At 61.6% G+C, this 109819-nt stretch carries 122 protein-coding genes and 5 tRNA genes (2 of these 127 running past the window's edge); 63 read left to right on the plus strand and 64 right to left on the minus strand.

Annotated elements, in window-relative coordinates; genetic code table 11:
• A protein-coding gene (locus tag BLR34_RS00850) for a winged helix-turn-helix transcriptional regulator (protein WP_092698462.1) crosses the window boundary here: on the minus strand, positions 1–167 show its start. Its footprint begins 184 nt before the window's first position; only the first 167 of its 351 coding nucleotides appear in the window; its start codon is at positions 165–167; its stop codon lies off the left edge, out of view.
• Positions 168–393: 226 nt separating this feature from the next.
• Between BLR34_RS00850 and BLR34_RS00855 the strand changes: the two genes are divergently transcribed.
• From BLR34_RS00855 to BLR34_RS00875, 5 genes are all read left to right on the plus strand, one after another.
• Complete coding sequence (locus BLR34_RS00855) at positions 394–813, plus strand: DoxX family protein (RefSeq protein ID WP_092698464.1); 420 nt, start codon at positions 394–396, stop codon at positions 811–813.
• A 3-nt stretch (positions 814–816) separates the two neighbouring features.
• The gene (locus tag BLR34_RS00860) at positions 817–1638 is read left to right on the plus strand and encodes a DsbA family protein (protein WP_092698466.1); all 822 of its coding nucleotides are present in this window, start codon (positions 817–819) and stop codon (positions 1636–1638) included.
• A gap of 10 nt (positions 1639–1648) precedes the next feature.
• On the plus strand, positions 1649–2605 hold the full coding sequence (locus tag BLR34_RS00865; protein WP_092698468.1) for a glutathione S-transferase family protein: 957 nt from the start codon (positions 1649–1651) through the stop codon (positions 2603–2605).
• A gap of 138 nt (positions 2606–2743) precedes the next feature.
• Positions 2744–3205 (plus strand): universal stress protein, encoded by a 462-nt coding sequence (locus BLR34_RS00870; RefSeq protein ID WP_176765191.1) that lies wholly within the window; start codon positions 2744–2746, stop codon positions 3203–3205.
• Between the two features lie 4 nt (positions 3206–3209).
• Positions 3210–3500: a hypothetical protein gene (locus tag BLR34_RS00875; RefSeq protein ID WP_092698472.1), complete on the plus strand. Its 291-nt coding sequence runs from the start codon at positions 3210–3212 to the stop codon at positions 3498–3500.
• A 92-nt stretch (positions 3501–3592) separates the two neighbouring features.
• Here the strand turns inward: BLR34_RS00875 and BLR34_RS00880 are convergent.
• The 3 genes from BLR34_RS00880 to BLR34_RS00890 form a co-directional block, all read right to left on the minus strand.
• A tRNA-Met gene (locus tag BLR34_RS00880) sits at positions 3593–3667 on the minus strand.
• Between the two features lie 77 nt (positions 3668–3744).
• On the minus strand, positions 3745–4200 hold the full coding sequence (locus tag BLR34_RS00885; RefSeq protein WP_092698474.1) for a GtrA family protein: 456 nt from the start codon (positions 4198–4200) through the stop codon (positions 3745–3747).
• Positions 4197–4961 carry a glycosyltransferase gene (locus BLR34_RS00890; protein WP_092698476.1) on the minus strand — a complete coding sequence of 255 codons (765 nt, stop codon included), beginning with the start codon at positions 4959–4961 and terminating at the stop codon, positions 4197–4199. The genes BLR34_RS00885 and BLR34_RS00890 overlap by 4 nt, the downstream gene beginning before the upstream one ends.
• A gap of 90 nt (positions 4962–5051) precedes the next feature.
• On the opposite strand from BLR34_RS00890, the gene BLR34_RS00895 reads away from it, so the two are divergent.
• Positions 5052–6371, plus strand: coding sequence for a cobyrinic acid a,c-diamide synthase (locus BLR34_RS00895; RefSeq protein ID WP_092698478.1), 1320 nt, complete (start codon positions 5052–5054; stop codon positions 6369–6371).
• On the opposite strand, the gene leuS is transcribed toward BLR34_RS00895, so the two are convergent.
• The 3 genes from leuS to pyrH form a co-directional block, all read right to left on the minus strand.
• Positions 6368–9043 (minus strand): leucine--tRNA ligase, encoded by a 2676-nt coding sequence (gene leuS, locus BLR34_RS00900; protein ID WP_092698480.1) that lies wholly within the window; start codon positions 9041–9043, stop codon positions 6368–6370. The genes BLR34_RS00895 and leuS overlap by 4 nt on opposite strands.
• Before the next feature lie 65 nt (positions 9044–9108).
• On the minus strand, positions 9109–10755 hold the full coding sequence (gene lysS, locus BLR34_RS00905) for a lysine--tRNA ligase (RefSeq protein WP_176765192.1): 1647 nt from the start codon (positions 10753–10755) through the stop codon (positions 9109–9111).
• Between the two features lie 6 nt (positions 10756–10761).
• On the minus strand, positions 10762–11448 hold the full coding sequence (gene pyrH / locus BLR34_RS16795) for a UMP kinase (RefSeq protein ID WP_176765193.1): 687 nt from the start codon (positions 11446–11448) through the stop codon (positions 10762–10764).
• Positions 11449–11784: 336 nt separating this feature from the next.
• Here pyrH and BLR34_RS00910 point away from each other — a divergent pair, with 336 nt between their 5' ends.
• Both BLR34_RS00910 and BLR34_RS00915 read left to right on the plus strand, forming a co-directional pair.
• Positions 11785–12030, plus strand: a complete 246-nt coding sequence (locus BLR34_RS00910; RefSeq protein WP_092698482.1) for a DUF7123 family protein — start codon at positions 11785–11787, stop codon at positions 12028–12030.
• A 66-nt stretch (positions 12031–12096) separates the two neighbouring features.
• Positions 12097–13260, plus strand: coding sequence for a site-2 protease family protein (locus BLR34_RS00915; protein ID WP_092698484.1), 1164 nt, complete (start codon positions 12097–12099; stop codon positions 13258–13260).
• 3 nt (positions 13261–13263) lie between these two features.
• On the opposite strand, the gene thiL is transcribed toward BLR34_RS00915, so the two are convergent.
• A complete protein-coding gene (gene thiL / locus BLR34_RS00920; protein WP_092698486.1) occupies positions 13264–14130 on the minus strand; it encodes a thiamine-phosphate kinase in 867 nt (288 codons plus the stop codon).
• A gap of 117 nt (positions 14131–14247) precedes the next feature.
• Here thiL and BLR34_RS00925 point away from each other — a divergent pair, with 117 nt between their 5' ends.
• The gene (locus BLR34_RS00925; RefSeq protein WP_092698488.1) at positions 14248–14709 is read left to right on the plus strand and encodes a 30S ribosomal protein S19e; all 462 of its coding nucleotides are present in this window, start codon (positions 14248–14250) and stop codon (positions 14707–14709) included.
• Here the strand turns inward: BLR34_RS00925 and BLR34_RS00930 are convergent.
• The 6 genes from BLR34_RS00930 to BLR34_RS00955 all read right to left on the minus strand — a co-directional run bounded on the left by BLR34_RS00930 (position 14700) and on the right by BLR34_RS00955 (position 18499).
• Positions 14700–15833 carry an NAD(P)/FAD-dependent oxidoreductase gene (locus BLR34_RS00930; RefSeq protein ID WP_092698491.1) on the minus strand — a complete coding sequence of 378 codons (1134 nt, stop codon included), beginning with the start codon at positions 15831–15833 and terminating at the stop codon, positions 14700–14702. The two genes, BLR34_RS00925 and BLR34_RS00930, sit on opposite strands and share 10 nt — an antisense overlap.
• 27 nt (positions 15834–15860) lie before the next feature.
• Positions 15861–16262, minus strand: coding sequence for a nuclear transport factor 2 family protein (locus BLR34_RS00935; RefSeq protein ID WP_092698493.1), 402 nt, complete (start codon positions 16260–16262; stop codon positions 15861–15863).
• Positions 16263–16300: 38 nt separating this feature from the next.
• Positions 16301–17260 (minus strand): phytoene/squalene synthase family protein, encoded by a 960-nt coding sequence (locus BLR34_RS00940; protein ID WP_092698496.1) that lies wholly within the window; start codon positions 17258–17260, stop codon positions 16301–16303.
• A 141-nt stretch (positions 17261–17401) separates the two neighbouring features.
• Entirely contained in the window at positions 17402–18070 is a 669-nt protein-coding gene (locus BLR34_RS00945; protein WP_092698498.1) for a translation initiation factor IF-6, read from the minus strand.
• 1 nt (position 18071) lies between these two features.
• Positions 18072–18350 carry a 50S ribosomal protein L31e gene (locus BLR34_RS00950; protein ID WP_092698500.1) on the minus strand — a complete coding sequence of 93 codons (279 nt, stop codon included), beginning with the start codon at positions 18348–18350 and terminating at the stop codon, positions 18072–18074.
• On the minus strand, positions 18347–18499 hold the full coding sequence (locus BLR34_RS00955) for a 50S ribosomal protein L39e (protein ID WP_092698502.1): 153 nt from the start codon (positions 18497–18499) through the stop codon (positions 18347–18349). Before BLR34_RS00955 ends, BLR34_RS00950 begins: the two co-directional genes overlap by 4 nt.
• Before the next feature lie 285 nt (positions 18500–18784).
• Here BLR34_RS00955 and BLR34_RS00960 point away from each other — a divergent pair, with 285 nt between their 5' ends.
• Positions 18785–19285, plus strand: a complete 501-nt coding sequence (locus BLR34_RS00960; protein ID WP_092698504.1) for a hypothetical protein — start codon at positions 18785–18787, stop codon at positions 19283–19285.
• Here BLR34_RS00960 and thpR read toward each other — a convergent pair.
• Positions 19282–19839, minus strand: a complete 558-nt coding sequence (gene thpR, locus BLR34_RS00965; RefSeq protein ID WP_092698506.1) for an RNA 2',3'-cyclic phosphodiesterase — start codon at positions 19837–19839, stop codon at positions 19282–19284. The two genes, BLR34_RS00960 and thpR, sit on opposite strands and share 4 nt — an antisense overlap.
• 53 nt (positions 19840–19892) lie before the next feature.
• Here thpR and BLR34_RS00970 point away from each other — a divergent pair, with 53 nt between their 5' ends.
• The 5 genes from BLR34_RS00970 (at position 19893) to BLR34_RS00990 (ending at position 24367) form a co-directional block, all read left to right on the plus strand.
• Positions 19893–20621, plus strand: a complete 729-nt coding sequence (locus tag BLR34_RS00970) for a tetratricopeptide repeat protein (RefSeq protein WP_092698508.1) — start codon at positions 19893–19895, stop codon at positions 20619–20621.
• Positions 20622–20624: 3 nt separating this feature from the next.
• Entirely contained in the window at positions 20625–20924 is a 300-nt protein-coding gene (locus tag BLR34_RS00975) for a DUF424 domain-containing protein (protein WP_092698510.1), read from the plus strand.
• 78 nt (positions 20925–21002) lie between these two features.
• On the plus strand, positions 21003–22250 hold the full coding sequence (locus tag BLR34_RS00980; RefSeq protein WP_092698512.1) for an aminotransferase class V-fold PLP-dependent enzyme: 1248 nt from the start codon (positions 21003–21005) through the stop codon (positions 22248–22250).
• A 76-nt stretch (positions 22251–22326) separates the two neighbouring features.
• Entirely contained in the window at positions 22327–23325 is a 999-nt protein-coding gene (locus BLR34_RS00985; protein ID WP_092698514.1) for an aldo/keto reductase, read from the plus strand.
• A 1-nt stretch (position 23326) separates the two neighbouring features.
• Positions 23327–24367: a dipeptide epimerase gene (locus tag BLR34_RS00990; RefSeq protein ID WP_092698516.1), complete on the plus strand. Its 1041-nt coding sequence runs from the start codon at positions 23327–23329 to the stop codon at positions 24365–24367.
• Here the strand turns inward: BLR34_RS00990 and BLR34_RS00995 are convergent.
• A complete protein-coding gene (locus tag BLR34_RS00995; RefSeq protein ID WP_092698518.1) occupies positions 24364–25056 on the minus strand; it encodes a bacteriorhodopsin in 693 nt (230 codons plus the stop codon). The genes BLR34_RS00990 and BLR34_RS00995 overlap by 4 nt on opposite strands.
• Positions 25056–27365, minus strand: coding sequence for a methyl-accepting chemotaxis protein (locus BLR34_RS01000; RefSeq protein WP_092698520.1), 2310 nt, complete (start codon positions 27363–27365; stop codon positions 25056–25058). Before BLR34_RS01000 ends, BLR34_RS00995 begins: the two co-directional genes overlap by 1 nt.
• Positions 27366–27477: 112 nt before the next feature.
• Between BLR34_RS01000 and BLR34_RS01005 the strand changes: the two genes are divergently transcribed.
• The 3 genes from BLR34_RS01005 to BLR34_RS01015 all read left to right on the plus strand — a co-directional run bounded on the left by BLR34_RS01005 (position 27478) and on the right by BLR34_RS01015 (position 28868).
• Positions 27478–28353, plus strand: a complete 876-nt coding sequence (locus tag BLR34_RS01005; protein ID WP_092698522.1) for a 3-hydroxyacyl-CoA dehydrogenase family protein — start codon at positions 27478–27480, stop codon at positions 28351–28353.
• A 66-nt stretch (positions 28354–28419) separates the two neighbouring features.
• The gene (locus BLR34_RS01010; RefSeq protein WP_092698524.1) at positions 28420–28599 is read left to right on the plus strand and encodes an HVO_2753 family zinc finger protein; all 180 of its coding nucleotides are present in this window, start codon (positions 28420–28422) and stop codon (positions 28597–28599) included.
• A 2-nt stretch (positions 28600–28601) separates the two neighbouring features.
• Positions 28602–28868, plus strand: coding sequence for an elongation factor 1-beta (locus BLR34_RS01015; RefSeq protein ID WP_092698526.1), 267 nt, complete (start codon positions 28602–28604; stop codon positions 28866–28868).
• Positions 28869–28875: 7 nt separating this feature from the next.
• Here the strand turns inward: BLR34_RS01015 and BLR34_RS01020 are convergent, their stop codons facing one another.
• Positions 28876–29721 carry an NAD+ synthase gene (locus tag BLR34_RS01020; protein ID WP_092698528.1) on the minus strand — a complete coding sequence of 282 codons (846 nt, stop codon included), beginning with the start codon at positions 29719–29721 and terminating at the stop codon, positions 28876–28878.
• 135 nt (positions 29722–29856) lie between these two features.
• On the opposite strand from BLR34_RS01020, the gene BLR34_RS01025 reads away from it, so the two are divergent.
• Positions 29857–29927: transfer RNA gene (locus tag BLR34_RS01025), tRNA-Gly, on the plus strand.
• Positions 29928–30020: 93 nt separating this feature from the next.
• Here the strand turns inward: BLR34_RS01025 and BLR34_RS01030 are convergent.
• From BLR34_RS01030 to BLR34_RS01045, 4 genes are all read right to left on the minus strand, one after another.
• The gene (locus tag BLR34_RS01030) at positions 30021–31574 is read right to left on the minus strand and encodes a hypothetical protein (RefSeq protein WP_092698531.1); all 1554 of its coding nucleotides are present in this window, start codon (positions 31572–31574) and stop codon (positions 30021–30023) included.
• On the minus strand, positions 31571–32284 hold the full coding sequence (locus tag BLR34_RS01035) for an ABC transporter ATP-binding protein (protein WP_092698533.1): 714 nt from the start codon (positions 32282–32284) through the stop codon (positions 31571–31573). The genes BLR34_RS01030 and BLR34_RS01035 overlap by 4 nt, the downstream gene beginning before the upstream one ends.
• A gap of 191 nt (positions 32285–32475) precedes the next feature.
• Positions 32476–32560, minus strand: a tRNA-Ser gene (locus BLR34_RS01040).
• A 31-nt stretch (positions 32561–32591) separates the two neighbouring features.
• Positions 32592–33311, minus strand: a complete 720-nt coding sequence (locus BLR34_RS01045; protein ID WP_092698535.1) for a DUF2064 domain-containing protein — start codon at positions 33309–33311, stop codon at positions 32592–32594.
• Between the two features lie 60 nt (positions 33312–33371).
• On the opposite strand from BLR34_RS01045, the gene BLR34_RS01050 reads away from it, so the two are divergent.
• Complete coding sequence (locus tag BLR34_RS01050; protein WP_092698537.1) at positions 33372–33590, plus strand: hypothetical protein; 219 nt, start codon at positions 33372–33374, stop codon at positions 33588–33590.
• A gap of 57 nt (positions 33591–33647) precedes the next feature.
• Positions 33648–34196 (plus strand): NfeD family protein, encoded by a 549-nt coding sequence (locus BLR34_RS01055; protein WP_092698539.1) that lies wholly within the window; start codon positions 33648–33650, stop codon positions 34194–34196.
• Here BLR34_RS01055 and BLR34_RS01060 read toward each other — a convergent pair.
• Together BLR34_RS01060 and BLR34_RS01065 are read right to left on the minus strand one after the other, a co-directional pair.
• Positions 34193–34816, minus strand: coding sequence for a DUF7547 family protein (locus tag BLR34_RS01060; RefSeq protein WP_092698541.1), 624 nt, complete (start codon positions 34814–34816; stop codon positions 34193–34195). The genes BLR34_RS01055 and BLR34_RS01060 overlap by 4 nt on opposite strands.
• Before the next feature lie 43 nt (positions 34817–34859).
• Positions 34860–35126: a hypothetical protein gene (locus BLR34_RS01065; protein ID WP_092698543.1), complete on the minus strand. Its 267-nt coding sequence runs from the start codon at positions 35124–35126 to the stop codon at positions 34860–34862.
• 194 nt (positions 35127–35320) lie between these two features.
• Between BLR34_RS01065 and BLR34_RS16800 the strand changes: the two genes are divergently transcribed.
• The gene (locus BLR34_RS16800) at positions 35321–35482 is read left to right on the plus strand and encodes a hypothetical protein (protein WP_176765194.1); all 162 of its coding nucleotides are present in this window, start codon (positions 35321–35323) and stop codon (positions 35480–35482) included.
• Here the strand turns inward: BLR34_RS16800 and dpsA are convergent, their stop codons facing one another.
• Positions 35483–36028: a DNA starvation/stationary phase protection protein DpsA gene (dpsA, locus tag BLR34_RS01070; protein WP_092698546.1), complete on the minus strand. Its 546-nt coding sequence runs from the start codon at positions 36026–36028 to the stop codon at positions 35483–35485.
• 88 nt (positions 36029–36116) lie between these two features.
• Positions 36117–36443, minus strand: a complete 327-nt coding sequence (locus tag BLR34_RS01075; RefSeq protein WP_092698548.1) for a hypothetical protein — start codon at positions 36441–36443, stop codon at positions 36117–36119.
• A gap of 89 nt (positions 36444–36532) precedes the next feature.
• Here BLR34_RS01075 and BLR34_RS01080 point away from each other — a divergent pair, with 89 nt between their 5' ends.
• The 3 genes from BLR34_RS01080 to BLR34_RS01090 are packed head-to-tail and all read left to right on the plus strand — an operon-like array spanning position 36533 to position 38286.
• Positions 36533–36841: a thiamine-binding protein gene (locus tag BLR34_RS01080; RefSeq protein WP_092698550.1), complete on the plus strand. Its 309-nt coding sequence runs from the start codon at positions 36533–36535 to the stop codon at positions 36839–36841.
• Between the two features lie 45 nt (positions 36842–36886).
• Complete coding sequence (gene mch / locus BLR34_RS01085; protein WP_092698552.1) at positions 36887–37819, plus strand: methenyltetrahydromethanopterin cyclohydrolase; 933 nt, start codon at positions 36887–36889, stop codon at positions 37817–37819.
• Positions 37819–38286, plus strand: a complete 468-nt coding sequence (locus BLR34_RS01090; protein ID WP_092698554.1) for a double winged helix-containing putative transcriptional regulator — start codon at positions 37819–37821, stop codon at positions 38284–38286. The genes mch and BLR34_RS01090 overlap by 1 nt, the downstream gene beginning before the upstream one ends.
• Before the next feature lies 1 nt (position 38287).
• Here the strand turns inward: BLR34_RS01090 and BLR34_RS01095 are convergent, their stop codons facing one another.
• The 5 genes from BLR34_RS01095 to BLR34_RS01115 form a co-directional block, all read right to left on the minus strand.
• Positions 38288–40822, minus strand: a complete 2535-nt coding sequence (locus BLR34_RS01095; RefSeq protein WP_092698556.1) for an outer membrane protein assembly factor BamB family protein — start codon at positions 40820–40822, stop codon at positions 38288–38290.
• Positions 40823–40877: 55 nt separating this feature from the next.
• Positions 40878–41858, minus strand: a complete 981-nt coding sequence (locus BLR34_RS01100; RefSeq protein WP_092698558.1) for a transcription initiation factor IIB — start codon at positions 41856–41858, stop codon at positions 40878–40880.
• A 181-nt stretch (positions 41859–42039) separates the two neighbouring features.
• Positions 42040–42951: a mechanosensitive ion channel family protein gene (locus BLR34_RS01105; protein WP_092698560.1), complete on the minus strand. Its 912-nt coding sequence runs from the start codon at positions 42949–42951 to the stop codon at positions 42040–42042.
• A complete protein-coding gene (locus BLR34_RS01110; RefSeq protein ID WP_092698563.1) occupies positions 42948–43196 on the minus strand; it encodes a YhbY family RNA-binding protein in 249 nt (82 codons plus the stop codon). Before BLR34_RS01110 ends, BLR34_RS01105 begins: the two co-directional genes overlap by 4 nt.
• Before the next feature lie 61 nt (positions 43197–43257).
• Positions 43258–43533 carry a ribonuclease P protein component 4 gene (locus BLR34_RS01115; RefSeq protein ID WP_092698565.1) on the minus strand — a complete coding sequence of 92 codons (276 nt, stop codon included), beginning with the start codon at positions 43531–43533 and terminating at the stop codon, positions 43258–43260.
• A 162-nt stretch (positions 43534–43695) separates the two neighbouring features.
• Between BLR34_RS01115 and BLR34_RS01120 the strand changes: the two genes are divergently transcribed.
• Positions 43696–45396, plus strand: coding sequence for a PKD domain-containing protein (locus BLR34_RS01120; protein ID WP_281240899.1), 1701 nt, complete (start codon positions 43696–43698; stop codon positions 45394–45396).
• A 184-nt stretch (positions 45397–45580) separates the two neighbouring features.
• Here the strand turns inward: BLR34_RS01120 and BLR34_RS01125 are convergent, their stop codons facing one another.
• Both BLR34_RS01125 and BLR34_RS01130 read right to left on the minus strand, forming a co-directional pair.
• Positions 45581–46834: a hypothetical protein gene (locus BLR34_RS01125; protein WP_092698569.1), complete on the minus strand. Its 1254-nt coding sequence runs from the start codon at positions 46832–46834 to the stop codon at positions 45581–45583.
• A 98-nt stretch (positions 46835–46932) separates the two neighbouring features.
• Positions 46933–47169, minus strand: a complete 237-nt coding sequence (locus BLR34_RS01130; protein ID WP_092698570.1) for a DUF7573 domain-containing protein — start codon at positions 47167–47169, stop codon at positions 46933–46935.
• A gap of 90 nt (positions 47170–47259) precedes the next feature.
• On the opposite strand from BLR34_RS01130, the gene BLR34_RS01135 reads away from it, so the two are divergent.
• Positions 47260–47466: a DUF8024 family protein gene (locus BLR34_RS01135; RefSeq protein ID WP_092698572.1), complete on the plus strand. Its 207-nt coding sequence runs from the start codon at positions 47260–47262 to the stop codon at positions 47464–47466.
• On the opposite strand, the gene BLR34_RS01140 is transcribed toward BLR34_RS01135, so the two are convergent.
• The 5 genes from BLR34_RS01140 to BLR34_RS01160 form a co-directional block, all read right to left on the minus strand.
• Positions 47432–48430, minus strand: a complete 999-nt coding sequence (locus BLR34_RS01140) for a 5,10-methylenetetrahydromethanopterin reductase (RefSeq protein WP_092698574.1) — start codon at positions 48428–48430, stop codon at positions 47432–47434. The two genes, BLR34_RS01135 and BLR34_RS01140, sit on opposite strands and share 35 nt — an antisense overlap.
• Positions 48417–49172: a coenzyme F420-0:L-glutamate ligase gene (locus BLR34_RS01145; protein WP_092698576.1), complete on the minus strand. Its 756-nt coding sequence runs from the start codon at positions 49170–49172 to the stop codon at positions 48417–48419. The genes BLR34_RS01140 and BLR34_RS01145 overlap by 14 nt, the downstream gene beginning before the upstream one ends.
• Positions 49173–49243: 71 nt before the next feature.
• Positions 49244–51190, minus strand: a complete 1947-nt coding sequence (locus BLR34_RS01150) for an ABC transporter ATP-binding protein (protein ID WP_092698578.1) — start codon at positions 51188–51190, stop codon at positions 49244–49246.
• A 315-nt stretch (positions 51191–51505) separates the two neighbouring features.
• Positions 51506–52078 carry a peroxidase-related enzyme gene (locus tag BLR34_RS01155; protein ID WP_092698580.1) on the minus strand — a complete coding sequence of 191 codons (573 nt, stop codon included), beginning with the start codon at positions 52076–52078 and terminating at the stop codon, positions 51506–51508.
• A 45-nt stretch (positions 52079–52123) separates the two neighbouring features.
• Entirely contained in the window at positions 52124–52783 is a 660-nt protein-coding gene (locus BLR34_RS01160) for a metal-dependent hydrolase (RefSeq protein WP_245683163.1), read from the minus strand.
• Positions 52784–52885: 102 nt separating this feature from the next.
• On the opposite strand from BLR34_RS01160, the gene BLR34_RS01165 reads away from it, so the two are divergent.
• From BLR34_RS01165 to BLR34_RS01185, 5 genes are all read left to right on the plus strand, one after another.
• Positions 52886–54829, plus strand: a complete 1944-nt coding sequence (locus tag BLR34_RS01165) for a COG1361 family protein (protein WP_092698582.1) — start codon at positions 52886–52888, stop codon at positions 54827–54829.
• 2 nt (positions 54830–54831) lie between these two features.
• A complete protein-coding gene (locus tag BLR34_RS01170) occupies positions 54832–55608 on the plus strand; it encodes an ABC transporter ATP-binding protein (protein WP_092698584.1) in 777 nt (258 codons plus the stop codon).
• Positions 55605–56780 carry an ABC transporter permease gene (locus BLR34_RS01175; RefSeq protein WP_092698586.1) on the plus strand — a complete coding sequence of 392 codons (1176 nt, stop codon included), beginning with the start codon at positions 55605–55607 and terminating at the stop codon, positions 56778–56780. Before BLR34_RS01170 ends, BLR34_RS01175 begins: the two co-directional genes overlap by 4 nt.
• Positions 56781–56860: 80 nt before the next feature.
• Positions 56861–57418, plus strand: a complete 558-nt coding sequence (locus BLR34_RS01180; protein ID WP_092698588.1) for a hypothetical protein — start codon at positions 56861–56863, stop codon at positions 57416–57418.
• 64 nt (positions 57419–57482) lie between these two features.
• Positions 57483–57791 (plus strand): PRC-barrel domain-containing protein, encoded by a 309-nt coding sequence (locus BLR34_RS01185; RefSeq protein ID WP_092698590.1) that lies wholly within the window; start codon positions 57483–57485, stop codon positions 57789–57791.
• Here the strand turns inward: BLR34_RS01185 and BLR34_RS01190 are convergent, their stop codons facing one another.
• Both BLR34_RS01190 and BLR34_RS01195 read right to left on the minus strand, forming a co-directional pair.
• Positions 57792–59246: a DHH family phosphoesterase gene (locus BLR34_RS01190; RefSeq protein ID WP_092698592.1), complete on the minus strand. Its 1455-nt coding sequence runs from the start codon at positions 59244–59246 to the stop codon at positions 57792–57794. It abuts the gene before it with no gap.
• Between the two features lie 131 nt (positions 59247–59377).
• Entirely contained in the window at positions 59378–60112 is a 735-nt protein-coding gene (locus tag BLR34_RS01195) for a mechanosensitive ion channel family protein (protein ID WP_176765196.1), read from the minus strand.
• Between the two features lie 208 nt (positions 60113–60320).
• Between BLR34_RS01195 and BLR34_RS01200 the strand changes: the two genes are divergently transcribed.
• Together BLR34_RS01200 and BLR34_RS01205 are read left to right on the plus strand one after the other, a co-directional pair.
• Positions 60321–60394 (plus strand) — tRNA-Lys (locus tag BLR34_RS01200).
• Positions 60395–60582: 188 nt separating this feature from the next.
• Positions 60583–61461, plus strand: a complete 879-nt coding sequence (locus BLR34_RS01205; RefSeq protein ID WP_092698596.1) for a UbiA family prenyltransferase — start codon at positions 60583–60585, stop codon at positions 61459–61461.
• Here BLR34_RS01205 and BLR34_RS01210 read toward each other — a convergent pair.
• A complete protein-coding gene (locus BLR34_RS01210) occupies positions 61436–61873 on the minus strand; it encodes a GNAT family N-acetyltransferase (RefSeq protein ID WP_092698598.1) in 438 nt (145 codons plus the stop codon). The two genes, BLR34_RS01205 and BLR34_RS01210, sit on opposite strands and share 26 nt — an antisense overlap.
• A gap of 53 nt (positions 61874–61926) precedes the next feature.
• Entirely contained in the window at positions 61927–62889 is a 963-nt protein-coding gene (locus BLR34_RS01215) for a transcriptional regulator (protein ID WP_092698600.1), read from the minus strand.
• A 234-nt stretch (positions 62890–63123) separates the two neighbouring features.
• Here BLR34_RS01215 and BLR34_RS01220 point away from each other — a divergent pair, with 234 nt between their 5' ends.
• The 6 genes from BLR34_RS01220 (at position 63124) to BLR34_RS01245 (ending at position 69795) form a co-directional block, all read left to right on the plus strand.
• Positions 63124–63744, plus strand: coding sequence for a hypothetical protein (locus BLR34_RS01220; RefSeq protein WP_092698602.1), 621 nt, complete (start codon positions 63124–63126; stop codon positions 63742–63744).
• Between the two features lie 48 nt (positions 63745–63792).
• Positions 63793–65055: a tRNA(Ile)(2)-agmatinylcytidine synthase gene (locus BLR34_RS01225; RefSeq protein WP_092698604.1), complete on the plus strand. Its 1263-nt coding sequence runs from the start codon at positions 63793–63795 to the stop codon at positions 65053–65055.
• Between the two features lie 50 nt (positions 65056–65105).
• Positions 65106–66110: a glycosyltransferase family 4 protein gene (locus BLR34_RS01230; RefSeq protein ID WP_092698606.1), complete on the plus strand. Its 1005-nt coding sequence runs from the start codon at positions 65106–65108 to the stop codon at positions 66108–66110.
• A gap of 63 nt (positions 66111–66173) precedes the next feature.
• On the plus strand, positions 66174–66818 hold the full coding sequence (locus tag BLR34_RS01235) for a helix-turn-helix domain-containing protein (protein ID WP_092698608.1): 645 nt from the start codon (positions 66174–66176) through the stop codon (positions 66816–66818).
• Positions 66819–66920: 102 nt separating this feature from the next.
• The gene (locus tag BLR34_RS01240) at positions 66921–67451 is read left to right on the plus strand and encodes a hypothetical protein (protein ID WP_092698610.1); all 531 of its coding nucleotides are present in this window, start codon (positions 66921–66923) and stop codon (positions 67449–67451) included.
• A 64-nt stretch (positions 67452–67515) separates the two neighbouring features.
• On the plus strand, positions 67516–69795 hold the full coding sequence (locus BLR34_RS01245) for a DUF2298 domain-containing protein (RefSeq protein ID WP_092698612.1): 2280 nt from the start codon (positions 67516–67518) through the stop codon (positions 69793–69795).
• A 2-nt stretch (positions 69796–69797) separates the two neighbouring features.
• On the opposite strand, the gene BLR34_RS01250 is transcribed toward BLR34_RS01245, so the two are convergent.
• Positions 69798–70052, minus strand: coding sequence for an HAH_0734 family protein (locus tag BLR34_RS01250; RefSeq protein WP_092698614.1), 255 nt, complete (start codon positions 70050–70052; stop codon positions 69798–69800).
• A 136-nt stretch (positions 70053–70188) separates the two neighbouring features.
• Here BLR34_RS01250 and BLR34_RS01255 point away from each other — a divergent pair, with 136 nt between their 5' ends.
• Positions 70189–71406: a phosphoglycerate kinase gene (locus BLR34_RS01255; protein WP_092698616.1), complete on the plus strand. Its 1218-nt coding sequence runs from the start codon at positions 70189–70191 to the stop codon at positions 71404–71406.
• Here the strand turns inward: BLR34_RS01255 and BLR34_RS01260 are convergent, their stop codons facing one another.
• From BLR34_RS01260 to BLR34_RS01270, 3 genes are read right to left on the minus strand one after another with little or no spacing between them, the layout of a single operon-like run.
• Complete coding sequence (locus BLR34_RS01260) at positions 71407–72057, minus strand: chemotaxis protein CheC (protein WP_092698618.1); 651 nt, start codon at positions 72055–72057, stop codon at positions 71407–71409.
• A 41-nt stretch (positions 72058–72098) separates the two neighbouring features.
• A complete protein-coding gene (locus tag BLR34_RS01265) occupies positions 72099–72563 on the minus strand; it encodes a PUA domain-containing protein (protein WP_092698620.1) in 465 nt (154 codons plus the stop codon).
• Positions 72564–72785: a hypothetical protein gene (locus tag BLR34_RS01270; RefSeq protein WP_092698622.1), complete on the minus strand. Its 222-nt coding sequence runs from the start codon at positions 72783–72785 to the stop codon at positions 72564–72566.
• A gap of 141 nt (positions 72786–72926) precedes the next feature.
• Between BLR34_RS01270 and BLR34_RS01275 the strand changes: the two genes are divergently transcribed.
• On the plus strand, positions 72927–73586 hold the full coding sequence (locus BLR34_RS01275) for a DUF420 domain-containing protein (protein ID WP_092698624.1): 660 nt from the start codon (positions 72927–72929) through the stop codon (positions 73584–73586).
• A gap of 19 nt (positions 73587–73605) precedes the next feature.
• Here the strand turns inward: BLR34_RS01275 and aglG are convergent, their stop codons facing one another.
• Positions 73606–74529, minus strand: coding sequence for a glucosyl-dolichyl phosphate glucuronosyltransferase (aglG, locus tag BLR34_RS01280; RefSeq protein WP_092698626.1), 924 nt, complete (start codon positions 74527–74529; stop codon positions 73606–73608).
• A gap of 56 nt (positions 74530–74585) precedes the next feature.
• Positions 74586–76703: a receiver/sensor box histidine kinase gene (locus tag BLR34_RS01285; protein ID WP_218120824.1), complete on the minus strand. Its 2118-nt coding sequence runs from the start codon at positions 76701–76703 to the stop codon at positions 74586–74588.
• A gap of 135 nt (positions 76704–76838) precedes the next feature.
• Here BLR34_RS01285 and katG point away from each other — a divergent pair, with 135 nt between their 5' ends.
• The 4 genes from katG (at position 76839) to BLR34_RS01305 (ending at position 81758) form a co-directional block, all read left to right on the plus strand.
• On the plus strand, positions 76839–78977 hold the full coding sequence (gene katG, locus BLR34_RS01290) for a catalase/peroxidase HPI (protein ID WP_092698628.1): 2139 nt from the start codon (positions 76839–76841) through the stop codon (positions 78975–78977).
• Between the two features lie 82 nt (positions 78978–79059).
• Positions 79060–79959 carry an NAD(P)H-binding protein gene (locus BLR34_RS01295; protein WP_092698630.1) on the plus strand — a complete coding sequence of 300 codons (900 nt, stop codon included), beginning with the start codon at positions 79060–79062 and terminating at the stop codon, positions 79957–79959.
• A complete protein-coding gene (locus BLR34_RS01300; RefSeq protein ID WP_092698632.1) occupies positions 79956–80657 on the plus strand; it encodes a DUF7530 family protein in 702 nt (233 codons plus the stop codon). Before BLR34_RS01295 ends, BLR34_RS01300 begins: the two co-directional genes overlap by 4 nt.
• Positions 80658–80789: 132 nt before the next feature.
• Entirely contained in the window at positions 80790–81758 is a 969-nt protein-coding gene (locus BLR34_RS01305) for a formyltetrahydrofolate deformylase (RefSeq protein ID WP_092698634.1), read from the plus strand.
• A gap of 67 nt (positions 81759–81825) precedes the next feature.
• On the opposite strand, the gene BLR34_RS01310 is transcribed toward BLR34_RS01305, so the two are convergent.
• From BLR34_RS01310 to BLR34_RS16575, 5 genes are all read right to left on the minus strand, one after another.
• Positions 81826–82101: a hypothetical protein gene (locus tag BLR34_RS01310; RefSeq protein ID WP_092698636.1), complete on the minus strand. Its 276-nt coding sequence runs from the start codon at positions 82099–82101 to the stop codon at positions 81826–81828.
• Positions 82102–82325: 224 nt separating this feature from the next.
• Positions 82326–82504 (minus strand) — tRNA-Trp (locus BLR34_RS16805).
• Positions 82505–82589: 85 nt separating this feature from the next.
• On the minus strand, positions 82590–82820 hold the full coding sequence (locus BLR34_RS01315) for a DUF5795 family protein (protein WP_092698638.1): 231 nt from the start codon (positions 82818–82820) through the stop codon (positions 82590–82592).
• Between the two features lie 409 nt (positions 82821–83229).
• Entirely contained in the window at positions 83230–84135 is a 906-nt protein-coding gene (locus BLR34_RS01320; protein ID WP_092698640.1) for a DUF5794 domain-containing protein, read from the minus strand.
• 6 nt (positions 84136–84141) lie between these two features.
• Complete coding sequence (locus BLR34_RS16575) at positions 84142–84393, minus strand: hypothetical protein (RefSeq protein WP_143414098.1); 252 nt, start codon at positions 84391–84393, stop codon at positions 84142–84144.
• A gap of 145 nt (positions 84394–84538) precedes the next feature.
• On the opposite strand from BLR34_RS16575, the gene guaB reads away from it, so the two are divergent.
• A complete protein-coding gene (gene guaB / locus BLR34_RS01325) occupies positions 84539–86026 on the plus strand; it encodes an IMP dehydrogenase (RefSeq protein ID WP_092698642.1) in 1488 nt (495 codons plus the stop codon).
• On the opposite strand, the gene BLR34_RS17470 is transcribed toward guaB, so the two are convergent.
• Positions 86023–86148 carry a hypothetical protein gene (locus BLR34_RS17470; protein ID WP_281240896.1) on the minus strand — a complete coding sequence of 42 codons (126 nt, stop codon included), beginning with the start codon at positions 86146–86148 and terminating at the stop codon, positions 86023–86025. The genes guaB and BLR34_RS17470 overlap by 4 nt on opposite strands.
• A 186-nt stretch (positions 86149–86334) precedes the next feature.
• Here BLR34_RS17470 and BLR34_RS01330 point away from each other — a divergent pair, with 186 nt between their 5' ends.
• Entirely contained in the window at positions 86335–88044 is a 1710-nt protein-coding gene (locus tag BLR34_RS01330) for a hypothetical protein (RefSeq protein ID WP_176765197.1), read from the plus strand.
• A 3-nt stretch (positions 88045–88047) separates the two neighbouring features.
• Here the strand turns inward: BLR34_RS01330 and BLR34_RS01335 are convergent, their stop codons facing one another.
• Positions 88048–88578: a hypothetical protein gene (locus tag BLR34_RS01335; RefSeq protein WP_092698646.1), complete on the minus strand. Its 531-nt coding sequence runs from the start codon at positions 88576–88578 to the stop codon at positions 88048–88050.
• Positions 88579–88876: 298 nt separating this feature from the next.
• Here BLR34_RS01335 and BLR34_RS01340 point away from each other — a divergent pair, with 298 nt between their 5' ends.
• Complete coding sequence (locus tag BLR34_RS01340; protein ID WP_092698648.1) at positions 88877–89158, plus strand: ribbon-helix-helix domain-containing protein; 282 nt, start codon at positions 88877–88879, stop codon at positions 89156–89158.
• A complete protein-coding gene (locus tag BLR34_RS01345) occupies positions 89151–89435 on the plus strand; it encodes a type II toxin-antitoxin system RelE family toxin (protein ID WP_092698650.1) in 285 nt (94 codons plus the stop codon). Before BLR34_RS01340 ends, BLR34_RS01345 begins: the two co-directional genes overlap by 8 nt.
• Positions 89436–89465: 30 nt before the next feature.
• Here BLR34_RS01345 and BLR34_RS01350 read toward each other — a convergent pair whose 3' ends face one another.
• Together BLR34_RS01350 and pyrE are read right to left on the minus strand one after the other, a co-directional pair.
• Positions 89466–89711, minus strand: a complete 246-nt coding sequence (locus BLR34_RS01350) for a glutathione S-transferase N-terminal domain-containing protein (RefSeq protein ID WP_092698652.1) — start codon at positions 89709–89711, stop codon at positions 89466–89468.
• Between the two features lie 71 nt (positions 89712–89782).
• The gene (pyrE, locus tag BLR34_RS01355; RefSeq protein ID WP_092698654.1) at positions 89783–90307 is read right to left on the minus strand and encodes an orotate phosphoribosyltransferase; all 525 of its coding nucleotides are present in this window, start codon (positions 90305–90307) and stop codon (positions 89783–89785) included.
• Between the two features lie 100 nt (positions 90308–90407).
• On the opposite strand from pyrE, the gene glmM reads away from it, so the two are divergent.
• Positions 90408–91757, plus strand: coding sequence for a phosphoglucosamine mutase (gene glmM, locus BLR34_RS01360; RefSeq protein WP_092698850.1), 1350 nt, complete (start codon positions 90408–90410; stop codon positions 91755–91757).
• On the opposite strand, the gene BLR34_RS01365 is transcribed toward glmM, so the two are convergent.
• Positions 91754–92245 carry a DUF367 family protein gene (locus tag BLR34_RS01365; protein ID WP_092698656.1) on the minus strand — a complete coding sequence of 164 codons (492 nt, stop codon included), beginning with the start codon at positions 92243–92245 and terminating at the stop codon, positions 91754–91756. The two genes, glmM and BLR34_RS01365, sit on opposite strands and share 4 nt — an antisense overlap.
• Positions 92246–92352: 107 nt before the next feature.
• Here BLR34_RS01365 and BLR34_RS01370 point away from each other — a divergent pair, with 107 nt between their 5' ends.
• Both BLR34_RS01370 and BLR34_RS01375 read left to right on the plus strand, forming a co-directional pair.
• Entirely contained in the window at positions 92353–93360 is a 1008-nt protein-coding gene (locus BLR34_RS01370) for a LamG-like jellyroll fold domain-containing protein (protein WP_092698658.1), read from the plus strand.
• Positions 93361–93442: 82 nt separating this feature from the next.
• Complete coding sequence (locus BLR34_RS01375; protein ID WP_092698660.1) at positions 93443–94798, plus strand: redoxin domain-containing protein; 1356 nt, start codon at positions 93443–93445, stop codon at positions 94796–94798.
• Positions 94799–94801: 3 nt separating this feature from the next.
• Here the strand turns inward: BLR34_RS01375 and serS are convergent, their stop codons facing one another.
• Positions 94802–96184, minus strand: a complete 1383-nt coding sequence (gene serS / locus BLR34_RS01380) for a serine--tRNA ligase (protein ID WP_092698662.1) — start codon at positions 96182–96184, stop codon at positions 94802–94804.
• 88 nt (positions 96185–96272) lie between these two features.
• Between serS and BLR34_RS01385 the strand changes: the two genes are divergently transcribed.
• Entirely contained in the window at positions 96273–96710 is a 438-nt protein-coding gene (locus BLR34_RS01385; protein WP_092698852.1) for an NYN domain-containing protein, read from the plus strand.
• An 18-nt stretch (positions 96711–96728) separates the two neighbouring features.
• Here BLR34_RS01385 and yciH read toward each other — a convergent pair whose 3' ends face one another.
• From yciH to BLR34_RS01405, 4 genes are all read right to left on the minus strand, one after another.
• Positions 96729–97028, minus strand: coding sequence for a stress response translation initiation inhibitor YciH (gene yciH, locus BLR34_RS01390; protein WP_092698664.1), 300 nt, complete (start codon positions 97026–97028; stop codon positions 96729–96731).
• A gap of 95 nt (positions 97029–97123) precedes the next feature.
• Positions 97124–99283, minus strand: coding sequence for a transglutaminase TgpA family protein (locus tag BLR34_RS01395; protein WP_092698666.1), 2160 nt, complete (start codon positions 99281–99283; stop codon positions 97124–97126).
• Positions 99280–100299 carry a DUF58 domain-containing protein gene (locus BLR34_RS01400; protein WP_092698668.1) on the minus strand — a complete coding sequence of 340 codons (1020 nt, stop codon included), beginning with the start codon at positions 100297–100299 and terminating at the stop codon, positions 99280–99282. Before BLR34_RS01400 ends, BLR34_RS01395 begins: the two co-directional genes overlap by 4 nt.
• 1 nt (position 100300) lies before the next feature.
• Positions 100301–101275, minus strand: a complete 975-nt coding sequence (locus BLR34_RS01405; protein ID WP_092698669.1) for an AAA family ATPase — start codon at positions 101273–101275, stop codon at positions 100301–100303.
• Between the two features lie 169 nt (positions 101276–101444).
• Here BLR34_RS01405 and BLR34_RS01410 point away from each other — a divergent pair, with 169 nt between their 5' ends.
• Positions 101445–103289 carry a helicase HerA domain-containing protein gene (locus BLR34_RS01410; RefSeq protein ID WP_092698671.1) on the plus strand — a complete coding sequence of 615 codons (1845 nt, stop codon included), beginning with the start codon at positions 101445–101447 and terminating at the stop codon, positions 103287–103289.
• Between the two features lie 68 nt (positions 103290–103357).
• Complete coding sequence (locus tag BLR34_RS16810) at positions 103358–103519, plus strand: hypothetical protein (RefSeq protein ID WP_176765198.1); 162 nt, start codon at positions 103358–103360, stop codon at positions 103517–103519.
• 24 nt (positions 103520–103543) lie between these two features.
• On the opposite strand, the gene tpiA is transcribed toward BLR34_RS16810, so the two are convergent.
• Positions 103544–104182: a triose-phosphate isomerase gene (gene tpiA / locus BLR34_RS01415; RefSeq protein WP_092698673.1), complete on the minus strand. Its 639-nt coding sequence runs from the start codon at positions 104180–104182 to the stop codon at positions 103544–103546.
• A 153-nt stretch (positions 104183–104335) separates the two neighbouring features.
• On the opposite strand from tpiA, the gene BLR34_RS01420 reads away from it, so the two are divergent.
• The 7 genes from BLR34_RS01420 to BLR34_RS01450 all read left to right on the plus strand — a co-directional run.
• Positions 104336–104728 carry a DUF7475 family protein gene (locus tag BLR34_RS01420; protein ID WP_092698675.1) on the plus strand — a complete coding sequence of 131 codons (393 nt, stop codon included), beginning with the start codon at positions 104336–104338 and terminating at the stop codon, positions 104726–104728.
• A gap of 85 nt (positions 104729–104813) precedes the next feature.
• Complete coding sequence (locus tag BLR34_RS01425; protein WP_092698677.1) at positions 104814–105584, plus strand: CDP-alcohol phosphatidyltransferase family protein; 771 nt, start codon at positions 104814–104816, stop codon at positions 105582–105584.
• A gap of 27 nt (positions 105585–105611) precedes the next feature.
• On the plus strand, positions 105612–106079 hold the full coding sequence (locus BLR34_RS01430; protein ID WP_092698679.1) for a metal-dependent hydrolase: 468 nt from the start codon (positions 105612–105614) through the stop codon (positions 106077–106079).
• A gap of 44 nt (positions 106080–106123) precedes the next feature.
• Positions 106124–106678, plus strand: a complete 555-nt coding sequence (locus BLR34_RS01435) for a phosphatase PAP2 family protein (RefSeq protein WP_092698681.1) — start codon at positions 106124–106126, stop codon at positions 106676–106678.
• A gap of 456 nt (positions 106679–107134) precedes the next feature.
• Positions 107135–108508, plus strand: a complete 1374-nt coding sequence (locus tag BLR34_RS01440; RefSeq protein WP_092698683.1) for an extracellular solute-binding protein — start codon at positions 107135–107137, stop codon at positions 108506–108508.
• Positions 108498–109448 (plus strand): carbohydrate ABC transporter permease, encoded by a 951-nt coding sequence (locus tag BLR34_RS01445; protein ID WP_092698685.1) that lies wholly within the window; start codon positions 108498–108500, stop codon positions 109446–109448. Before BLR34_RS01440 ends, BLR34_RS01445 begins: the two co-directional genes overlap by 11 nt.
• On the plus strand, positions 109449–109819 hold the start of the coding sequence (locus tag BLR34_RS01450; protein WP_092698687.1) for a carbohydrate ABC transporter permease. Its footprint extends 517 nt past the window's final position; the window shows 371 of its 888 coding nt (coding positions 1–371); the start codon lies at positions 109449–109451; its stop codon lies beyond the right edge, outside the window.

Consider the following 109819-nt stretch of genomic DNA (forward strand, 5'->3'; position numbering starts at 1 on the left):
GTCCGCGAGCTCGCACCGGTCGACTCTTTGAGCTCGTTGAACCGCTTTTCACCGTCCTGGAGGTCGTACAGGACGTTGAGCCGCCACTGCGTGCCGATGACGTTCAGTGATTCTACGGTCGGACAGGCCGCCGGGTTCAACTCGGCGAGGTGGTCGTCCGAGGTCATTACTGACAGTAGATTATTCCCGGTAAAAAAATCTGTCACGCATTCTCGAAGACACTCCCCGGTATACCGCGGTATACCTGCTTAGGTCACGTTCTCCCGGTAAAGTATAATTTACTTTATTTTTTATGTGACTGGCACTCGTTGGTGTCACTGTGATGTCTGCAATCGACAGACGAGACAGACTGAGTACTACACGACAACCGCTCTACACGCGGAGGGGGGCCAGATGACCTTCGACGCTGCGGGGACCGGCGAGGCGCTGTTGGCCGGCCGGGTTGTCTTCGCGTTTGCGATGGGATATCTCGCCGTAGGGAACCTCCGTTCACTCTCTGGGACTGTCGGTTACGCACGGAGCAAAGGTGTACCCGCGGCGGGGCTGATGGTGCCGGCAACGTCACTGATGTTGTTTGCAGGTGCGGCCGCAATTCTGACTGGAGCGTACCCGGCACTCGGCGGGTTGGCGGTGGTGGGCTTTCTGGTTGGCGTGACACCAGTGATGCACGACTTCTGGAACCAAGACGGGATGGAGCGACAGAACGAGCAGACTGCGTTCCTGAAAAACGCCGCACTCGCTGCCGCCGGGCTCGTCTTCTTCGCGCTGTCGGCGACTCCGTGGCCGTACGCGGTCGGGCTGGGGCTCTGGTAGCCAATGGCGGTCACGCTCACTCAGTTTACTGACCCGTTCTGTACGTGGTGTTGGGGTGCCGAGCCGGTTCTCCGTCGTATTCAGGAGACGTACGGCGACCACGTCGAGCTTGCGTTTGTTATGGGCGGCCTCGTCGACGACTTCGAGTCGTTTGCCGACCCCGCCAACGGCATCACCGAACCCGCCGACGTAGCCCCCCACTGGGAGGAAGCCACACAGCGCCACGGAATGCCCGTCGATGCGAGCGTCTGGTACGAGAACCCGCCGCAGTCATCGTATCCCGCCTGTATCGCTTACGAAGCCGCCGAGTTCCAGGGCACCGCAATTGCTCACCGGTATCTCAGGCGGCTCCGGCAGGCCTTCGCCGCTGAGCAACGGAACATCGGCGACCGCGAGGTACTCGTCGAACTGGCAGATGACGTGGGGCTCGACCTCGAACAGTTCCGGGCCGCGCTGTTTGGCGACAGGGCCCGCGCCGCGTTCGAGGAGGACCGCCGATACATGCACGAGGTCGGTGCGAGGACGTTTCCGACCTACCGAGTCACGACCGGTGACGACGAGGTCCAGCTCCGTGGGTCACAGCCGTTCGAGCGGCTTTCGGAGGTACTGGAGTCGGCCGCACCAGGCCTCGACCGACAGAGCCCCCGCTCGTTACGGTCCTTCGTCGAGGAGTACGGCCCTGTTGCGACTCGGGAAGTTGCCGAAGTGTACCAGCTCGACGACGAAGACGCGCGACGCAAACTTACCGACCTGACTGCCGCGGGACATCTCGAAGAGCGCGCCCGAGGTACTGGCTCTTTCTGGGCTGTGACGGCAAACGACTGAGGACACCCCTATGGGACGACTCATCAACGGTACGTGGCGCACCGACCTGACGAACGAAGACACGACGGCGATGGACTATCAGGAGACGAACTTCCAGGCGACTGTCGGCACCGGGACACATCCGGCCGACCCAGAGCGATATCACCTCTACATCTCGCGGGCCTGTCCGTGGGCACATGGAGCCGCGTTGACCCGGAAACTCCTCGGACTGGACCGGGCGATGACGATGGATATCGTCGACCCGCATCGACAGGACGAGGGGTGGGCGTTCACGCCAGAGAAGGCGGGCTGTACGCCGGATACCGTCACAGGGGCCGACTCTCTTCGGGAGGTCTATACCACGGCGGACCCGGCCTACACCGGCCGCGTCTCCGTCCCGGTTCTCTGGGATAAGGAAGCGGAGACGATTGTCAACGAAGAGTCCGACCAGATTATGCGAACCTTCGCCGATGCCTTCGCAACCGAGAACCGTGTCGACCTCTACCCCGAGAACCGGCGCGACGAGATTGACGAACTCATCGACGAACTGTACAGCTCCCTGAACCGCGGAGTCTATCGCGCCGGGTTCGCGTCGACACAGGCCGACTACGAGGACGCTGCCGAGACAGTGTTCTCAGCACTCGACCGCTGGGAGGCCGCTCTCGCTGACAGGCGGTTTCTCCTCGGCGACCTGACGCTTGCGGATTTGCGGCTGTTCCCCACGCTCGTCCGGTTCGACGGCGTCTATCACACTCACTTCAAACTCACCACCCGCCGGCTGGTCGACTACCCCAATCTCTGGGCCTACACGCGTGACATGTACCAGCTTCCGGGTGTCGCCGACACAGTCAACATGGACCACATCACGGAACACTACTACCGGAGCCACGAGGATATCAACCCGACCGGCTTCGTTCCCGTCGAGCCGGACCTCGACTTCGAGGCTCCCCACGACCGAACGACCCTTTCAGGGTCGAGCCCACTGTGACTCTCCCCGACAGTCGCCGCCGTCCGCCCGTTGGCCTGTCACGGACGTCGCCTGCCACGCGATGTCGTTGTGATGATATCAGTAAATCTAGTGGTTTATACCGACCGGACGAGTGGTCACGAACGATATGGGGGAACTATGACGATTGTGGTGCCGTTCGACGATTCGCCGCTGGCACGGGAGGCACTGCGGCGCGCGACGGAAATCAAACACCCGACCGAACAGGTCGCTGCAGTCGCGGTCATCCCGAACGAGAACGCGAAGTACGCGGAAAACCGGGGGTGGATTGGCCCAGACGAGAAGTTCGACCCGGAGACTATCGTCTCGCGACTCTCTGGACAGGTGAACGAACTCGCACCCGACGCGTCGTTCGACTACATCGTCGTCGGCCGATACGCCACTTCCGGACAGATAGCGAGCAAAATTCGTGGCTACGCGAGAGAGGCCGGTGCACGTATCGTCGTCCTCGGGAGCCAGAACGCGGGTCGAATCGTCTCCTCGGTCGGTAGCATCGGACGCGACGTTGCGACCGACAAGGCCTACGACACGTTCATCGTCCGCTCCGAAACAAACAGTTGTGAACGCCTGCAGGCGGGGTGATACTATGGGAGAATCACCAGACGACGACTCAATCGAGGACCGAGTCGAGTCGATAGAGACCGAAATGAGCGACATCGAGTTCGATAAAATCGAAGCACGACTCGACCTTATCGAAACCGAACAGGAACAGCTCCGGGCGGACCTCGATACGGTCTTCGAGTCAGTCCGTGCCCAAGGAGACGAGAGTCCACACATCGACTCGATTCAGGAACTACACACCCGCCTGTCCGGTCTCGAAGAGAACGTCTCTGCGCTCCGTCGCTCCCTCGAAGAGATTGTCGACCAGCGAGAATAAACGGCTAGCACCTACATCAGTGCTGTCTAAACGTGTCCGACTCACGATACGGTCGGCAGTACAATCGCTCTGCGTGGTGGGCTCGAAAGAAGTAGCGGGAGGTGGATTTGAACCACCGGTCTGCGGGTTATGAGCCCGCCGGAATCTCCTAGCTATCCCATCCCGCTACCTGTTTTTAACCGAGGTCCCTGTTTAAGGATTGCGTTTCGGTTCCCGTCTGTGAGATTGTACCAGAATAGACGACTCAGGATTCGGTATGAACCTGCCAGGTGAACAGACTCTCGAAAACGTAGTTTACGCTCATTGCGACGGCGATAGCGACGGGGCTTGCGGCGATGAACCACAGGTCCTCTCCAAATACGACCAGTTCGAAGGTAAGTCGCTGTGTTAGCACCCAGTAGACCGCGAGCTGGACAGAGACGCCGCCGGCACGGACGAGGTGTGACTTCCCGAGGCGTCTGAGAAATGGGACCGTCCCTTGGTCGCCGGCGTCGGCGAACGTCCAGTGTTCGTTGACCAGAAACATCACGAGAATCGAGGTTTCGATGCCGGCGGCCTTTGCTAGCATCTCTGGTACGCCGAACACGAGGCCGAGTACCGTCAGCATGGAGTTGTCGCTTATCGCGCCAACGACGCCAACAGAAACGAACTTCCCGAATCTGGCTCGCGACTTGAGCGCGTCGAGTGAGTCCCCGCTCATTCGTCCTCGACGAGCGCTGTCGGCTGGTCGCGCCGCTGTGCAATCGCGGTATGAAGTGGGTTGTCGCTGACCTGCTTTGCACGGTGGCGCGCCCCGAACAGCGCCCGGGCGAGCCGAAACGAGTCACGGACCGGGGACACCGTCGAATTCGGCCTGTCGTGCCACTCTATTGGGACTTCCTCGACGCTGAGGCCCATCGCTCCGGCCATCGCGATAAGCTCGATATCCCAGGCAAAGCCCGGCTCGTAGAGATGGCCGCGAATCTGTCGCCAGGCCGAGCGGGTGAGCGCCTTCGCACCACACTGGTAGTCGTGCAGGTCGACCGCGAGCAGCCGCCGCGCCAGCCAGGCGAACGTATCGCCGAGGCGTCGCCGTGCGAACGTCTGGTGGGTCGCGACGGTCGATTCGGGGTGTCGTCGCGAGCCGACCGCGAGGTCGGCGCTGCCGGTCTGGACCGCCTCGACGACGCGGACGAGTTCCGGTGCTGGCGTTGCACCGTCTGCGTCTGCGAACGCGAACACGTCGGTATCCAGCGCCTCGAACCCGGCGGTAATCGCCGCCCCCTTGCCGCGGCGGTACGGGACAGCAGACACCTCTGCAGGGAGGTCGGCAAGCTGGTCGACTATCTGCTCGCTGGCCGCATCGAGTTCGATACGGACAGTTTCGGGGCCAAGGCCGCCGATGAGAGCGTCAACGTAAGTGGAGAGTTGCTCGATGTCGGGCTGATAGGCTGGAATGACAAGCCCGAGGGTGGGTGCCATTGCTCGAAAGAATCCGAGCCGGCGATAAAAACTTCGTGTTTTCGTCCAGAACCAGCACACCTAATGCCGTCATGGCGCTACTTGGAGTCAATGGATGGGTTCGTGCTCGCGGGGACCGAGTCCGGGGTCGGAAAGACTGTCGCTACGCTGGTCACGATTCGAGCGCTCGAGTCGGCCGGGCTGACGGTCCAGCCCGCAAAAGCCGGGTCCGATTTCATCGACCCGAGCCATCACGCGGCTGTCGCTGGCAGACCTTCGCGGACGCTCGACACGTGGCTCGAAGGCGACGACGGGACGCGTCGGAACTACTCCCGTGGCTCCGGTGATATCTGTGTCGTCGAAGGTGTCATGGGGCTGTACGACGGCGACCATTCGAGTACGGCAGCCGTCGCGGAAACCCTCGACGTGCCGGTCGTGTTGGTCGTCGACGGCGGCGGAGGTATGGAGAGTGTCGCCGCCACCGCGTACGGCTTCCAGCAGTACGCCGCCCAGGCTGACCGAGATATCGACGTGGCTGGCGTCATCAGCCAGCAGACCCACGGTGGCCGACACGCTGGGGGAATCCGGGACGCACTCCCCGACGGTCTCCGATATTTCGGTCGTATCCCGCCGCTGTCGGACCTCTCTATTCCCGAGCGCCATCTCGGGCTCCACATGGGCGAAGAGGAACCACTGGACCCCGAGGTACTCGACGAGGCGGCCACACACGTCGACGCGGACGCGCTTGCCGAGATTGCCAGCGAACCGCCGACACCCGAGACAGGGGCGTCGACTGCCGACCGGCCGACAGACCCGCCACGGATTGCGGTCGCACGCGATAGCGCCTTCCGGTTTATCTACCCGGCTGTCAGGGAACGTCTCGACAGCCGGGCGGAAGTCGTCACGTTCGCGCCAGCAGACGGCGACGACCTGCCAGACTGTGAGGGCGTGTACCTCCCCGGTGGCTATCCCGAGCTTCACGGCTCCGAACTCGCCGACAGTCCGGCGCTGTCGACACTCGCCGACCGTTCGGCCGAGGGAATCCCGGTGCTCGGGGAGTGTGGTGGCCTGATGGCGTTATCCGAGACGCTGACGACAGCCGACGGAGACAGCCACGAGATGGCGGGTGTCCTCCCGGCCGCCATCGAGATGCACGACCGCTATCAGGCGCTTGACCACGTCGAACTCCGCGCAGAGACTGACACGGTGACCGCGATCGCCGGCGACAGCCGTCGCGGCCACGAGTTCCACTATTCCAGCGCCAACGTCGACAGCGATGCCACATTCGTCTTCGAGATGAAACGCGGTGACGGCATCGACGGCATCCACGACGGACTAACGGAATACCAGACGCTGGGAACGTACACGCACGTACACGCAGAAAGCGGCGCGTTCGACGTGTTCCTCGACCGCGCCGAAGGGCAACGCTAGCCCGACTCTTCGATGTTGATAGCCGGACGACCAGGTGTGGCTTTCCTCGCCAGCTCTTCGGGCGCGTCATCGGAGCCGTAGACGGCGATGTCGGCGTCGAACTCTCGCTCGATGAGCCACGTCGCCCGGTCGAGTGCTGCTGTCTCCTCCGCGGGCGGGAGCTGGTCGTCGAAGTGTTCCTGCCCGATGAACTCCTTCGCGAAGTCGGCGGCGGCCTCGCCGTGCTGTCGGAGGTCGTCGTCGCTCATCACCGCACCGACCACGTCGCCGTCTGCCTGCTCGGCGAGTTCACGGACGCGGTGTTTCCACGCCGGCGCGACAGCAATCTCGATTCGGGCCGGGTCGGCGATATCCGCCACGTCGATGATGTCGCGGATGTCCTCGCGGGTGTTCTCGACCAGTCGGCGCTCGACTCCGTAGCCGTCCGGCTTGTCAGCGTCGGGCCAGTCGGCTTCTGCCACCAGCCCGTCGCCGCCGAGTAGCTCCCACAGCTCCTCGGCGATGTGGGGCGCGACCGGCGCAAGCAGGCGCGTCACCGTCGACAGCCCGTCGTCGAGGATGTCTTCGCTCGGCTCGGTGGTGTCGACGTACCGTCGCAGCAGCGACACCAGGTCACGGACCGCCTGGAGCGCGTGGTTGAAGCGGAATCGCTCGAATTCCGCGGTGGCCATCGCGGCTGTCGCGCGAATCTTGCGGTCGAGATAGTCCTCGACGGTGCCACCCTCCCCGGTCTCGATATCGCCCGCGGCGAAATCGGCCGTGAGACCGTAGACGTTCTGCAGGAAGTCGTGGGCGGACTGTGCGCCTTCGGCGGTCCAGTCGAAGTCCTTCTCTGGCTGGGCGGCGTCGAGCATGAACAGCCGACCCGTGTCCGCGCCGTAGTTCTCGACGAACGGACGCGGCGAGACGACGTTGCCACTGGAAGAACTCATCGCGGCACCCTCTTTGCGGACCATCCCCTGGGTCAACAGGTTCTCGAAGGGCTCGCGTAGCCCGTTCAGCATGTCGAGGTCGTCGAGCACTTTGGTGAAAAACCGCGAGTAGATGAGATGCATCGTCGCGTGCTCGATGCCGCCGACGTACTGGTCGACGGGCAGCCAATCGCTTCCCTGCCCGGTGTCGAAGGGAGCGTCGTCGAGGTCTGGCGAGACGTATCGCAGGAAGTACCACGACGAGTCGACGAACGTGTCCATCGTGTCGGTCTCGCGCTCTGCCGGGCCGCCACAGTCCGGACAGGTCGTCTGTTTCCACTCCTCGGCGGCGTCTAAGGGGTTCCCCGTCGTCTGGACGAACTCGGGCAACTCGACCGGCAGATTCTCCTCGGGAACCGGGACGTAGCCACAGTCTGGACACTCGACGAAGGGAATCGGCGTTCCCCAGTAGCGCTGTCGTGAGATACACCAGTCGCGCAGGCTGTGTGCGGTCCGGAACTCGCCGTCGAAGACCTCGACGAACCGCTCGCGGGCTTCCTCGCTCGACAGCCCGTCGTACTCGCCGCTGTTGACGAGGACGCCGTCCTCAGTGTAGGCCTGTTCCTCGACGTCGATGTCCGTGGGGTCGGCCGCGGCGTCCTCGGCCGGTTCGACGACCTGTTCGATTGGGATATCGTGTTCGCGTGCGAACGCGTGGTCGCGGTCGTCGTGAGCGGGCACCGCATAGAGTGCACCGGTCCCGATATCTTCGAGCACGTAGTCGGCGACGTAGACCGGAATCTCCTCACCAGTCGCCGGGTTCCTGGCGTACTCGCCGGTGAAGACGCCCGAGGTCTCGTCTACCTCCTCGTCGTCGGCCGCTTCGACGCGGCGGATGTAGTCGGCCACGTCGTCGTTGGTCTCGGCAATCTGCTGGGCCACCTCGTGGCCCGGTGAGAGCGCGAAGAAGGTCGCCCCGTAGATGGTATCGAGGCGCGTCGTGAAAATGTCGACGCTGTCGCCGGTCGTCACGTCGAAGGAGACAGACGCACCCTCCTGTTTGCCGATCCAGTTGCGCTGCATCTCCCGGACGTTGTCGGGCCAGCCGTCCATCTCGTCGAGGGAGTCGTACAGTTCCTCGGCGTAGTCGGTCGTGGTGAAAAACCACTGGTCCATGTCCCGTCGTTCGATTGGCGTGTCACACCGCCAGCACTCCTCGTTGTCTCCCTTGACGTTCTCGTCGGCCAGCACCGTCTCGCAGTCGGGACACCAGTTGAGCTCGGCGGTCTGGCGCTCGACGATATCCTCCTCGTAGAACTGCTGGAAAAACCACTGGTTCCACTGGAAGTACTCTGGCTCGCAGGTCGTGACCTCGCGGTCCCAGTCGAAGCCGAGTCCCATCAGCTCCATCTGGTCTTTCATGTTGGCGATACAATCCATTGTCCACCCGCGTGGGTCGACATCCCGCTCGTTGGCGGCGTTTTCGGCCGGCAGGCCAAACGAGTCCCATCCCATCGGGTGGAGTACAGACTCACCCTGCATCCGCTTGAAGCGGGCATATGCGTCCGTTATCGCGTAGTTTCGGACGTGGCCCATGTGCATCTCTCCCGATGGGTAGGGAAACATCGCCAGCACGTACTCGGGGTCCTCGGCGTCGTCTTCGATGCGAAACACCTCTTGGTCGTCCCACGCCTGCTGCCACTTTGGCTCGATTGCCGTGTGGTCGAAGCGGCCGTCGTCTGTCTCCTCAGGTTCGCTCATATACCTTGGTGTGAGGCCGACGGTGCTATACCTTTTTCTTTGGTGTGTGGACTACCTCCACGAGACTATCGCTCGCGACGTAGCCGGTCGACGACGAACTCACGGTCGAGTTTGCCGAGGAACGTTCCAAGCTGTGGACCCTCGTCGTCGTCGAAAAACAGGCGGTATCCGGCGCTGAAGAACGCACCCATATCGATGTCGTGACGCTTTGCCGTCTCGTAAATCTCGGACTGGATGGCCTCGCCGTCGTGACCCTCGGCGACGAAGTCGGCGAGTTCGTCGAGTGCCGCTGTCGTCTCGTCGTCGAAGTCTACGTCTGGCATCTCTCCGCGCTTGAGCTCGTAATCGAACTCGTTGCCGGTTCGGCGCGCCCAGTTGCGGGCGCGCTCGACGCGGCCCAGCGCGCCCTCGACGGCCCACGCTGGGGTGTCGTCGGTGATATGGCCCTGCTTGCGGGCAATCTCCTCACGGAGTTGCTCGTCGTTTGTCATCCCGAGCACGGCCGCGAAGGTGTACGGAATCCGGACCCGGTCTTCCTGTATCTCGTCGACGACGAACGGATACGCCTGCTCGACGAACGCGTGCTCGCTGTCAATTGTCCCCTGCTCGCCAAAATAGGTCGCTTCGAAGCGGTCGAACTCGTCGACGAGCTGGTCGATACTCTCGATGCTGAAATCGCGCTGTTTGAGTGGTTCCTTGACGAAGAAATATCGGAGTACCTCAGGCTCGAGCAGGTCGAGAACCTCGTCGACTCGGACCACGTGACCGCTGGACGACGACAGGGCCTCGCCGTCGAGCGTGAACCACTCGTACACCATCGGAACGGGCGGTTCGACGTCGACAACGTCCCGGGCAACGTCGACCCCACTGGGCCAGGACCCCTCGGCGTGGTCCTTGCCGAAGGGTTCGAAGTCTACGTCGAGCACCTTCCACTGTGCAGGCCACTCGAAGCGCCACGGGAGCTTCCCCTCTCGGATGGTGACGGTCCCCTCGTGTCCACAGCCAGCAATCGTTTCGTCGCCTGTTTCGATGTCCGTACAGGCGTAGCTGACTTCGTCGGCATCCAGGTCGAGGCCGGTAATCGCCTCCGTCAGCTGACCGCAGCTCTGACAGATGGCAAAGAACGGAACGTACTCCTCGTCTATCTTGTCTTGATGTGCGGAGAGCACGTCTCGGGCGGTCTCTTGGTTTGCGAGAACGTGTCGAATCACGTCGTCGAAGGCACCTGACTCGTAGAGTTCGGTGTTTGAGACGAACTCGACCTCGATGCCGAGTTCTTCGACGCTCTGACGGAGCAACTCGGTGAAGTGGTCGCCGTAGGAGTCACTGGCACCGAATGGGTCCGGGATGTCTGTGTAGGGACGCCCGAGATTCCGGCCGAGCGCGCCAGCGTCAACCTCACCGAGGCCGACGATATTACCCTCCAGGTCCGCAAGCTGGCGAGGAAGCTTCCGGAGCCGGTCACGGTCGTCGGCGGTGAATACCTGCCGGACCTCGTGACCACGGTCCCTGAGCACCGCCGCGACGTAGTACGACCGGAGTATCTCGTTGACGTGGCCGATGTGGGGAATCCCCGAGGGCGAGACACCGCCCTTGATGACGATTGGTTCTTCGGGCTCACGGGCCTCGATAGCGTCGGCGACGGCGTCGGCCCAGAACGCTCGGTCGCTGTCGGCCAGTACCTCGTAGGGGTCGATGTCTGACGCGGTCATGGCTAGTCACTTCGTCTCCGGAACGATATCAGTTCCCTCGTGGTCTCCGTCGACAGCCGACGCGAGATGTTCGGGCTCGGTCCCGTCGATAACGACCGCTTCCAGTCCGGAGCGTTCGAGCAGTTTCGTCGCCAGCAGGTCCACCGGAGCGTTGCTCCCGGCTTTGATGTCGATGTCCGATACCACGTCCACCAGTTCCGAGGCGGATAGACTGTCGAATTTCGTTGCCCCAGGGTCTTCGCTGGGGTCGGCGTCGTAGACGCCGGGAACACTTGTGGCGTACACGAGCAGGTCCGCGTCGATGTACTCTGCGAGCGCGGTTCCGACCGCATCGGTCGTGTGTCCGGCGACTGTTCCGCCCATGACTGGAATATCGCCCCGACGGAACGCCTCGTGTGCCGTCTCGTGGTCGGTCGGCGGTGTCGGTGCGGCGCGGTCGTCGAGCGCGGCGATAAGCAATCGCGCGTTCAGCCGCGTTACCGCGATACCCAGGTTGTCAAGCTCTATCTCGTTGGCTCCCAGGTCTCTGGCCGCCCCGATGTAGTCACGCGCTGTCGGTCCCCCACCGACGACGATTCCCAACTCGTGTCCGTCATCGGCAAGGTGTTCGATGACGCGTGCGTACGCACCGACCCGGTCGGAGCCGACTGACGGCGCGAGGACACTCCCACCGATGGAGACAACTACTTTCATTGCTTCGCCGTAACTTCGATTCACTCTTAAGCGTTGTCAAGCCAGTCCCGGTCTCGCGAGCTGCCTTGCGCGAACTGTGGCGCTGTCTGGAGTAGCCGGCAATATTATTTTACTTTTCCCGGTCTTGTTCTTTGTATTCGTGGTTATGTGGCTGATATTTAGTAATCGGTCCGACTCGACAGTAACATCTCAAAGGCGGTTATAAAACGTCTAAACATATTTGAGCACGTTGTAAATTCACTTCAACTCGTGTACTGGGCTGAAAGTAACCGAACCATCCCAAACGTTCCTTCCTTTATATGTTCTTCCCGTGGATAGATAGAAACAGAGGTAACAATGAGCGCTACCACGCCCTCCCAAAACGACACTCGCTCGAAAGAGGAACGGCTCCGCACATTCCTGAGGCGGAAGGCCTCGGACGGCGAGGTCTATTTCAAAAGCAAGTTCATCGCGGACGAGGTAAATCTCTCACCCAAGGAGATTGGCGCCCTGATGGTCAAACTCAAAGATTCGACCACCGAGCTCGAAATCGAGAAGTGGTCGTACACGAGCGCGACGACGTGGCGCGTCGAGCCCTCCTGACGCCCGCAAGCGGCCGCCCGTCGTCCCAGCCGTGCTTTTATTTCGACACGTCACATAGCGTGGTTGATGACCGGCAGCCGGGACGCCGATAGGCCGCCCAGCCCCGACGAGTTCAGCGGTGTCTTCGATGTCTACGAAGTCCGCCGCGATGAGGATGCCATTCTCTACGTTGGCCAGCCGCTGGCCAACGGTGACGAACTCGAACGACAGCTCTGGCAGACGTTCGACGCCAGAGGGTACGAGATTCGACTCCAGCAGGGGTACCGCGGCAGTGAGGACGTACACCTCTCACGGGGCGAGTACGTTCTCGTGGCGAGGCCATCGTCGACATCCGGTGGTTTCCCGCGGACGAACGTGATTCTGTTTTTCCTCACAATCGCCTCGACGCTTCTTGCGGGGTCGGTCTTCTGGTACCAGATACCAGTCACTGAACAGCCATTACGGATGCTCGAAGCCTGGCCCTTCGTCGTCGCCATCATGGGCGTTCTCGGCGTTCACGAACTCGGCCACTACGTCATGAGTCGGTATCACGGGGTCGACGCGACCCTGCCCTACTTCATCCCGGTCCCGACCGTTATCGGGTCGCTGGGAGCGGTTATCCGCATCAAAGGTCGTATTCCCGACCGCAAGGCGCTGTTCGACATCGGCGTTGCGGGCCCGCTTGCGGGGCTCGTCGCAACTGTCGTCGTGACTGCGGTCGGGCTCCATCTCGACCCGCTCGCGGTTCAGGAGCCGGCCGGCTCGGCGGCATCTGGCGAACAGCCGGTGGTGTTGTTCAACCATCCGCCGCTGCTTGAACTGATTGCCACGCTCGTCGGTGCCGGCGGCCAAGTCGAGGATGGTGTCGTCCACCCGGTCGTCTTCGGCGGTTGGGTTGGGATGTTGGTGACATTGCTCAACATGCTTCCTGTCGGCCAACTCGACGGCGGGCACATCATCCGAGCCATGTTCGGCGACCGACAGCGCTATATCGCGACACTCGTCCCCGGCGCGCTGTTTACACTTGCGCTCTACGTGTTCCTCACCTCCGGCTGGCAGTCGATGACAATCTGGATACTCTGGGGTATCTTCGCCATCGGACTCGCGTACAGTGGCCCGGCCAGACCGATTGACGACAGCGCACTCGACCGCAAGCGCATCGTCCTCGGTATCGTGACGTTCGTCCTCGCGGCGCTGTGTTTCACGCCCATCCCGGTCGAAATCGTCGAGGCGGCCGAACTCGCCGGCTAACGTTCAGTGTGAGTAGCCGCGGTTTGCAAGCTCCTGGCCGTCGAGCGTGACGCCGCGTTCAGTAACTGTCCCGATGCATGTCAGGGGGACCGCGAGTTCGTCTATCATCTCACTGACGGCCGCTTCGGGGAGCGTACACACCAACTCGAAATCCTCGCCGAAAAACAGCCCGCGCTCGCGACGCTCCTCGGGGCCGTCGGCCACCTCGTCGATACGGTCGTCGAACGGCAGGGGTGACTCGATGGCAAACCCACAGTCGCTCGCAGTCGCAAGCTGGTGGAGTGAGCGTGCTAGCCCGTCGCTGCTATCTATCATTGCCGTCGCTGTCTCTCCGAGCGCGATACCGGCGTATGTCCGAGGTTCGAACCGGAACAGCTCGTTTGCCCGCTCGTGTTCCCCGCGCTCGAAGAAGTCGAGTGCAACGGCGCTTTGGCCAAGAGTCCCGGTGACACAGACCGCGTCTCCGGGGCTGGCTCCCGTCCGCGGCGTCGGCGTGTCTGCTCGACCGACCGCGGTGGTCGCGACGGTAAACTCCTCGTGGCCATCGAGGTCACCGCCGACATACTCGCCGCCAACCAGCGAACAGACCGCCTGTGCTCCTTCGACGAACGCGGCGACGTCGTCCCACTCGAAAGACGGGGAACCGTACGCCGCGACCGCGGCAACTGGCTCCCCGCCCATCGCTGCAACGTCAGACAGCGACGCGGCGACCGCCCGCCAACCGGCCGTGTACGGCGTCGTTCCCGGCGGAAAGTCGGTCCGCTCGTGGAGCATGTCCGTCGTGATGACAAGCCCGTCGACCGCGGCTGCGTCGTCGCCGCCGGCGGGAACGACCTCGGCGAGCCGTCCGAGTGCCTCCAGTTCGTCCATACCCCCGGTAGCGTCCTCGCCTACAAAACACCGGGCATCTGTTTCGAAAAGAATCCCGGCGTCAGCGGCCGACCCGGTTCACAACAGTTAAATGACGGCATCGGGAAAACCGTAGCAATGACAAGTCTCTATGACGCGCCTGCGAAAGACGTAATCGAGGAACTCACGGAAACCCTGCAAACGGAGTCTGCGCTCGACGAACCGGAGTGGCTCCAGTACACGACGACCGGTGTCGACCGAGAACTGCCGCCCGAACAGGAAGACTTCTGGGCACGACGTGCCGCGAGCATCCTGCGCAAGGTCGCCATCGACGGCCCGGTCGGCGTCGGAACCCTCGAATCCGAGTACGGTGACGCGAAACAGGGGACGACGCGCTACCGTGTACGCCCCCGGCAGACGTCCGGTGGCTCGGGTAGCATCATTCGGACGATTCTCCAGCAGCTCGAAGAAGCGGGCTACGTCGAGGTCGCTGAAGGCGAAGGTCGGGCGGTGACTCCGGATGGCCACAGCCTGCTCGACGAGACTGCTGCCGACGTTCTCGAATCTATCGACAACCCGGATCTACAGCGCTACGCCTGAGGACTGCTGACTGATTCCTGTATGAGTTCGATTGCATCCTCGACAGCACCGACGTTGGCGAGGTGTTGGACTCCAATCGATGTCTTGAGTGCCTTCGCTGGGGTGCCACGCACCACCTGTGAGCCGACCTGTGCGACAGTCCCACCGCCGACGGTTACCACCCAGCCAAGCGACTGATAGACGTATCGGGACAGGCGTGGTTCGAACCCGCCGACGCCGCCCTCCGCCAGTGCGGTGATGTTTTCGGCTGCAACGGTCGCCTGTCTGACCGCCGTCTGTGCCGTCGCCGGGACGCGTTTCCCCTCGTCGTCGACGACATTTACCGCGTCGCCCAGACCGAACGTGCGGCGACCGAGACGCAGCGTCGACCGGACCTGTGGTCGCCTGTCGTCGAGCGCCGCGCCGCCGGTGATACCACCCGTCCAGACGAGCTGGTCGTACTCGATAGCTGGGCCTGTTGCGGTAGTCAACGTCTCCTCGTCGGCAGCCGTCACGGTCGTCCTGGTCCTGACGTCGACACCGCGGGTTTCGAGTTCCTCGGCGACGGCCTCTTGGAACGACACTGGAAAGCCGGGCGCGACCGTCGGTTTCTGTTCGAGGAGAACGACCTCCACATCTGCGTCGGCCCTGTCGCGTGCGAGTTCGGCCAGTTCACCGGCTACCTGAACCCCGGAGAGTCCGGCACCCCCGACGACGACGCGACCACCCGTCTCACAGAGGTCGAGAAACTGCGACCGGATAGCGCGGGCATCCCGTAGCCGCTTCAGCGGTGTCCCGTGAGCGCGGACTCCGGAAAGACCGTAGTAGGCCGTCTGTGCGCCGAGACAGAGCGCACCGAGGTCGTACTCTATGCTCCCGTCATCGAGTTCGACACGGCCCTCGTCGTAGTCGACCGCCTCGACGGTCGCGTGTCGGACGTTGGCCCGCTGGCAACACTCCTCTAACGGAACTTCGAGCTGGGCTTCGATTGTCGGATGGCGGACTGCGCGGTGGAGCAGGTGCTGGACGAGGTGTGTCTCACGCCCGTCGACGAGCGTCAACTCCACAGACGCCGGGAGCTGTCGCTCCAGCTTTCGTGTCAGCGTGACCCCCGCGTACCCGGCACCCAGAACGGCGACGTGCATAGACGACGTTACGACAGGACCGATATATCAGTTGTCCCGGTCGAGCCACGTCTCGTGGAGATACCGCCACTCGGGCGCGTCACCGTTTACCTCGAACAGAACGGTGCTGTGGCGACTCGTCTTCTCTGTGGGCGTCTCCTGGTGTTCTTCGTAACTGACGAGCGCCGCGTCGTCGTACTCCTCGACGACGTTGACTCCACGAATATCGATACGAAACGTTCCCGGCTCGTACCGGGAGAACGCGTCACGGACCAACGACAGGACGGCCTCTCTGTCGTGTCGCGTACCATCTGGCGTGACCATCTTGAACCTCGGACCGAGTGCTGTGTCGAACTCGTCGAACGCCCCCTCGCTGGCCTCGCCGGTGTACCACCTGAGGAAAAACGTGTGAAGCGATTCGACCGCCTCGCGGTAGGTCGCCGGAGTCATGCCGTCGAATTCGATGCGGGACGTGATATAGCCCGTGCTCAGTCGGTCGAGGGAATCGTGTGTTCCTGGCCATCTGCCCGTTCGGTCGTCGTCCGGTCGAGCTCGGGAATCGCGCTGACGCGTTCGAACACCGCGACCGGGTCGCGGAATCGCCGCCAGTGCCACCACGTCCGCGCAATCAGCCACAGCTTTCGACGACGCGACAGCGACGGCCGGGAGGTGAGTACGTCGAACTCCTGTTTGCGAATCAGCCGATGGTGTTCGGCATAGAGCACTGCCGACAACAACACGGCAAACTGGCAGTCGCTTGGCAGATGCTCGATACCGCGAACGCCGTCGCGATAGAGGCGCTCTGTCCGGACCAGTTCTGCCTGAATCGCTTCCCGGAAGGCGGGCGTACACTCGCCGCGACGGATTTGGTCTGCCGTGACGCCGTACTGTTCGAGGGTCTCCATCGGGAGATAGATGCGGTCGAGTTCAGTGATGTCCTCGTCGACGTCCCGGATGAAGTTCGTCAGCTGGAAGGCTTCACCGAGAGCCATGGCGTGTGGCCGGGCTTTTCCGGGGTTGTCGGCGTCCATGATGGCGAGCATCATGTTCCCGACTGCGGCCGCCGAGCCGCGTATGTACCCACGGAGGTCTTCGAACGTCTCGTACCGGTCGGTGCCGATGTCGGCGAGCATGGCGTCGATGAAGGCGTTGACTTCCTCGTCGGGAATACCTTCCCTCGCTCGCAGCTCCGAGAACGCGTCCACGACGGGGTCGTCGGCAGGCTCCTCGCCGAGTGCGGTCGCCCGTAACGATTCGAGTTCGGCCGCTTTCTCCTCGTCGTCTAGGTCCGTCTCGCCGTCTACCACTTCGTCGGCAATCCGAAAGAACCCGTAGAGAACGTAGGTCTGTTCCCGGATACGCTCCGGCAGCAGCCGGGTTGCATAATAGAAGGTCTGGCCAGTCTGCCGGTGAATGGCCTTCCCTCTCTGTCGCTGGGACTCGTTCACAGTGCCCTTTCGACCGGATAGCTAATAAAAACACGACCTAACACTGTTATACATTCTACCCTCATCCCCATGCAGACTGTCGGTGACACCCACGCCTCTCGACTGTGGCCGTTTTTCCCGCAACAAAACCGAACACCGCGGTCAGTTGTCGATGTAACCCAGTGCGGACTCGATGCGGCCGAGTTCGGGACCGGTCGTCTCGGTGCCGACGATGTAACCGTCGTCGTTGGCGACCATGCCCGAGCCGACGAGGGGGCCGCCGTAATTTATCGTCCCGATGTCCGCTGGGACGCCAAGAGCATCTTCGAGTTCGTCGAGCCGTTCGTCTGTCGTCTTCGGGTGACAGAGCACGCCGTCGTTGGTCGCGACTGCGGCTGTGCCGACGGTGTCGACGCCCGCAATCGTGCCCCGTGTGACCGAAACGTCGAGCCCTGTTTCGATGCTATCAACCGCCTCATCGGGGAGGTCCGGGTGGACGTAGGCACCGGTGTCGTTGACGAGAACGACGTTGCCGGCAGCGTTGATGCGGCCGGGGAGTTCCGTTACCGAGAGGTCGACTGCGTCGGTAATTTGCTCACGCTCGCGTTCGGAGATGCGGCTGCTCACGAGGAGGCCGTTGCTGTTGCCCGTTGCCAAGGCACCGACGGTGCCCGACCCGCCGACAGTTGTCGGGACTGCCGGGACGCCAAGCTCGTCGGCACAGGATTCGTGGAGGCTCTCGTCCACGTCTGGCCGGATGAGGAGACAGTCGTCGGTCGCCCGGGCGAAGACACCAATGTAGGGCGAGCCAGCGAGGGCCGTGCGGAACACGTTACTCTGCGGCTTCGGCTTCGACGACGCCGTCGCCGTCCTCTTCGAAGCGTGCTGCCCGAACGCGAACCTTGCTCGGGGGGTTCGTTCGGCCGTTTGCCCATACCGCTTCGTTTATCGAGGGGTCGAGCCTGACCGCGTCCTCGTCGACGGAGAAATGCTGTGCGAGATGCTCGCGGATGACTGACAGCGCCTGGTCGGCCTGGTCGGTCGACGAACCTGCGAGCGTGCTCCGGAGCGGAACGGTCATGACCCGCTCGTCGAGACCACTCGAGCTCATTCGTCCGTATCACTCCTGCGCCAGTTGCGTCGTTTGGGGTTCCGAGTCATGTCACGGTCGGTCTTCATGATGACCCACGCCGGGACCCGAGTGTTCTGGTCTTCGAGCTTTCCCAGTCGCTTTTTCTTCGATTTCGACTTCTTGCCCATAGTGTGATTCTCTTTCCCGCCGGGACTTATATGTGTGTTCTTTTCCCCTCATTTCTCGCTCCTGCCGGCATAGCTGTTATCCTTTACTGGCCGCTGTTTTTTGTGCTGATACTGTCGCATCGGCTCGGTGGCTCTGTTTTTACTCCTGATATCTATACCTGATTTGATATACGTCTCGACACACAGAGAGTAGCTCGAAATGCTCGGTAACGGTGCTGAAACCATATTATCACGTAAGATAATTTGGCCAGTAGATACTATACTATCGGCTTCAAACAGTTACATATGAGACGACGGTCGTTTCTGGCTGCGACCGCGATGGGAGCAACAGCCGGAGTGAGCGGGTGTTTGAACGGAGAGGTGGTAGTCAGCCTCTCGACGACTGAACGGGTCCCGTCCTCACAGGGTTGGACGAGAGCAATAGAAGAGCCAAGTGGCTCCGGCGAGCTGTCGTACACGGTTCGGTCCGAACGTCACCGGTTCGAGATTTTCTACTTCGAGGACGAACAGGCCTACCGGCAGTACCAGCGCGCGACCCGAGTCGACGACGAGGCCCCCGAGAACCCGCCAGCGGGTGTCGAATCGCTGCGGTCTGTTGCCATCGAAAACTCCGAGGCCGGTGCCTACGAGGCCAAAGTGCCCAGAGACGGCGGCCGCACCTCGGTGGATTTCGACCAGACACACTATTTTGTCGTCGACAACTCGGAGTACGGTGAGGTGACGGCCGGCGAAACGGCCGCCCTCCCTGTCTCTATCAGCCTCGAAGTGGTCGAAGACCGTTTCTAATCCGAAAGTGCGAACCGCTTGACCGTGCTGTATTCGGGACCATCACCGCTGAGTGTGCTCGATTTTAACCGGAGTTCCTCGACAGTCATCGCTCCGGCGTCAGGGTCGTGGCGTGTGACCAGGTCCTGTATCAGGCCTTTGCTCCCTGCATGTTCCATTCGTGCCAGTGTGACGTGTGGCGTGAACTCGTGGTCTTCAGGGTCGTACCCCAGGTCTGTGACGCGTGACTCGATTGCGTCGTGCAGTGCCGTGAACGACGCCTCGCCGCCGTCGACGCCCAGCCAGACGACGCTGATGTAATCGAGATGTGGAAAGACGCCGAGGCCACCGAAAGACGCTTTGAAGGGACTGACGCCGCTCTCGGTGACGGCTTCGCCGATTGCAGCCCGGAGGGTCGGACGGTCGGTCTCGTCGACGTCGCCGAGGAACTTCAGCGTCAGGTGTGCCTGTTCGGGGTCGGTATACCTGAGTCCGTCGGCGTCGTCGAACAGTTCTTGGACGGCGGCGACGCGCTCTGTAAGCCCGTCGAGGTCGACGCTAACGAACAGTCGCATACCGGTAGCTTGGTGACGCAGGCCTTAATTGTCCGCCATGCCTACACAGCTGTATGACTGATGACCCCCCAGACCACGAGTTCTCGGACGGACAGGGATTCGAGGACCCGTACGACGCCTTCGACCTCGAACCGTCCGAGTTGGCCGTCGACATCGATTCGGTCGACCCGGTTGACTCGCACGCTCTGCCGGACATGCTCGACGAGGCAAATATCGAAACCGACTCGGTCGACGCCGAGACGGTCCTCGACATCGGGCTGGAGTACGTTCGCCTGAACCGGTACGAGCAGGCGACAGAAACGCTCGAACGCGCCGGCCAGTTTGCCGACGACAAGCGAATCCAACAGGAGGCGTGGGTCAACAAGGGGGTCGCCCACGCGGAACTCGAAGAGTACGACGCCGCCATCGGTGCGTACAAGGAAGCAATCGACATCGACAGCGACTCCGAACACGCCGCCACGGCGGAGACGAATCTCGCATATTCCCTCTGGGAGTTCGGGCGGACAGAGGAGGCACTCGAACACGCAGAACGCGCCGTCGAAATCGACCCGCGGTTCGGCGAAGCGTGGTACAACCGTGGCTTTTTCCTCAACGAGCGCGGTCTCGCCGAGGACGCGCTCAACGCCTTCGACAACGCGGTTCGACTCGGCTACCGGAGCGCCGACTTGCTCGAAGAGAAGGCCGTTGCGCTCGAACGAATGGGCGAAGACGAACGGGCCGAAGAGGTCGCCGAGGAGGCAGAAGCGATGCGCGACCAGCAGGACCAGGAGCTTCTCGAGTAAGCCATGGAGACGCTACTCCTGAACGAACGGGAGACGCCGAAAGGTCAGCTCGTCTCGGTCTGTGACGCCGACGTACTCGGCGAGGAGTTCGAGAACGACGAGGTCTCGCTCACCGTCGACCCGGAATTCTACGACGGCGACCCGGCCGACGAGGGAACGGTCGTCCAGAGCCTCGCGAACTGTACCGTCGCCAATTTGGTCGGTACGTCAGCGGTCGCACTCGCGGTCGAACACGGCTTCATCGAGGAGGAGAACGTCCTCGACCTCGGCGGCACCCGGCACGCACAACTGCTGTGGCTGTGACCGCTGTGTTACGACTGTCGGAAATACAATTTCGGGAAACCGAAATAATGTTACTCCTCCAACCCTGACTGTACATCGATGGCAACACCTGAGACCGAGGTTCTCGATGTCGAGCGCATTCGGGAAGATTTCCCTATCCTGGAGCGCGAGATTGGTGGCAAACAGCTCGTCTATCTCGACAACGCGGCGACCTCACAGACACCCGACCCAGTCGTCGACGCGATTGCAGACTACTACCGCGAGACGAACGCGAACATCCACCGCGGTCTCCACCAGCTTTCACAGGAGGCAAGCGTCGCCTACGAGGAAGCCCACGACCGGCTAGCGGAGTTTATCGGCGCCAGCGGCGGTCGCGAGGAAATGGTGTTCGTTCGGAACACCACCGAGGCCGAAAATCTCATCGCCTACGCCTGGGGGCTGAACGAACTCGAACCGGGCGACGAAGTCGTGATGAGTGAGATGGAACACCACTCCTCGCTGGTCACGTGGCAACAGATTGCCGACCGGACCGGCGCGGAGATACGCTACATTCAGGTCGACGACGACGGCCATCTCGACATGGACCACGCCGCCGAGATAATCACCGACGATACGCAGATGGTGAGTGTGGTCCACGTCTCGAACACGCTCGGTACCATCAACCCAGTCGGTGAACTCGCAGACATCGCCCACGACCATGACGCCTACATCTTCGTCGACGGTGCACAGTCTGTTCCCACCATGCCCGTCGATGTCGAGGAGATGGACGCAGACTTCTTTGCGTTCTCTGGACACAAGATGGTCGGTCCGACCGGTATCGGCGGTCTCTACGGCAAACAGCACCTGCTCGAAGAGATGGACCCGTTCATGTACGGCGGTGGCATGATACGGAAAGTCGAGTTCGAGGAGACGACCTGGCACGACCTGCCCTGGAAGTACGAGGCCGGGACGCCGGCAATCGCACAGGGCATCGCACTCGCCGAGGCGGCTGACTACCTCGACGACATCGGGATGGAGCGCATCGAGCGCCACGAAAACGCCCTCGCACAGTACACTATCGACAGGCTCTCGGAGTTCGACGATATCGACATTATGGGGCCGGGCGCGGGCGAACAGCGCGGCGGACTCGTCTCCTTCACGCTCGATACCGTCCACCCCCACGATATCTCTGAGATTCTCAACGACTACTCGGTCGCCATCCGCGCTGGCGACCACTGTACGCAGCCACTCCACGACAAGATGGGCAAGACTGCCTCGGCGCGGGCCTCCTTCTACATCTACAACACCCGCGAGGAAATCGACGCGCTGGTCGACGCACTCGACGCTGCGCGTGACCTCTTTCGCTGAGGGCTGTCACCGCAACTGAACGACTGTCTGACCAGAAGCCCCAACCTTTCTGTCGGTCGCGGCCGAGTCTCCGCGTATGGACCTCGACCTTGATACGGTCCCGATGGGACGCACTGGGCTGGAAGTGAGCGAAATCGCCTTTGGAACGTGGCGGTTCGGCCGTGAGACGGCGGCCGGGAACCTCGAAATCAGCCGCGAGCGGGGTCACGACCTGCTCGATACGTACGAGGCGGCAGGCGGCCGCTTTATCGACACGGCAAACGTCTACGGCGGCGGCGTCAGCGAGGAGTGGATTGGCGAGTGGATGGAAGAGCGCAATCGCGACGAGTTCGTCATCGCCTCGAAAATCTTCGGGTCGACCCGCGAGGACGACCCGAACGCTGGCGGTCTCAACCGCAAGCACGTCCGCAACCAGATCGACGTGATGCTCGACCGTCTTGGAACGGACTATCTCGACGTGCTGTACATCCACCGGTGGGACGAGTCGACCGCTGCACGGGAGCTGATGCGGACGCTCAACAGCCTGGTCGAGGACGGCAAAGTCCACTATCTCGGTGCGTCGACGGGCCGCCCGAACGGCTGGCGTATCGCACGAGCGAACGAGATTGCCCGCCAGCACGGCTGGGTGCCTTTTACTGTCACACAGCCGCGGTACAGCCTCGTCAACCGGGAAATCGAAGCCGAATACATGGAGCTGTGTCGCGAGCGAGATATCGGCATCGCTCCCTGGAGCCCACTCGCCCAGGGATTTCTGACGGGCAAATACGAACGCGACGCCGACATGCCAGACGACTCGACGGCCTCTGATTCGGACCGCTGGGAGGAGAACTATCTGACTGAGACAAACTTCGACGTACTCGACGAGGTTCGGGACGTGGCCGAGGAAGTCGGTGCCACCGAAGCCCAGGTCGCACTCGCGTACCAGCTCCACCACGCCGATGTCACCGCACCGATTGTCGGCGCACGCACCACCGACCAGCTCGAAGAGAACCTTCGCGCGGCAACTGTCTCGCTCTCTGACGAGCAGTTCGAGCGCCTCGAAGCGTCGAAAGCGGACCCATACGCCGATATCTGAGATGGCGAGAGCGATTACCGACGCCCGCTTCGAGCGTCACACGCTTGCCCTGTCGGAGTCGTTTACCATCTCGCGGGGCACGACCGAGGAGACGACCGTCCTGACCGTCGAACTCGAAGACGATTCGGGACGGGTCGGGGTCGGGGCCGCGGGTCCATCGGCGTACTACGGCGAGACGGCAGACAGCGTCGCGGAGACGCTGCCTGCGCTACTGGAGGCGGTGACCGGGGTCGGTGACCCCCACGCTCAGCAGGTCATCGCGGAGCGACTGGTCGAGGTCGCGCCGGCCCAAGCCGCCGCCCGCGCTGCCGTCTCGATTGCCGTCCACGACCTCGCGGCAACGCAGGTCGGGGAGCCGCTGTATCGCCGCTGGGGACTCGACCCCGAGCGGACGCCACAAAGTTCGTACACCGTTCCAATCAACTCGCCGGAGGAGATGCGTGACCGGGCCCGGCGAGCCGTCGAACGGGGGTTCGACGTGCTGAAAGTCAAGCTCGGTACCGACGCCGACCGGGAGCGCCTGCGGGCGGTCAGAGAGGGCGCACCCGAAGCGCGCATCCGCGTCGACGCGAACTGCGCGTGGACCGCCGGCGAGGCTGTCGACAACACGGCGTGGCTGGCAGAGTGCGGCGTCGAGTTCCTCGAACAGCCGGTGGCGGCCGACGACATCGAAGGGTTACGTCGGGTGTCTGTCGAGGGCGCCGTACCGGTGGCCGCCGACGAGTCGTGTGTCACGGCCGCTGACGTGGGAACGGTCGCCGATGCCGCCGATGTCGTCGTCGTGAAACTGATGAAATGTGGCGGCCTGCGGCCCGCAAAACATCAGATTCTGGCCGCAAAGGCCGCGGGTCTCGACGTTATGCTCGGCTGTATGATAGAGAGCAGCGCCTCGATTGCAGGCGCGTGTCAGCTCGCGCCGCTCGTCGAGTACGCGGACCTCGACGGCGCACTGTTGCTCGCAGAAGACATCTACGATGGGTGCGTGCTGTCCGACGGCCGTCTCGACCTCACAGCAGTCGAGAGCGGGACCGGTGTCCGCTAGTCTGCGGTCACTTCAGTCGTCGTCGTGGCCTCTTCGACCGATAGCTGGCCCGAGAGGGCAATGAGGCCGAAGCCGACCTTTGAGACAACGTCCAGATACGCGACGACGAGCGCCGAGGTCTCGATTTGCATCAGGCCGAGGCCGACCGGTGCGAGCACCCAGATTGCCGGATAGATGAGCCACAGGACGACCACGAACGCCCGGAGCTTCCGGAGCAACGCCAGTGTTCCGGTCTCTCGTGCGGCCCGCTCGAAGCTGGTCGCGGTGATGTAGACGACGCCAACGAACGCGAGTCCGCCGGCAGCGAATCCGGCCCACTTGAGCGGGGATGCCACCATCGCCCCGGCGAAGCCGAACAGGATAGTGGCAGCCATCAGCACCAGTGACTGCCAGATGGAACGGTTCGTTGCACCGGCGAGCAGCCCCAGGTAGAGCACGTGTAGCGGCGTCGTCAACAGCCAGTCGACATACCGGAGTCCGAAGACCGTCGCGTCGGTCTGCGTTTCGAGGACGCCGAGTTTCATCGACATGAGGACGTAGGCCCCGACCGCGATGAGCGGGACGGCCACGAGCACGGAGTACCGACGGTAGTTCTCCCGCGGGACGAGGCGGAATCCGTACGCGAGGACGAGCGTCCCCAGCGCCATCCCGATTGCGCCGAGTCTGTACCACATCGTCAGTCCCTCCATCAGTCGTCACCTCCGGGGGACGTCACCGCTGTCTGTGTATCGGTACTGACGGTGAACTGGTCGAGCAAGTCGTCCAGCGCTGCGGCGTTCTCACGGAGCTGAGTGGCAGAACTCGCCACCTCGCCGATTGCGTCGGCCTGCTGGTCGGCGGCGTCGGCTACCGTGTCGGCCTCCTGTGCTGTCTCTTGGCTAATGTCTGTCAGGTCGTCGATAACGTTCATGACGTTCTGTGAGGTGCGTGCCTGTTGTTCGGTTGCGTCGTCTATCTCCTGGATACCGACGTCGACTTCCTCGGTGTACTCGACGATACGCTCGAGCGAATCGATTGCCTCGTCGACGGTCTCGGTGCCGGCGGTGATACGGTGACTCGTCGCTTCGATGGTGTCGACGGTCTCGTCGGTCTGTGACTGGATGCGCTCGATTCTGTCCTCGATATCCTGTGCGGCGTCGCGGGTCTCTTCGGCGAGGTTCTTGATTTCGTCGGCGACGACAGCGAATCCGTCTCCACCGGCGTCGGCGCGGGCGGCCTCGATGGAGGCGTTCAGCGCCAGCATGTTCGTCTGCTCGACGATGTCGGTGATGAGGTCGACGATTTCGCCGATTTCTTCGAGTTCGCTCGCCAGCGCGTTTATCTCTCGGACGGTCTCGTCGGTCTCTTCGTCGATAGCGCTCATCTCCTCGACAGCCTCCTGTGCGGCCTCGCGGCCGGTTTCGCCGACCTCGGCGGCCGACTGGGAGGTGCTTGCGACCTGCTGTGCCGAGGAGGCGACCTGTTCGGCGATTGCCGAGAGTTCTTCCATGTCCGAGGCCGCCTCTTGGAGGCGCTCGTTTTGCTCGGAGGCTCCCTCGAAGATTTCGCCGATTGAATCACGAACTTCCTGGCTCGCGGTGTCGACTCGCTCGGCGTTGTCGCCTGCGCTATCGCTCGCTTCTAGCACGTCTCGTGCGAAGGATTTGGTCGTCGAGATAATCTCTTCGAGGGCATCCAGTGTCGTGTTCAGCTCCTCGCCGACCGACTCCATCGCCTCGTGGTCACTCTCGGGGTCGACCCGCCGCGTGAGGTCACCCGAGGCAACCTCGCCGAGCACCTGACGGTACTCGGTCGCTTTGGCCTCGAGTTCGTCGTTTATCTGTTGCATCTGCTCGCTTTCCTCGACGGCCTCTTGCCGTGCCTGTTCAGCTTCCTTTTTGGCCTGCTCGGCGTCCTGGCGTGCCTCCTCTGCCTCGGTAATCTTCTCGCGGAGCGACGAGCGCATGTCATCGAACGACCGGTAGAGAACGCCGAATTCGTCGTCTCGTGCTGTCGAGAGGTCGACATCGAGGTCGCCGTCACCCATCTTCTGTGCGCGGTCGGTGAGCCGACGCAGCGACGTGATGGTGTTCGTACCGACTGTGACACCGACGAGCCCGAGGTTGATGATAGCAAACAAAATCAGCCCAAGCAGGTCGGAGTTAATCTGGTCGGCGAGCTCGAATGCGGCGTCGCGCTCTGTCTCGACGACGACGGTCCAGTCGGCCGTTTCGAGGCCCTTGAATGTCAGTAACTGGTCGTCCCCGTCGTCGACGAATCGGCTCTGGTCGGCAGTCACGCCCTCGTACTTTTCAGGGTCGATATTCGAATCGTCCAGAATCCGGTCCCCGTCGGGGTGAGTCACGTAGACGCCCTCCTGATTGATGACGGTCGTACTCGAATTCTCGCGTGCCGCCGAAATCGAGTCCGACTTCGCCTGTAGGTCAGTCATGTATACGAGCACCCGGTTCTCTTGTCCCGTGACCGGTGAGAGAACGGCGATTATCGGGTGGTCTGCAATCGGGACGTTGAACGGCTCCGTGACGTGGGTGTCGTGTGGACCGGCGAACGACGGCGGGTTCTCGGCGAAGGCAGCCCCCTGCTCGGCCGGCTGGACGCCGACGAACTGCTCGTTGGAACTCGCCTCGAAGGTCATCGTCTCCGTGTTGAGGTAGTGGACAGCGGCGACGTGTTCTGAGACCTGGTCGTTCTCGACTAACCGCTGTAACTGCTCGCTCACCTCGTCGGGGTCGTCGGTGTCAAGTGCCGGACTATCTGACGCGGCCCTAACGCTTCGCTGCGTGTTCAGCAGCCACGAATCTAACTCCCCTGCCTGTGAGTCTGCCAGCCCAACCATGTCGTCTTCGACGGTATCTTCCAACGTGTTCGACGCCTGTACGCTGATAACTGCCCCGAATGCGACCATCACCAGAATCGCGAACGAGAGTGCAATCGCTAATTGGACTGCATAGCTCCCCTGAACGAAAGACGGAAGAAGTGAACTCGTTCTCTTTCCCATTGCTATAGACTAGTACACGGACTTAGATAAAAAAGGGTGGCTAGTTTATTTCTACTTGATAACTGGATGACAAGGGACAAATGCTTAGCCGCGGCCGTCCCTGAGAGTGAATATGAACATTGCTGTGCTCGGGGCCGACGCCACAGCACGCGAGGTAGCGGCCGCGTGTGTTCGTGCCGGCGAGCGCGTGAATCTCCACGCCGGTGAGGTGACAGCTGTCATGGACAGCATCGACACCGTCGAACGCCGGCTGGGGACAGACGGTATCGAAGCGAGCGACCGAATCGAGGGGACGACCGGGCTCGACGCAGCCGTTGCCGACGCCGATATCGTGGTCGATACGACTCGCTCGGACGCGGCGGCGCTGCAGGACAGATTCGCCGAGCTCGAAGAGGAAATCGCAGAGGAGACCCTCGTCGCGAGCGCCGTGCCTGCGGTTTCTGTGACCAGTGCTGCGGCCGGTCTCCGCCGGCCGGGACGTGCGGTTGGCTTCCGCTTCCACCAGCCGCCAGAGCCGTTCGTCGAAGTCGTCTTGGCCGAACAGACCGAGGCTGTGGCCGCCGACCGGGCCAGCCAGTTCGCCGAACGCGTCGCCACTGACTGGATAGCGGTCCGCGACACCCCTGGAAACGTCTCTGCGCGCCTTGCGCTCTCGCTTGAGGTCGTCGCCGTCCGAATGGTCGACGAGGGAGTCGCCGACGTGACAGCTGTCGACACCGCATTCGAGCACCTCTATCAGGGAGAGATAGGGCCACTCGAACGTGCAGACCGTCTCGGTCTCGACCAGCGCCACGAGGCGCTCCGCTCGCTCGCCGAGCGTCTAGGGCCGCGGTTCGAGCCGCCGCCGCTGTTGACGGCGCTCGTCGAAGCGGACAAGACGGGGCTCGATGCCGGCGAGGGGTTCTACGTCTGGGAGGGCGAGACCCCACAACACAGTGCGCTCGCGGACCCGACCGCGCCCGAAGACCACCGCGACCTGACGGGCTGACAGCCCGGTCAGCGGTCGGAACCACAGTTGACAAGGGTTAAAAACGACGGCCCAAAACGAAACTACATGAGCGGACTGCAAGAGCAAACCAGGAACCAGTGCATCTCCTGTGGCATCAACGTCGCAGGTTCCAACGCTGCACACTTCGACTGTCCCGAATGCGGGCAGCAGATTTACCGCTGTGCCAAGTGTCGCAAACAGAGCAACCTCTACCAGTGCCCCGACTGCGGGTTCACAGGACCATAACGATGGGAGACGTAGTTGCTGCAATCAAGGTCATGCCGGACAGCCCCGAAATCGACCTGGACGACCTCCAGAATCGCCTCGAAGACACCCTGCCCGAGGGTGCCGAGATTAGCGATGTCAACACCGACGACGTTGCGTTCGGGCTCACCGCGCTCATTCCGACGGTCATCGTCCCTGACGAGGAAGGTGGGACTGAAGCCGTCGAGGAAGCGTTCTCCGAGGTCGAGGACGTCGAGAGCGTCTCTGTCGAAGACGTCGGCCGCCTCTGAGGCTGTTCTAGAAGAGCGGTTCGGGTGACGGCGGGACGTGTCGCTTGTGGCGGCTCGTCTCGTGAAGCTCCCGGACGTGCTCGATAACCGAGTCGTCGACGCCGAGTTCGGCAGCCGTTGCATTCACAGAGAGCGGTCCGTCGATGTGGAGCGCGAGCACCGAGTCGAGCGTATCGTAGCCGACGCCGAGTTCCTCCTCGTCGGTCTGGTCGTCCCACAGGCCTGCAGAGGGTGTCTTCGTCGCCATCGCCTCCGGAACCCCGAGGTGCTGAGCGAGCTGTCTGACCTGCTGTTTGTAGAGATTGCCGATAGGATGACAGTCGACGGCGCCGTCGCCGTACTTCGTGTAGTAGCCGACCGCCGCTTCGCTTCTGTTCCCCGTTCCGAGGACGAATCCACCGCGGCGATTCGCCTCGAAAAACGCGAGCACCGCTCGAATCCGCGCCCGCAGGTTTCCGACAGCGACCTGGACCGATTCGTCGTCGAGGGCCGCCGTATCGACTGTCGGATTTGCATCGAGGAACGACTCCACGAGCGGCGATATCTCGACGACATCGTACTCGATGTCGAGTAACTCGCTCGCGACGCGCTCGGCGTCGCTCATGTTCTCGTCTCTGTTGACGGTACTCGGAAGGACGAGCCCGTAGACCGCGTCTCGGCCGAGCGCCTCGACGGCGAGGTGAGAGGTGAGTGTGCTGTCGATGCCTCCCGAGAGGTTGATGACGGCTGACTCGGCGCCCGATACCTCGTACGTGTCGCTGATGAACGAGGTGATGTGGTCGCGCTGACGGTCGAGTTCCGCCTCTGAAAGGGTCAGGTCCAGTGGCTCGTCTGCTCTCGCTATCTCTACCATGCATCTCGTTGTGAGGCAGCACAAATAAACCGGTCGGATACTCCCAGAAATGGGAACTATCACTCGAAAAGTGAATATACGTCCACTTTAACGAAGCGCTACACTCAAGTGAGTTCGCCGTGGATTTCGAGGTGTGCGCGGATGGTCTAGTGGTAGGACATGAGCTTCCCAAGCTCATAGCCCGGGTTCAATTCCCGGTCCGCGCATCTCTCTGCCTGAACGGTGGTAAGCGTTGCCCAGACACACGCTGTCAGCACCTGCGCCACACGACCGCGCCGGCTGTCCTCTGGCAGCGCCTCTCACTCGACCGTTAGCTGGTCGAATCGCTTCGCTGCAATTTGCTGCCCGACTCGCCCGACTCCGAGCGAAGCCAGTATCGTGGCCACGATACCGACGACTGCCAGCGGGGCAACACCCAGTTCGTCAGCCGCGAGTACCCCGAGAGCGGCCGGGGCAGCGAGTGTCACAATCACGACGGTGTGACCGGCCATCGCGAATTTGCTCGGCGTAATCGGGCCGTCGGAGTCGAAGGGAACAGCCTCTACCCGAGGGAGAACCAGCCCCATCGCGAGGCCGGCCGGGACAGCTCCGAGAAAGACAGCGACACTGACCACAAGCGCCGCCGGCAGCAACTCGACTGGGCCGATAAGTAGGCCGGCAGCGACGACTGTCGCAACCGCGACCGGGAGTCCAACGGCGGCCGCTATCAGCGTGTATCCGGTCACGATTTCGTCTCCTTCGGCAGTGAGCAGATGAGGGAGGGTCCCGTCTTCGGAGGAAAGCGGATTGAGCGCCAACACGAACCCAGTCATCCAGACCGCATACAGGCCCATCGTGAGGGGAAACAGCGGCAAATCCACGCCCTGCGGGTCGACGACACCCAGGCCGACGACGAGCAGCGGGGCACCGACCAGCCCGGCCGTAATGGGCTGTCGCCTCGTCTGAAGCCAGACTCGCCAGGCAACTGCCCGGGCGGGACCCTCGATGCCGAGCGAGCCGAGCCACGCACCCATGCGCGTCCTGTCGACTCCGGGAGTCTCGCGTTGTCTCCCACTGAACCACGTTCGGCGAGCCAGTCGCTCGGTGAGCAGTCCCAACAGCGGGACGACGACGAGACTCGCGAGAACCGTCACCCGGAGCGCAGCACGGTCGGGGGACACGCCGGGAACTCGAACCAGGAACGCCTCTGCGAAGTTCGCGACGGGAAGTTGTGACAGCACCGAGAGTGAGGTCGCCGGGTAGCCAAGCGCAAACGAGAACACGACGAGGGCAACACCGCCGGCGACGACTCGGCCCGCACTACTCGGCCTGTAGCCGGTCGCAGCAAACCCGAGCCGTGCAGCCATACCGGCCAACTCGGCGGTGAAAAAGAGCAACACCAGCGCAAGCAGTACCAGCGGGCTCCGCGTCGGGAGTCCGAGCCCCCACAGCAGTGCCACGGCAGTCGCAACCGCGAACAAGCCGAAAAGGGCCAGACGGCGCGCGTACTCGGCGAGTACTGTCCCCCACAGCGTCGGCCGAATGTCTGCCGAGCGCAACAGGAAGCTGCCACCGGCGACAGACGATGCGTGTGTCGGCGTCCCCGACGCGGCGAGACCGGCCAAGAAGAGCCAGAGCGCGGCGACTGTCCCGCGGGTCAGCTCTCGGACCTGTGTCGGATCGATATCACCGACTCCCTCTCCCGACGCCTCGAGACCTGGAACCTGGGAACCGACGAGAACGATGTAGACCCATCCCCCGACGAGGAGGGTCGCTTGGAACAACAACAGCCGCGGGCGGTCACGCAGCCGCCGCCAGCTCCGGTGGAGGTGTAGCCGCGTGACGAGCACCGTCCGCCGTATGGTCTGTTTCATTGGTCGGTGAGTTCGAGAACTGCCGTTTCGAGGTCACGGTCTCCGTCGCCCGTCGACAGGTCATCCGGACGCTCGTCGGCAACCAGTTCCCCCTCGCTCACGATGCCGACCCGGTCGCAGATAGACTCGATAGTCGTGAGGTCGTGAGAGGACACCATCACGGCTGTTCCGTCGTCGCTGACTGTTTCGACGAGTTCTCTAACCGTCCGCGTCGCTCCCGGGTCGAGTCCGTTCAGTGGCTCGTCGAGTATCAGGACCGATGGCTCGTGTAGCGTCGCCTGTGCGAGCCCCAGCTTCCGGCGCATCCCCGTCGAATACCCTTCAACTCGGCGGTCCGCGGCATCGAGCAGGTCGTACTGGACCAGCGCCTGCTCGACGCGGTCTCCGTCGTCCAGTCGTCGGAACTGGGCGGCGTATTGGAGCTGTTCACGTCCGGTTAGCTCGTCGTACAGGGGTGCCTCTGCTGGAAGATAACCGAGCGTCTCCGCGAGTTTGCCACGCCGTGTCGCCTCGACACCGTCTACCCGTGCCGTTCCACGGTCGGGCTGTAACAACCCGGTGAGCATTCGGATTGTGGTCGTCTTTCCGGCTCCGTTTGGCCCAACGAATCCGTAGACTGTTCCGGAGGGAACCGACAGGTCGAGTCCGTCGACCGCGAGAACGTCGCCGAACCGCTTCGTCAAATCCTGTGTCTCGATAGCAATCGTCACTACTTTCGACTGTTGTACGTCTCCGTATAATTATTTCGGCATCGCAGCTGATACACTCCGCTCTGCGGTCACAGGCGGTACAGAAAACGGCGAGACTGGGAGTCGAACCCGACTGCGAGACACACCTGTCGGTCTCGCGTAATTCAAATCTCGGCCCGATAGCTGTTCACTCACGTACGTTCGCTCACAAGCGGTGGGACTGGGATTTGAACCCAGGAGGGGCAAAACCCCACCTGCTCTCAAGGCAGGCGCATTAGGCCACTTTGCTATCCCACCTAGCAGCAATGTGTCGTTCTATCTGCCCCCTCTAAGAGTTGTCGGAACGCGTCGAAACGACTTGCCCGTCCTCGACGGTCAATCCCAACTCCTCGACACAGCGCGTTGTCCGTGACGGCACAATCTTCTCTGCAGCCTTGCGCGCCCGGATGAGCGAGACGGCCGCCGCGAGCCCTGCAGGCGCGTCGAGACAGGGCAACACGGGCAGATACGCGACCGATAGACCCGCATCGACGGCCCGTTGGGTCATCGTTTCGACAGCAGGCGCGGCGTAGCTGTCGGTGAAATCTACCGGGTCGGTGAATCCGGCGAAGTAGAGGCCGCCGTTGGTCGTCGGGCCCAGCACTACGTCGTCGCTCCGGAGTTTCATCGCAATCGTCCCGATGTGCTCTCGCCGCAACAGCGGTGCCGTCGGTTCGACGACGCCGACGGTTCGCTCTCCTTCGGATTCGAGGAGGTGAGTCAGCGCATTGCCGACGCGACCGGCGTAGCTCTCTCCGACCTGCACTTCGTACCGGACTGAGCCAGGCTCGGAAAGCTCGTCGTCGAGCAGCGACTGTAACTCCGCGTTGCTGTCGCGCTCGGACTCGGGGTAGTTCACGAGCAGGTCGGCCTCGCCGTGTTCGACGGTGTCACACACATCCAGAAGCGACGCGCGATACAGCGCGGTCGCGTCCTCGGCCGACAGTGATTCGTGGTCGGCGAGAGGCGCGTCGTCGGGCAACTCGGCCAGCACAGCAACGGTGGTCATAACTCTCTCTCGGAGGTGTGGACCCTTGGCATTTTATATCGGGACTGCGTACGTGGCGACATGCAATGGCGAACACTCGCGGGGACAGTCGTCGTCACGGCGGTTTCGCTGGCTGTCCTCGGTATTGCCGGCAACTTCGCGCTCGGTAACGAGCTGTTTGTGTCTTCAGAGATGCAGACGCCCGCGTTGCTCTCGTTTGGGTTCATCCTGACTGCGATAGTCGTCTTCGGCGCTATCGGACGGCCGTGGCAGAGCTGGGACCGGACGAGCTACTGGTAACCGCAGGTCTGTGACCCGGCCAGAACTGTTTTCCGAGACGGCTCCCAACCAGTTAGCATGGTGCTGGACCTCGCGCTGACGAATCTGCCGTTGCTTTTGATACTCGTAGGAGCAGGTCTCATCATCGCGGAGGCGTTTGCTCCCGGCGCGCACTTTTTCGTCGTCGGTGTCGCGCTGTTTGCGGCCGGGCTGGTGGGTTACTTCGGTGCGTTCGTACTTCCCGGCACGGTGAATCTGGTCTTGATGAGTCTCATCGTCATTGTGGCCTCGCTGGCGACGCTCTGGGTGTACCGCGAACTCGACGTGATGGGTGGGTCGGGCAAAGCAAAAACGTCGGATTCGGACTCACTTCGTGGGTCCACCGGCCGCGTGACCGAACGGGTGACCCCGACGGAAGGCGAAATCAAACTCGCTGATGGCGGCTTCAACCCCTACTACAAGGCCCGTAGTATGGACGGCGAGATTCCCGAAGGCGAGGAGGTCATCGTGGTCGACCCCGGCGGCGGCAACGTCGTCACCGTCGAGTCTGTGTCGAAAATCCGGGACGACATCGACCGAGAGCTGGAGGCCGACCGCGAACGCACAGCCGAACGCGAACCGAACTAAGACTCGTCTGCGTCGTCTCCGGGCTCGTCGCTGTCAGAGCCGTCGTCTGTTCCGTCGTTATCGCGACTGTCGTCAGCTTCGTCGATGTTGTCTTTCAGCGACTGTAGCTCTGACTCGATGTCGATACCGACGGCGTCCGCTCCAGACTGGTTGGCGTCGGTCTGTGCCTGAGCGGTGCCGTCTTCGGCTAGCTCGTTTTGAACCTCCTCGCGGAGGTCACGAGCGCGGTCCAGAAGCTCGGTCGCCTGTTCGTTCTCGCTGCGACCTTCGAGTGCAGACTGGAGGTCGGTGAGAACATCGTCGAGCTGTGACAGCGAGGCTCGGCCGACATCTTCGGCCCGGCTACGGGCCTCGGTGACAGCGCCGTCGGGCGAAGGGTCACGTCCATCCGCAAGACGAAGCGCGCGCTGGAGTAACTGCAGTGCGCGGACGTTCGTCCGGAGCAATAAAATCAGACCCGGAATCGCCACCTCGCTGGTGAACCGTGCCAGCTCGTTTGCCGTCGGTAGCCGGGGGCCACGGGGCCGTCCGCGCTCTACTTCCTCCTCTAACTCTCGGAGTGTCGTCGTCAGCTCGGCCAGGAGCTCTCGAAGCTCCGGGTCGGAATCCGCGTCGCTCATACGCCGACTATGCCTCCACGGTACAAAAACGTACCACGCTAGTTCAGTCGTCGGCCGCACACGGACCGGGGCCGTCACTGCAGGCCTCAGTGGCCGGGCCACAGTCGACCCGTGACTCCGTCGGCTCTGTACTCGATTGCAGCGTGTCGATACCCCAGAGCATCCCTGTCGTTGCGATAGTCCCGCCAATCGGCAGCGCAACGGCCATCGGGGTCGCGATAACTCCAAGCACTACCAGACCGAGACCCAGCACCGAAAGAGAGAGCCGGTCCGACAGACGAAACTGCGAGATAGTATGTCCAAATCTCATCACAACATACTAGCGGTCTTTGCCGTATAAATATAATCTGAATTATATTTCTGTAGGATTCTCTACTGAAATAGATTTCATAGAACGCGGTAGCATACCACACGGAACTCTATTCCCGGTCTTGTCCTACCGACGTTACAGTTGTTTAGGCTAACCAAAACTCTTTTAATTTTAGGATGGCCTAATTCGATGTGATGGACGCATTCAACGAATCGGGAGCAGACACAGAGGAGGCACCGGACGAAGAGTGTCGGGTGACGATGCACCGAAGCTCGCCCGACCGCACGGTCTTCACCGAGGAGGACAACACCGAGGGTTGGATTGCGACCGACCTGACCGTCCCGCTCGAACGGTAGTTACGTGGTCGCGTCTTCGAGCACGAGCGTGTCGTCTTCGAGGTAGTGTTCGATGTGATGGGCGTCTTCTTCGACCTCGACGAGAATCTCCCGGAGGAGCTGGGCTGTCGCGTGGTCACCGAGGTTCGCCGCCAGCTCGACGTGGTCACGCAGGTTTTCGATGATATCGCCGTAGATATCGAGGTCGTTGCCGAGTGAGGTACGGATATCGTAGACGTCTTGATCTTCTGTGTCGACGGGCGCGTGTTCTTCGATTGCCCCCGGTCCGGCGACGGGAGTTCCGCCGAGTGCCTGTGCGCGTTCCGCGAGCTCGTCGGCGGCTTCCTCTGCGTTCTCTGCTGCCTCGCCGAGGAATTCGTGGATATCGAGGAACTCTGCTCCGGCAACGTTCCAGTGGTGTTTCTTGAGCTGGTGGTACAGGACGTACGTCGCTGCGAGGTCCGCGTTCAGCGCGTCGATGACCTGTGTCGCTTTCTCGGTTTCCAGGCGTAGCTCGTTTTCTTCGACACTACCGAACTCTCGTCTGGGTGACTTCTGGGTACTCATACAGTACTATATTGTTACTTCAACCATATAAATCTGGCTTTAGGAGAAACTATATTTTCGATTTCTAAAATTACGTTCCTTGAATCCCTCACAGCACACGAAGTCGATACCCCTCGGCTGCGTGTTCGTCAGTCACGCGACCGGCCTCGGTTGCGGCGTCGAGTACCGCCGTGACGAACGGTTTGGGTACTTCGACGCCGATGAAGTCGTTTCCGTCCCTGCCAGTGGTAAGTCGGGCCATCGTTCGGTCGGTTCCATCGTCGTTGTAGATGCTGCCGACACGTTCGCCCTCTCGGTGAAACCGCAGCGTCACGTCTGTCGGCTCTATCGAGTCGAAGGTCACTTCGAACACGCGGTCGTCACCCTCTATCCGCGCGAGCATGCCACCATCTCGCTCCGTGATTGTCGTCTCCATAGTTACGTTACGTACTCGCTTCGTATAAGGATGGCATCGGTGCTGTCGCCATCTGGTGAGCTTTTGAGCGTGGCGACGCTACAACAGGTATGACAGTCACCGCGTTTCTCGCTGTCTCACCGACAGTCGAGGGAAGTATGGCGCCCGAAATAGCCAAGGCAGTCGAGGCACTGGAACCGTTCGATGTTGCTTACGAGACGACGGCGATGGGAACGATACTCGAAGCCTCGGAGGTCTCGGAGGTGTTCGCGGCCGCCCAGGCGGCTCACGAGGCCGTCGACAGCGACAGGGTGGGGACATTTCTCAAAATCGACGACAAGCGGGCCACCGACGACCCGGCTGAGGCGAAAGTCGACGCCGTCGAGGAACACCTGGGCCGCGAGGCGACCAGCCAGTAGCCGCAGTCCACGACTTGATAAGGGCGGCGACACGAACGACACTGTATGGAGAGTCTCAACCGGATGGCCATGGAACTTGTTGACGAGGCCATCGACTTCGCGGAGGAGCTCACTATCGACGTACATACGCTCGACAACGAGGCGATGGTCCTGGACTTCGGCGTCGAACTGCCGGGGGCCATCGAGGCAGGGCTGTTGCTCGCGGAGATCGGGACCGCCGGGCTGGCAACCGTCCAGAGCAGCGTCGACGAGATTGCCGGAGCACCGCTTACACACGTCGAGGTGACGACCGACCACCCGGCGCTTGCGCTGCTGTGCTCGGGGAAGGCTGGCTGGGAACTACAGACAGAGAGCTTCCAGGGGCTCGGCAGTGGACCGGCGCGCGCACTCGTCGCCGAAGAGGACATCTACGAGCGCGTCGGCTTCCAAGACGCATTCGAGTTCGCTGTCCTCGCCGTCGAGGCAGAGCAACTGCCCGACGAAGAGGTCGTCGCGGCCGTCGCATCGCGGGCTGACGTGCCAGAAGGCGGCGTCTTTCTCCCGACGTTCTCGACAGCGAGTGTGACCGGTAGCGTCCTCGCGGCATCGCGTGCAGCCGAGCTAGCGGTTTTCCGTCTCTCGGAGCTGGGCTATGACCCGCTCGACGTGCTCTCTGTCAGTGGGTCGGCGCCTGTCGCGCCAGTCGCCCACGATGAGGCGACGGCGATGGCCCGGACGAACGACGCTGTCGCCTACGGCGGCCAGGTCCACCTCGTCGTCGACCAGCCCTTCGACCACTTCGACGAGGTCGTCTCGACGGCTGGCACCGAACACGGCGACCCCTTCGTCGACATCTTCGAGTCCGTCGACTGGGCGTACGACCAGCTTCCGGTCGAGCTGTTTGCGCCGGCACAGGTCACCGTCGACGTCAGAGGCGGCGACACACACGTCTACGGTGAGCGCGACGAGGCTACCCTGGCCGAGAGTTTCGGACTCTAATGCGGTACAGACAGCTCCCACCCGCGGGGGACTGGTCGACTATCGAGGCCGTCTGGCAGTCCGTACCCACAGACCCCGCCGAGACAACCGACTGCTGTGCCCGGCTCTGTGACCGCACCGCCGTCGAGCGCCGTGAGCACGCGAGCGAATGGCTCGTTTTCCTCTCTGCGCTTGGCTGTGTCACAGACGACGGCGACGGCTACTATCGGAGCGTCGACTCGCTCGATACCGAGGCGCTCGGCGACCGATTCGAGACGCAGGTCTTCGGGGTCTCGGAAGTTCTCGCTGTTCTCGACGCCGAAGACGGGCCACTCACGACGGCGGCAATTCGTTCACGTCTCGAGGACGACCCTCTCCGGGGCATCGAGCGCGCCCGCGAAGGGTACCTCGCTCGACTCCTCGCCTGGGGTGTCGTCTTCGAACGGTTCACAGCCGACGGCGCTGGCTACACCGCCGGGGCCGCCTGAGTCAGGACTCGGTAGGCTCGCGTCTCGCTCGCAGCGAGGTCCGCAGGTCGGTCAACGTCCGCCAGCCAAGCGCAAGACCGCTGAGTAACAACGTGACACCGAATACCTGCGAGACGACCGGAAGCGCGTCTTCACGCCGGTCGACTGCAAGTACTTCGATACTCGCCGAGCGCACGCTGTCGCCGGTCGCGACGGTGTAGTTGTACTCACCAGCAGGCGCACCCCCGGGTGCGAGGGTGAGTGTCACCGACGCCGTCTCGTTGGGGCCGACCGTCTGCTCGGTCGAATCGACGACTTCACCGTCGAACGCGAGCGCGACGGGCGCAGTCGCGGTCACGTTACCCGTGTTCCGTACCGATGCGATGACCTCGATGTCGTCGTCCGCCCAGACGGTTTCGGGGCTATCGAGCCCCGATATCTGGTGTGCTGGCCGGTCGACGATGGTCGTCGTCTGTTCGAAGCGCTGGTCTCCGACAGTGACGACTGTAGAGCGACGACCGGTCTCGTTCGGCGCGGCAAACGAGGCGACCACGTCCCGTCCCTCATCGGGACCGAGTTCGACCGTCGCCTGGAAGGGACTGTCGGCAGTCTCCCAGTCAGGCTCGACGGTCACTGTCGTGCTGTCTGGCTCGTCACCCGGGTTGACAAGCGTGACTCGGGCCTCGACGCGCTCTTTGGCAGCGACCGCTGCAGAGACATTCGTATCGACGACCGAGAGGCCGCTCGCGTTCCCGGTGGGTGTGCCCCCGCGGTCTGTAAGCCAGTCGTGGTGGCCCTCGATGCCGAGGCGCACACGAGAGTCGACACTATCGCCGCCCAACGGGTCAGTGATGACCGTCACTGCCCCCGTAACCTCCCCCGAAAAGGCGTTCACACGCCATCGTTCGGTTCCGTTCTCGGCCCCGAGCGCCAGCACCTCGCCCTCCGTGGTACCGGCGTACAGCGTCTCACCGGCGGTCGTCGGTGCCAGTAGCGTCTGGTTCTGTTCCAGCCGCCAGCGCTCGCTCCCGGTACTTGCGTTGAGCGCCGTCACGGTCGACGCGGCGCTGGTGACCGGCGACTGGCCGACGAGATACACCGACGCGCTCGACTCGTTGCCGCCAGATGCGCCGACTACCGGCGGATAAAACTGCGCCGCTTCCTCTCGGTATCTGAGGCTCTCTTCCCCACTTTCGGGTGCCAGTCCGTACAGGAACTCCCGCGCGCCGGTGACGTACACCATCGAGTCACCGGTCACGTTAGCCGTGTCGTCGTGAGCCAGTGGTTTGCTCCCGTTGAGGACGACCGGCGGCGACATTCCGCCGGAGACGACGCTGTCGAACCGCCAGCGAGTCTCACCAGTCTCGGGGTCGAGAGCGTACAGCGCCGAATTCCCGGCGACGAGCAGCGAGTCGGCTTCCGGGTCGACGTTCGGAACGCCACTGGAGTAGAAGGTCTCGTCGTCGTCAGTTTTCTGCCAGACTGTTTCACCGTTTGCCACATCGTGTGCCGAAACAACGCCGTCGAGCCCACCGACGTAGACGACACCGTCGAGCACTGTCGGTGCCCCTGCGACGCTCGTCGAGGTCCCGACGCGCCACCGCCTCTCTCCAGTCGTCGCGTCTAGTGCGACCAACTCCTCGCCGTCACTGAAATAGACCGACCCGTTGACTACGCTGAGGCGTGTACTTGTGCTGTAGAAGATGTCGTAGTGAGACGAATTTCCTGTGATGTTGGTGTAACTCCACTGGCGGTCGCCGGTCAGTGCATCCACCGCGTACACCCCTGAGACAGACCTGACGTAGACGGTTCCATTTGCCACGATCGGCGTCCGGAGCCGGTCGTTTAGCTCTGTTGTCCACAGTGTTTCGCCACTCTTGCCGGCGAGTGCCTTGAGCGTCCCCGCTCGCGTTCCGGCGTACACCGTCGTTCCCCAGGGAATTCCTGTCGGCTCCTGGCTCTCCCATTCGGCGGGCCCGACGGCTATCTCGCGGTCCAGCCCACTATCGAATGTCGTGACGCGCGATTCGGGTGCGCTTTCTGCCTCCAGAAAGGGGAGTCCGAACACCAGAACGGCAACTGCGCCGGCGACCAAGACGAGCGATACCGCTCCCAGGGCCGCGTGTGCCCACAGCCACCTGTCACGGGACTGCTCCCAGGCCGGACCACGCAAGTCGACATCGAAGTAGCCGTCCCAGAGCTGTGCCCCACCGGCAGAGTCACAGCCGTATACGAGCCGGTGACGGATGTCTTCGGCATCGACGAGTGTGAGTTCGGTACCTCCAATCGTCGCCGCCTCGCCGTCTTCGAGACGGGGCGAGACAACGCGGTCGACCTGGCCTGTCGGTGGCGGCTCGTATCGAAATCGGGCGAGGCGACCCGGCGGCAACACCAGCAAACGCCGCTTGCGCCCGTTCCGGGTGCAGACGACAGTATCGCCCTCGACTGCGGTTTCCCACCCGGCGAGTGACCAGAGCTCCCGAACGAACGACCGGAAGTCCTCGTGGTCGAGCGTCTGCAGCTGGTCTGCGAACGCCGATGTGGGAATAGTTGGCATTAGCGCCCACTCGGACCTGGAGGGAAAAAGGCATATCGTTACGACAGTCGGCAGATTAGAGGCCGTGGATGTCTTCTTCAGCTTCGAGCAGTTCGTGGTAACGGTTCCGAATCGTCACTTCTGAGATATTCGCCACCTCGCTGACCTCGCTTTGTGTCACCTTCTCGTTGGTCAACAGCGAGGCCGCGTACACAGCGGCCGCCGCCAGACCGACCGGTGACTTGCCGGAGTGGACGCCCTGCTCTTTGGCGGTGCCGAGCAACTGGCGTGCGCGGCGCTCGACTTCTTCGGAGAGCGTTAGCTCCGAGACGAACCGGGGGACGTAGCTTTCGGGGTCGGCCGGTTCGATTTCGAGCTGGAGTTCTCGGACGACGTAGCGGTAGGTGCGGGCGATTTCGTCTTTCTCGACGCGCGACACCTGCGTTAGTTCGTCGAGCGAGCGTGGCGTACTGGCCTTGCGGGCGGCAGCATACAGCGACGCCGTCGCCACGCCCTCGATAGAGCGACCGGGGAGGAGGTCGTCTTCGAGCGCGCGGCGATAGATGACACTCGCGGTCTCGCGGACGTTCTCGGGGAGGCCAAGCGCAGAGGCCATCCGGTCGATTTCACCGAGCGCCTGCTTGAGGTTGCGCTCTCGTGAGTCACGGGTACGGAACCGCTCGTTCCAGGTTCGCAGCCGTTGCATCTTCTCGCGCTGTCGGCTCGACAGTGCGTTGCCGTAGGCGTCTTTGTCCTGCCAGCCGATGTTCGTCGACAGCCCTTTGTCGTGCATCATCTGCGTCGTTGGTGCACCGACACGGGATTTCTCGTCTTTTTCACGGGAATCGAACGCCCGCCACTCCGGACCGGGGTCGATTTCGTCTTCCTCGACGACGAGACCACAGTCTTCACAGACCGTCTCGCCGTGTTCAGCATCCGACGTGAGCGTGCCGCCACACTCTGGACAGGCGACTGTCTCCTCACCGGAGCGTTCAGATTCCTCTTCGGTCTCGTTCTCGCTTTCGCGCGCGTATCGTCTCGTAGTGGTATCGGTCATGGTGGACTGGGGATCGGGCTTGTGCCCGCGGAAAACGTCTTCCTGTACTCAATATGTTGGCTCTTTCAGAACTTAAATCTTTTCCAGAATTGCAGATTTCATTCATACTCGGTAAAAAAATGTTCTTGGTAATCGATAGTTAACTGAGCGATTTCGATAACACGCAGCGAAGAGCGGCGACTCAGTCGTCGACGCTCTCGGCGAGTTCGGTGGCACTCGATAGGTCGAGTGTCCCCCCGATGGTGCGGTTCGGGTACGGGATGTTGATGTCTTCCTCGTCGAAGCGCTCTTTGACTGCTTGGACGTATTCGCCACGCGTTGCGACGAAATCTCCTCGGTTTGGGTTCGCAATCCAGACTCGCGCCTGAAGTGCAACGTCGGAGTCGCCAAGCTCGACCAGTCGGACCGACGGCCCTGGGTCATCCAGGATCTCGTCGTGGCGTTCGGCCTCCTCGACGATAATCTCGGTCGCTGTGTCGATGTTGTCGTCGTAGCCGATACCGAAGTTGAACTTGAGTCGGAGCTTATCGTTCGCAACGGGGTTTTTGACGGCGTTGTCTGTGAGGTGCGCGTTTGGTACCGTCACCAGTTCGTTATCGAACGTCCGGACACGTGTCACGCGGAGGCTGATATCCTCGACGACGCCAGCGTTGTCGTTCCACTCTATCCAGTCGCCGATGCGGAACGGGCGGTCGGCGAAGATAAATATTCCCGCCACGAAGTTCTGAATCACCTTCTGGAGTGCGAAACCGATAGCGAGCGTCGCTGCGGCGCCGATTGTCGCCAGTGACTCCAGAAAGCTGCCAAATCCGGCTATCCCGAACGCGACCGACAGCGCGACGAACAAGATTGCGAAATTCGTGAGCTTTTTCAGCGGCCTCTTCGCGTGACTATCGAGCCCTCGGGCGTTCATCGCTCGATTTGCAACCGGCGTGATGACTGTTCGGCCGAGATAGAACAGGAGGAGCAGGGTGCCGAAAAACACGACTGCCTGTGCAACTGTGTCTGCCCACGGCACGTTTGCGTCGCTGAGCAGGTCTGCAACGGGCGTCGTGGCTGCAAACCCATCGGTCAGACGACCCAGCCCACTCATCGCTCTATCACCGCGGTATGACCCCTGGTTTCGACAGCGGTTGCGTCGACACGGTCTGCGAGTTCACCTGCGAGCTCCTCCGTATCAGTCCCACCACGCGCCGACCGGTGGAACTTCACCTTCACGTACCGCTGGTTTTCCAGCTGTGTTTCTAGCTCGTCGATAACAGGCTCAATTCCATTCTTGCCGACCCAGACCGTCACATCGAGGGTATGCATCTTTTCTCGGCGTTTGTCAGCACTCATTGGTGTACGTATTCTGGGCTATCGCCCTTTATATTTGGGCAAACACATCGCCCCGATTCAGCTACTCGTACGGATACCGGTCGTGTTCGCCACAGTCACACGTCACGACGACGTGCCCATCCTGTAGCCGGACACGCGCGTTCGTGCCTGGAACCAGCGCCACATCACAGCGGTCACAGGTGAACCGGAGGAACTTACGGGGAAGACGTAGCCGGTTTCGCTCGGCGAGACGGCGCGCTCTACGGACGTAGCGACGGGCGCGGTCGTCGCAGCCCTGACGAACGGCCTCTCGTGCTAGGTCATGTAACCGCTCGATTCGTTCCGCTGCGATACTCACGCCTTATCTATCGCCTGGTTTCCCACGTATAGCTTCCGTTCTCGACCACGAAACTCTGACAGTGAAAAATAATATTCAGCAAATACAACAGCATACTTTTATAGTATCACGTGGCAGTGGCTCGTACCGATGCGACTTCCAACGGGCACCGATACGGTCGTGATGGTAGGGGTAGGTATCGCACTTGTCGTATATCTTGGCGTGGGTGTTGGGGCCGTGACGGCGACGGAGGGGCCGTTAGCCGACGCGGGACTCGACCAGACTGTGACGGCGGGAGATACGGTCTATCTCGACGCTGGCGGCTCGACTGCTCCAGACGGGGATATTCAGTCGTACGAATGGGAGATCGAGGCACCCAGCGGAACGACAATCGAACCGGAGTGTTCGACGTGTGCCAAAACCTCGTTTGCCACGAACGATTCCGGCAAGTACACAGTCTCTGTTACTGTGACCGATGACGAGGGGCGCAGCGATACGGACACGTTGTACGTGACCGCCGAACCGTACGACCCACCCGAAGTAACGGTAAATGGGCCGTCGACAGTTACTGTCGGCGAACGGCGGACGGTTTCGATGTCTGTCACCGCCTCAGCGGAACCGATGTCGTCGGTTCTCTGGCACCACAATGGAGATCACCACACGAGCGCGACTCTGTCGGCTGACTGGTCAGCCACTCATCAGGTGAATATAAGTTTCGCCGAGCCGGGCATCCACGAGATTAATGCGACTGTCGTCGACGACAAGGGGTATCAGGCAAGCGATGGCGCTACTGTCCGCGTCGTCCCGCCAGAGCCCTATCTGGCAGTGAGCATCACAGATATCAACAACACTGTCCAGACGGGAGACACGCTCGTCGTCACAGCGAGTGTCGAGAACACGGGTAAAGCGCAGGCTACGCAGTCGATGTCACTCACTCGCAACGGAACCGGTGTCGATGATACCACTGTCTCTCTTGGCTCCGGTGCGAGACAGACGCTCCGATTTGCCTGGCAAGCCGCCGAGAGCGACGAGGGGACATACGAATTCGGGGTTCACTCTGCTAACGAGAGCGAAACCCGGTATGTAACTGTGAATGGGGCGGGCAGTGACGCCGGAAACGCTGACAGTATCCCTGACGGTGGGGAAATCAGCCCCCCTGGTTCTGGTACCGGCAAGTCTACCGAAGACCTACTGATAGACAAGGGACAGCTTAGTGCAAAAATAAGGAAGACTACAAAAGGGCTCACTGTTGATATGCAATTCAAGCCACCCGACGACTGGCCTGAACATATTGAATCCGTTGATATTGACCCTGGAAAACACGACGCGATGCTTGTAACGCCAGACGGACGAGAGTTTGACATTCGTGATGACGGTAAAATTCCAGCCAGTGTGTCAAACGTAGAGGAAGGGACTATCAAACTTACACTTAATGATGATGTTTCTTCGCCCGACCACAGCCGAGTCGAAGCAAATGAGGGCGAAACACTCGAAGACGCCGCGGAAGTACCGAGACCAAAAAATAATAACGATAACAATGACGTAGGTTCCAGCGGCCACGACGGTAGACAAAGTATAACGAAATATGATACTTCAGGAACGAGCAACGATGCTATCTCTGACGAGTCTGATAACCAGATAGACATTCCGGCAGGTGCAGTCGGTCCGCCCGATACCACGCACTCTGATACAGACTCGCAGTCGACAACCGAGGCTGACCCTGCTGAGCCGAGTACAGGTGGTATGACACAACCGGATAATAATCCAACAAACAATGTTGGCTACGTTGGACCAGAAACTATTGGGTCTGTCCGCGAACCAGGGTTGGAGCTAGAGCCGACTCCTGACCCTGATAATGGACTCGGGCGCATCGGACCGACGTAGTCGGTTCTTACTCATCTACTCCTTCTTAACTGTCTCTCACTTCTTCGTTCCCCATTCCATGGACATTGAAGCTAGTAACGTGGCGTCACCTCCAACACGTACTCTTGTGGAAGACCGGCTACAATCGAGAACGCACCGGGACAGCCTCTACGTGCATCCGCTGTGTTCAAACGCTATGCCGACATTATTCTTCTCGATACGGTGGGTAGTCTTTGGGATTTATTTCTACGCCACTGTCTCCGTGGTTGTAGAAGTCGATGACGTGGATGCTCGGATTCTCACCGATATACTTATCCGCATACCCCACACCAACACTCAGACGCTCTCGTGCCTGATAGCGGAGTACGTGACCCGTCTCTCTGTCTACAAAAATGCGCGCTTGGCTTTCATTATCAAAATAGTACGTCCCGTTTATCCGCTCAGAGTATCCCCAGTGTGTGATATTAAATACGAGCACCTCTTCCCCCTTGATTTCCTCAGGCGCGGACCAGTTTTTCACTCGTAGGGGTTCCGGCACTGTCGACTCATTAAGTCTACGAGTTCCGACGTACTCTAAAGTAAAGTTATCCATCCCAAAGATACCGTCAATAACGGGTCTGAACGACGGACGATGGTCTGGGTGTTGTGAAAATCCAATATCGTGCGTCGGTTTTATCCAATTTCCATTGAAGTCCCGGTAACGGAGGTCGCCGCTAATATTGACTGCTCGGCTTGGTACATGGTCATCAGACGGGTAAATCCACTTATAATTCCATCTGTATGTCCAATCCCCTTCATCGTATGTACCGTTACCAACAAGTTGGAACTCGTTTCTCTGCAGGTCTTCTATTTCGCTTTCTTTGAGTTTGAGTGTCTCGTCGTCGATGAATCTAAACGATATATGTCGCCACTGCCACTGGAACGTCTCGGTGCTGTTGAAATCTGGAATTGTAAATATTTCAACATTGTCGGTTTGGCCGGGGTCAAAACCAGTAGTGACCGTTGGCATTGTGTGGAATCCGACCTCGGGGATAACGAGCGTGTAGTTGGTGCCCGGTTCGAGACCTGTGGTGGAGTGGTGCTTATTGCCATCGAAGCGGAACTCCCGGACAAGATTTCCACTCTCATTGTAAATCTCGCCTTTTCCACGCACCATTCCAATGCTCTCGTTCTCGGCGTACGTTGTGATAGTGACTCCACGGGGAGATTCGATTGATTGCGAAACATCATCAGGGTCGTAGTCTGGCGTCGGAGTGGGCGTTGGAGAAGGGGTTGGAGTTGCTGTCGGCGTGGGCGTTTGAGTTGCCGTCGGGGTAGCTGTTGCTGTCGGCGTCTTTGTCTCGTCTGTCGTCGGCGTTGGCTCGGACGTGGTGTCCTCGTCTGTTACTCCTGACAGTCCGGCACAGCCAGCCAGCGCGACTAGTACGACTAGAACGATCACTCGACCATGTCTCGGCATGCACTTGCACACTACTCGAAGACTAGTATAAAAATATTCGCACCTCGTATAATTGAATTAATTCGAACAGAATCCCCCTGTGATGGAGCGATAGCGCGTCACCAGTCTTTGCAATCTCGACAGACGAGCGTCCCGCCATCGAACCACTGGCGTTCTGTCGAACTCCCACACTCTTTACAGTCTGTCCCTGCCGGGTCTACGCTGGAAGTCGGCGTGGCAGATTCGGTGCTGGTCGGTGACTCCTCGGTTGGCGCGGCCGTCTGCTCAGTCCCCTCCTTATCGTCACCCTCTCCACCGTCACTGTCGCCGAACTCGTCGAGTGAGGCATCTTCCATACCACGTATTCGTCACTACGGCATCTTATCGATGCTGGTCGCCGCTCGGGCATCAGAACGGACAAGTACTGTGAGTCCAAAGTCCTATACATGAGCGCACTTTCCAAGATTATCGATAGCATCGTCGACATGCCCGGAGAGTTCGCCGACGTCGCTGCACAGGGTCCCGCCGAGGGGCTCTTGCTGGCGTTCGGGGCACTCTTTGTCGTTCTCCCGTCCGTTGCGCTTGGATACCTGGTACTCGGAGCCGGACTCGACCTCGTCACGCCGAGTGGGACAGAGATTCGACATCCATAACGGCAAGCGCTTCGCCAATATCCGGGCCGACTGGCGATCCGATAACAACGCTATCTGCTGTTTCTAACAACTCGTTCAGCCGTTCCGTCACCGCGTCCGGGTCACCGGCGACACAGAACGCATCGAGCATCTGATCGCTGACAGCTTCGAAGGCCGCAGTAAACTCGCCAGCAGAGATGGCTTCTTGAATCTCGCTGGCGCGCTGCTGGTCGATGTCGTGGCGGGCAAGCACGGGGGGCGGTGCTCCGGCCGCGATGAACGCAGTCGGGGGACGGGCCGCATCGCGGGCGGCATCAGCGTCAGCAGCAACACTCACACTCGCGTACGCAGCGAAGTCGAACGCAGTCACACGGTCTGGCCCGCCTGCCGTCGTCTCGTCGCGCTCAGCCAGCCCCTCTTCGATGCGCTCGGCCGCCCACTCGATATCCCGGGGGTGTGAACCGTTGAACAGCACGCCGTCGGCGTACTTTGCGGCCATCCGCGTCATATGCGGCCCCTGTGCGCCGACGTAGACCGGTATCTCGCCTGGCGTGTAGTTCAGCCCTGCGTCGGTCGCGTTGAAGGTCCCGTCGTGGTCGACGCGGTTGCCGTCCCAGAGTCGGCGAGACACTCGCAGCGTTTCGAGAACACGCCGAAGCGCGTTGTCGTGGTCGAATCCGAGGTTTTCGAGCGTCGAGCGGTCGCCAGCACCGACGCCGAACACGCCGCGACCGTCGGCGAGTTCGTCCAGTGTCGCCATCCGAGACGCCAGCGAGACCGGATGTGTCTCGTAGGGGTTCGTGATACCCGGCCCAATCGCTACCTCCTCGGTCGCCCCAGCGATAGCCGCCAGCGCAGCGAACTCATCGCGGTTGTTGTAGTGGTGGCTACAAAATACGGTATCGAATCCGCTGTCCGTGGCAGCTTTGGCGTACTCGACGACCTCTGGAACCGGCGCCTCGGGCGTTAGCTCAATCCCCAGCATACGACCACTCCTTGAGCGCCGCTCTGATAATATCGTCCTCGTGCTCCCGGAACAGGTCGTCGCTCCCGTCGAAATCGCCAAACTCCCAGTCGCTGATGACAGCGACCGGCGTGCCGCCGGCTCCTTCGCCGGTAACGAGGTTCGCCGTCGCGGCGAGCTCATCGACGACAGCCTGGACCGTCACACCCATCTCCCGCCCGTCGCGGTCGAGCCGTCCCCGCCAATCCCTGGCAGCGGGCATTCCGGCCCAACCGAGTGCGACCCCGCGCTGGCCGTACCGGAACGGCCGTCCAGAGGTATCGGTCACGATAACCGGGGCATCGAGCGCGTCGTGCAGGCGCTGGGCGCTGGCTGTGGGGTCCTCTGGCAACAATAACAGGTCCGAATCCGGAACGTTCGACCGGTCGATACCCGCGTTGACGGTGATGTGACCGAACCGCGTCACTGCGAGCATAAACGGTGCCTCGAGCAACAATTCCTCGCTCTCTTCGAGCACTGCCTGTGCGAACCGCGGGTCTTTCTGCTCGCCGGCGATGTCACCAATCGTGTCCGCGATTGCCCTGGCACGGTCACCTGCCGGAAAGTCGGCGAGGTCGGCCTGCCTGCCTTCGGCTTTCGAGACGATAGTGCTCGCGACACAGACGACGTCGTCGGTGCCGAGTTCGACCCGGTCCTCAACGAGCGCGGCAATGTCGTCGCCGGGCTCAATTTCGGGCAACCCCTCCACGGCGAAGACGTTCATGGTTCTCTCTGGGGGAGCGACTCTCAAAAGGTGATTGGTCGGGTCGGAATCCGCCGCTGTCGACAGCCCGGTTAATCGTCGTCGTCGCTTTCAGCCTCGACACGGGCCTGCCGGCGCTGAGCGCGCTCGATGAACTCCTGTGGCAACTCATCGATCTCGCCTGCCTGGACTCCCCAGAGGTGGGCGTATAGCCCGTCGTTTTCGAGCAACTCGCTGTGGCTCCCGCGCTCGACAATCTCGCCGCCCTCGAGGACGAGAATCTGGTCGGCGTCCCTGATAGTCGAGAGGCGGTGAGCGATGGCAAACGTCGTCCGGTCTGCCGTCAGCTTATCCAGCGAGCGCTGGATGAGCATCTCGGTCTCTGTGTCGACGTCGCTGGTGGCCTCGTCGAGGATGAGTATCTCTGGGTCTTTGAGAATCGCCCGCGCAATCGAGAGGCGCTGGCGCTGGCCGCCCGAGAGCTTGACACCCCGTTCGCCGACCTCGGTGTCGTATCCCTCGGGCAGGTTCTTGATGAACTCGTGGGCTTCGGCCATCTTCGCGGCCTCGATGACTTCCTCGCGGGTGGCGTCGAAGGTGCCGTACTTGACGTTTTCCTCGACTGTCCCATAGAAGAGGAACGTGTCCTGACTCACGTAGCCGATGGACTGCCGAATCGACCGGAGTCGTACGTCTTTCAGGTCCTGGCCGTCGATGGTAATCTCGCCCTCGTCGACGTCGTACATCCGCAACAGCAGCTTGAGAACCGTCGACTTGCCGGCTCCGGTCGGCCCGACGAGCGCGAGCGTCTCGCCGCCCTCGACGGTGAAGTCGATGTCGTCGACAATCGTCTCTTCGTCGTCGTAGCCGAACGAGATGTCGTTGTACTCGACGGTACCCCCGGTCACTTCGAGGTCTTCGGCACCGGCGCGCTGTTCGAGACGGTCGGGCTCGTCCATCAGTCCGAAGATGCGAGCGGAGGACGCACGAGCGCGCTGGTACATGTTGATAATCTGTCCGAACTGCGCCATCGGCCAGATGAACCGCTGGCTGTAGAGGATGAAGGCGACGAACGTCCCGGCCCGCAACTCGCCCGAGAACGGCCCGGGCGGCCCTTCGAGCACCCACAGTCCCCCGACGAGGAACGTCAGGACGAAGCCGAGTCCAGAGAGCAACTGCAGCCCCGGGAAGAACTTGATGCGGATGTTAATCGCTCCCCAGTTTGCGTCCAGATAGTCGTCGGAGACATCGTCGACGCGGTCAGACTCGTAGGCTTCAGTGACACTCGATTTGATTACCTTGATACCGCCGAGGTTGTTCTCCAGGCGACTGTTGAGCTTGCCGACCATCGAGCGGACCTCGGCGTACTTTGGCTGGATGAGCTTGATGAAGATGAACGTGAAGATGGCAATCAGCGGGACCGGTGCCATCGTCACGAGTGCAAGCTGCCAGTTGTAGGCAAACAGGAGCACGGCGATGCCGACAACCATCACAGACAGGCGGAAAAAGGAGTTCATCCCGTCGTTGAGGAATCGCTCCAGCCGGTTGGCGTCGTTCGAGAGGATGGACATCATCTCGCCGGTCTGTTTGTCGGCGAAAAAGTCCATGTTCAGCGCCTGCATCTTGTCGTAGGTGTCGGTCCGCACGTCGTGTTGGATGTGCTGTGCGAAATAGTTGAATCCCCAGTTCCGTATCCAGTGGAAGACGGCCGCCAGGATGAAAATCGCCACGAGCAGGCCGATAGTAAACCAGAACTGGTCTACCGGTTTGGCTGGGATATACGGTTCCAGTATGTTACCGCCTAGAGGCAACGCTTCCGCGTAGCTCGCTTCCTCGGTAAAGATTGCGTCGATAGCAACCGCGAGAAACAACGGCGGCAACAGGTCGAGGATACGGGCAAACACCGAGGCGAAAATACCGGTCAATCCGGCCCACCAGTACGGCGCTCCGTAGTCACGGAACAGCCGCTTCATGGGATTCTCGATGTTTTCCCGTTGTTCTTCGAAGGGGTCGTCTTCGTCCCAGTCTACGCCACTCATTATCACGTGTGAGTTGCTTCATGTTTAAAAGACTTTCCGAGCCGTGGTACGTACTATCAAAGATATAATTTGTACAAAATTATGATGATTGTGTCTGAGAATGCAGCACGAAATTCTATAATCGCTTTCATATTCCGTCCGTATCGTCTTTTCTATCCGTCTCTCCACAGCGGCACGTGATTTCGTGTCTCTCTCACACGTTTAGATAATAGATATAGCATAAATTAATTTCTGTAATATCCGTTAGTATCGACTGTGTACACACGGCCGACGCGCAGTGACACACCGAAACAACAGCAGGTGCTGGCAGCCAGCTTACTGGCCGCGGCCCATCTCGTAGAACTCCTCGTTTGGTCGCCAGTCGGCGAAATGAGCCATCCGATTCGAGAGGTTAAACAGCGAAGTTAGGCTGGCGATGTCCCAGACCTCCTCCATCGAGAACCCGTACTCGCGGAGCCGTTCGATATCGTCGTCGCCGACTGCCGTTGGCTGTTCTGTGAGTTTGACCGCCACGTCACACATCGCCTTGTGCTGGTCGCTGATATTCGCCGTGCGGTGGTTCGTTGCCAGCTGCTCGGCGAGGTGTGGGTCCTCGCCGTAGATGCGGGCGAGTGCGCCGTGAGCAACCACACAGTACAGGCAGTCGTTTGCCCCGCTGACGGCGACGATAATCATCTCGATTTCCTCTCGTGACAACGGCGAGTCATCGACGATTGCGTCGTAGTAATCGAAGAATGCCCGGGCCTGTTTCGGCTTGTATCCGTAGGCAACGAACACGTTCGGAACGAACCCTGCTCGCTCGCGTTCGTTGTCGATACGCTCTTGTAACTCTTCGGGAAGGTCGTCGATGTCTGGCACCGGGAACCGGGTCATTGCTGGCTCTGACATGGCCTCACCACCGGTCGCCTGCACAATAATCGTTCCTGTCGACCGCTATCTTTCAGTGTCTGACCCGCCATCCAAGACACAGCGCATTGCCGTGACGAACGTTCCTGTGACAAACAGGAGTAACTCCCAGGTCGCACCGATGACGGGAAAGACGCGCTCGGGGTCTTCGTCGGGGTCACTTGGCTCGCCAGGGTCGACGCCGGTGGTGATATCGACTTCGTCTGTGCTGCCAACGGCTTCGGGGGTCGGAGCGCCGTCGCCGCTTCCCCACTCGATGAACGTCTGGACGAGTCCGCGCTGGTCCGAGAGTTCGATTTTCCCCTCTAGCGTATAAAACTGGTCGTGAAGGGGCCACAGGAGATTGACGACACCGTCGGTCATATCGAGCAAAACGCCCGTGACAGCATAACAAAACAGCATCACCCAGGCTACCCGCACCCCCCACGAGCCCCAGCGGCCGAGAATGTACGACTTCTGACGCAGCCCCAGGTCGGCGACGACGACTCCCAGACCGACAATCGGAACCAGCAGATTGTGAAAGATTGCCCGGTGGCCGAATCCTGTCACTAGCGGGATGAACGAATCGAAGTCGATGAGCGCGACTGCCCCCAGTACGACCAGCAGTGACCGTCTGTCGAAATACCTGCCGAGGAGACCCGTCGCCACCAGGCCAGCAAACGCCATGTGGACGATAGTCGACGGCATGGCCACACGTTGTCGGGGTTCGGAATGAATCTTCCGGCCGGGTGTTTCCGGCAGAGAAACGCCGCGACCGGGTTTTTGATGGGCCATAAACTATCGCGTACCATGTCCCGCCCACAACGCCCGCAACTTCTGGGCCTTTTGCTCGTGGTCCTCTGTACCGCCGGTGCCCTCTCGCTGGCTGGCATCGCGCCTGCCAGTGCCACAGAGAGCCCGGAGGACCAACTTAACGTCACTGTCAGCACCGACGACGACTCGGTGTGGGTCAACGAGACAGTCGACATCACAGTGACCGTCGAAAGTACCGGTGACAAAAAATACAATATCGAGGATATCGCGCTGGTAGACGAGGACGGTGAAACACTCGGCACCGAAAACCCGTTCGGCACTACGGTCGACAGCAGCGGAGCGGAGACGTTCCGTATCGAGGACGTACAAATTGACGAGCCCGGAACGACAGAACTTCGGGCAGTCGTCACCGCCGAGTATCGGCTCAAACAGACCGAGGTTACCGCCGACGAGTCGGTTACAATCGCTGCGACAAACCCAGAGCCGGTCATCGACTTGACTGCAGAGCGAGCCGTCAGTGGCGCCGAGCGGACGCTCTCACTCGCTGTTGGGAATCCCCACAACGGGAGTATCAATCGAGTGAGTGCCTCGGTAGAGGCCCCTGCGAACGCAGACATCAGGGTCGTCGACGGGGCCGACACGGCAGCGACAATCGAGCCGTCCGAGACAGAGGACCTCGAGTTCCTCGTTCGGGGCGGGTCGACTGGAACCAACGAGTTTCTGCTGTCACTGCAGTTCGAGACGCCCGACGGCGAGTACTGGGAGGTAACACGACGGGTCACCGCAGAGTTCCTCGAACCGACCGGCTCCGTAGAGCCTGTCGTCGACCTGACCGCAGAGCGGGCGGTCAGCGGTTCCGAGCGGACGCTCTCACTCGCTGTCGGAAATCCAAACAACGACTCTCTCAACCGCGTCGAAGCATCGCTCTCGGCACCGTCTGATTCCGACCTCCAACTCGCAGATGCCAGCGCCGCGGTGACGACCATCGAACCCTCTGAGACGCGCGACCTCGATTTCGCGGTTCGTGGCGGGGCGACAGGGAGCTACGAATTTACCCTCTCGCTTGGGTTCCAGACGCCCGACGGAGCGTACCGAGAGATAACGCGGCCGGTCACGGCAGAGTTTCGCGAACCGACCGGCTCGGCCGAAATCGACCTCGCTGAGGCGAGCGTGAGCGCGACACCCAACGGCGTCCGAGTCAACGGGTCGTTGTTCACGGCCGGAAATCTCAGCGTTCGGGACGTGCAGATAACGGCCGCGAACGCGTCAGGTATCGACCCTGCACGCCCGGACCCCCAGGCGTACATCAGCGCTCTCGACGGAGACAGTACCGGCTCGTTCGAACTCACGGCATCGCTGGCGGACGACCGAGACGACATACCCCTGTCGATACAGTACCGGACAGGCGGCGTCGAACGGACGACGACTGTCGAGGTGCCGTACACGGGTCCTCGGAGCGTTCCGCCGGTCCAACTGAGCAGCGTCAGTGTCTCTGGAAGCGGCTCTGTCAGCATCAGCGGTGAAGTGGCGAACACACGCGGAAACCCGGTAACCGGCGTCACAGTTCGGATTCCTGACGTAGAGGGTATCGCGCCCGGAAGCTCTGGGGAGTTCTTCGCGGGGCTGATAGAGAGTGGCCAGTTCACGCCGATGGAACCGATTACAGCCGAGGTGACTGGGCCGCGTGAGACGATTCCAGTTGAGGTGAGTTACACCTTCCAGGGAACGCAGTACAGCTCCATTCTCGAAATCGATTACGACGGCGGCCAGTCCGCTGGCGGTGGTCAGTCAACTGATGGTGGCCAACAGGGTGATACCGCGGGCGGACAGACAGGCGGTTCACTTCCCGAGTTCGACGCGGGTGCCGACGGTGGCGGTGACGGCGGCGGCGGGTCCGCCCTCGGCGGCCTCCCGATGCTCGTTGGTGGTGTGGCCGTCGTCAGCTTGCTCATTGCTGCCGTCGTCTACAGACGCCGCTAGCGATGCTCATCACAGCAGAGAACGTCACGAAGCGGTTTACAGGCGGGGCCGATACCGTCCAGGCGCTCGAATCGGTCGACCTCGCTATCGAAGCCGGCGAGTTCGTCACAATCGTCGGCCCAAGCGGGAGTGGCAAATCCACGCTGTTGAATCTTCTTGGCTTACTCGATACGCCGACGACTGGGACGGTCACGCTCAACGGAACCGACGTCGAGAGCTACAGCGACCGCGAGCGCACGAGCGTCCGGAAAGAGGCAATCGGGTTCGTCTTCCAGAGCTACGGCCTCATTCCGACGCTGACGGCGCTCGAAAACGTCGCAGTGCCCCGGATGCTCGAACCGAACCCGTCGGCGACCGAGGAGCGGGCGGCAGACCTTCTCGCTGCGGTCGGACTCGGCGACCGTCTCGACCATTATCCGGACGAACTCTCGGGCGGGCAAAAACAGCGCGTCGCAATCGGCCGTGCGATGGTCAACGAGCCAGACCTGATTCTCGCCGACGAGCCGACCGGTAATCTCGACCGCGACACCGGCGAGCGCGTGCTCTCGACGCTGCTAGAGAGTACTGACGATGACGTTACCGTCGTCGCGGTCACACACGACGAGTACGTCGCCGGATTCAGCGACAGAGTCCTCAATCTGGTCGACGGGAGGCTCCAGCCGGCCGACGCCGACGCGATGCGTCCCGACTCCGGCGGGTCACACGCTGATGTCGGCGGTATGGCACCGGCCGGAGATGCCGACTCGGTCGACGCCGAAGCAGGGGGTGAGCAACAGTGAGCCTGCTCCGGCGCTATTTCCCACGGACGTACCTCGCCCGGCGGAACCTCCTCAGGGCAAGAACGCGGACCGTGTTAGCCATTTTGACGGTGGCAATCGGTGTCGTCGCCGTCGGCGGGCTCGGCGTGTTCGGCCTCGCGTTCGAGGCTGACCAGCAGGCGACCCTGGGTGACCTAGGGAACGAGGTCCGCGTCGAGGCCCCACAGCAGTTTTTCTCGGAGGATGATGCCCCGGAACTCGACGACCGCCGGCTCGAAGAGATTCGCGAGATTACGGGTGATACGGAGATGACGGTGATTCGAGAGTCCGAGCGGGACTTTGGCGGTGGTGGTGGTGGCGAAATCGATATTCCGACGTACGCCCTGGGCGTCACAAACCCGAAATCCACTTACACCGTCGTCGAAGGTGAGATTCCAGACGACTGGAACAGGGGAGCACTCATCGACCAACAGACCGCACAGTTCGAAGAACTCTCTATCGGTGACCCGGTCACGGTCGGCGGGCGACTGCAGCGAGTCACCGCCATCATCGAGCAGCCACAGGGATTTTCGTCTCTCGAACGGACCAACGGTGCCGCAGTCTTGCCACTCGATTTGGTCGAGCCGGGTGACCAGCCGTACCGTGGTGTCATCATCTACGCCGACAACGCCGTCGAGGCCGACGAAATCGCTAACGACCTCGAAGCGGAGCTGAACGGGCCACTCCGACAAGACCAGGACCAGTTCACTATCGAGAGCACAGAAGAGGAAGCCGAGACTGTCGAACAGCAGTTTACGTCGACGAACCGGTTCCTGCTCGCTGTAGGGAGTATCTCCCTGCTGATTGCCGGTATCAGCATCACGAACGTCCAGCTCATGAGCGCCCGTGAGCGACGAACCGAAATTGGCGTGCTTCGTGCGGTCGGCTACGGCCGTCTCGATATTCTCGCCATCATGCTGATAGAGGCACTGTTTATGGGCCTTGTCGCCGCGATTGTGGGTGTTGGCCTCACGCTCGGTGCGGGCGCAGTCATCAACGACGTGTTGCTCGGTGACCCGATGGCCTTCCAGCCAGATACGCTCCAGTACCTGGGCGGTGCGTTTGCGTTTGGCATCGCTATCTGTATCCTCGCGGGTATCGTCCCGGCCTGGAAGGCATCCCGGGAGCGCCCGGCAGACGCACTCGGCAGTTGACGACGTACACCCGAGTCACGCTTTTTCAGCGCGAGAAACACTGCGAAACGAGTATCATATTTTATGTGCTATAACGCCGCATGAACCGCCGCCAGTTTGTTGCCGGGTGTGGTGTCGCGATAACGACGGCCACAGCCGGCTGCCTCGACTCGGTCCCCGTACTCGGCAGTGACGGTCCCAGCGCTGACACCCCCGCGGGAGTCGTCGAGATTTACATCAACCTCCAGGAAAAGATGTTCAGCGACCCCGAGAGCGCACAGGAACGGCTGTCTGAAATCACACACAGCCAGTCGCCACAGCAACGCCAAGGAAACGCGGGCGGGAGCTTTAGCCAGAATGGCGACCTGAAAGTCACGAATATCAACGGTATCAACACTCGCACCAGAGACCTCTCGACCGAGCAGATGCGGGCGCTGGCAAACAGCGAGTTCACCGACCAGCCGCTGCTCGACGCCAGCGTTATCGAGACGTTGTCGTCTCAGGAGACGGCCCTCGTCGACGCCTCGTATGACACCGACGCGGAGTTCGAAATCGAGGGTGAGACCCGGGAGTTCCAGAACACGAACAAACGGCGGTTTCTGGTCGCCACTGAAGACGGCAAGTGGCGAATCGTTCTACAGACACCCGGGGGCGCATAGCGGCCGTGTTCGCTCTGTTTTGACGAGCACAAGAATTTAAACACTACCCCACGAGAGAAGACGTATGGAAAACGACTCCGTACCACAGGAGATTACGACACTCGTCGGACGGGAAGTGTACACGAACAGCGGCGTCTTCCTCGGGGAAATCGAAGACCTCCGTCTCGACCTCGACGAACAGCAGGTGACCGGACTCGCGCTCCACGAACTGAACGACGAGTTGTTCGCACAGGAGGCCGCCAGCGCCCGTGGTGTCATCGTCCCTTATCGGTGGGTACAGGCTGTCGGTGACATCGTCATCGTAAACGACCTCGCCGAACGCGTCCAGCAGGCCAAAGTCGACGACGAAGACGAAAACGAGGTCAGAGCGTAGTCAGCTTCCGTTTCCGTTACTGCTCTCGACGCCCATCGCCTCGAACAGCTTCTTCTTGACAGCTTCCTCGGTCAACTCCAGCAACGTCTCGCGGTTATCGTCGCTGACCTCGATACCAGTGAAGATGCCGAGCGGTATCTCTGCGCTGGCGTCCGTCGAGTGGCCCGCCACGTCGGCGATATCCCCGAACGCGTCTTCGAGCACCTTCCCGATGTCCATCCTGATGTCTTTCGACCGGGCCGCGAGATAGATGACGTCGTCTGCGATAGCGAACACCGCCGTCGTCGTGATTCCTTCGAGGTTGAGCAGGTGTTGTGCGGCCTGTGAGAGTGCGTCTCGGTCGCGGATGAACCCCGCATTCGAGACGAGATGTGACCCCTCGACCTCACGGTTACGAATCGCCTCGGCCAGCACGTCAAGCGTCTCGGCGGACATCGATGGCGATTCGACCTGTTCGAGCGTGTCGTGGTCGGCGAAGGGGTAGAGATACGCCGCTGCTGTGAGGTCTGCCGGCGTCGTATCGCGCTTGAAATCGAGCGTCTCCGCGCGGATGCCGTACAACAACGCAGTCGCGACGGCCTGGTCGAGTGTGAGATCGAGTTCCTGTATGTACTTCGTGAGAACCGTCGATGTCGAGGAAACGTTCGGGCGAATATCGGTGAACGTCGACTCGTGGTCGTGGTCGTGCTCGTAGTGGTCGATAATGATGTCTGCCCCGGCTTCTTCCTCTGGCTCGCCGGCCTTGGCGTGGTCGACGAGCGCGATGGTGTCGTAATCGTCCCCGTCGGTGTCCTCGACGGCGACGAGTTCGATGCCCAGGAGATTGACGAATGCGCGGTTCTCCTGGTGACCGATCTCGCCGTCGTAGATGATGTCCGCGTCGATATCGCGGCTCTCGGCGATAGTTTTTAGCGCGGCCGCGCTGGCAATCGAGTCCGGGTCTGGACTCCGGTGGATACGTATCGCCATCTGGTTGTCCGTGTCGTCGATGACCTCGGTAAGCTGACGGGCTCTGTACTCCAGTTCGCCGCTTTCGAGCGCTCGCAGTGCCGAGTCTGCGATGACTGTCGAAGGATTGATGACGACATCTGCGCCTGCGTCTGTCAACTCGTCACCGGAGACTGGGTCAGAGGCACGCGCGATGATGAACTTCTCGTCTCCCCTCTCACGGATATTCCTGATGGCCGCGACGTTCGCTTCGACATCCGAAGAGAGAATCAGAACGACATCGCGGTCGGCGATTTCGGCCGCCACGTCCTCGCTTTGAATCTCTCCCTGGCGCGCATCGAGGTCTTGGTCGCGCAGAGCCTCGACGCGCCCCTCGTCGTGGTCGATGATGAGGAGGTCTTTCCCCTCGGCGACGAGTTCGTCGGCGACGACGTGCCCGACGCTCCCACATCCCAAAATTGCGTAGGTGGACATTGAGGCCATCGTGAGGCCGGTTCCTGTACTCATTATTGTATATCTGGCTCAGCAGACTCATGTAACTTACGAGGCAGATTCGACAGGCAGGTCAACAGGTATGGCCGCTACAACTCGTCTTGGCGTGTGATACTGTCAGCTATGATATGAGACGGTCGCGCCCGTTAGGCCATGTTCTCCTCGTAGTAGTCCTTGGCTGCGAGACCACCAGCCACGCCGAGTGTCACTGCGATAGCGAACGTGAGTCCGACACCAATCGTCGACGCGATACCCTCAGCGATGATATACACAATCTCTATCTCGAAGCCGAGCATCTCCAGCCCGATAATCAGCACAATCGCCGACAAGATACCCCGTACCAGGCTGGTAATCCAGATGCCGTACTCACTTCGCTCTGTCAGTTCTGCGTTTCCGGTCTGTCGTCCGGCATAATCGGCAAACACCAGCCCGATGATGATGACTGCCGCGCCGGCGACAAAGTCCGGCGCGTAGTTGATAAACCCTTCAATCCACTGGCTGAGCTCCGGAATCCCGAGTCGGTCGGCCGCCAGAAACGCCGCAAACAGGATGACGTAGTACTTGACGGCGGTCCCTGTTGCGTTGGCAATCGGCCCGTACCGTGGAGCCGGTGGTTGCCGTGGAGCCGCCTGATTCGGTGACGACTCGCTTGGATTCACACCGCCATCGCTCCGTGGCTCCTGAATCGTTTTGCCGACCCACGTTCCCTGTAGCGTGTTGTCGATGCCGAGTCGGTCTACCAGTCTCGTGACGAACGGACCGAGCCGTGTCCCAATCACATACCCGACGCCGAGAAAGACCACCGCCACAATCAATTCCGGCAGGTACGTAATCAGTTCTTTCAGTGATTCGTCGATAGTATCACTGAGCGTGTCGCCCACACTCTTATCACCTGATTGCAGTGCTACCGTTTCGATAGTTGACGGTGAGATGATTCCCCTCTCTTCCCCAAACATGCCACCAATGAACATGCATCAACTGAGGCGAGGCCGCCTACAATAAATATTTCGAAGAATGGTCAGAATATATACGGTACCTGTCCCGGGAAAGAAACGTATATTAATCACGTACCATAACTACTGGTTGTCTGGGCCGGTAGCTCAGTTTGGCAGAGCGACGGACTCTTAATCCGTCGGTCGCGTGTTCAAATCGCGCCCGGCCCGTACAGTAACCTGCTGAACCGTGCGGACAGTCGAACGAATCTCCGGCACGTCTCAATCTGTCTTATCTCAGCTCTGGCTCCAAGCGTTCGGTGCCCAGAGAGCGGTCTTGCTGACTGCGGACTCGGGCACTTTTGTAGACTCGTCTCCTACCGTCTGAGGAGGGGTCTGACATCTCCGCACGACTGACGATGGCGAGACGACGGGTCACCGAAACGGTCGGGCCAGTCCTGACTGCGAGCATCCGCGTTCTCGTTCACTCGAACGTGCTTATCTCGCTGTCGGCAACAAGCCTCGCGGTGTCGACAGTGCTCCTGGCGGAGCTATCTATCGACCCACTGCCGCTGTTTATCGTGTTCTCCGTGACGATGTTCGTCTACTCGTACAACCGCATCGCCGACTTCGCAGAAGACAGCAAAAATATCCCAGAGCGCGCGTCGTTTACCAGTCGGTACGGCACGTCACTGCTTGCGGTCGGTATCGCTCTCTACGTTCTTGCGACAGCGCTCGCAGTCCTACAGGGGATTCCTGCCGCGCCCGCAATGGGGATTCCACTCGCCGTCGCCGTGTTGTACTCCGTTGTCGGCCTGAAGAAGGTCCTCCTCGTCAAGAACCTCCTCGTGGGGCTCTCGTGGGGACTCATCCCAGCAGGTATCGGCATTTACTACGGCGCGCTCTGGACGACAGACGTGCTGTTCATGGCGGTGTTCAGTACGACAATGCTCACGATTGCGGCCGCGATATTCGACATCAAAGACATCGAGGGCGACAGCGAGGCCGGTATCGACACGCTCCCCGTGCTGTACGGTCCCGCGGTGACGCGCCGCGTCGCCGTCGCTGCTACTGCCGTCGTCGCTCTAACTGTCGGCGCACTCGTCTGGACGGGAGTTCTCGACCCGATGTACCTGCTGTTAGAGGTGTTTCTGGCGTACGTCATTGGCTACAGTCTGGTTGCTACGGCCGACCGTGGGCCGCTGTTCTATGGCTTCGTGGTCGACGCCGAACACATTTTTCTCGCCGTGTTGCTGGCGCTTGTCGAAGGGGTCAGTCGAGGGGCTTTCGCATCTTGACGTGTGGGATGTTGGCCTCCTCGAAGACGCCGCTGGTGCGCTCGTAGCCCCGCTTTTGATAAAATGGCTCGACGGCAGTCTGTGCGTGTAGCAGGGCCTGCGAACAGCTCTGCTCGCGGGCGTCTGCCTCGAGTGCGTCCATCAGCAGCCGACCGATGCCACGCCCGCGATAGGGTTCTCTGACGGCGACGCGCTCGATTTTTGCGAGGCCGTCCTCGGGCGTTCGGAGCCGCGCGGTACCGACAGGGTAGTCGCCGTCGTAGGCGACGACGTGAGTCGCATCGTCGTCGTTGCCGTCCCACTCCTCGTCGGCAGAGACGTTCTGCTCTTCGACGAAAACGTCCTGCCGAACCGCGTAGGCGTCGGAGAGGTCGCCGTCTCTCTCGACCCGGCGCACATCGTACTCGCTCATCGGTAGATGGTTCTGGCTCGATGATGCTGTGTATTTCGGCCGTTGAACCGCTATCAGGCCGGCTCTTCTTCGACGCGGTCGAGGATGAGATTCCGGAAGTCGTCTGGCTCTTCGAGGTCCTCAACCTCTTCTCGCTCGACGATAGCTGTCCCCTCGACAGCTTCACGGCGTGCGCTCTCGACGACGTAGACGGATTGTGTTCGCGTGACTCGCCCGACTGAGGACATGATGCGGGCGCGCTTCTCGGCGGTTTTGGTGAACTCGGAGTGGCCCGTGAGGACCTGCTGTTGTTCACCTTCGTCCTCACTGACGGTCTTGAACGGCGCGCGGTCAGTCGGATGGACCTCGTAGCCGACGCGGGTGAGTACCGTCACGATACCCTCGTCGTCAGGGTCGACCTCTGGTCCGTCCGGCGGGTCGTCTTGGTCTTTGACCGACTCTTCTTCGTCGAGTACCGACACTGGGGCGGTGAGTGGCTCGTCGAACAGGTCTTCGAGCTCTGCGGCCACTTCGACGCTCGCGTCCATCCCGTCCTCGTACTTCGAGACAGTCCGGCGAGAGACCCCGAGTTCCTTTGCCAGACGGCCCAGCGACCAGTCGCGGTCTTCTCTGGCGTCCCGGAGCACGTTGCTGTCGATGTTGACATAGAGCCCGCCCGGCGCGGCATACACCAGCGGTGGGACGCCCTCGACGAACAGGTCCATCGCGGTGTCGGGCGAGAGCACTGGGACGCCGTGTCTGAAATACACCACGCCGGACTCCAGTTCCTCGTCACGGGTTCGGAGCCCGAACACGAGGGGCGTCGCGTTCAGATACGTCCCGAGCCGACGCATCTCGGCCCCTGTCGCGGCGTCGAAGGCGTCGATGTTGCCCAGAATCTTCACCAGCAGTACGTCCTCGCCCCGACGGGCAGCCACGTCGAAGCTCTTGGGTCGGATTGCACAGCGCTCGCTGACAAGAAAACCAGCGTCCTCGAGCATCGCTGTGACGTTTCCGACCAGTGCAGATCTGGACATAGCGTTTCTGTGGCAACTAGCTATTCGGGGTATATATAAATTGGGGCACCAACCAGTCCGCTGTCATTCGGTTTCGCCACAGCAAGGGTTTCAACCCCATCTGACCTGTATTTACCCGTCACAGCGTGCGTGGTCTGAGAGCGACAGTCGACACGACTGCCTGAACGGCCCACGACTCAAACCGCCGTTTGACTCTTTGGCAGTGACTTATCACAGCCGTTCGTAGCGTCGGATATGCGACGACGACGATTCATCGGTGCTGCTGGCTGTGCGCTGGCGGCAACCGCAGGCTGTCTCTCCGGAAGTGACGACGCGACACCGACCGACTCCGAAGGAAGCGGTCCCGACGACGGCACGCCGACCGGGACGCCAGCGGACGACCCCCTGACCGATGCCGGCTGTCCGAGCTTTAGCGATAGCGCCGACCAGACGGTCTGTACGCACACAGACCACGACGCGGACGTATACCCGACTGTTTCCGACCGGGTGTTCGCGCCGACGACAGACGACGACAGCGTCGAGTTACTCAAAATACAGCTCCACAACGAGGGAGACAGCGTGTTTGGGCTCAATCCCTACGAATGGTCGCTCAAGCGACAGACCGGCGACGGCTGGGAACACGTCGCACCCGAGGAGTACATCGAGCCGTGGTACAACCTCGCGCCCGGGGAGGCCTACACGTGGACGCTAAGCGTCGAGACACACCCGTCCCCGAACGGCGACCGACACACCTCGATTACCGAGAATCTCGACGCCGGGACCTATGCGTTTCAGGTCACTGGTATCGCCGACCCAGGCTCCGATAACGGGACAACCATCGAGTCCATCGCGCTGTTCAACCTCGAGCGCGACTGAGCGCCCACGTCTCGAAAGCGGTTAGTTTGGCTCGTCGCTAGCGTGGATGTGACGGTCATCGGACTCGACGACACCGACTCCCGGCGACTCGGGATGTGTACGACCTACGTCGCTGCCAGGCTCGCAGAGCGCCTCGCTGCGGAAGGTCACGTCGAGCGGACGCTATTGGTACGTCTGAACCCCGCGGTCGAACACAAGACGCGGGGGAACGCTGCGCTCGCAGTCCACTGCGACGTGGCGCCCGAGCGGGCGCTCGACCTCGGCGAGCAGGCGCTGGAGCGGGCCGTCACCGAGGATGACCAGACCAACCCCGGACTGGTCGTCGCAGACTGTCTGCCGGAGGAGGTCCCGGCGACAGTGAGCCGCTTTGCCGCCGACGCGGTACAGGAGAAACACGACCGCGACACCGCCAAACGGGTTGCCGACGAGGCCGGATTTGCGGTCGCTTCGGCGGGCAACGGCCGCGGCGTCATCGGGGCGCTTGCGGCCGTCGGCGCGTGGCGAGCCTTCGAGGAGTGGACCTACGAGTGTATCTCGTACCGGGAGCGTGAACGATGGGGGACTGACCGCGAGGTTGACTACGATTCGTTGCTCGCGGCCGCCGATTCGGGGTATCCGACGGTCTGGGACACCGTCGACCGCGAGGAGGGTGAGGCGGTCTGTGTTCCCAGGACGCCCTGTCCGATTCTCCACGGCATCCGCGGCGACGACCCGGACGCGGTCAGAGACGTGGCCGACGCCATCGAGAGCGAGCCGGTCGACCGGCGGCAGGTATTTCTCACCAACCAGGGAACCGACGTCCACCTTCAGGACGGAACGCCGGCGACTGTCTCTGATGGGCGGGCCTACCGGCTGACCGCCGAGGTCCTCACCGCACCGGAGACACAGGAAGGCGGGCACGTCTTCTTTTCCGTCGACAGCGACGGCGAGAGCCTCGACGTGGCAGCCTTCGAGCCGACCAAGCGGTTTCGTGACCACGTTCGCAAGCTCCGAGTGGGCGACCGACTCACCGTCTGTGGCGAGGTGAGCGACGGAACGCTCAAGCTCGAAAAGCTCGCGGTCCGAGACCTAGTCGAAACCGAACTGGTCACGCCGGACTGTCCCGACTGTGGTAACTCGATGAAATCGGCCGGCCGGAACGCCGGCTACCGCTGTCGTGACTGCTCGACCAGTGCTGAGGGAAAGGTGTCGCGCCCACTCGACCGGGCGCTCGACCGCGGCTGGTACGAGGTGCCGCCGTGTGCGCGCCGCCACATCGCCAAACCGCTCGTTCGCGGTGGGTTCGACGCACCGACACACCCCGAGCGATAGGCGACCGCGTTTCCGGAGGTTCAAGTTCGTCCCGGTCGTCGACCCGGCAAATGCGCGTCAGCCACTACTTCGAGTGGGAGTCACAGATCACAGGTGGGCACGCGCAGTCCGTGCAAAACCAGCGGACGGTCCTCGACCGGAAAGGCATCGAGTACACGACAGAGCCGACCCTCGACGCTGACGTTCTCCATCTCAACAACATGGGGCCACGCTCCGTGTACTACGCAAAGCGGGCCCAGCGCGCCGACGTGCCGGTCGTCGTCCACGGCCACCAGACTGCCGAAGACCTCAAAGAGAGCTTCCGGTTTTTCACCGCCCTCTCGAAGCCGGCACGCCCGTATCTCTCGTATGCGTACTCGCTTGCCGACCATATCGTCTGTCCCACCGAACACAACCGACGGGTTCTCGAAACGTACACCGACGCGCCGAAAACCGTCATCAGCAACGGGTTCGACCCCGGGAAAATCGACGGCCACGACGACGACGCACTCCGGCAAGAGTATCTCGACCGGTACGACCTCGACCCACCGGTTGTCTTCATGGTTGGCCACGTCATCGAACGGAAGGGACTACGCTCGTTCGTCGAGACGGCCCGCCGGATGCCAGATGTCGACTTCGCGTGGTTTGGCTACCTCAACCCCGGCGGCGGCACCGTCGACCGCCTGCTGCGCAGTCGAACGACGACGAAACTCGTCAACGCCGCCCCCGAGAACTGTACCTTCACCGGCTACGTCGACGACATCGCCGGGGCCTTTGCCGCGGGCGACGTGTTCTTCTGGCCGTCGAAAAACGAGAACGAGGGGATGGCACTGCTGGAGGCGATGGCCGCCGGCAAACCCCCTGTCATCCGCGATATCGAGACCTACGGGTGGCTGGACGACGAGACTCACTGTCTGAAAGCCGACGAGGAGTTCGTCGACCCGCTTCGGCGGCTGGTCGAGAACCCAACGGAGCGTGACCGCTTCGGCGACGTCGCCGCCGAGAAGTCTGCGGAGTTCACTATCGACGCTATCGCCGACGACATCGAGACACTGTACGGCCGTATCACCGCATAGGTCGATACCCGCCCCGAACGTGTTGTGACAACTGTTTTGTAACTCTGTCTGAAAAGACCGGCAATGCTCGCACAGTTCCGATACGACGCGACTGTCCTCGGGCCGACGTTACGCAGTAACTTCGCCACGCGGCTGGAGGCCACGCGGACAAACGTCGGGCGCGACTACGTCCAGCGCACCAACTTCTCAGTCGCGACGGCAGATATCGAGCAATTCGAGACGACACTCGATTGGGACTCTACTGTGACGGCGTTCAGCAAGCGCTACGAGGGTCCCGAACGGCTAATCTATCATGTCGAGTACCAGCGGGAGATTTTAGAGACTCTCGGCTATCTTGCTGCACTCGACTGCGGCGGCGAGTTCCTGCATGCACACACCGAGTCATCCGAGTGGGTCGTCCGGATGCTGTTCCCGAACAGACAGGCGTTCGGCGAGTTCGTCGACCAGTGTCACGACTACGGACTCGAACTCGATATCGACCGAATTACCGACGCAGACTTCACGCCGGACGCCCCGGAGTACGGACTCACGGAGACACAGCGCGAGACGCTGTTGACCGCGTATGCGATGGGATACTTCTCTGTCCCACAGGAAACGACACTCGAAGCGGTCAGTGACGAGCTTGGTGTGTCTGTCTCTGCAGTCTCTGGTCGGCTCCACCGTGGCCTGACCCAACTCATCGGTAACGCTTTGGACGCCCCGAAGTAGCGTCGTCCTGATACCGTATGACTGACCGCCTTCGCCAGGGGACTTGAATACGTGAAATGTTTCGGGTCAAGCCTCAACCGGGTCCGTCTGTTGTAACAAGATATGTCCGATACGACGGTACACGTTGAACACGTCGAGGCGTTTCTCGAATCGTTTGGCGACGTATCACCGGTCTTCCAGCGGAAGGCATCGAATCACTTCGAGGAACACGGCATCGACCCCTACGGCGACCAGGAGTGGGTCAGCCAGGCGTCGGTCAGGAGCGCAGTCGCCGCGCTGGCAGAGGACGCTGGCTCGGCGACGATGTACGAAGCCGGCAAATCAGTCGGTGGAAATATTCCGACGGAGGCCAGCGAGGCACCCGCGCGTCTCCAGACTCTCAACGAAACGCACAAGTCAGCGTTCCGAGACCCGCGAGAGTCGTTACCCGCCGGCGAGTTTCAGTGGTCTGAGACCGGCGGCTCACTCCGAGTGAGCGCGACACAAAATTGGCCGTACGGCGACTCGTTCCCACACGGAAGCGAGTTCACGAGCGGGATACTAAGCGCCGTCCTGAGCACTACCACCTCCTCGGAGATTACTGAAATCAGTGCGGACAGCCGCGAAGCAATCGCGTTCGAGGTCGAGCTGTAGCCGTTTTTCGGGGACCGGTGGAAACCCAAAAGAGGTAACTGTTCTGGTGTCCCCACACCTGGTAATGGAGCTAGGGCTGGTCGTCCTGTGGATGGCTGTCTTCCTGTTGCTCGGGTTCGCCGCCCTCCCCGTTGCGGCGTGGCTGTTGCCAGAGACGGAGTACGTCGGCTTCGCGATACCGATTGCGCTCGCGGTCGTCGGCGTCGTTGGCCATCTGGTCGGCCAGGTCGCCTTCGGCTGGCCGGCGTTACTCGCAGGACTCGCGGTGTTGCTCGCTCTCTCTGTGGCAACTGCGGGCCGGACTGATGTCGACCTCGACACCGACCGACTGGCCGAGTACGGGCTGGTGTTCGTCGCCGCCTTCTCGCTTATCGTCGTCATCCGCGGTGTCGACCCGTCTGCGGCACCCTTGCCGGTCGCTATCGGCGAGAAGTTTCTCGATTTCGGTCTGTTGAACACGCTCGAACGGTCTGGCTCGCTCCCGCCGGAGTCGATGTGGTTCGCCGACGAGCCGGTCAAATACTACTACGGCGGCCACCTCGTCGTGTCGCTGCTGTCGACGCTCACCGGGACGAGCACCGTCTACGCCTACAACCTCGGGCTGGCTGGTGTCTACGCGACGCTGCTGGTGGCCGCCTACGCTCTGGCGGCCTCTATCGTCCGACCGTACGATGTCTCACGGTGGGCCGCGGGGGCACTGGGAGCGTTTTTCGTCGGAGTCGCGAGCAACCTCGAAACGGCTGTTCGGCTGGCCGCGTGGCTGCTCCCCGACGGCATAGCGGAGTCACTCGTCTCCTGGGCCGGGATGGACGCCGGGGTTACGGCCTGGTCGCCGGCCGATTTCTCGTACTGGGACGCCAGCCGTGTCATCCCCGTCGAGCCAGGGAACCCAGACAGCGGATTCGCCGCTGCGACGGAGTTCCCGTTGTTTGCTTGGCTCAACGGCGACCTACACGCGCACATGATGAGCCAGCCGTTCATGTTACTCGCCGCTGGCCTGCTCCTCGCGGTCTGGCGCTCACCGGCCGACCACCGCCGGCTCCTGCTGTTTGGCTTTCTCCCGCCGCTGGTCGGCCTCATCGGGTTCATCAATCTGTGGTCGCTACCGACCGCGCTGGGGCTCACGGCGCTCACAGTTTTTTTCGTACCGGATGGCCCTGGCTGGCTGCTTCCAGCCCGGCTTCGGCCGCCCGCCTCTGAACGTCGCGGCCGCGACGAGATGGAGCGGTTCGTGGGTGCAGCGCTTTCGACTGCCGTGGTCGCGCTCGGCGCGATTGTCTGGACGCTCCCGTTCTGGACGACCGTCATCCTCGGAAGTCCCGACCAGTCTGTCGGCTACTGGGACCAGTGGACGCCGCTTGGTCCGCTTGTCGTCGTTCTCGGTGGCTTCTTGGCTGCTATCGGCGTCTACGTCGCTCGTGCACTCCACGAACAAGACGAGCGCGCCCACCCCGGAGTTGTGCTAGCGGCCGGCGTGTTCGTCGTTGGGACAGCGACTGTACTCGGCGTCGCGGCCGTCGGCGTTGCGGTCCCGTTGATTCTTTCGGGCTGGTGGCTGTTGCGCCGAGAGGCTGTCGGCTTCGAGACGGTGTTGGTCGTCGCCGGGGCCGGACTGGTGTTACTCGTCGAACTGGTCACAATCGAGGGCGAGCGCTTCAACGTCATCTTCAAGCCGTACGTCCACGTCTGGCTGTTTTGGGCGATTGGGGCCGCAGTCGCGCTTTCTCGGCTGGCTGCCGGGTGGCCCACGACCGACAGCGTTGTGACCACGCGCCGGCGGCAGGCCGGGACCGCCCTCGTGGTCGCGCTCGTTCTTCTAACGGTTCCATACGCCGGGTTCGCGCTCCAGAACCACGTCGACGCCGGCACACCGACGACCGACGAGGTGGGGGCGACACTCGACGCGACAGCGTACCTAGAGGTTCGGTTCCCCGGGGAAGCGGGGGCGATTCGCTGGCTCGACACGAGGGACGGACAGCCGACGATTCTCACGACCGCCCCGGCGGGCTACACCTGGGACAGTCAGGAGGGTGACGGTGCTGCTGCCCCCGCGAGCCTGACGGGGCTCCCGACCGTCGCCGGCTGGTCCCACGAGGCACAGTATCGCGGCGACGAGCCGTACAACAGGCGCGTTGAAGACGTTCACGCGATGTACGGGGGTGACGCCGGGACACAGCGGCGGCTGCTCGGTGAATACGATGTCGAATACATCTACGTCGGCCCGGCCGAGCGAAACTCACCGTATTTCGAGGTGAGCGTCGACACCCTCGACGCCGTGACTCCCGTCAGAACTGTGGGGCGCGTAACGATATACGAAGTCGACCAGTCCGCACTCGCTGGGTAGATTCAGGCGCGGGCCTGGAGAACGTCGATTTCACTCTCGTCGACAGCTTCGACGTCTAGATGCATCGGAATGTAGCTACGTCGCTCGTAGTCCTCGCGCTCGTCTTCGGAGCCGACAGTACACCACAACTGCGGGTCTGATGGGCCGTGGAAATCCCCCTGTCGGTTGATGCCGAAACAGACGAATTCGTCGCCGTCGTACTCGATGACGGCACCCTTCCGGATACCGGGGTCGCCGCGAATGATGAGTTTCTGCATACCGGTTGGTTCGACTGAGCGCGTCTTAATCACTTCGGAGCGACCTCGCTGACCGGACGAGACTCCTGCTCTCTTTGGGACGCTGACAGGACACACTTCGGGGTCTATTAGTATCTGCTCGGTGCAAGGGCACACAATGAGCTACCGGACACTCGACGACCTCGACGATGGACAACGGGTACTCGCCCGATTCGACCTGAACTCGCCGGTCTCGGTCGGCGTCGTCGAGGACAACCGCCGGTTCGCCCGGCATGCACGGACTGTCAGGGAACTCGTCGACGCTGGCCACCGCGTTGCCCTGCTCGCTCACCAGGGACGGCCGGGGCGTGACACGTTCGTCACGCTCGAACAACACGCCGACATTCTCGCCGAGTACCTCGACCACCCCGTCGAGTACGTCCCCGATACGTACGGGCAGACGGCGCTTGACGCCATCGAGCATCTCGACGCTAGCGACGTCATCTTGCTCGAAAACGTCCGGATGACCGACGACGAACTCCCAGAGCGCGACCCCGAGGAACATTCTCGGAGCGACCTCGTCCAGACCCTCGCCCCCGAGTTCGACGCCTACGTCGGCGACGCGTACTCGGCGGCACACCGCAGACACGCCTCGATTGTCGGCTTCCCGCTGGTGATGGACGCCTACGCGGGACGGGTCATGGCTGCCGAGTACGAGGCTAACTCGGCAATCGCCACCCGCGAGTTCGACGGCGAGGTGACGATGGTCGCCGGCGGGACGAAAGCGACCGACGTTATCGAGGTCATGACCACGCTCCGAGACAAGGTCGACAACTTCCTGCTCGGCGGGGTCGTCGGAGAACTCTTCTTGCGAGCAGTGGGGTACGATGTCGGCCGGGATATCGACGAGAACGACCTCTACGAGAGCCAGTGGCTGGCCAACCGCGAGAAGATTGCAGACCTCATCGAGAACCACCCGAGCGACTTGGTTTACCCGACGGACCTCGCCTACGCCGATGGGGCCGACGAGCGCGCCGAGGTAACCGTCGCAGAGGTCAAAAACAAAGACCACGACTATCTCGACGTTGGGTCAGACACCGCAGAGCAGTACGCCGACATCGCCGCCAACTCGGAGGCAGTCTTTGTCAAGGGTGCGCTTGGTATGTTCGAAGACGAGCGGTTCAGCGACGGAACCACCCGCGTCCTCGACGCAATCGCACAGGGTGATTGTTTCTCGGTCGTCGGTGGTGGCGACACGTCCCGAGCCATCGAGATGTACGGTATGGACGAAGCAGACTTCTCACACGTGTCGATTGCGGGGGGTGCCTACATCAACGCACTCACCGGCCAACCGCTTCCCGGAGTCGAGGTTCTCAAAGACGACGGCGAGTGGTAATCAGTTGTTTGTGAGGCTATCGTCGGCGAGCACGTCTGCCTGGATGTCGGTATCGATATCGAGTTGTTTCACGAGGTCGACGAGGTCGTGAATCTGTGGGAACGTGTAAACGGTGAGGTCGACGTCGGTGCTGGAGGCGAGAATCTCCGAGTCCAGCACAAAAACGAGGTCTTCGTCGGGCCAGCCGCCCATCTTCTCGATAATCTTGCTGGTCGGGCCGTAGGTGAACGTGGGAGTTCCCATCCCGATTGTCGTATCGAGGACATTCGCCCAGCCGTCGATGTATCCAGAGGTCATGATGTTGCCGATTTCCTGGATAGCAGACCGCTCCATGTCGGTAAAGCCCTGTGAGTCGCCTTCACCGCCGCCGGGAATCATCGACTGAGCGAGTTGCTTGCTGTCTTCGGGGTCGAGAACGAACAGGACGTACCCGTTCGGCGGGTCGGTCAACTCGACGAAGATGCCGACCTGTTTCGTGTCACCGAGATGTGTCTTGACGTCCTCCATGTGGAGAAAATTGATTTTCGCGACCTCGATTTCCGCGTCCAGTCCGGCCATCTGGTTGAGGCTGCTGGCGACCTGCCGGGACCCCTCCTTGGAGATTTTGTTGAAGACCTCCAATTTCCGGACATCAACCTTCATACTGCTCATGTGTCTCGTCTATGCGGCCCGGCCCTCCTAAAGACTCGGGTCTACGAATCGACGCCTTCGCGCGTCTTGACCGCCATCCCGGTCTCGAAGGCGAGCATCCCCTCCCCCGAAAGCTCTGCCCGTCCGACACCGAGCAGTCGTCCGTCTTCGTGTACGACGAGTACCTCGTCGCGCGGTCGGATTGCCTCGTCTGCGCGCACGACGAACTTGGCGAAGACGTTACGGCCCTCTCTGACGAACGGCTCGCTCTCGTCGTCGACGACGACTCGATACGACGACGCCGGTAGGCCGCTGTCGAGGCGCTGGCCGCCTGCGATGCCTAACCTGAAGCGCCCGTCGCGCTCGTAGGTCGCGATGCGCCCGCTGTCGGCGTGAATCTGGCGGGGCCGTCCCGAACTCGTCCGCGTCAGCTCGAGTGACTCCTCCTGTGGAAACAACGCCTCGCCTGCCTCAGGGCCGAACTGGTACCGGGCGACCGTTCTGAGGTCGTCGATAGCTGCTGTCATCTATACCTGTTGTCTCGTCTCCTCGCTTTCGGCGTTTTCGATTGCCTGTCCAAGGATGTACGGCGTCACGACGGCATCCACGGCCGCAATTGCGACCATGAGGCCGGTAAGAAGCGTGTCATCGACAACCAAGACAGCGACGACCACAATTGTCAGAGAACTCATTAGCCCAAGCATCACTCGGACGTTTGGGTTTGCAAGCGGGTTTTCTTCAGGGTCCATATCGAGTAATGACAATCGTACGGAATAAAAATAGCTGTGTTGTCTCGTCGGTTTCGGGGTATCGCTCTGGCCCCGCTGTCGCTGTGTAGCTGGCGAAACCGAATCCAAAGACAGTTTTATATACAGTCCTCATCTCCCGCTATGTCCGTCGCTCACACGCTCAAATCGAGTGCACGCGACCGTCCGGTGGCGGTGACTGTGGCGGTGACGGTACTGGGGTACGGGCTCGTCATCGGAACCTTTCTGGGTATCATCGACTTCTACCCGGACCTCTCGAAAGGGACCGTCGACTTGCTGACTCACCTCATCGCAATTATCAATACCGGTGCTCTAGCCGCGCTCGTGGCTGGTGTCTACTTCATCTCCCAGCGCGAGATTACGAAACACGCGACCTCGATGCTGATAGCGTTCTCGCTCATCCTGCTGTTTCTGGTCGTCTACGTCTTCCGCGTGGGTGGGGGTGAAACCAAGGCTATCGTCGCACCGGACCTAGTGACGACCGTCTACCGGGCGATGCTCGCGATTCACATCCTCCTCTCTATCGTTTCGGTTCCGGTGGTCGTGTACGCTGTCGTCTTGGGGTTGACGCGGACCCCGGCAGAACTGGCGGAGTCCCTCAAGTCGACGGTCGGCCGTCTCGCCGCCAGCGCGTGGATTCTCAGCCTCGCACTCGGCATCATCACCTACTTCATGCTGAATCACGTTTACGACTCCGAGCCGCTGAATTCGGTGGTCTTTCTCGGCGCTGTCGGGCTTCGACCGGCCCTTAGCGACGGTCTCGCGTCGCTGTTCGACGACTGAGACCGGCAGCACGTTCACATTAGTCGCGCCATTTCACCAGCCCGTAGAGGTACCCAACCCCGACGAGCCCGGTCAGCACGAACAACATGACAAACTGGAGTAACTTCGATACCGTGGGACCGCGGGCTAGTGACCCGAGGCGTGACGGGACGGTATCGAACAACAACTCGCCGAGAAACTCCGTTTCCTTGTCCGTCGAGTCCTCGGTGACAATCGTCTCCATCGCTCGCTTGGAGTACCCCTGCCAGAACGCCCGTTCGAGCAGCCAGCGTAACTCTGTCCGATACGCGAAGACTTTGTGGCCAACCTCCGCGTCGGCGTTGTAGACGACGCCGCGGCCGTACTCCTCGCGCATACGGGCACAGAACTCCGTTTCGTGGGCCTGCAAGTTCGCTTCGCCCTGCCGGCCGACCTGTGTCTCGAATCCGCCGAGTTCGTCGAGGACCCACGTTCGAAACGAGATATTCGAGCCGAAGGTGTTCCGCACTTCTTCGCCGTCCTCTGCGAATCCCGGTCGATTGACACCGACCAGCCAGTAGAACTCCGCCGGTAGGAAGCTCGGCTTGCCTGCTACCCAACGCGGCGTCATCCGGCCGCCGGCGGCGATTGCATCCGTCGATTCGTAGACCGTGACGAGCTCTTCGACCCACCGCTCGTCTGCGACGGCGTCGTCGTCGATGAGCGCGACCACGTCGCCGGTGACGTACTCTAAGGCGTTGTTGCGACTCCCCGAGAGTCCGACGTTCTCGTCGTTACAGTGTGTCGTTACGTTCGAGACGTGGCCGTAGTCCTCGACGACGCGATCATAGAGCGTCTCGTTCCCGTCGACGACGAGAATCAGTTCGATATCGTCGTAGGTCTGTGTTCGGATGCTCTCGACGGCTTCACAGAAGTGGTCGTACACGTCGGCGGAGTAGGTGCAGATGACGACCGAGACCTTCATCACTCGCTCTTTTCCCGGTTTCCCGATAAATATTGTGAAGCGCGACACCGCCGTTATTAGTCTGTGACGAACTCGACGCCGGTCACCTCGAAGCGAGCGCCCCCATCGGCGCTCTCGGTGACTGCAATCTCCCAGCCGTGTGCCACGACGACTTGCTTGACGATACCGAGGCCGAACCCCGTCCCCTCATCAGAGGTCGAGTAGCCGGTCTCGAACACCGTCTTCCGGTCGGATTCCTCGATACCAGCGCCGTCGTCGGCGATATAGAAGCCACGACCCTCCAGGATTCCGACGGAGACAGTCACGTCGTCGCCGCCATGTTCGACTGCGTTTCGGACGAGATTTTCGAGCAACTGCTGGAGACGGTTCCTGTCTGCCTGGATGCGAGCGGTGTCGACGGTATCGATGGTGGCCGCCGCGGTATCGACGGTCCGCCAGCATCGCTCGACGAGCTCGCCGAGGGCGACCGGCTCCATCTCGCCGATGTGCTCTCCCTGGCGCGCCATCGTGAGCAGGTCCTCGATGAGGACGTCCATCCGCTCGTGTGCCTGCGCGACTGCGTCGAGGTGGCCGCTGTCGCACTCGTCTTGTGCCAGTTCGAGTTGGAGGCCGGCCACGTTCAGCGGGTTCCGAAGGTCGTGACTGATGACGCTGGCGAACTCGTCGAGCTGGTCGTTTTGCCGTGCCAGCTCGTCTCGGCGGTCCTGCAGCTTGGTCTTTTGCTGTTGGTCCTGCAGGGCAGTTTCGGCTGCCGTCGCAAGAATGCGAGCGAGGAATTCGTCGGTTTCGTCGAAGACTCCCGGGGTCGTATCACCGACCGCAATTGTCCCGAACTCGCCTATTGGAAGGTGCATGAGGCTTCGTACTCCGGTGTCCTGGTCGACGGCGTATTTGAGCTCCTCGATGTCGTCGTAGACCCGAACCTCACCGGCCTCGAAGGCCACCCAGTTTAGGTTCCGTCCCTCTGGAGTGAACACTGTCCGTTCTGGCAGTATCTCCGGGACAATCGCGCTCATCGCCGTCGGAACCAGCCCGCCGGCCTGTTCGTCGTAGAGCCGGACAGAGACAATCGAGAAGTCGAGAACGTTTTCGGCAGCGTCGACGACGTGCTCGGCAATTTCCTGTTCCGAGTCGGCCCGGACGAGCTTCCGGGTCGCCTCGTGCAGCATTTCGAGCCGACGCTGACGCGTTCGTAGGGTCTGCTCGCGCTCGACGCGGTCGAGGGCCACTTCGAGGTAGTTCGCCAGCACTTCGACGAGTCTGTTGTCTGTCTCGCTGAATGCGTCTTTCTCGGGCGAAGAGACGACGAACAGCCCGCGGTCGCCGAGCGGATGCAAAATCGCGCTCTCGGCCGGGCTCGCCTCTGTCAGGCGGTCGGATGCGGGAAGTGAATCGATGCAGACAGACTCGCCGTTGTCGACGACCTCCCACGCGAGTGCGTCGGTCGACCCCGGTGAGGCGTCCCGCTCAAAAACCGGGAGACTGTCGAACAGTTCTGGAACCGTGGCCGCCGACGCAACTGGCTCCAGGCGGGTTTCCGCGTCGTTCGCGAGGTTGACGCCGCTGAGTGGCGCCCCGATGATGTTGTCTGCCGCAGTGACAGCACAGTTTGCCGTCTCCTCAACAGTCTCGGTGTACATCAACTCTCGGGTCCGTTCGCGCAGCTGCTCTAGCTTGCGCTGGGCGTCGTAGCGGTCGACCGCATTTGCGATTCGATTGGCGAGGACAGTATACTGCTCGGGGCCGCTCTCTTTCTGGAGGTAGTCTGTCACCCCCGCGGAAATCGCTTCGCTGGCGATTGTCTCGCTTCCTTTCCCGGTGAACAGGATGAACGGGATGTCCGGATACTCCGCTCTGACCGTTTTGAGAAACTCGATACCGTCCTCACCAGGCATGTCGTAGTCGGAGACCACACAGTCGTACTCCTGTTCGTGCAGGCGCGCTCTCCCGTCCGCCGTGCTCGTTGCCGTATCGACGACGAACCGCTCGTCGGCTTCTCCAGCAGAGAGACCGTCAACTCCCTGAAGCTGGCGTTGTCGTCGACGTGAAGAACAGAGATGGTGCCGGCGGCGGACTGGGCCATTTGGTATTTGTTCAGGTACTACATATAAAAATCTTCGACGTAGTCGGAGCGGGAACTGTCCGGCAACGCTCTGTGATGGGGGCGATGCCAATTCTCATTTCCAACCCGATAACCGGTGGATGACAGGCGTCGAAAGTTCATACAATCTATAGATTGGTTATGCTGGTGTGAAGATTTCCTTTCGACTTCGACAATATTAATACGCTATCACGGCAATTCATTGTTGATGAGCAAGTCCAATCAAGACTGGTGGCCGAATCGGCTGAGTCTGGAGATTCTCGACCAGAACGCCGAGCAGGTCGACCCGATGGGCGAGGAGTTCGATTACGCAGAGGCTTTCGAGAGTCTCGACCTCGACGAAGTGAAAGCCGACATCGAGGAGGTGCTCACCACGCCAAAGGACTGGTGGCCGGCGGATTACGGCCACTACGGACCGTTTATGATTCGGATGGCCTGGCACAGCGCGGGCACCTACCGCGCAAGCGACGGCCGTGGCGGCGCTGCAGGGGGCCGACAGCGGTTTGCGCCGATTAACAGCTGGCCGGACAACGCGAATCTCGACAAGGCCCGGCGGCTGCTCTGGCCGGTCAAACAGAAATACGGGGAGAACCTCTCGTGGGCCGACCTGATGATTCTGGCGGGCAACGTCGCAATCGAGTCGATGGGATTCCAGACGTTTGGCTTCGCCGGTGGGCGCGAGGACGCGTTCAAACACGACAAGGCCGTCGACTGGGGTCCGGAAGACGAGTTCGAGACCCAGGAACGGTTCGAAGAGCCCGGTGAGATTCAGGACGGACTCGGCGCGTCGGTGATGGGCCTCATCTACGTAAACCCCGAGGGACCGGACGGCAACCCCGACCCGATGGCATCGGCGAAGAACATCCGCCAGACGTTCTCCCGCATGGCGATGAACGACAAGCAGACGGCGGCACTCATCGCTGGCGGCCACACCTTCGGAAAGGTACACGGTTCCGACGACCCCGAGAAGGCCCACGGTCCCGAGCCGGAAGCGGCTCCCATCGAGAACATGGGGCTTGGCTGGCAGACCGAAGACGACGTCAAAGGCGGCGAGATGATTACCAGCGGCATCGAGGGTCCCTGGACGCAGTCTCCGACCGAGTGGGACATGGGCTATATCAACAACCTGCTCGACTACGAGTGGGAGCCCGAGAAAGGCCCCGGCGGCGCCTGGCAGTGGGCCCCGAAAAACGAGGAACTCGAAGGGACTGTCCCCGACGCACAGGACCCAGACGAGCGCGTGACGCCGATGATGCTCACGACGGACATCGCGCTCAAACGAGACCCCGACTACCGGGAGATAATGGAGACCTTCCAGGAGAACCCGATGGAGTTCGGCATCGCCTTCGCGAAGGCCTGGTACAAACTGACCCACCGAGACATGGGGCCGCCCGAGCGGTTCCTCGGCCCGGAAGTGCCCGACGAGACGATGGTCTGGCAGGACCCGATTCCAGACGTCGAACACGACCTCGTCGGCGAGGACGATCTCGCCGACCTCAAAGCCGAGATTCGCGAGGCGGAGCCGTCGGTCTCACAGCTGGCAAAGACCGCGTGGGCCTCGGCCTCGACCTATCGCGACAGCGACAAGCGCGGCGGCGCAAACGGTGCCCGCATCCGGCTCGAACCCCAGACAAACTGGGAAGTGAACGAGCCCGACCAGTTAGCGACGGTACTCGACACCCTGAGTGAGATTCAAGCCGAGTTCAACGAGAGCCGCGACGACGACGTTCGCGTCTCGCTTGCAGACCTCATCGTTCTCGGCGGCAACGTCGCCGTCGAGCAGGCGGCCGCCGAAGCCGGCTACGACGTCGAGGTACCCTTCGAGCCGGGGCGTGCGGACGCGACACCCGAGCAGACCGATGTCGACTCCTTCGAGGCACTCAAGCCGAAAGTCGACGGCTTCCGTAACTACATCCGCGACGACGTCGAGAAGCCCGCCGAGAAGCTGCTGGTCGACGACGCCGAACTGCTGAACCTGACGCCACAGGAGATGACGGTACTCGTCGGCGGCATGCGCGCGCTGGGTGCGACTTACCAAGATACCCACCTCGGTGTCTTCACCGACCAGCCGGGCACGCTGACGAACGACTTCTTCCAGAACCTCCTTTCCATGGAGACCGAATGGGAGCAGTCCGAGTCCTCCGACCACATCTACGAGGGCTACGACCGCGAGACGGGCGAGTTCAAATGGGAGGGGACCCGCCTCGACCTCATCTTCGGGTCGAACGCCCGCCTCCGTGCCATCTCCGAGGTCTACGCGGCCGAAGACGGCGAGGAGAAACTCGTCGAGGACTTCGTCGAGGCGTGGCACAAAGTGATGACGCTCGACCGCTTCGACCTGGAATAACGACACCCGGCGGTCGGAGACCTGTCGTACGCGGCCGTTTTCTGTTCGGAAAGACTAACCGAACCTGCGTCGTAGCGATGGTATGCAGATACTCGTGTTAGGCGCGACTGGGTTCGTCGGTCAGTCGCTCGTCCCCGCACTGCTGGAAGCGGGCCACGAGGTCCGGGCGCTCTCTCGGAACCGAGAACGCGCAACCGCGATGCTCGACTCTCGCGTCGAGGTAGTCGAGGGTGACGTTCTCGACGCACCGACTCTCGACGGTGCCTTCGAGGGAATCGACCTGGCGTATTACCTGGTCCACTCGATGAGTGCCGGTGACCAGTACGAACAACGCGATAGACGCGGTGCCGACAACGTGGCCGCGGCAGCGAGCGAGGCCGACGTCGACCGCCTCGTCTATCTCGGCGGACTCGGCGAGACCGGCAACGACCTCTCGACACACCTCGCCTCCCGCCGTGAGGTCGAGCGTCGACTCGCGGAAGGGGCCTACGAGCTAACGACGTTCCGGGCCGCGATTATCGTCGGTGCCGGTAGCGAAAGCTTCGAGATGGTCCGCCAGATGGTCAAGCGGATTCCGGTCATGATTACGCCGACCTGGGTCCGGACGCCGGCACAGCCGATCGCTATCAGTGACGTGGTCGCCTACCTGTCTAAAGCCGCAACAGAGCCCGAGACGGCCGGAATGACACTCGAAATCGGCGGCCCGGAGGTCATCTCTTACGAGGAGATGATGCGCCGGACGGCCGCGGTGATGGGTCGCCGGCTGTACGTCTTCCCGGTTCCCTTTCTCACGCCGAAAATCTCGGTCTACTGGATTGACCTCGTCACCGATACGCCGCCCAGTATCTCGCATCCGTTGATAGAGGGACTCAAGAATCCGGTTGTGGTGACCGACGAGACGGCACAGGAACGTTTCGACGTGGAGTTGACACCCTTCGACGAGGCGGTCGAAACCGCAGTAACGAGCGCGCGGTCGACATGAGCGACGACCGCGCACTCGGCGAGGCTGAGTGGGTCTACGAGAGTATCGTCCGCAGCGTCCCGGGAATCAACACCTCCCGAAGCGTGGCGCTCGTGGCGCAGTTACTCGGCTTCGAGGCCGCGATTCTCGTCCTCGCTATCTGGTACGACCTCCCGCAGGCTGCCGTCGCTGGGACAGTCGCTGTCTTGGTCTCTGTTGCGGGCAGTGCGTTCATGCTCGGGCTCTCACGGGTCATCCGCCGCGAAGACGCTCCGCCTGCCTACCGGCAGCTACTCTTTGGCTCTCATATCGAAATCGTCCTGGGGCTTATGGCGTTTTTCGCACTGGTGGTCTACGTCTTCGTCCACGACCCCCGGCAGGGTGGTGAGTCGCTGCTCACTGCCGTTCTCGGGGACCGGCCCCCAGCCGCGTTTACGTTCCTGCTTCTCGTGGTCAGCTGGGACGTTATGTACCGAATTGGCGTGGGATGGTGGGCGAGTCTCGTCGGACTGTGGCGGACCTACTGCTACGGTGACGACCTGCCATACGAGACGTGTACCAGGCTGCGTCGACTCGACGCCGCAACGATTGGCTTTGCTGCGTTCCAACTCATCTTTCTGCCCCTGCTCGTCGGACACCCGCTGCTCCAGGCCGCGGTCGTCGGGCACGCGGTCGCGGTGGCGGCCGTCTCTGGGCTGTCGGTGCTGCTTCTCCGGTAGTACGGGGGTGTTCTCGACTCGCACTGGCTCTGTGACGACCTTGCCGGTTTCAGCCGGGATAGACACGCTTTTGAGCCGCGATGGCATTCACGTGTGTATGCCTGCGCTCGACGGCAGCACGGAGGTGTATCGATGACGACCGACCTCACCGAAATTACGGTTATCGGAGGGGACAAGACTGGGCTGATTGCTCGTGTCACCACACTGCTGTTCGAGCGCGGAATCAACATCGAGGACCTCGACCAGGCGGTCCGTGACGGCCTGTTCCGGATGTCGATGCGAGTCGACACCGAGGAGATGACTTGCGACCCGGACGAACTCCGGAGCGCGCTGCTCGAGTTGGGCCGTGAACTGGGCGTCGACATCCAGGTCCGGTTTCCGAGTGACCGCGAGACCCAGCGGATTGCGGTCTGTGTCACCAAGGAGTCCCACTGTCTGGAGGGGCTCATGGAGGCCGCAGATGGCGGCGACCTCGATGTCGAAATCGCTGCTGTCATCAGCAACCGCGGAACGCTCCGGCATCTGGTCGAACCGACCGATATCCCCTTCTACGATATCGGCGACGGCAAAGGCTCGCCCGACGAGGACCGCATGCTCGACATCTTGGCCGAACACGATATCGACCTGATCGTACTGGCGCGGTATATGCGCATCCTCGGTCCGAAAATCGTCTTCCGGTACGAGGACCGTATCATCAATATCCACCCGAGCCTGCTCCCCGCGTTCCCGGGGGCGGCCGCTTACCGCCAGGCAAAAGAAGAGGGTGTCCGCATCGGCGGCGTCACCGCACACTACGTGACCACCGACCTCGACCAGGGGCCGATTATCACCCAGCGCGCGTTCGACATTCCGGACGACGCCGCGATCGACGATATCAAGGCGCGCGGCCAGCCGCTCGAAGTCGAGGCGCTGCTGGAAGCCGTCGACCTTCATACGGACGACGCGGTCGCCGTCCACCGCGGGCGGACGAGTCTCCGTGACGGGGCCGACTCCGGGGAGTACCAGCTCGGATTACCCGAGACTGCCCAAGAAGAGAACCCGACACAGCCGGTCGACGCCGCGCTTGACCGCGGTGACGCGCCAAACGCTGCCGACGACTAGAGGGTCGAAGCGGCGTGTCAGTACCGCGAGACAAACCTGCAGACAGCACTAAGAGACGGGTGCCGAGTCACTTTCCGGGTGCAACCTGTGGGTTTTGTCTGCAAGACGACTGTGCCCTCGTCTGTCGCTGTGTGACGAGTCTGGCGACGTGGCCGTACAGACGCTCACCGACTCTGACGCCGACGACACCAGCTACCGCTCCCATCACGAGGGCTGGTGCAGTCATGACCGCGACCAGCACCGGGAACACCAGTATCGTCCCGAGGAATCCCTCGACCGTCCAGTTCTCGCGGTACTCGTGGTGCCGTTTCGATCCCGTGGCCGAATGTGGTGTCTGTCTCATCGTATCTATCCCAATGGTCTATCTCCACATAAGTGTAATCAGAATTAAGCTTCTGTAACAAGCGTTACTGAAAACCTCTTCTGTCCTGCTGGGCAACAACACTAAGCTAAGGAGTCCTCTGAGGCGTCTTTCGTTGCGGGTGGCTCTATGTGTGCAAGGCCATCAGGACGCCCGATGCCCCCACACGATGGAGTTCGAACTGTTCGGGTCTGGCACAATAGAAGTGGGCTCGGAGGGATTTGAACCCCCGATCGGCTGATATCTCCGGTATCGTGTGCCTCGGTACCCCAGAGGGTCATCAGCGCGGGTGGTGATCAGCCGCCCGCTCAGTATATCAGGGGTATCGTCACCGAGCACGTTAGCCTCTGGAGTCAGCCGCCTTCCCGGACTAGGCCACGAGCCCTCAGACATTGGTTGGGCGATTCTACCTAAATGGATTTCGATTGCTGGTCGCAGGAGCGGCCGAAAGCGACCGCAACAACCTCGTTTCAGTCGCCTTCTTCCCGTTCGCTCCAGTCACACTCTTGGCACTTCCAGCCCGTGACAAACGAGAGTGCTGAGGGCATGTAGCCGACTTCTAGCACGTCACCGCCACAGTCCGGGCAGTCTCGGTCGGCGTCCGCTATCGGTTCGGCCTCGATGACCTCGGAGTCTTCGATGAGTTCGGCCAGGCGCTTTGGCGTGACCATCCGCCCCTGGACGACGCGGTTCGTTCCCATACCCCTGCTGTGGTACTCGGTGCCCCTAAGCGTTCGTGTTTCCGTGGCTCAGCCACCGTCTCGTATAAACAAGTTTCCACGGATTTCAGCCGGGTTCGGGACACATTTGAGTTATACGCCACAGTAAACCGTCGTCTAAGCTGACAACCAACGAGTTCACAGAGCCAAGCCGACGCGACTTTCTCACGAGCGCACAGCCGTGGGTGCCGCCGCTACCGGGTCGACCGACCGCTATCCGAGTGCCTCCCGTTTCACCGGCGTCGTCGCTATCGCGTACTCGCTGGTCTTGTGTGACTGACCCATAGTGATTATTGCGGTCTTTTCGGTGACCACCTCACAGGACGGGTCGTCTCACATCGTGGAAATGCGTCTGTGGCTGTCACGGCGTAACGACTCACAATAATCGCTATCAGAGCCAGGGCGGGCGGTCCTGTCCCGGACGGAGACCGGTCGTCGACTCGGTCGCGTCGGTGTCGTCGTCGGGCGGACCGCCACCGTCTGAGATGGGCGTCGGGCCAGCAACGTCGGCAGATTCGTCCTCGGACAACGAGACATCGAACGCGGCCTCGGCGTGCTCGCTGGTGTCCCCACCCGGATCGAAGGCGAGCAGCGCGGTCATCCCCAACACGAGCAGAGCGACCGGTGCTTCGGATGGAAGCATCCCGGCGATAGAGACCGCCAACACACCGAGTGCGACCGCGCTCCCGAAGCGGAACCGGTCGAGTTCGACCACTTCCTGGAGCCATGGCCGGGCCGCCGCAAGGACGACCCCGAATCCGACACCCACACCTGCGGCGGCCATCGCGCGGGCGACCAGTCCCAGGTCGGCCTGAATCGTCAGCGTCGCCTCACTCGGCGAGACCGTTGCGAGAAAGCCAAGCCCGATGATGAGCGCGGGGCTCGGAAGATACTCGGCAATCTTGGCACTCGCGGTCGACGCCGCCACGGCGAGAATGACCAGCGCGGCAAACCGCTCGAAGACGGCCATATCGATTGCACTCTCGATAGTTGGAGCCAGTGCGGCCTGTAGCCCCGCAACAGGGACGACGACGACACCGATAGCGAGGACAGTCCCGACGGACCTGCGGGGAGTTCTGTCCATCTCGGCGAGAATCACGGCGACCATTGCGCTCCCGCCGAAGACGAGGAATCCGACCTCGAGAATGCCGACGAGACTGTCGAGCGCGCCGCCGAGGACGAGCGTGACGAAGACGCCGTCGACCAGTGGGAGACACAACACGACTGCGAGCAGTCGGGTGGAATCGCTCACCCACCGCTCGACGGAAAGGGCACGCGGATGCTGTGAGTTGCTCATGCGGTGTTAGTGCTGTGGCCGGTCACCCGTTGGCCGTGGGTACTCGCGCTCGGGGCGATGGTGCCTGTGTGAGAACAGATGACTGCTCTGTTGGGTGCCAGCTTTGGCACCGTCAGAGCGGGCAGCCCACGTCCACGGATTGGCGAGACAGCGTGTCCGCATTGCGAAGAGTCCCATCACTCGCGCGATATTCATGTCACCGGAACCGATGACCATCTCACGAGCGCTACTCTCGGCGGCAGGGACTCCGTACGCCATATCTATTATTTCGAGGCGGGAAGTAATAGCCTTGTGTGAGGTGCGTGGACACACCGCTATTTTACCGTCTCTCGCCCTGTGTGTGGCAGTCACGCGGCCGGTCCAATCTCGCAATCCTTTTTAGATGGTACGCTAGACGGTTTACATGGCGAACGATATCGACCCCTTCTCGGAGAAACTGCAGGTACCGGAGGCGCTGACATTCGACGACGTACTGCTCAAGCCAAAGCGCAGCGCCGTCGAACCTGACGAGGCAGAGACGGAGACGCAGGTCTCAGCGAACGTTTCGCTGACGGTTCCGATTCTCTCCGCGGCGATGGACACCGTCACCGAGAGTGGCATGGCAATTTCGATGGCTCGACACGGTGGGCTGGGTGTCCTCCACCGAAACATGAACCTCGACCAGATGGTCGAGGAAATCGAGCGGGTCAAAAGCGCAGACGAACTCATCATTCCGCTCGAAGACGTCGTCACGGTCGACCCCGAGACGAGTGTGCGAGAAGCGGACAACCTGATGGCTCGTGAGGGTGTCGGCGGTGCGCCGGTCATCAACACCAACGGCGAGGTGCTCGGCATCATCTCCTCGACGGACGTGCGTCCACACCTCGAAGTCGACGAGAACGACCCCGTCAAGAAGGCGATGACCGACGAGGTCATCACCGCGCCCCAGGACATCGACGCCCGCGAGGCCTTCGACCTGATGTACGAGCACAAAATCGAGCGCGTTCCCGTCGTCGACGACGAGAACCTGCTCGTCGGCCTGGTGACGATGCAGGGCATCCTCCAGCGCCGAGAGTTCGACCAGGCCGTCCGCGACGAGGACGGACAGCTTCGGACGGGCGTCGCGGTCGGCCCCTTCGAACTCGAACGCGCGGCTGCCGCCGACGAGGCCGGGGCCGATATCGTGTTCATCGACTGTGCACACGCACACAACGGCAACGTCATCGAGAGCGCCCGAGAGATCAAAGCGACCGTCGAGGCCGACGTCGTCGTCGGCAACATCGGCACCCGGGAGGCCGCAAAGGACGTCGTCGACTTCGCCGACGGCGTGAAAGTCGGCATCGGCCCGGGCTCTATCTGTACCACCCGAGTCGTGACGGGCGCGGGGATGCCCCAGATTACCGCCATCGCACAGGTCGCCGACGTGGCGAGCAAACACGACGTGCCGGTCATCGCCGACGGCGGCATCCGCTACTCCGGCGACGCCATCAAGGCCATCGCCGCCGGTGCCGACGCGGTGATGCTCGGTTCGTATTTCGCCGGGACCGACGAAGCCCCCGGTCGCGTCATCACGATGAACGGCAAGAAGTACAAACAGTACCGCGGAATGGGCAGCGTCGGCGCGATGCAATCTGGCGGCGGCGAGCGCTATCTCAAAGACACCGACGAAGACGACGACTACGTCCCCGAGGGCGTCGAGGCCGCGACCCCCTACAAGGGAACGCTCGAATCCGAACTCCAGCAGCTCGTCGGCGGCATGCAGTCGGGCATGGGCTATGTCGGTGCCCAGTCGATTCCCGAGTTCAAGGAACGCGCGGAGTTCGTCCGCGTCTCTGCGGCCGGCCAACAGGAGAGTCACCCACACGACGTTGTCATCACCGACGAAGCGCCGAACTACAGTCCCGACAGCTAGAGCCCTTTTCCTTCCGTCTCACAGGCTGGCGAGCAGTATCCCGCCTCGGCGGCGTTCGCGCCCGCCATAGATTTAAACGCTGTACCACACTCGTTGCAGGTGTACGTGTCAAGCGAGGCCATACACGCGAGTATTCGGCACGATTCAGTAAAGTAGTTTTCTTGCGGATGGCGTTTGGCTCAGTGTCGCTCGGTACGTACAATCTGGTCAGCACGGTACCCGCGTATCTCGTTGCAGTTGACGGAGTCTCTCGATAATTCCTGGGCTGATAAAACAGCGAAATATGTACAACAGAGGGGTGTCTGGGTTTGAGCCACGAACACGAGGCTGTCGTCATGCCTGACCCACACGAGCGCCGGCGCTCACGAACAGAAGACACGCCCAGGCCCGCCCGCCGAACCGTCCTTGCAGCGAGTGCGACCCTCGCCACGGCAGGCATAGCGGGCTGTTCAGGAGACAGCAACGCAGAATCAGAACCGACAGAAACACCGAACCCAACACAGACTGAAACAGAAACAACTGAAACACCTGAAACTACGCCGACAGAAGCACCTCAAGTCGTTGCCACAAACATCGAGTTCGTCGAGGAAAACGGGGACGAAGTCAAAGACCTCGCACAAGTCAACATCCAGACCAGTGGAAACCCTCAACCCGACGCAGTAAACGCCTCAATCAACGGCCAACAAGTAGGACTAACCCCAACCGAAGACGGATTCGTCAGCGACACAGTACCAGTCAACCGTGAAGGAAGTTACACGGCACAGGTCGAAACCAGTGAACAAGTAGAAACAGAACAAGGAAGCTTGGAAGACACGGCAGAATACTTCCTGACAAACGGCCCACAGTTCAGTCAAAGAGAAGACACACCCGGAATAATAGACATACACCTCGAACCAGACCAAGAAACACCCGGAACACTGGAACGACTCAGCGAAAACGTACTAGAAGCCTCAGTAAAAGTCGACGACCAAGAACAAAACATACAACTACAAAAAACAGGAGACGAACCCGGCTACCACGCCACCGTCAACGCATACAAAAACAGCGAAATAACCGAAGACATCAGCATCGTACTCAACCAACTCCAAGACTTCAAACTCGCCGAAGACAACCTCACCGCAGAAGCAACACAGATAAATCCAGAAAACAAGATCACGGCCGAACAAGTCTACAAAAACCAGTCAACTGAATCAGTACTAACAGAAGAAGAAATAGAAAACCTCGAAAACTACCAAAACGGCAAACCCACAAACCTCGGCCAACTCATCAAAGAACTAAACAAACACGCAGACGCCACCCGAAGACAGCTAACAAAAGACTACAAAACAATCACACACCAAGACCTCGGCATCAACACAGACCAAATCAAAGCAATAGAAAGAACATCCACCAGCGGAGAAAACTACACCGCAATATTCTACAGAGAAAACACAGACACCAACTGGAAAAAAGCACTCGCCGAAGCACAAAGCAATAAAAAAACAGCACCAGAAGCAGTCCTCCTACCCGGCGAAGAAGTCAACCCCATGGACTTCGAAGCCAAAAGAATCCTCCACGGACTCCACGACCACGACGACACTGGCAATGTTGCTTCAATTGATTTCGAGCAGATGGCTGGGATAATCGACAACAGTAATACTGAAGAAAATCTAAGCGAAAGTGAGTGGGAAGAAAATCTGGAGAGAGGAGATAAATATAATGACAGCCTTGTGATCGGAGAAACACCTGGCGATATTGAGATCGGTTATACGCCAGATGTCAGAGGATATCTCGGTGATATAATCCATCCGAGGGATGGTGACGCTGCGAAAGAACTAGAGCTAATTGAATCAGCAACAGAGTACCTCCATAACGCAGTACCGGAAGACCGCTACATGCAGATAGATGTAGCAGAAACAGTCGAAGAAGGAGAAGAACTCATCGACCTAGAAGACGGAAACACCATGTACGCCACCACAGTAGACGAAGAAACACACAAAGAAAATGTAATGGAAATATACGACTTAGATGACAACTAGTCATCAGCCCAAATTATTAATCGGGTTTCTTCCTTCTCTCCCTCCAAACTCTCCACCCTCACCAGTTGGGTACCAGTTCCAGTCGATGATTCCGGTTTCGTCTCCGAGGTCTGCTTCAGTGTACGGGATTTCAGGGTCAGGTGATGTACCGATGTTTCCTGCGTCGTCGGTGCCTTCGATGATGTATCCTGCTGTGGTGAAGCCGAGTTCGCCGTTTCCACTGAGTTCAAACTCGTTTTTATAGAATACGTCGTTGTCCTGTGCTTGCTCCGGCAGGTGGCTGATATCTGTTATCTTCTGGTTTAAGCCGTAGGCGCAGCTGTATGTTTCCTGGTTTACACCGCTGCGGTCGCTGATGTTCGTGGTGATGTAGACGTCTCCGCCTTCGTACTTGTTGACTGTTTTGCTGCCGCCTTCGCTGGGTCTTTCACCGGTTTCTCCCAGCCAGCACTCCGCATCAATCGCCAACGGTTCAGCCCAGTCCTCCTCACCTGTCGCAGAAACACTGTACGCCTTCTCCCATGCACCACCCAAACCCTCCAACTTGAATCCGACGGGGCCAGACCACCGTTTTCAGCGTCGGGTGTCCGCGCTCGCTGGGGGCACCGCGTGGCGACCAGCCGCCACGTGCGTAGTTGCGGGTCGTCGGCCCGTCCCTCGCTCCTCGAAAAACGTGGGTAAAAACCGACGGCTCGGCCGGCCTCGGTGGCGGTGAAACCCCTCGCTCGGCGTCTGCTTGTGCGTCGTTTCGTTCAGGACGTGTGTCTCGCCGAGCCACAGACGATGCTGTTCGCCCAAATACCTATTGGTAAGACCAACGTATTACGTCTATATGTCTGGAACAACTACAGAAGGAAACGGAGATGACGAGATTGTCACGGTGAACTTCAAGCTCACCGAGTCGTTCCTGGACGAGATCGACGACACGTGGCAAGGACGTGGCTTCAACAGCCGGAGCGAGTTCATTCGCTACACGCTGCGCGACGCTGTGGAGTTCCCGACGTTCGACCGCGACGAACTCATCGCCCTGCTTGGGGCCGAAGAAGATGTTCGGGAGGGACAGACAATGACGGCAGACGAGGCGCGCGAGCGGTTCGGCACGGACGATGAATGACGACGAGTGGACGTGGGAACTCTCCTCGACCGCGCAAGGCGACCTCGATGGGCTCTCGCCAGATGAACAAGAGCGGATACTCGACAAACTCGACGAAATCACGACGTCTCCGTGGCGTGAGCCGCCTGCCTACGGCGAACCACTCCAGAATAGCCCGTACAAGAAGATTCGTATCGGCGAGTTTCGGCTCTCCGTCGCCTTCCGGCAAGACGAGTGTCGAGTAGTAGTCGCCCGAATCAAGCGTCGTGGTGGCGCGTACACGGCTGACGACGATTAACTGACCGACGGTACCGAGAAAAGTCCTGCGCTACGCGTAGGTTTCTTCGAGGTACTCGACGATGTCGTCGCTTTCGGGCATCCCCTCGATGCCGTTGGTGTTGTCGACGAGCACCGGGACTCCGGTCTGGCCGCTCACCTTCTCGACTTCGGTCCGCTCGCTGTGGCTGCGGGGGACCATGTGAGACTCGTAATCGAGGCCGAGCTCGTCGAGTTTGTTGATTACTTTCTCGCAGTACGGACAGCCCTCAAGCTCGTAGAGTTCAAGATCTGGCATCGAGAATAGATACGAATCGGACGAATAAGAAAGGGGCGGTACTGTACAAGCATTGGGACCGCCGCGGCCGGTCACTCTGCGTGTTCGTCGAGCAGCTCCGAGGCCGTCAGCAGCGACTGGAGTTCGACGCCGGCGTCGGCGAGGTTCTCGCTGGCCCCTTCCTCGCGGTCGACGACCACCAGCACGCGGTCGACGACGGCCCCGGCCTCCCGGAGTGCCTCGACGGCGTCGACGGCGCTCTGGCCCGTGGTCGCGATGTCTTCGAGCACGACGACCTCTTCGCCCTCCTCGAACTGGCCCTCGATGCGGTTGCCGGTGCCGTACTCCTTTGCCTGCTTGCGGACGATGACGTAGGGGTTGCCGGCGGCGACGCTGGTCGCGGCAGCGAGCGGCACCGCACCGAGCGCGACGCCCGCCAGTGTCTCGTCAGTGACGCGGTCGGCAAACGCCGCCGCAATCGCCTCAAGACAGTCCGGGTCCGTCTCGAAGAGGTACTTGTCGACGTAGTAGTCGCTGGTGCCGCCGTGTGACAGCTCGAACTCGCCGTATTTGACCGCGTCGACGCCACGAAGGAGGTCGATGAGCGACTCCGTCATATCTCGGCACAGACGACCGGCGGTAATGGCTCTGGCGGTCTCCCCGGCCGAGCCCGCAAGTCACAATCACTATGACCACGGGGGACAGACGAGTATGCGAATGAACGTATTCGGGTCGAGCGGCGTCCGCGGTGTCGCGCTCGACGAGCTGACACCTGCGGATACGGTCGAACTCGCGCAGGCAGCAGGGGCTGTGTTCCGAGACCGGAACGCACGGGTCGCCGTCGGCCGCGACAGCCGTCTGACAGGGGAGCTGTTCGTCCACGCGGTCGCCAGTGGTCTGGCGAGTGTGGGCTGTGATGTCGACTGTCTGGGCGTCGTGCCGACGCCGTCGCTCCAGGCGTACTGCGAACAGGCGGGAGTTCCGGGCGTGATGGTCACCGCCTCCCACAACCCGCCGGAGTTCAACGGTATCAAGCTCATCGGTGACAACGGTGTCGAGTTGACCCGTGATACCCTCGAACGGGTCGAGAGCCACCTGGAAGCCGAGTCGGCGATGACGACCTGGGACGAGGCCGGCGAGATTCGGAGCACTGAGGGCGCAAACAGCGCGTACCGCGAGCAACTCCTCGAGGCAGTCGACCGTGACCGTATCGCCGGGGCAGAGCTGACGGTCGCGCTCGACCCCGGCCACGGAGCCGGGTCGCTCACTAGCCCCGGCCTGTTTCGCGAACTCGGCTGTACAGTCAAAACAATCAACGCCCAGCCAGACGGACGATTCCCCGGCCGAGACCCTGAACCGGTCCAGGAGAACCTCGCCGAACTCGGCCGCCTCGTCGAGTCAGCGGGTGCCGATATCGGCATCGCCCACGACGGCGACGCAGACAGGGCCATCTTCTTCGACGAGACCGGTGCCTTCGTCGACGGCGACGCCGCACTCGCCGCGCTGACAGCCCCAGAGCTCGACGCCGGCGACACTGTTGTCTCGGCAGTCAACGCCTCACAGCGACTCGTCGACGTGACGACCGACGCCGACGCGTCACTCAGACTGACACCAATCGGCAGCACGCATCTTATCACCGCGATTCGGGAGCTCCAGGCCGCCGGCGAGACAGTCTCGATTGCGGGCGAGGGCAACGGCGGCATCATCTACCCCAGCTATCGCGTCGCGAGAGACGGGGCTTACACCGCTGCTAGGCTGTGTGAACTCATCGTCGAGACGCCTCTCAGCGAACTAATCGCACCCTACGACGGGTACGCTAACGTTCGCCGGAACATCTCGTACGACACCGACGAGGAGCGCGAAGCGATGATCGACGCCATCAGCGCCGTTGCCGAGGAGGCCGACGCCACGGTCGATACGACCGACGGCTACCGGCTCGATTACGGCGACGCGTGGGTGCTTGCCCGGCCAAGCGGGACGGAGCCAGTCATCCGCGTCTACGCAGAGGCAAGGTCCCAAGAGCGTGCCGAGACGCTCGTCGACCAGATGGCCGGTGCAATCAGCTAATCGGCGAGATACTCGTCCTGAATTGCTATCACGTCACTCGAATCAGCACAGTCAGCGTACCGCTTCAGCGGCTCCTCGTTGAGGTCGAGAAACGTCTGTCCCCACGAGAAATGCGAGAGGACGCGCTCGGCCTGTGTGCGCTCGCCGAGGATACACAGCGCCCCGGCGAAGGCCTCGACCGTGTTCAACTGGAAGGCAGTGCCGTAGTTGATTGGGTTACTTGCGACCAGAAACGGGAGCGAGCGCTGGCTGCCCGCGAGGTCGAAGGCTTCGGCCTCGGCCGTCTCCCAGGAACAGTCGAGCGCGACGAGGCGACTCTCGTCTGAATCGGCCGGCGAGAGCGCCCGCTCGGCGAATGGGTTGAGGACGATTCCCGGCGGGGTCGCCCGCGTCGAGCGGTGTAAGGCGGCCTCGTCGAATTTCGCGAGTCGCCGGGCCGTACACTTCTCGGGGTCGTCGTTGCCCTCGTATCTGACGTGAAGCTCCACACCGCTGCTAGACAACAGCGGCACAAAAGCCGTACTGTCGACGGTCGGGACGGTCCCTCACAGCCGGGTGGGCAGACTTTTGTGCGTCGCTGCAGATACGACAGCTAATGACAACGGCTCGGATGGAGAGGGGGGCCACGCCGATTGTCGCAAATATCCTGCTGGTCGGCATCGCGCTGGTTATCGGTGTCGTTCTCATCACTGTCTCGTTTGGATTCCTCGAAGAGACGGGCGCGCCGACGCCCGAGGCGACCTTCGAGTACGAGCAGACGCCGGTCGGCCTGCAGATGACGCCCGAGGTGCTGGGGACGGACGTTATCGTCAAACTCAACAACAACGAGGTAGCGACCTTCGAGGCCGACAGCGCCGGCCAGTCGGTACTTATTCCGACCGCGCCAGACGACACTATCACAGTCATCTCTCGTGACGAGGACCGGGCGGTGCTGGTCAACAAGGAGATAGACCGGCGTAACGAACTCGGTGACTTCATCGCCTACTACAGCTTCGACTCCGGCGGCGGCAACGTCACCGACCGCTCGGGGAACGGTAACGAGGGAATCCGGAACGGCGGCACCGACTGGGTGAGCGACGAGGACGGTACTGCCCTGGATTTCGATGGCAGTTCTGGAACGTACGTCGACGTCGGTGACCTCACCGTCGACGGTCCCGACCGGGTTGAGGAACTCACGGTGGCAATCAGGTACAAACACCACGGGGGGTCGGGCATTCAGAACCTCATCGAACACCAGGACTCGAATTTCGCCTGGTTCATCGAGACCGACGGCAAACACGGCGACCCACATCAGATGGAGTGGAACGTCGGCTATAAGACAAATCCGAGTGGGAAGATACCCACCGGCGACATCTCTGGGGGCGAGACGACAGTGCTGGTCGGCACCTACGACGGCTCCGAGATGACCCTGTACCGAGACGGCACCAAGATTGGGTCACGCACGTTCGAGCGCGATGTGGCGCTCGGCGAGGTGATTGTGGGTGCTGACTCGGACCCCAGTTCCGTCGGCCAGAATCTCGACGGCCGCATCTACGAACTCCGGCTCTACTACGCCGCCTTCGACGGTGATGACGTCGAGGCAATCACGAACGCCATGTCCTGATTGTCCCGGTACTACCGGCGTCGTTCCCAGTCCACGGACCGGTGCCTGTAAAGTTAAGTAGCCAAACCGTCAACATCGGATAATGGCCGAAAACGGGGAGACGGCACCGGGGTTCGACCTGCCGGCCGTCAGAGCGGGGGAGTTCGTGCGGCTCTCTCTCGACGAGCATGTCGGCGATAGCGTCGTCGTTCTCGCCTTCTATCCCGGCGATTTCGGGCCGAACTGTGACGACACTTCCTCTGGCCTGGACGACCTGGACCTCTTTGCGATGCAGAAGGATACGACTATTCTCGCAGTCTCTGGCGACAGCATCTTCAGCCACCGGGTGTTCGCTGAGGAGTACGACCTCCACATCCCGTTGCTGTCTGACGTTCACGGCGAGGTCGCCGCCGCCTACGGCGTCGCTGCCGACGACGACAGATACACCTGCAATCGGGCGGTGTTTGTCATCGACAATCGAGAACAAATCGAATACGCGTGGGTCGCAGACGATATCGAGACACAGCCACCCACCGAGGAGATACGCGCAGCCATCGAGCGTATCGGCGACGACCGGACGGCACTGGCGCGGTACCGCGTCGGTCACGCCCACCACGTCGAAGGACGACGCGCATTTACGAGCGCGATGGACGCCTACGAGCAACGAGAGTGGATGCTCGCGAGCAGGGATTTCGCACAGGCAACCGAGGAGTTCGACGAGGCCCACGACGAGTTCAACACCGCGGTCCGGTTCTCCGACGACGAGGAGGCGACCAGATACTTCGAGCGTGCCGAACGCAAAGCCGAGGCGCTCTGGCGGGCCGCAGGCTGGCTGAACGACTCTGCGAGCGCCTTCGCAAGCGGCGAGGGGAGACGGGCCGACGAACTCAGGGAAGACGCCGAAGGACCGCTCGAAACCGCCAGAGACATCCACAAACCGCCTGCGCCTGGCGACTTCCCACCCGAGGACGACCCCGCGTCAGACCCGTCTCAGGGCGACCGCGCTCCTGAGGAAGGGGGTCTCGGCCTCGCGACGGAGGCGGACGGTCAAGGAGAGTTCGTGCCGGTCGAGGACAGCGACGCGATGGATGCGACCGCCACCGAGACGGCAGCAGCGGCAGACGATGCGACGACGCCGGACGGCGCCGGGGACGACCCAGACGAGCCAGAACAAGCGCCTGCTGACGCCAGCGCGTCGGCCGACGACGAGACAGCGCCCGACATCGACGAGGCGGAACTCGAAGCTATCACCGCGGAACTCGAAGAGCAAAACGAATCCGGCGAGCCGGTCGACAACACCCCCTCGTCAGCCGACGACTCTGATACAGCGGCCGCCGACGACGACCCCGACGAGGACGATATCGAACTGGAGTTGACCGACCCGACCGACGAGGACGAGGACGAAGATGATTCGCCGGACGACCTCGGCGGCGACCACGGCGTCCCCGACTCGCTGTAAGCGTTATTCTTTTCGCCCTGCACCGACCGCCGACTCGCCGACTGGGTCGTGACCCTCGATGCGCTCCTGACCGTTCATGTACGGCCGGAGCGCCTCTGGGACGGTGATGGTGCCGTCGTCGTTCTGGTAGTACTCCATAATCGCCACCACGACCCGGGGAAGTGCAGTTCCCGAGCCGTTGAGGGTGTGGAGGTACTCGGCAGACTCGTGGCGTTCTGGCCGGTACCGGAGGCCGGCACGGCGGGCCTGGAACGCCTCGAAGTTCGAGACGCTCGACACTTCGAGCCAGCGACCGCCTCGCTCGGGACCGTACTCCATGTCGTCGGCCGGTGCCCAGACCTCGATGTCGTATGTCTTGGCAGAGGCGAACGTCATGTCACCGCCACACAACAGCGTGACGCGGTAGGGCAGTCCGAGCCGGTCGAGGACTTCCTCGGCCTCGCTGACGAGTTCCTTCAGGCGCTCGTCGCTGTCGTCTGGCTCGACGAAGTTGACGAGCTCGACCTTGTTGAACTGGTGTGACCGGACGATTCCTCTGGTCTCAGTGCCGTGTTCGCCGGCTTCACGCCGGAAGTTCGGGCTGTAGGCCTGGTGTTTCAGCGGCAGGTCGTCGGACAGCAGAATCTCGTCGCGGTACATGTTCGTGACCGACACCTCAGCGGTCGGACACAGCCAGAGGTCGTCGTCGTCGTACGGTTCGTCGTTGCTCTCGCCGACACGGTAGGCGTCCTCGGTGAACTTCGGGAGCTGTCCGGTGCCGGTCATCGACTCGCTGTTGACCGGAACCGGCGGGAACACCTCGTCGTACCCCTGTTCGCGGTGTACGTCGCGCATGAACTGGATGAGTGCGTGTTCGAGTCGCGCGGCGTCGCCTTTCAGGAAGTAAAAGCCGCCGCCGGCGACTTTCGCCCCGCGCTCGAAGTCGAGCAACTCCAGGTCCTCGCCGATGTCGTAGTGTGGCCGTACGTCCTCCGGGAACGCGCGGGTATCATCGAAACCACACCGTCGCACTTCCTCGTTGTCGAGTTCGCCATCGCCCGGCGGAACGTCGTCTTGTGGGACGTTCGGCACTTCGAGCAGGCGGGTTTCGAGTTCCGCTTCGAGTTCGTCTGCGCGCTGTTCTATCTCTTCGAGTTCGGCTTTGAGTTCTTGGGAGCGCTCGATTGCCGCCTGCGCCGCCTCCTCGTCGCCCTCGCGTTTGAGCTCGCCAATCTTGCTCGACACCTCGTTGCGCTCTTGACGGAGGTCGTCGCCCTCGGATTTCAGCGCGCGCCACCGCTCGTCGAGGTCGAGAATCTCGTCGACGTCGATGCCATCCGTGCCGCGAAGTGCCAGCCCTTCCCGGACCACATCGGGGTTCTCGCGGACGAACTGCCGTGATAACATAGATGGTGTTTCTCGGGCATCTCGCAAAACCATGTCGTTTGTCGCCCGCTGTCGGAACCACTATACACGCCCGCCGACAGCACAGCGTATGGGATTGCTGGGACGGCTCGGAGACAGGCCGCCGCGGGTCGGACTGTTCGTCGACGGCCCGAACGTCTTCCGCGACGAGTTCGACGTCGATCTCGACGACCTGCGGGAACTGGCCGCCGACGAGGGCCGACGGACGATGACTCGTCTCTATCTCGACGAACACGCGACGCCGAAGCTGGTCCAGGCCGCAGAAGCACGAGGGTTCGCGGTCGTGACGACCAGCGGCGACGTGGATGTTCGACTCGCTGTCGACGCGACTGCCGCCGCTGTCGATGATAGCATCGACGTGCTGGTCGTCGTTTCACGAGACACAGACTTCAAGCCGGCACTCGAACAGGCGGCGGCCGCCGGCGTCGAGACCGTTGCCGTCGCTCCGGGGTCATACGGCCGGTCGGACGCGCTCAAAAACAGCGCACAGCGATCGATGACGCTCTGACCGTCTGTCGGAGCGGCGCTACGATTGTCCGACGTTGAAGCCCTTATCGCGGAGGAAATCCTCGACGCGGCCCGTGTGGTTTCCCTGAAGTTCTATCTGCCCGTCGTCGACAGTACCCCCACAGGCGAACTTGGACTTCAGGTCCGAGGACAGGCTGTCCATGTCGACGTCGCTGGGGTCGAATCCTTCGATAATCGTTACCTCTTTTCCGTAGCGGCGCTCGTCGATGCGGACGGTGATTTCCTGGGAGTCTTTGGCGACGTCTTCACAGACACAAAGCTCCTCGGGCAGCCCACACGTCGAGCAGACTTCCGACATTACAGGCTCGACGTACGAAAGCGATATACTAAACACTGTCGGGACGACCGCCACACAGGGCGAATTATCGCCAGCCGTCGCCCTGTCGTTGCGTTTCACTCCGCCGCGCGGATATCTTCGAGGCGTTCGAGTGCCTCGTCGGCATCAGCACGGGTCACGCCGTCGGCGTAGCGGGCCTGTTCGTACAGTTCGAGGACGCGGCGGGCGTCCTCGCCCGCGTAGACATCGTCGAGATACTGGCGCACTGTCTCGCCGGTCCGGCGCGGTCGATGGCGGCTTTCGAGGACGAGCAACAGCTCTTCGTAGGCCCGCTCGACGTCAGTCTCGGGGTCTGTCTGCTGTCGGAACCGAACCGAGAGGCGACGCAGGAGGGTTCCGCCGATGCCCGCCTGACGAGTCCAGGCGACGAGACCGGCAACGGCGACCAGCGAAACCGCCATCTGCTCGCGCGAGGGCGACGGAACGCTGAATCCGCCGCCAGCTCCGTCGCCGCCGGCGGTATCGCTCGGCGAGAGACCAGCACCCTGTCCGAACTGCTCTTCGACGACTGCGCTGGGAATATCGTCGGGGGTGGTGGCCGGCTCCTGTTCGACCGGCTCCTCGACGGTCTCCTGCTGAATGTCGGTGTCGCTGGCGTCGCCGGAACCGCCGTCACCACCACCGCCTGTCCCGCCGCCGACTGCGGCCCGTTCGGTCTCCTGTCGCGGGTCAGCCGGGGTCGGGTCGAACTCGACCCAGCCGACATCGGGGAAGTACACTTCGACCCACGTGTGGGAGTTCAGCCCGCGGACCAGATACTCGTTTTCGCCGACCGCCTCACCGGGGGTGTACCCGACGGCCATCCGTGCCGGAACCCCCTGAGAGCGAAGCATCGCGACCATCGTCGTCGCGTAGTAGGTACAGTATCCCTCGTTCATCTCGAACAGGAACGCGTCCGCGATATCGCCCTCCGGTCGGTCGACATCGAGGGAGTAGCCGCGGTTGGCTTCCAGCCACTGTTCGATAGCCACGGCAGTCTCGTACGCTGAGTCTGCGCCCTGTGTAATCTGTGCCGTCCGCTCGCCAACCCGGTCGGGCGTACTACTGGGGAGTTGGGTGTACCGCGTCCGTATCGACTCGGGGTAGTTCTGTCCCGCCTCGAGGAGTGTCTCTCGGTCGGCGTCGGGGACCGCACTGCGGACCTCGACTGTTTCGCCCTCCTCGAACGTCCGGTCGAGGCCGAAGCCGCCGTCGTCGTTCACCAGCGTCTCGGCGGCGACTGAATCCCCGACAGCGACCGGCTGCCACGCCGCCGGAAAGATGTCGAGGTCCTGTCTCGCCTGTACGGTCTGTGTCAGTTCGCGAGACGGCCCCGGCGGACCGTCGACGTCTGTCGACGAAAGCGGCGACGACTCACCAGTTCGTATCCAGCCGTCGCCGGTGTACCGGTCGTAGCTCCCGGTCCGCCAGAGGCGTGGTTCCTCGCTCGTGACGACAAAGCGCGGCTCGGGGGTCTGTGTGACCTCGCCGACGATATCGAGTGACGCGTCGCCGGTGATGACCGCCCCCTCCATCGTCCCGGTATCGTCGCCGAGGAAGGAGACGGGGCTGGCGGTTCCGCCGGGGACGACCGTCACGGCAAGCGGGACGAGTACCATCGCCGCGAGCACGACGACAGCCTGGTCGGCTGCCCCCGACCATCCCGTCGCCTCTATCTCGCCGAAAGCAACCGAGACTGCCCCGGAGACGACACCGAGCAGCGTCACGGTCGTCCCGGCGTCGCCGGTCAACACCAGATAGGTGAGCATCCCACCCCCTGCGACGACAGCGCCGAGGTACTGCTCTCGGAGCGCGAGATACCAGGTCACGAATATCGGCGTCGGCACCACCGTCAGCGCCCACACGTCGGCCTGGCGAATCCGAAGGACGCTCTCCCCGGTGAGCAACTCGATGTTGTTACTCACGAGCGTCAACACGTCGATACTGACTTCGAGGGTCAGGACGTGCCAGCCGGTCCCCGCGACAAACAGCAGGGCTGTGACCGCAAGCGCGCCCTTGAGCCGAAGCACCCGCGAGAGCAGTGTCGCCGACAGCAGCGTCGCCAACACGACTGGATAGAACAACAGCGGGTCACCGACCGTCCCGACGACATCAAACAACACCAGCAAGAACGAGGCGAGCAGTCCGACGGTCCCCCCGAGTGCGAACACCCGAGAGAGCGGGACTGCACTGACCGACGCACCGAGCCAGGTCGCTGTTGTCTGCCGTGCGGTCATGCTGTCACCTCGGCGACAGTCGCCGTTTCGCGGTCATCTGCTGACCCCCCGCCGGTCCCGTCGATGTGGTCGAGGAACGCCGAGACGCTGTATTCCGTGGCTCCGACACGGACGACGAGTTCGCGCTGGACGTAGGTAATCTCTACGTCGGCCGCCTCGGAGCCGACCGGCGCGGTCGTCCCGTGGCCGGTCCGGGCGAGCAATCCCAGGACACTCTCCCGGTGGGTTTCGCCTTTGCCCGGCGGGACGTGTCCCGTCGGCGTCGCTACCTCGACGCTGTGGTCTGCCGCCAAGGCGCTGTCGGCTATCGTCGCCGCGATGCGTGCCATCTCGTCGGTCTCGCCCGGCGGTACCGTGCCGACAATCGTCACGGTCTCGTCGCGTTCGGTCGGCGCGAACTCGGCGACGAGGAACTCGTCGTGTTTCGCGCTCGATTTCCAGTGAATGCGTCGTAGCGGGTCACCCGGCTGGTACTCCCGTAGCCGGTCGAACTCCTGACGTTCGGCCTCCAGTTCGTCGGCGAACAGCCGGTCGAGTACTGCACTGTCGCCGACGGTGTACCGCTGTGGGTAGACAGTCACGTCGGTCGTACCAGCCATATCGACCGTTCGTTCGAGTAATCCGAGCGGTCCCCGGAGCGTTACCTCTGGCGGGCCGATGCCGTGGACGCCACGGGCGGTTAACTCGAGTTCGTAGTCGACGGTCTGGGGCAGCGTCACGCGCCTACCGCTCGTGTTGCCGTCGACACCCGCTGGAAGCGCAAGCGCGACCGTCGCTAACCCGGTCCCCGAGAACGCGGCCGTCAGCGTCCGGTCGTCGCCGGGAAAGCCAGCTTCGACGGCCGACAGCGTCACCGTCGGGTCGTCGTTCCGGGCGAGGACGACCGCCCCCACGAGCAATGCCCCGAGCAGCGGGGCGGCGATAGCGTTGAGCGAGCGTGCACCGAACAGCCAGCCCATCACCACCGCGAGAACGACGAGAGCGACTGCGACTCGGCCACGACGTGTTAGTTGCATGTTATGCTGGGTCGACAGAGTCGAGTGCCTCCCTGACGAGCGCTGTGCTCTCCTCGTTACGTCCGGTCCGGACTCGGTGTCTGAGCACGGGGATAGCCTCTGTCTGTACGTCGTCCGGGATGACGTACTCGCGGCCGGACAGCAGCGCACGGCCCTGTGTTGCCCGGAGCAAGGCGATGGTTCCCCGCGGGCTCGCACCCAGGCTCGCGTGTTCGCGGGTGTAGTTCGCCAGTTCGGTGGCGTACTCCCGAATTTCCTGTGAGACAGTCACTTCGGCCGCTCGGGCTCTGGCCCGGCGGAACTCGGCCAGCGTGACTGCCGGCGTCAGCTCTTCGATTGGGTGGTGACCGACGACGCGGTCGAGCATCTCGACTTCCTCGTAGGGTTCGGGGTAACCGAGTGTCACAGTCTTGGTGAACCGGTCGAGTTCTGCCATCGGCAGTTCGTACGCCTGGTCGCCCTCGACGGTGTTCTGTGTCGCGATGACAGTAAAAGGGTCCTCGAGGTGATGGGTCTCGCCGTCGACAGTGGCCTGTTCTTCCTCCATCGCTTCGAGCAGTGCCGACTGGGTCTTCGGTGGCGCGCGGTTGATTTCGTCGCCGAGGACGACGTTCGCGAAAATCGGACCGGGGCGGAACTCGAACTCCTGGGTCTGTTGGTTGTAGATGTTGACGCCGGTCACGTCGGACGGCAGCAGGTCCGGCGTGAACTGGACGCGCTTGAACGTGCCGTCGAACGACCGGGCGATAGAGCGCGCCAACATCGTCTTCCCCACGCCGGGAACGTCCTCCAGTAGTACGTGCCCGCGCCCAAGCAGCGCGGTCATGACGTGTTCGATCTGCTCGTGGCCGCCGACGACCACCTCCTCGACGTTCTCGATGACCGCCGTCGCCACGTCACTCGCCGTTTCGACATCCACCGTCTCTGTGGGTGTGCCCTGTTCGGCCTCCTGGAAGTCTGTCTCGGGATTCGTCATAGATTCATGCTGATAGCAGCCGACGTAAACTGCGGGTTCGCTAGGTACCCTCTTGCATCCCGAGGATACTAAACGTGCTGTCTTGACACTGACCCACACGAGGGGGCCGTCTGTCGTCTGTCTGACGAGGCATTATGGGGACCGACGGCAACATACTCGATAACTGCGCATGGCCGAAACAACACACATCACTGTCGCCGAAACCAGTGACGGGCCCTGTGGGAGCGCCCAGCCCGGCACGGATGTCTCTCTCCCCGTCGTCGAGTTGCTGACCGGTCGCGGGTTCGTCACCGGCAAGAGCGGCTCCGGCAAATCGAACTCTGCCAGCGTCATCGCCGAGAAGCTGCTCGACAACGAGTTCGGGCTGCTCATCGTCGACATCGACGGCGAGTACTACGGTCTCAAAGAGGAGTACGAGATTCTCCACGTCGGCGGCGACGAGGAGTGTGACATCCAGGTGACGACCGAGCACGCCGAGAAAATCGCCTCGCTCGCGCTCGAACAGAACGTCCCGATTATTCTCGACGTATCGAGCTACCTCGACGAGGGCGAGGCCGAGGAACTGCTAACGGCCGTCGCCCGGAGCCTCTTTGCCAAGGCGAAAAAGCAAAAACAGCCGTTTCTGTTGCTCGTCGAGGAGGTCCACGAGTACATCCCCGAACGCGGGTCGGTCGGCGAGTGTGGGAAGATGCTCATCAAAATCGGCAAACGCGGGCGCAAGCACGGCCTGGGCATCTGTGGTATCAGCCAGCGCCCCGCAGACGTCAAGAAGGATTTCATCACGCAGTGTGACTGGCTGCTCTGGCACCGCCTGACCTGGAACAACGACACGAAGGTAGTCCAGCGCATCATCGACGGCGAACACGCCGACGCCGTCGAGAACTTAGACGACGGCGAAGGCTTCCTGATGACAGACTGGGCAGAGCAGGTCCGTCGCGTCCAGTTCCACCGTAAGAAGACCTTCGACGCGGGCGCGACGCCCGGACTCGATGACTTCGAGCGGCCCGAACTCAAAAGCGTCAGCGATGACCTCGTCTCCGAACTCACCGAGATAAGCGAGGAGGAAGCAGAACGCGAGAACCGCATCGAGGAACTGCGTGAGGAACTCGATAAGAAGAACTCCCGTATCGCCGAACTGGAGCGAGAACTGCAGGACGCCCGCGACCTCCAGCGAATGGCCGACCAGTTCGTCGACGCGCTCGTCGGCCACGTCGAAGGGGCCGCGCCCGGTCGGACCGAGCGCGAGCGGATGCGCTCGGGGCCACGCGCGCCCTCGATGCCGGGCGAGCAGGCCACACTCGAAGAGACGGCCGAGGACGGCGACCAGCAGACAGAGCGCCCCGGTACTGACCTCCAGGAGGCGGCCTCGGCCGTTACCGGTGGTGTTTCGGAGACCGATTCGGGCGGCGGTGAACCCGACGCCGAGCCGGCAGCAAGCGACGATTCGCTGCTCGAACCGACCGAAGCACAGTCGAACGGGGAGGGAGTTGTCTCAGACGGTGACGGCGAGTTCCCGTCGTGGACCGATACCGACGGCCCATCGGGTGGCGTCGATGCCGATACACTGCTGGGCGAGGTGCGTTCCCCGCCCGAGAGCGTCGACGAGGACTGGCCGAGTGACCGCTCGCAGACGCCCCGCGAGCAAATCGAGTCGACGATTCGCAACGACGCCGAAATCATGGACGAAGACGACAGCGAGCCTCTCGTCGTCAGAGAGTGTAAAGCCGATATCGGCGCACTGCCGACGAACACGCGCAAGATGCTCGCCTTCTACCGGGAATTCGGGCCGGCGACGCCTCTGGATGCCTTCTTCGGGGCCGACGGCGAGGAGAATCGCACCGAGGCCTACTCGCACAACCGAGAGCTACGGACCGCCGGGCTCGTCGAACACGTCGGCCGCGGCCACTACGACTACTGTCTGCGCGACCGACTGGTCGAGGAACTCGACGACTACGTCGACGAGGAGACAATCGACGGCTACGTCCGAGATATCGAACAGACGACGGACCTCTGAACAGCGTCATCGCCTCGTCGCATCTGGCGGCACGAAACGATTTTTGTTGTGACTCGAAACCCCGGCCTATGGGCGATGATACCGGGAGTGAGTGGCTGGTTGCACTCGATATCGCCTTCGGCAATGTCACCGGCGTGGTACTCGGCATCCTACTCGGGAACCTCGCGCTCGGTATCGCTATCGGAGTAGGCAGTGGCACTGTCCTCGGTACCGCCCTTGCGAGTCGGTAGTACTGGACCGCCCTGGCCCGTCTATCAGTCGACCAGTGCCTCCAGGGCCGCCTGCGGGTCCGCGGCCTTTGCGACGCCGCTTGCGAGCAAGACGCCGTCCGCGCCGAGTTCTTCGGCGGCGGCGATGTCCTCGCCGGTCGAGATACCGGCACCACAGTAGACCTCTATCTCGGGGTCGACGCGCTTTGTGGCCGCGACGGCGTCCCGGACGATATCGGGGTCGGCCTGACTGACCGGCGTTCCGGTGCCGATGAGCTCCGGTGGTTCGACCGCGACGGCATCGGGGCCGAGCGCGGCGGCGGCGGCAATCTGGTCGGGATTGTTCGCACAGACGACCGTCGACAGCTCTGCCCGCTCGGCGGCGTCGAGGCTGGCGTCGATATCGGCGAGTTTCAGACGGTTCTCGGAGTGATTGAGAAGGGTCCCGACTGCGCCGGCGTCGGCGGCTGCTTCCGCGAGCGTCGAGCCGGTGTGGCTGCCGTGGCCGACCGGACTGACGTGCTGTGCCCAGGTCTCGGCGCCCGATTGTGCGACGGCCTGGATGTGGGCGGCCTGTGGGGCGATTGCCACGTCGGCGCCGTGTTCTGTTGCTACGCGCTCGGCCGCCTCCGCGACGGCAACCGGGTCACAGGGGTACGCTTTCAGATTGACGAGGACGAACATATCCGTGGCAGGGACCGGGCCGGGCAAATAGGTTGTGAGTTACCGCCAGTGAGCTGCCGATACTGTGCCCTCGGGTGTCTCGTCGAGAGCATTCCCACACTAGCCAAATCAGTTTGGTGTGTCATATATATCCACACAGGACATTCTGACAGTATGACGACGACAGAACAGCGGACGCAGACACTCCATCCACGGTCACTGGCTTTGCTCCGCTGGACTGGTGTTATCGCGGCCCTCGCCAGCGCAGGCGTTCACTTCCTGCTTGGTGTCCGGATGTTTCCAGATGGGCTCGGTATCAGCTTTCTCGTTGCGGGACTCGGGTTTCTCGCCGGTATCGCGCTCGCTCTCGCCGACGTTCGCCGCCGGGCAGTCTACGCGCTTGGCATTCCGTTTACCCTCGGGCAAATCGTTCTGTGGTATCTGTTCAACTTCACGGGCGATGGCAAATCGTTCCCCGGCGATATCGGAACACTCGGCGCTATCGACAAAATTGCACAGGTCATCCTCATCATCGTAGTGGCCGTACTTCTGTGGGACAGTTCGTGACGGTGAGTCGTGTGCGTGCCTGTTGTCGCACGTCCGGTGTGTGTCGTCGGTCTGTCGATTCACGCGCCCGACGGAGGGGGTTGTAATGGGGACTCAGATAGAGCGAACGCCGGTCCAATCTGTCGTTCACGTTGGCATCTCGCTTACTGTTGGGATTGCCCTTACCGCCGTTCTGTTCGTCGTCGTTCCCGAGAGGGACATCCCAGACGCTACCGTCCACCCTGCCGTCGTTACTGGTGCCTGTCTGGCCGGACAGCTCCTCTATCTGAGTTACAGTCTGGACGCATCTGTCCTCGTCCAGTCTCCCCGGAGTGCGGTGTTCGGGATAGCAAACGCTGTCACGCTTCTCCGCGGGGCGCTGTACGCTGTCGTCGCGGGGTTTGTGGTTGTCCCGGCCGAGGCAGCGATTGCCTGGGTGCCGGCAGCGTGTTACGGGGTTGGCGTCGTGTTGGACCAACTCGACGGCACTATCGCGCGGACAGTCGGCCAAGAGACGACGTTAGGGACCCGTCTGGACCAGGCCTTTGACACATTTGGCTTCGTCGTCGCGCCACTTGTGGCAGTGTTGTGGGGCGCACTGCCCGTCTACTATCTCGCTCTCTCGGGAGCCAGATACGCGTTCGTCGGTGCGGTGTGGCTCCGCCGCTGGCGCGGCGGGACCGTCTATTCGTTGCCAGACAGCGACCTCGGGCGATATCTCGCTGGCCTCCAGATGGTCTTTATCACTGTCGCGCTCGTGCCGACGGCCCCGACAGCATACGTCCACAGCGTCGCGCCGCTGGCGCTCGCGCCTTCGATTGCGGTCTTCGTGCGAGACTACTACCACGTCACCGGCCGGCTGGGGACGACACACTGATTTGTCCATCGGCCACGAATCTCCGGTATGCTGTTCCCGACACATCTTGCGGCCGCGGGTCTGTTTTCCAGAGCCAGCGACCTCTCGCCGCTGTGGCTCGTCATCGGGGCAGCGATGCCGGACCTCGTGGACAAGCCACTCGGCCTATTCGGGATAACGACGCTGTTTCACTCGGTTGGACACGCTGGTCTGGTTGTTGTCGTTGCCCTGGTTCCGATTGTACTGTCGAGCCGCGGTGGACTGGCCCTAGCAACGGGGTGGGTGTCACATCTTGTCCTCGACGCGGTACACGTCATCGTCAACGGACGGGCTTCCGATGCGCTGTTTCTGTTCTGGCCGGTCGTCAGGCCGCCAGACCCGCCGGCGATTCCACCGGGGTCGTTTTTCTGGTACTATCTTGGAACACCGTCGTTCTATCTCGAACTGCTCATCTGGGGGATACTGGGTACTGTCGCCGTTCGCATAGCTCGCCATCGACTGGAGCGAACTGACTGAGGTAACCAATGAGAATAAAGCTGCACAACCGATACTCTGTGGACATGTACGGCGCTCTCACTGACGTTCTGGATTTCATCACGCGGGTCGACAACCAGGTCGTCGACGTTGTCCTTGCGTTCCGACATCCACTCCTGACGAAGGTGATGACATCGGTGACTGGCCTCGGCTCTGGGACTGCCGCGCTCGTGTTTTTGGGTGTCTGCTATCTCGCCGGGTGGGACGAGGAACTCTACACCAGTGCCATCGCGCTTGCAATCACCGGCATCTGTGTTGCGACGTTGTGGGCAACGATTCAGCGACCGCTGCCACCCGGGCCGGTCTGTATGACGGGCGATACGAGCAGTGTTGCTGCGTCGTTTCCGTCGGGCCACGCCGGTGCAGTTACCATCTACGCGATGGCCGCTCGAAAGTCGTCGGTGCTCCCGTTCGGTGTTGTGGCGCTCCTCGCTGGAACGATAGCCATCTCACGAGTCTATCTCGGCACTCACTACTTCTCGGATACGGTCGCTGGCGTGCTGATTGGGGTTGTCGCGTTCTACGGAGCCACCCGACTGCGCCAGCACGCGCTGGTGACGCAGGTAACGGACCGACTGTAGGCGGTCTGCACGACCGTCTACAGGACAATCAGTACAATATATCCGAGAATAATCGTGACAACCATCCAAAACACATACCGAAGCAGCATCTGTTTCTTGTCTTCGGCCTCGTTCTCACCGCCGGGCTGACTCCACATACCGCAATACCACGGACCGCCTGTACTGAACGTTACGACAGGTCTCTCGCGTAGAAGCAGCGCCCCCTTTCGACGCGAACGGAGAAACGGAGCCTCTCTGTAGACTCGAACTTTCACCCCACTGAACGGTGGGAAGCCGCGACTCTCGCTGGATGTATCACAGCCGGGAACCACTCTGTGGCTCTCGTCGGACCAGAGGACTACAGTAGGCCGATACTCCTCCCTGAACCAACTGTGGATGGCCGCTTCGACTCGACCCGCGGCGTTGATTACCAGTCTGTGGGATAGTTATTTGTTCACAGAGTTCTGGAAATATATTATGTCAAGGATACTTGAGGAAAGCGACACGAAATCGACGCGACGAACGTTCCTGCTGGCAACCGGTGCAATAGGAACAACAACACTTGCTGGATGTACAGGGGGTGACGACGACGACGATAGCCTGGTAACACACACTCGGGTCGGAGACGGGGACGTCGAGTTCGACCACTGGACGAGCGCGTTTTACTCTCCCGACGAGGACGAGAGCCTCCAGGCAGAGACTGCGTCTGCGATGCGAGCCCGGTTCGAGGAGTGGGCCGAGGAGAACCCGGAGTACCAGGCGAATCTGGTCTACCAGTCAGACTTGGACCAGTGGGAGTCACAGCTCGTCACGCGTGCGAGCAGTGGCGAGGCACCGCCGTCCTCGACGCTCGACTCCATCTGGGTTCCGGACAACCGGGAGTATCTCCAGCCGCTCAACGACTACGTCGACGATGTCGATGACTTCTTTCCGTTCGTTCGGGAAACCGCGATGGAAGACGGTGACCTCCTCGCAGCGTGGTTTTACACGGGGCTTCGCTGCTTGTACTACCGGACCGACCTTGTCGAGGAGTACGGAGACGGTGAGCCACCACGCACGTGGGACGACGTGCTAGAAGTTGGCAGTGCGATTGCGGAGGGGGAAGACATAGACGGATTTACCCTCCAGATGAGCGCGCTAGATACGCTGCCGCTCTTCTGGGGGCAGGGCGGCGAACTGGTCGACGACGACGGTGCGCCGGTGCTGGGTAACGAGGACAACTACGACGCGCTCCTTTCGACATTCGAGTTCTTCGACGACCTCGTCGAACAGGGGGTTACGCCACAGCGAGTCGGCACCCTCGATGACCCGGCACAGCTCGGCGAGGAGGCGGCAAACGGCCAGTCGGCAATGTTCATCGGTAGCAACTCTCGATACCAAATTAGTATCGAGCCAAACGACGACAACCCCGACCGCTGGGATGTCGCGGAGATACCGATGCGAGAGGCCGACCAGTTCGCAACCGGTGTCGGCGGCTGGACAGAGGGCGTCTACGCACAGGAGGGAGACGTTGCAGAGGCAGCCAAGTCGTTCGCGGCAAAAGCCGTCGAACCCGAGACGATGGGTCGGTACTGTGAAGCGGGGTCACAGCTCCCGACCCGAGCTTCTGTCTTCGAGGACGACGACCTGTTCAGTAGCGATACGTTCAGATTCCAAGACCAGTTCCGAACGTTCCTGGAAAACGGCGTCGCTCGGCCAAGTGCTGCGATATACTTCGAGGCAATCGAAGGAGAGTGGGTGACAGCAAAAGAACGCGTGTTTACTCGCCAATCCTCGCCGACTGAGGCGGTCGGAACGATGCTCGATAACATCGCCGCAGCGTATGACGGTGATGTTGACTATGACATCTGACGCTGCGATAGACGACCCTTCGTCGGGGAGTGGCATTCGCCGAACCGTCGGCACCTACGTCGACAGTGTTGTCTCGCGGCCGCTGTTTTGGCTGTTGCCCGCGCTGCTGTTTATCACCGTCTTCCAGCTGTATCCGGTGTTCGAGGTCTTCCGGATGAGCCTCACCGACATGAGCCTCATAACCTCCGAGGAATCGTACGTCTGGCTGGAGAACTACCGTCGACTGCTCGGCAGCGAGCGGTTTTATTCGACGCTCAGGGTCACCGGCCTCTACTCGATTGCGAGTATCATACTCCAGATTGGGCTCGGACTCGGACTGGCACTCGCTATCGACTACGGCGTCAGGCGGGGGCTGCGTGGCCCACTGTTCACTCGTGTCGTCGTCCTCAGCGCCTGGATTGTCCCGGGAATCATCATCGGCCTGGTCTGGAAAATCATGCTCTTAGAGACAAACGTCGGCGTCGTCAACAACGCACTGGGACGGCTGGGATTCGGTATCGTCCCGTTCCTTTCGGATGCACAGATTGCTGTGGTTTCGGTCATCACCGCCGGGGCCTGGCGTGGCACCGCGTTCTCGATGATTATGTTCTATGCCGGCCTCAAGCGCGTCCCAGACGAACTGTACCGGGCCGCGAAAATAGACGGGGCAGGGCCATTGGCCCGGTTTCGGTATGTCACACTGCCACAGCTCAAGTCGGTGGTCTTCGTCGTGACCATCCTCGTGACCATTTACTCGCTGAACTCCTTTGACCTCATCTTCGCGCTGACCAACGGCGGTCCCGGTCGCGCGACGGAGGTCATCGCACTCTCGATGTACAAGTCGGCGTTCAACAGCTACGAGATGGGGATGGCCGCCGCGACGGCAGTCGTCTTGCTGATGGTAACTTTGGTCGTCACTGCCGTGTACTTCCGCCTTTTCGACATCAGTGAGGAGATATAGATGGCGGGGCGCACTGACACCACGTTCGGCGGTGCTCGACTGGATGTCTCCTGGTCGCAGATTCGCCGGTACTGCTACGATGGGGTCACCTACCTCGTCTACGGGCTGGCGGTACTCTTTTTCCTGTTCCCGGTACTGTGGGTCATCTCACTCAGCCTGCGGACCGAGGGCGCAGTGTACACGTCGCTCGAGTTGCTTCCGAGCAACCCGTCGTTGGACTCGTACCGAGAGGTCCTCGACAGCGGGCTGCTCCGCTGGATGCGAAACACCCTGTTCGTCGCCGTTCTCTCGGTCACTGGCATCCTCCTCGTGACGACGCCAGCTGCCTACGGGTTCTCCCGGTTCAGATTCCGCGGGCGGCGGTCGCTCCT

It is taken from the genome of Halovenus aranensis (assembly GCF_900100385.1).
Classification (GTDB): domain Archaea; phylum Halobacteriota; class Halobacteria; order Halobacteriales; family Haloarculaceae; genus Halovenus; species Halovenus aranensis.

Bases quoted from the DNA above. Each gene is read 5' to 3' on its own strand.
- BLR34_RS01375 (WP_092698660.1), top strand. From the start codon at position 93,443: ATGGCCGAAAACGGGGAGACGGCACCGGGGTTCGACCTGCCGGCCGTC.
- BLR34_RS00870 (WP_176765191.1), top strand. From the start codon at position 2,744: ATGACGATTGTGGTGCCGTTCGACGATTCGCCGCTGGCACGGGAGGCA.
- BLR34_RS01350 (WP_092698652.1), bottom strand. From the start codon at position 89,711: ATGCCAGATCTTGAACTCTACGAGCTTGAGGGCTGTCCGTACTGCGAG.
- tpiA (WP_092698673.1), bottom strand. From the start codon at position 104,182: ATGTTCGTCCTCGTCAATCTGAAAGCGTACCCCTGTGACCCGGTTGCC.
- BLR34_RS01125 (WP_092698569.1), bottom strand. From the start codon at position 46,834: ATGCCGAGACATGGTCGAGTGATCGTTCTAGTCGTACTAGTCGCGCTG.
- BLR34_RS00875 (WP_092698472.1), top strand. From the start codon at position 3,210: ATGGGAGAATCACCAGACGACGACTCAATCGAGGACCGAGTCGAGTCG.
- BLR34_RS01075 (WP_092698548.1), bottom strand. From the start codon at position 36,443: ATGGAGACGACAATCACGGAGCGAGATGGTGGCATGCTCGCGCGGATA.
- leuS (WP_092698480.1), bottom strand. From the start codon at position 9,043: ATGAGCGAACCTGAGGAGACAGACGACGGCCGCTTCGACCACACGGCA.
- BLR34_RS01190 (WP_092698592.1), bottom strand. From the start codon at position 59,246: ATGAGTACAGGAACCGGCCTCACGATGGCCTCAATGTCCACCTACGCA.
- BLR34_RS01220 (WP_092698602.1), top strand. From the start codon at position 63,124: ATGCGACGACGACGATTCATCGGTGCTGCTGGCTGTGCGCTGGCGGCA.
- katG (WP_092698628.1), top strand. From the start codon at position 76,839: ATGAGCAAGTCCAATCAAGACTGGTGGCCGAATCGGCTGAGTCTGGAG.
- BLR34_RS00960 (WP_092698504.1), top strand. From the start codon at position 18,785: ATGAGACGACGGTCGTTTCTGGCTGCGACCGCGATGGGAGCAACAGCC.
- BLR34_RS00955 (WP_092698502.1), bottom strand. From the start codon at position 18,499: ATGGGCAAGAAGTCGAAATCGAAGAAAAAGCGACTGGGAAAGCTCGAA.
- BLR34_RS01170 (WP_092698584.1), top strand. From the start codon at position 54,832: ATGCTCATCACAGCAGAGAACGTCACGAAGCGGTTTACAGGCGGGGCC.
- aglG (WP_092698626.1), bottom strand. From the start codon at position 74,529: ATGAAGGTCTCGGTCGTCATCTGCACCTACTCCGCCGACGTGTACGAC.
- BLR34_RS01010 (WP_092698524.1), top strand. From the start codon at position 28,420: ATGAGCGGACTGCAAGAGCAAACCAGGAACCAGTGCATCTCCTGTGGC.
- BLR34_RS01165 (WP_092698582.1), top strand. From the start codon at position 52,886: ATGTCCCGCCCACAACGCCCGCAACTTCTGGGCCTTTTGCTCGTGGTC.
- BLR34_RS01235 (WP_092698608.1), top strand. From the start codon at position 66,174: ATGCTCGCACAGTTCCGATACGACGCGACTGTCCTCGGGCCGACGTTA.
- BLR34_RS01400 (WP_092698668.1), bottom strand. From the start codon at position 100,299: ATGCAACTAACACGTCGTGGCCGAGTCGCAGTCGCTCTCGTCGTTCTC.
- guaB (WP_092698642.1), top strand. From the start codon at position 84,539: ATGGCGAACGATATCGACCCCTTCTCGGAGAAACTGCAGGTACCGGAG.
- BLR34_RS00985 (WP_092698514.1), top strand. From the start codon at position 22,327: ATGGACCTCGACCTTGATACGGTCCCGATGGGACGCACTGGGCTGGAA.
- BLR34_RS00890 (WP_092698476.1), bottom strand. From the start codon at position 4,961: ATGGCACCCACCCTCGGGCTTGTCATTCCAGCCTATCAGCCCGACATC.
- BLR34_RS01000 (WP_092698520.1), bottom strand. From the start codon at position 27,365: ATGGGAAAGAGAACGAGTTCACTTCTTCCGTCTTTCGTTCAGGGGAGC.
- BLR34_RS01100 (WP_092698558.1), bottom strand. From the start codon at position 41,858: ATGACCGATACCACTACGAGACGATACGCGCGCGAAAGCGAGAACGAG.
- BLR34_RS01130 (WP_092698570.1), bottom strand. From the start codon at position 47,169: ATGGAAGATGCCTCACTCGACGAGTTCGGCGACAGTGACGGTGGAGAG.
- pyrE (WP_092698654.1), bottom strand. From the start codon at position 90,307: ATGACGGAGTCGCTCATCGACCTCCTTCGTGGCGTCGACGCGGTCAAA.
- BLR34_RS01030 (WP_092698531.1), bottom strand. From the start codon at position 31,574: ATGAAACAGACCATACGGCGGACGGTGCTCGTCACGCGGCTACACCTC.
- BLR34_RS16575 (WP_143414098.1), bottom strand. From the start codon at position 84,393: ATGGCGTACGGAGTCCCTGCCGCCGAGAGTAGCGCTCGTGAGATGGTC.
- BLR34_RS01435 (WP_092698681.1), top strand. From the start codon at position 106,124: ATGTACGGCGCTCTCACTGACGTTCTGGATTTCATCACGCGGGTCGAC.
- lysS (WP_176765192.1), bottom strand. From the start codon at position 10,755: ATGACCGCGTCAGACATCGACCCCTACGAGGTACTGGCCGACAGCGAC.
- BLR34_RS01300 (WP_092698632.1), top strand. From the start codon at position 79,956: ATGAGCGACGACCGCGCACTCGGCGAGGCTGAGTGGGTCTACGAGAGT.
- BLR34_RS01180 (WP_092698588.1), top strand. From the start codon at position 56,861: ATGAACCGCCGCCAGTTTGTTGCCGGGTGTGGTGTCGCGATAACGACG.
- BLR34_RS00990 (WP_092698516.1), top strand. From the start codon at position 23,327: ATGGCGAGAGCGATTACCGACGCCCGCTTCGAGCGTCACACGCTTGCC.
- BLR34_RS01275 (WP_092698624.1), top strand. From the start codon at position 72,927: ATGTCCGTCGCTCACACGCTCAAATCGAGTGCACGCGACCGTCCGGTG.
- BLR34_RS00930 (WP_092698491.1), bottom strand. From the start codon at position 15,833: ATGCACGTCGCCGTTCTGGGTGCCGGGTACGCGGGGGTCACGCTGACA.
- BLR34_RS01240 (WP_092698610.1), top strand. From the start codon at position 66,921: ATGTCCGATACGACGGTACACGTTGAACACGTCGAGGCGTTTCTCGAA.
- BLR34_RS01045 (WP_092698535.1), bottom strand. From the start codon at position 33,311: ATGACCACCGTTGCTGTGCTGGCCGAGTTGCCCGACGACGCGCCTCTC.
- BLR34_RS01205 (WP_092698596.1), top strand. From the start codon at position 60,583: ATGGCGAGACGACGGGTCACCGAAACGGTCGGGCCAGTCCTGACTGCG.
- BLR34_RS01160 (WP_245683163.1), bottom strand. From the start codon at position 52,783: ATGCCGTCGACTATCGTCCACATGGCGTTTGCTGGCCTGGTGGCGACG.
- BLR34_RS00950 (WP_092698500.1), bottom strand. From the start codon at position 18,350: ATGAGCTCGAGTGGTCTCGACGAGCGGGTCATGACCGTTCCGCTCCGG.
- BLR34_RS01050 (WP_092698537.1), top strand. From the start codon at position 33,372: ATGCAATGGCGAACACTCGCGGGGACAGTCGTCGTCACGGCGGTTTCG.
- BLR34_RS01055 (WP_092698539.1), top strand. From the start codon at position 33,648: ATGGTGCTGGACCTCGCGCTGACGAATCTGCCGTTGCTTTTGATACTC.
- BLR34_RS01270 (WP_092698622.1), bottom strand. From the start codon at position 72,785: ATGGACCCTGAAGAAAACCCGCTTGCAAACCCAAACGTCCGAGTGATG.
- mch (WP_092698552.1), top strand. From the start codon at position 36,887: ATGGAGAGTCTCAACCGGATGGCCATGGAACTTGTTGACGAGGCCATC.
- BLR34_RS00925 (WP_092698488.1), top strand. From the start codon at position 14,248: ATGACAAGTCTCTATGACGCGCCTGCGAAAGACGTAATCGAGGAACTC.
- BLR34_RS01405 (WP_092698669.1), bottom strand. From the start codon at position 101,275: ATGACGAATCCCGAGACAGACTTCCAGGAGGCCGAACAGGGCACACCC.
- BLR34_RS01080 (WP_092698550.1), top strand. From the start codon at position 36,533: ATGACAGTCACCGCGTTTCTCGCTGTCTCACCGACAGTCGAGGGAAGT.
- BLR34_RS01210 (WP_092698598.1), bottom strand. From the start codon at position 61,873: ATGAGCGAGTACGATGTGCGCCGGGTCGAGAGAGACGGCGACCTCTCC.
- BLR34_RS01215 (WP_092698600.1), bottom strand. From the start codon at position 62,889: ATGTCCAGATCTGCACTGGTCGGAAACGTCACAGCGATGCTCGAGGAC.
- BLR34_RS01245 (WP_092698612.1), top strand. From the start codon at position 67,516: ATGGAGCTAGGGCTGGTCGTCCTGTGGATGGCTGTCTTCCTGTTGCTC.
- BLR34_RS00980 (WP_092698512.1), top strand. From the start codon at position 21,003: ATGGCAACACCTGAGACCGAGGTTCTCGATGTCGAGCGCATTCGGGAA.
- BLR34_RS01110 (WP_092698563.1), bottom strand. From the start codon at position 43,196: ATGAGTGCTGACAAACGCCGAGAAAAGATGCATACCCTCGATGTGACG.
- BLR34_RS01065 (WP_092698543.1), bottom strand. From the start codon at position 35,126: ATGAGATTTGGACATACTATCTCGCAGTTTCGTCTGTCGGACCGGCTC.
- BLR34_RS01090 (WP_092698554.1), top strand. From the start codon at position 37,819: ATGCGGTACAGACAGCTCCCACCCGCGGGGGACTGGTCGACTATCGAG.
- BLR34_RS00915 (WP_092698484.1), top strand. From the start codon at position 12,097: ATGACCGGCAGCCGGGACGCCGATAGGCCGCCCAGCCCCGACGAGTTC.
- serS (WP_092698662.1), bottom strand. From the start codon at position 96,184: ATGTTATCACGGCAGTTCGTCCGCGAGAACCCCGATGTGGTCCGGGAA.
- pyrH (WP_176765193.1), bottom strand. From the start codon at position 11,448: ATGAAAGTAGTTGTCTCCATCGGTGGGAGTGTCCTCGCGCCGTCAGTC.
- BLR34_RS01230 (WP_092698606.1), top strand. From the start codon at position 65,106: ATGCGCGTCAGCCACTACTTCGAGTGGGAGTCACAGATCACAGGTGGG.
- BLR34_RS01185 (WP_092698590.1), top strand. From the start codon at position 57,483: ATGGAAAACGACTCCGTACCACAGGAGATTACGACACTCGTCGGACGG.
- BLR34_RS01385 (WP_092698852.1), top strand. From the start codon at position 96,273: ATGGGATTGCTGGGACGGCTCGGAGACAGGCCGCCGCGGGTCGGACTG.
- BLR34_RS01120 (WP_281240899.1), top strand. From the start codon at position 43,696: ATGGTAGGGGTAGGTATCGCACTTGTCGTATATCTTGGCGTGGGTGTT.
- BLR34_RS01150 (WP_092698578.1), bottom strand. From the start codon at position 51,190: ATGAGTGGCGTAGACTGGGACGAAGACGACCCCTTCGAAGAACAACGG.
- BLR34_RS01340 (WP_092698648.1), top strand. From the start codon at position 88,877: ATGTCTGGAACAACTACAGAAGGAAACGGAGATGACGAGATTGTCACG.
- BLR34_RS01135 (WP_092698572.1), top strand. From the start codon at position 47,260: ATGAGCGCACTTTCCAAGATTATCGATAGCATCGTCGACATGCCCGGA.
- BLR34_RS01295 (WP_092698630.1), top strand. From the start codon at position 79,060: ATGCAGATACTCGTGTTAGGCGCGACTGGGTTCGTCGGTCAGTCGCTC.
- BLR34_RS01445 (WP_092698685.1), top strand. From the start codon at position 108,498: ATGACATCTGACGCTGCGATAGACGACCCTTCGTCGGGGAGTGGCATT.
- BLR34_RS01395 (WP_092698666.1), bottom strand. From the start codon at position 99,283: ATGACCGCACGGCAGACAACAGCGACCTGGCTCGGTGCGTCGGTCAGT.
- BLR34_RS00860 (WP_092698466.1), top strand. From the start codon at position 817: ATGGCGGTCACGCTCACTCAGTTTACTGACCCGTTCTGTACGTGGTGT.
- thiL (WP_092698486.1), bottom strand. From the start codon at position 14,130: ATGGACGAACTGGAGGCACTCGGACGGCTCGCCGAGGTCGTTCCCGCC.
- BLR34_RS00885 (WP_092698474.1), bottom strand. From the start codon at position 4,200: ATGAGCGGGGACTCACTCGACGCGCTCAAGTCGCGAGCCAGATTCGGG.
- BLR34_RS01425 (WP_092698677.1), top strand. From the start codon at position 104,814: ATGGGGACTCAGATAGAGCGAACGCCGGTCCAATCTGTCGTTCACGTT.
- BLR34_RS00970 (WP_092698508.1), top strand. From the start codon at position 19,893: ATGACTGATGACCCCCCAGACCACGAGTTCTCGGACGGACAGGGATTC.
- BLR34_RS01410 (WP_092698671.1), top strand. From the start codon at position 101,445: ATGGCCGAAACAACACACATCACTGTCGCCGAAACCAGTGACGGGCCC.
- yciH (WP_092698664.1), bottom strand. From the start codon at position 97,028: ATGTCGGAAGTCTGCTCGACGTGTGGGCTGCCCGAGGAGCTTTGTGTC.
- BLR34_RS00865 (WP_092698468.1), top strand. From the start codon at position 1,649: ATGGGACGACTCATCAACGGTACGTGGCGCACCGACCTGACGAACGAA.
- BLR34_RS00935 (WP_092698493.1), bottom strand. From the start codon at position 16,262: ATGACTCCGGCGACCTACCGCGAGGCGGTCGAATCGCTTCACACGTTT.
- BLR34_RS01420 (WP_092698675.1), top strand. From the start codon at position 104,336: ATGACGACGACAGAACAGCGGACGCAGACACTCCATCCACGGTCACTG.
- BLR34_RS01260 (WP_092698618.1), bottom strand. From the start codon at position 72,057: ATGAGCAGTATGAAGGTTGATGTCCGGAAATTGGAGGTCTTCAACAAA.
- BLR34_RS00895 (WP_092698478.1), top strand. From the start codon at position 5,052: ATGGATGGGTTCGTGCTCGCGGGGACCGAGTCCGGGGTCGGAAAGACT.
- BLR34_RS01145 (WP_092698576.1), bottom strand. From the start codon at position 49,172: ATGAACGTCTTCGCCGTGGAGGGGTTGCCCGAAATTGAGCCCGGCGAC.
- BLR34_RS00975 (WP_092698510.1), top strand. From the start codon at position 20,625: ATGGAGACGCTACTCCTGAACGAACGGGAGACGCCGAAAGGTCAGCTC.
- thpR (WP_092698506.1), bottom strand. From the start codon at position 19,839: ATGCGACTGTTCGTTAGCGTCGACCTCGACGGGCTTACAGAGCGCGTC.
- BLR34_RS01155 (WP_092698580.1), bottom strand. From the start codon at position 52,078: ATGTCAGAGCCAGCAATGACCCGGTTCCCGGTGCCAGACATCGACGAC.
- BLR34_RS01430 (WP_092698679.1), top strand. From the start codon at position 105,612: ATGCTGTTCCCGACACATCTTGCGGCCGCGGGTCTGTTTTCCAGAGCC.
- BLR34_RS01105 (WP_092698560.1), bottom strand. From the start codon at position 42,951: ATGAGTGGGCTGGGTCGTCTGACCGATGGGTTTGCAGCCACGACGCCC.
- BLR34_RS01370 (WP_092698658.1), top strand. From the start codon at position 92,353: ATGACAACGGCTCGGATGGAGAGGGGGGCCACGCCGATTGTCGCAAAT.
- BLR34_RS16810 (WP_176765198.1), top strand. From the start codon at position 103,358: ATGGGCGATGATACCGGGAGTGAGTGGCTGGTTGCACTCGATATCGCC.
- BLR34_RS17470 (WP_281240896.1), bottom strand. From the start codon at position 86,148: ATGGCCTCGCTTGACACGTACACCTGCAACGAGTGTGGTACAGCGTTT.
- BLR34_RS00910 (WP_092698482.1), top strand. From the start codon at position 11,785: ATGAGCGCTACCACGCCCTCCCAAAACGACACTCGCTCGAAAGAGGAA.
- BLR34_RS00855 (WP_092698464.1), top strand. From the start codon at position 394: ATGACCTTCGACGCTGCGGGGACCGGCGAGGCGCTGTTGGCCGGCCGG.
- BLR34_RS01005 (WP_092698522.1), top strand. From the start codon at position 27,478: ATGAACATTGCTGTGCTCGGGGCCGACGCCACAGCACGCGAGGTAGCG.
- BLR34_RS01020 (WP_092698528.1), bottom strand. From the start codon at position 29,721: ATGGTAGAGATAGCGAGAGCAGACGAGCCACTGGACCTGACCCTTTCA.
- BLR34_RS01060 (WP_092698541.1), bottom strand. From the start codon at position 34,816: ATGAGCGACGCGGATTCCGACCCGGAGCTTCGAGAGCTCCTGGCCGAG.
- glmM (WP_092698850.1), top strand. From the start codon at position 90,408: ATGAACGTATTCGGGTCGAGCGGCGTCCGCGGTGTCGCGCTCGACGAG.
- BLR34_RS01250 (WP_092698614.1), bottom strand. From the start codon at position 70,052: ATGCAGAAACTCATCATTCGCGGCGACCCCGGTATCCGGAAGGGTGCC.
- BLR34_RS01140 (WP_092698574.1), bottom strand. From the start codon at position 48,430: ATGCTGGGGATTGAGCTAACGCCCGAGGCGCCGGTTCCAGAGGTCGTC.
- BLR34_RS01305 (WP_092698634.1), top strand. From the start codon at position 80,790: ATGACGACCGACCTCACCGAAATTACGGTTATCGGAGGGGACAAGACT.
- BLR34_RS01345 (WP_092698650.1), top strand. From the start codon at position 89,151: ATGAATGACGACGAGTGGACGTGGGAACTCTCCTCGACCGCGCAAGGC.
- BLR34_RS01095 (WP_092698556.1), bottom strand. From the start codon at position 40,822: ATGCCAACTATTCCCACATCGGCGTTCGCAGACCAGCTGCAGACGCTC.
- BLR34_RS01255 (WP_092698616.1), top strand. From the start codon at position 70,189: ATGAGCTACCGGACACTCGACGACCTCGACGATGGACAACGGGTACTC.
- BLR34_RS01315 (WP_092698638.1), bottom strand. From the start codon at position 82,820: ATGGGAACGAACCGCGTCGTCCAGGGGCGGATGGTCACGCCAAAGCGC.
- BLR34_RS01440 (WP_092698683.1), top strand. From the start codon at position 107,135: ATGTCAAGGATACTTGAGGAAAGCGACACGAAATCGACGCGACGAACG.
- BLR34_RS01320 (WP_092698640.1), bottom strand. From the start codon at position 84,135: ATGAGCAACTCACAGCATCCGCGTGCCCTTTCCGTCGAGCGGTGGGTG.
- BLR34_RS16800 (WP_176765194.1), top strand. From the start codon at position 35,321: ATGGACGCATTCAACGAATCGGGAGCAGACACAGAGGAGGCACCGGAC.
- BLR34_RS01015 (WP_092698526.1), top strand. From the start codon at position 28,602: ATGGGAGACGTAGTTGCTGCAATCAAGGTCATGCCGGACAGCCCCGAA.
- BLR34_RS00995 (WP_092698518.1), bottom strand. From the start codon at position 25,056: ATGGAGGGACTGACGATGTGGTACAGACTCGGCGCAATCGGGATGGCG.
- BLR34_RS01310 (WP_092698636.1), bottom strand. From the start codon at position 82,101: ATGAGACAGACACCACATTCGGCCACGGGATCGAAACGGCACCACGAG.
- BLR34_RS01265 (WP_092698620.1), bottom strand. From the start codon at position 72,563: ATGACAGCAGCTATCGACGACCTCAGAACGGTCGCCCGGTACCAGTTC.
- dpsA (WP_092698546.1), bottom strand. From the start codon at position 36,028: ATGAGTACCCAGAAGTCACCCAGACGAGAGTTCGGTAGTGTCGAAGAA.